The 81001-nt window shown below is 71.5% G+C and carries 75 protein-coding genes and 2 pseudogenes (1 of these 77 cut by a window edge); 44 read left to right on the forward strand and 33 right to left on the reverse strand.

Features of this window, described 5'->3' with window-relative positions:
* The 5 genes in view from ACFY10_RS49620 to ACFY10_RS49640 are tightly spaced (at most 26 nt apart) and all read right to left on the reverse strand, a layout consistent with a single transcriptional unit that may run on beyond the window.
* Positions 1 to 892, reverse strand: the 5' portion of a protein-coding gene (locus ACFY10_RS49620) for an FAD-binding oxidoreductase (RefSeq protein WP_390672009.1). Its footprint begins 626 nt before the window's first position; the window shows 892 of its 1518 coding nt (coding positions 1-892); it begins with the start codon at positions 890 to 892; its stop codon lies beyond the left edge, outside the window.
* Positions 889 to 2091, reverse strand: coding sequence for an FAD-dependent monooxygenase (locus tag ACFY10_RS49625; protein WP_390672010.1), 1203 nt, complete (start codon positions 2089 to 2091; stop codon positions 889 to 891). The genes ACFY10_RS49620 and ACFY10_RS49625 overlap by 4 nt, the downstream gene beginning before the upstream one ends.
* A gap of 1 nt (position 2092) precedes the next feature.
* Complete coding sequence (locus ACFY10_RS49630) at positions 2093 to 2311, reverse strand: hypothetical protein (protein WP_390672011.1); 219 nt, start codon at positions 2309 to 2311, stop codon at positions 2093 to 2095.
* Positions 2312 to 2325: 14 nt separating this feature from the next.
* Positions 2326 to 2652: a TcmI family type II polyketide cyclase gene (locus ACFY10_RS49635; RefSeq protein ID WP_390672012.1), complete on the reverse strand. Its 327-nt coding sequence runs from the start codon at positions 2650 to 2652 to the stop codon at positions 2326 to 2328.
* Positions 2653 to 2678: 26 nt separating this feature from the next.
* Positions 2679 to 4163, reverse strand: coding sequence for an FAD-dependent monooxygenase (locus ACFY10_RS49640; RefSeq protein WP_390672013.1), 1485 nt, complete (start codon positions 4161 to 4163; stop codon positions 2679 to 2681).
* 348 nt (positions 4164 to 4511) lie between these two features.
* On the opposite strand from ACFY10_RS49640, the gene ACFY10_RS49645 reads away from it, so the two are divergent.
* Positions 4512 to 5612: an acyl-CoA dehydrogenase family protein gene (locus tag ACFY10_RS49645; protein WP_390672014.1), complete on the forward strand. Its 1101-nt coding sequence runs from the start codon at positions 4512 to 4514 to the stop codon at positions 5610 to 5612.
* Between the two features lie 253 nt (positions 5613 to 5865).
* On the opposite strand, the gene ACFY10_RS49650 is transcribed toward ACFY10_RS49645, so the two are convergent.
* Genes ACFY10_RS49650 through ACFY10_RS49660 form a run of 3 tightly spaced genes read right to left on the reverse strand, consistent with a single transcriptional unit; the run spans position 5866 to position 9461 of the window.
* A complete protein-coding gene (locus tag ACFY10_RS49650; RefSeq protein WP_390672015.1) occupies positions 5866 to 7497 on the reverse strand; it encodes an NAD(P)/FAD-dependent oxidoreductase in 1632 nt (543 codons plus the stop codon).
* 15 nt (positions 7498 to 7512) lie between these two features.
* Positions 7513 to 8907 carry a cation:proton antiporter gene (locus ACFY10_RS49655; protein WP_390672016.1) on the reverse strand — a complete coding sequence of 465 codons (1395 nt, stop codon included), beginning with the start codon at positions 8905 to 8907 and terminating at the stop codon, positions 7513 to 7515.
* Positions 8904 to 9461: a flavin reductase family protein gene (locus ACFY10_RS49660; protein ID WP_390672017.1), complete on the reverse strand. Its 558-nt coding sequence runs from the start codon at positions 9459 to 9461 to the stop codon at positions 8904 to 8906. Before ACFY10_RS49660 ends, ACFY10_RS49655 begins: the two co-directional genes overlap by 4 nt.
* 493 nt (positions 9462 to 9954) lie before the next feature.
* Here ACFY10_RS49660 and ACFY10_RS49665 point away from each other — a divergent pair, with 493 nt between their 5' ends.
* From ACFY10_RS49665 to ACFY10_RS49740, 16 genes are all read left to right on the forward strand, one after another.
* Complete coding sequence (locus ACFY10_RS49665; RefSeq protein ID WP_390672018.1) at positions 9955 to 11166, forward strand: cytochrome P450; 1212 nt, start codon at positions 9955 to 9957, stop codon at positions 11164 to 11166.
* Positions 11167 to 11186: 20 nt separating this feature from the next.
* A complete protein-coding gene (locus ACFY10_RS49670; protein WP_390672019.1) occupies positions 11187 to 11393 on the forward strand; it encodes a ferredoxin in 207 nt (68 codons plus the stop codon).
* 207 nt (positions 11394 to 11600) lie between these two features.
* A complete protein-coding gene (locus tag ACFY10_RS49675) occupies positions 11601 to 13463 on the forward strand; it encodes a BTAD domain-containing putative transcriptional regulator (RefSeq protein ID WP_390672020.1) in 1863 nt (620 codons plus the stop codon).
* Positions 13464 to 13733: 270 nt separating this feature from the next.
* Positions 13734 to 15278 carry an acyl-CoA carboxylase subunit beta gene (locus tag ACFY10_RS49680; protein ID WP_390672079.1) on the forward strand — a complete coding sequence of 515 codons (1545 nt, stop codon included), beginning with the start codon at positions 13734 to 13736 and terminating at the stop codon, positions 15276 to 15278.
* Entirely contained in the window at positions 15275 to 15520 is a 246-nt protein-coding gene (locus ACFY10_RS49685; RefSeq protein ID WP_390672021.1) for an acyl-CoA carboxylase subunit epsilon, read from the forward strand. Before ACFY10_RS49680 ends, ACFY10_RS49685 begins: the two co-directional genes overlap by 4 nt.
* Positions 15517 to 16515, forward strand: coding sequence for an ACP S-malonyltransferase (gene fabD, locus ACFY10_RS49690; protein ID WP_390672022.1), 999 nt, complete (start codon positions 15517 to 15519; stop codon positions 16513 to 16515). The genes ACFY10_RS49685 and fabD overlap by 4 nt, the downstream gene beginning before the upstream one ends.
* A gap of 72 nt (positions 16516 to 16587) precedes the next feature.
* Positions 16588 to 17001: an acyl carrier protein gene (locus tag ACFY10_RS49695; RefSeq protein WP_390672023.1), complete on the forward strand. Its 414-nt coding sequence runs from the start codon at positions 16588 to 16590 to the stop codon at positions 16999 to 17001.
* Entirely contained in the window at positions 16998 to 17486 is a 489-nt protein-coding gene (gene acpS / locus ACFY10_RS49700; RefSeq protein WP_390672024.1) for a holo-ACP synthase, read from the forward strand. The genes ACFY10_RS49695 and acpS overlap by 4 nt, the downstream gene beginning before the upstream one ends.
* An 18-nt stretch (positions 17487 to 17504) precedes the next feature.
* Positions 17505 to 18785: a beta-ketoacyl-[acyl-carrier-protein] synthase family protein gene (locus ACFY10_RS49705; protein ID WP_390672025.1), complete on the forward strand. Its 1281-nt coding sequence runs from the start codon at positions 17505 to 17507 to the stop codon at positions 18783 to 18785.
* 28 nt (positions 18786 to 18813) lie between these two features.
* Positions 18814 to 20115, forward strand: coding sequence for a beta-ketoacyl-[acyl-carrier-protein] synthase family protein (locus ACFY10_RS49710; protein WP_390672026.1), 1302 nt, complete (start codon positions 18814 to 18816; stop codon positions 20113 to 20115).
* 38 nt (positions 20116 to 20153) lie between these two features.
* On the forward strand, positions 20154 to 22526 hold the full coding sequence (locus tag ACFY10_RS49715; protein ID WP_390672027.1) for a beta-ketoacyl synthase N-terminal-like domain-containing protein: 2373 nt from the start codon (positions 20154 to 20156) through the stop codon (positions 22524 to 22526).
* Positions 22523 to 23623 (forward strand): 3-oxoacyl-ACP synthase III family protein, encoded by a 1101-nt coding sequence (locus tag ACFY10_RS49720; protein WP_390672028.1) that lies wholly within the window; start codon positions 22523 to 22525, stop codon positions 23621 to 23623. The genes ACFY10_RS49715 and ACFY10_RS49720 overlap by 4 nt, the downstream gene beginning before the upstream one ends.
* Before the next feature lie 88 nt (positions 23624 to 23711).
* Complete coding sequence (locus ACFY10_RS49725; protein ID WP_390672080.1) at positions 23712 to 24707, forward strand: aldo/keto reductase; 996 nt, start codon at positions 23712 to 23714, stop codon at positions 24705 to 24707.
* Positions 24708 to 24760: 53 nt separating this feature from the next.
* A complete protein-coding gene (locus ACFY10_RS49730) occupies positions 24761 to 25972 on the forward strand; it encodes an FAD-dependent monooxygenase (protein ID WP_390672029.1) in 1212 nt (403 codons plus the stop codon).
* Between the two features lie 37 nt (positions 25973 to 26009).
* The gene (locus ACFY10_RS49735; RefSeq protein WP_390672030.1) at positions 26010 to 26891 is read left to right on the forward strand and encodes an ester cyclase; all 882 of its coding nucleotides are present in this window, start codon (positions 26010 to 26012) and stop codon (positions 26889 to 26891) included.
* Positions 26892 to 27101: 210 nt separating this feature from the next.
* Complete coding sequence (locus tag ACFY10_RS49740) at positions 27102 to 28730, forward strand: IS200/IS605 family accessory protein TnpB-related protein (RefSeq protein WP_390672031.1); 1629 nt, start codon at positions 27102 to 27104, stop codon at positions 28728 to 28730.
* A gap of 95 nt (positions 28731 to 28825) precedes the next feature.
* Here the strand turns inward: ACFY10_RS49740 and ACFY10_RS49745 are convergent, their stop codons facing one another.
* The 3 genes from ACFY10_RS49745 to ACFY10_RS49755 form a co-directional block, all read right to left on the reverse strand.
* On the reverse strand, positions 28826 to 29746 hold the full coding sequence (locus ACFY10_RS49745) for a glycosyltransferase (RefSeq protein WP_390672032.1): 921 nt from the start codon (positions 29744 to 29746) through the stop codon (positions 28826 to 28828).
* An 18-nt stretch (positions 29747 to 29764) separates the two neighbouring features.
* On the reverse strand, positions 29765 to 30577 hold the full coding sequence (locus ACFY10_RS49750) for a BTAD domain-containing putative transcriptional regulator (protein WP_390672033.1): 813 nt from the start codon (positions 30575 to 30577) through the stop codon (positions 29765 to 29767).
* A 219-nt stretch (positions 30578 to 30796) separates the two neighbouring features.
* A complete protein-coding gene (locus ACFY10_RS49755; RefSeq protein WP_390672034.1) occupies positions 30797 to 31396 on the reverse strand; it encodes a dTDP-4-dehydrorhamnose 3,5-epimerase family protein in 600 nt (199 codons plus the stop codon).
* A 154-nt stretch (positions 31397 to 31550) separates the two neighbouring features.
* On the opposite strand from ACFY10_RS49755, the gene ACFY10_RS49760 reads away from it, so the two are divergent.
* On the forward strand, positions 31551 to 32957 hold the full coding sequence (locus ACFY10_RS49760) for an NDP-hexose 2,3-dehydratase family protein (protein WP_390672035.1): 1407 nt from the start codon (positions 31551 to 31553) through the stop codon (positions 32955 to 32957).
* Positions 32958 to 33018: 61 nt separating this feature from the next.
* Here ACFY10_RS49760 and ACFY10_RS49765 read toward each other — a convergent pair whose 3' ends face one another.
* The 3 genes from ACFY10_RS49765 to ACFY10_RS49775 all read right to left on the reverse strand — a co-directional run bounded on the left by ACFY10_RS49765 (position 33019) and on the right by ACFY10_RS49775 (position 36409).
* Complete coding sequence (locus tag ACFY10_RS49765) at positions 33019 to 33438, reverse strand: ester cyclase (protein ID WP_390672036.1); 420 nt, start codon at positions 33436 to 33438, stop codon at positions 33019 to 33021.
* Positions 33439 to 33608: 170 nt separating this feature from the next.
* Positions 33609 to 34799 (reverse strand): glycosyltransferase, encoded by a 1191-nt coding sequence (locus tag ACFY10_RS49770; protein WP_390672037.1) that lies wholly within the window; start codon positions 34797 to 34799, stop codon positions 33609 to 33611.
* A gap of 122 nt (positions 34800 to 34921) precedes the next feature.
* A complete protein-coding gene (locus ACFY10_RS49775) occupies positions 34922 to 36409 on the reverse strand; it encodes a DHA2 family efflux MFS transporter permease subunit (RefSeq protein WP_390672038.1) in 1488 nt (495 codons plus the stop codon).
* A 261-nt stretch (positions 36410 to 36670) separates the two neighbouring features.
* On the opposite strand from ACFY10_RS49775, the gene ACFY10_RS49780 reads away from it, so the two are divergent.
* The 9 genes from ACFY10_RS49780 to ACFY10_RS49820 all read left to right on the forward strand — a co-directional run bounded on the left by ACFY10_RS49780 (position 36671) and on the right by ACFY10_RS49820 (position 46279).
* Positions 36671 to 37657 carry an NAD-dependent epimerase/dehydratase family protein gene (locus ACFY10_RS49780; RefSeq protein ID WP_390672039.1) on the forward strand — a complete coding sequence of 329 codons (987 nt, stop codon included), beginning with the start codon at positions 36671 to 36673 and terminating at the stop codon, positions 37655 to 37657.
* Positions 37658 to 37710: 53 nt separating this feature from the next.
* Positions 37711 to 38811: a DegT/DnrJ/EryC1/StrS family aminotransferase gene (locus ACFY10_RS49785; protein ID WP_390672040.1), complete on the forward strand. Its 1101-nt coding sequence runs from the start codon at positions 37711 to 37713 to the stop codon at positions 38809 to 38811.
* On the forward strand, positions 38811 to 39410 hold the full coding sequence (locus tag ACFY10_RS49790) for a dTDP-4-dehydrorhamnose 3,5-epimerase family protein (protein ID WP_390672041.1): 600 nt from the start codon (positions 38811 to 38813) through the stop codon (positions 39408 to 39410). Before ACFY10_RS49785 ends, ACFY10_RS49790 begins: the two co-directional genes overlap by 1 nt.
* A gap of 6 nt (positions 39411 to 39416) precedes the next feature.
* Positions 39417 to 40313, forward strand: coding sequence for a glucose-1-phosphate thymidylyltransferase RfbA (gene rfbA, locus ACFY10_RS49795; RefSeq protein WP_390672042.1), 897 nt, complete (start codon positions 39417 to 39419; stop codon positions 40311 to 40313).
* A gap of 33 nt (positions 40314 to 40346) precedes the next feature.
* Positions 40347 to 41375, forward strand: a complete 1029-nt coding sequence (gene rfbB, locus ACFY10_RS49800; RefSeq protein WP_390672043.1) for a dTDP-glucose 4,6-dehydratase — start codon at positions 40347 to 40349, stop codon at positions 41373 to 41375.
* A gap of 110 nt (positions 41376 to 41485) precedes the next feature.
* Positions 41486 to 41743, forward strand: coding sequence for a hypothetical protein (locus ACFY10_RS49805; RefSeq protein ID WP_390672044.1), 258 nt, complete (start codon positions 41486 to 41488; stop codon positions 41741 to 41743).
* Entirely contained in the window at positions 41740 to 44025 is a 2286-nt protein-coding gene (locus ACFY10_RS49810) for a TOMM precursor leader peptide-binding protein (protein ID WP_390672045.1), read from the forward strand. Before ACFY10_RS49805 ends, ACFY10_RS49810 begins: the two co-directional genes overlap by 4 nt.
* 359 nt (positions 44026 to 44384) lie before the next feature.
* Entirely contained in the window at positions 44385 to 45578 is a 1194-nt protein-coding gene (locus tag ACFY10_RS49815; RefSeq protein ID WP_390672046.1) for a sensor histidine kinase, read from the forward strand.
* A 92-nt stretch (positions 45579 to 45670) separates the two neighbouring features.
* A complete protein-coding gene (locus tag ACFY10_RS49820; protein ID WP_390672047.1) occupies positions 45671 to 46279 on the forward strand; it encodes a DNA-binding response regulator in 609 nt (202 codons plus the stop codon).
* 4 nt (positions 46280 to 46283) lie between these two features.
* Here ACFY10_RS49820 and ACFY10_RS49825 read toward each other — a convergent pair whose 3' ends face one another.
* The 3 genes from ACFY10_RS49825 to ACFY10_RS49835 form a co-directional block, all read right to left on the reverse strand.
* Positions 46284 to 46913 (reverse strand): NADH oxidase, encoded by a 630-nt coding sequence (locus tag ACFY10_RS49825; RefSeq protein WP_390672048.1) that lies wholly within the window; start codon positions 46911 to 46913, stop codon positions 46284 to 46286.
* A gap of 176 nt (positions 46914 to 47089) precedes the next feature.
* Positions 47090 to 48028, reverse strand: coding sequence for an alpha/beta hydrolase (locus ACFY10_RS49830; protein ID WP_390672049.1), 939 nt, complete (start codon positions 48026 to 48028; stop codon positions 47090 to 47092).
* 56 nt (positions 48029 to 48084) lie between these two features.
* The gene (locus tag ACFY10_RS49835; RefSeq protein ID WP_390672050.1) at positions 48085 to 48555 is read right to left on the reverse strand and encodes an ester cyclase; all 471 of its coding nucleotides are present in this window, start codon (positions 48553 to 48555) and stop codon (positions 48085 to 48087) included.
* Between the two features lie 272 nt (positions 48556 to 48827).
* Here ACFY10_RS49835 and ACFY10_RS49840 point away from each other — a divergent pair, with 272 nt between their 5' ends.
* The 10 genes from ACFY10_RS49840 (at position 48828) to ACFY10_RS49885 (ending at position 57961) form a co-directional block, all read left to right on the forward strand.
* Positions 48828 to 50429, forward strand: coding sequence for an AMP-binding protein (locus ACFY10_RS49840; RefSeq protein ID WP_390672051.1), 1602 nt, complete (start codon positions 48828 to 48830; stop codon positions 50427 to 50429).
* A gap of 10 nt (positions 50430 to 50439) precedes the next feature.
* The gene (locus ACFY10_RS49845) at positions 50440 to 51993 is read left to right on the forward strand and encodes a phenylalanine aminomutase (D-beta-phenylalanine forming) (RefSeq protein ID WP_390672052.1); all 1554 of its coding nucleotides are present in this window, start codon (positions 50440 to 50442) and stop codon (positions 51991 to 51993) included.
* Between the two features lie 8 nt (positions 51994 to 52001).
* Positions 52002 to 52418, forward strand: coding sequence for a 3-hydroxyacyl-ACP dehydratase FabZ family protein (locus ACFY10_RS49850; RefSeq protein WP_390672053.1), 417 nt, complete (start codon positions 52002 to 52004; stop codon positions 52416 to 52418).
* Entirely contained in the window at positions 52411 to 52911 is a 501-nt protein-coding gene (locus tag ACFY10_RS49855; protein WP_390672054.1) for a 3-hydroxyacyl-ACP dehydratase FabZ family protein, read from the forward strand. Before ACFY10_RS49850 ends, ACFY10_RS49855 begins: the two co-directional genes overlap by 8 nt.
* Complete coding sequence (locus ACFY10_RS49860; protein WP_390672055.1) at positions 52908 to 53180, forward strand: acyl carrier protein; 273 nt, start codon at positions 52908 to 52910, stop codon at positions 53178 to 53180. Before ACFY10_RS49855 ends, ACFY10_RS49860 begins: the two co-directional genes overlap by 4 nt.
* 64 nt (positions 53181 to 53244) lie before the next feature.
* Positions 53245 to 53658 (forward strand): chorismate mutase, encoded by a 414-nt coding sequence (gene aroH, locus ACFY10_RS49865; RefSeq protein WP_390672056.1) that lies wholly within the window; start codon positions 53245 to 53247, stop codon positions 53656 to 53658.
* 38 nt (positions 53659 to 53696) lie between these two features.
* Entirely contained in the window at positions 53697 to 54935 is a 1239-nt protein-coding gene (locus ACFY10_RS49870; RefSeq protein WP_390672081.1) for a 3-deoxy-7-phosphoheptulonate synthase, read from the forward strand.
* A gap of 26 nt (positions 54936 to 54961) precedes the next feature.
* Positions 54962 to 55810 carry a prephenate dehydratase gene (gene pheA, locus ACFY10_RS49875; protein ID WP_390672057.1) on the forward strand — a complete coding sequence of 283 codons (849 nt, stop codon included), beginning with the start codon at positions 54962 to 54964 and terminating at the stop codon, positions 55808 to 55810.
* 130 nt (positions 55811 to 55940) lie between these two features.
* Positions 55941 to 56372, forward strand: a complete 432-nt coding sequence (locus tag ACFY10_RS49880) for a hypothetical protein (protein WP_390672058.1) — start codon at positions 55941 to 55943, stop codon at positions 56370 to 56372.
* On the forward strand, positions 56369 to 57961 hold the full coding sequence (locus ACFY10_RS49885) for a multicopper oxidase family protein (protein WP_390672059.1): 1593 nt from the start codon (positions 56369 to 56371) through the stop codon (positions 57959 to 57961). Before ACFY10_RS49880 ends, ACFY10_RS49885 begins: the two co-directional genes overlap by 4 nt.
* A 35-nt stretch (positions 57962 to 57996) precedes the next feature.
* Here ACFY10_RS49885 and ACFY10_RS49890 read toward each other — a convergent pair whose 3' ends face one another.
* The 7 genes from ACFY10_RS49890 to ACFY10_RS49920 form a co-directional block, all read right to left on the reverse strand.
* On the reverse strand, positions 57997 to 59235 hold the full coding sequence (locus tag ACFY10_RS49890; protein ID WP_390672060.1) for an IS110 family transposase: 1239 nt from the start codon (positions 59233 to 59235) through the stop codon (positions 57997 to 57999).
* Positions 59236 to 59625: 390 nt separating this feature from the next.
* On the reverse strand, positions 59626 to 60699 hold the full coding sequence (locus ACFY10_RS49895) for an LLM class F420-dependent oxidoreductase (RefSeq protein WP_390672061.1): 1074 nt from the start codon (positions 60697 to 60699) through the stop codon (positions 59626 to 59628).
* Between the two features lie 147 nt (positions 60700 to 60846).
* Positions 60847 to 61296, reverse strand: coding sequence for a nuclear transport factor 2 family protein (locus tag ACFY10_RS49900; protein WP_390672062.1), 450 nt, complete (start codon positions 61294 to 61296; stop codon positions 60847 to 60849).
* A 908-nt stretch (positions 61297 to 62204) separates the two neighbouring features.
* The gene (locus ACFY10_RS49905) at positions 62205 to 62663 is read right to left on the reverse strand and encodes a DUF6228 family protein (protein WP_390672063.1); all 459 of its coding nucleotides are present in this window, start codon (positions 62661 to 62663) and stop codon (positions 62205 to 62207) included.
* 217 nt (positions 62664 to 62880) lie between these two features.
* A complete protein-coding gene (locus ACFY10_RS49910) occupies positions 62881 to 63504 on the reverse strand; it encodes a GNAT family N-acetyltransferase (RefSeq protein ID WP_390672064.1) in 624 nt (207 codons plus the stop codon).
* Between the two features lie 253 nt (positions 63505 to 63757).
* Positions 63758 to 64408 (reverse strand): response regulator transcription factor, encoded by a 651-nt coding sequence (locus tag ACFY10_RS49915; protein ID WP_143600460.1) that lies wholly within the window; start codon positions 64406 to 64408, stop codon positions 63758 to 63760.
* A complete protein-coding gene (locus tag ACFY10_RS49920) occupies positions 64396 to 65643 on the reverse strand; it encodes a sensor histidine kinase (protein ID WP_390672065.1) in 1248 nt (415 codons plus the stop codon). The genes ACFY10_RS49915 and ACFY10_RS49920 overlap by 13 nt, the downstream gene beginning before the upstream one ends.
* Positions 65644 to 65828: 185 nt before the next feature.
* Here ACFY10_RS49920 and ACFY10_RS49925 point away from each other — a divergent pair, with 185 nt between their 5' ends.
* The 3 genes and pseudogenes from ACFY10_RS49925 (at position 65829) to ACFY10_RS49935 (ending at position 68536) form a co-directional block, all read left to right on the forward strand.
* Positions 65829 to 66266, forward strand: a complete 438-nt coding sequence (locus tag ACFY10_RS49925) for a hypothetical protein (protein ID WP_390672066.1) — start codon at positions 65829 to 65831, stop codon at positions 66264 to 66266.
* Between the two features lie 114 nt (positions 66267 to 66380).
* A pseudogene (locus ACFY10_RS49930) lies at positions 66381 to 67607 on the forward strand (IS701 family transposase).
* Positions 67608 to 67882: 275 nt separating this feature from the next.
* Positions 67883 to 68536: a class I SAM-dependent methyltransferase gene (locus ACFY10_RS49935; protein WP_390672067.1), complete on the forward strand. Its 654-nt coding sequence runs from the start codon at positions 67883 to 67885 to the stop codon at positions 68534 to 68536.
* Between the two features lie 61 nt (positions 68537 to 68597).
* Here the strand turns inward: ACFY10_RS49935 and ACFY10_RS49940 are convergent.
* From ACFY10_RS49940 to ACFY10_RS49965, 6 genes and pseudogenes are all read right to left on the reverse strand, one after another.
* Positions 68598 to 69131, reverse strand: a pseudogene (locus ACFY10_RS49940) (alpha/beta fold hydrolase).
* A gap of 69 nt (positions 69132 to 69200) precedes the next feature.
* A complete protein-coding gene (locus tag ACFY10_RS49945) occupies positions 69201 to 70433 on the reverse strand; it encodes an AI-2E family transporter (RefSeq protein WP_390672068.1) in 1233 nt (410 codons plus the stop codon).
* Between the two features lie 672 nt (positions 70434 to 71105).
* Entirely contained in the window at positions 71106 to 72350 is a 1245-nt protein-coding gene (locus tag ACFY10_RS49950; protein WP_390672069.1) for a cytochrome P450, read from the reverse strand.
* A 300-nt stretch (positions 72351 to 72650) separates the two neighbouring features.
* Positions 72651 to 73112 (reverse strand): hypothetical protein, encoded by a 462-nt coding sequence (locus ACFY10_RS49955; RefSeq protein ID WP_390672070.1) that lies wholly within the window; start codon positions 73110 to 73112, stop codon positions 72651 to 72653.
* On the reverse strand, positions 73109 to 74119 hold the full coding sequence (locus tag ACFY10_RS49960) for a metallophosphoesterase family protein (RefSeq protein ID WP_390672071.1): 1011 nt from the start codon (positions 74117 to 74119) through the stop codon (positions 73109 to 73111). The genes ACFY10_RS49955 and ACFY10_RS49960 overlap by 4 nt, the downstream gene beginning before the upstream one ends.
* A complete protein-coding gene (locus ACFY10_RS49965; RefSeq protein WP_390672072.1) occupies positions 74116 to 74637 on the reverse strand; it encodes a cupredoxin family copper-binding protein in 522 nt (173 codons plus the stop codon). Before ACFY10_RS49965 ends, ACFY10_RS49960 begins: the two co-directional genes overlap by 4 nt.
* 325 nt (positions 74638 to 74962) lie before the next feature.
* On the opposite strand from ACFY10_RS49965, the gene ACFY10_RS49970 reads away from it, so the two are divergent.
* The 4 genes from ACFY10_RS49970 (at position 74963) to infA (ending at position 77636) form a co-directional block, all read left to right on the forward strand.
* On the forward strand, positions 74963 to 75490 hold the full coding sequence (locus ACFY10_RS49970) for an RNA polymerase sigma factor (RefSeq protein ID WP_390672073.1): 528 nt from the start codon (positions 74963 to 74965) through the stop codon (positions 75488 to 75490).
* Positions 75490 to 76197, forward strand: a complete 708-nt coding sequence (locus ACFY10_RS49975; RefSeq protein WP_390672074.1) for a Rieske (2Fe-2S) protein — start codon at positions 75490 to 75492, stop codon at positions 76195 to 76197. Before ACFY10_RS49970 ends, ACFY10_RS49975 begins: the two co-directional genes overlap by 1 nt.
* Before the next feature lie 426 nt (positions 76198 to 76623).
* Positions 76624 to 77415: a GNAT family N-acetyltransferase gene (locus ACFY10_RS49980; RefSeq protein WP_390672075.1), complete on the forward strand. Its 792-nt coding sequence runs from the start codon at positions 76624 to 76626 to the stop codon at positions 77413 to 77415.
* Positions 77412 to 77636, forward strand: a complete 225-nt coding sequence (gene infA / locus ACFY10_RS49985; protein ID WP_010981942.1) for a translation initiation factor IF-1 — start codon at positions 77412 to 77414, stop codon at positions 77634 to 77636. The genes ACFY10_RS49980 and infA overlap by 4 nt, the downstream gene beginning before the upstream one ends.
* Positions 77637 to 77772: 136 nt before the next feature.
* Here infA and ACFY10_RS49990 read toward each other — a convergent pair whose 3' ends face one another.
* From ACFY10_RS49990 to ACFY10_RS50000, 3 genes are read right to left on the reverse strand one after another with little or no spacing between them, the layout of a single operon-like run.
* On the reverse strand, positions 77773 to 78690 hold the full coding sequence (locus ACFY10_RS49990) for a hypothetical protein (protein WP_390672076.1): 918 nt from the start codon (positions 78688 to 78690) through the stop codon (positions 77773 to 77775).
* The gene (locus ACFY10_RS49995; RefSeq protein ID WP_390672077.1) at positions 78687 to 79325 is read right to left on the reverse strand and encodes a hypothetical protein; all 639 of its coding nucleotides are present in this window, start codon (positions 79323 to 79325) and stop codon (positions 78687 to 78689) included. Before ACFY10_RS49995 ends, ACFY10_RS49990 begins: the two co-directional genes overlap by 4 nt.
* Entirely contained in the window at positions 79322 to 80377 is a 1056-nt protein-coding gene (locus ACFY10_RS50000; protein ID WP_390672078.1) for a tryptophan dimethylallyltransferase family protein, read from the reverse strand. Before ACFY10_RS50000 ends, ACFY10_RS49995 begins: the two co-directional genes overlap by 4 nt.
* Positions 80378 to 81001 lie beyond the last annotated feature (624 nt).

Consider the following 81001-nt stretch of genomic DNA (forward strand, 5'->3'; position numbering starts at 1 on the left):
GTTCGGCCGGGGTTCCGGTGGAGACCACGATGATCGCCGGGGTCGGGACCTTGCCCGCAGCCGCGTCGGCGAGGGTGACCACCGCCGCCGAGCCGATCGTGCGGGGGCACTCGGGCAGCCACCGGGCGTAGCCGTCGAGCATGTCGAGCGCCTGGTCGTAGGTGTAGGCGAGGGTCGCCGTGGCCACTTGCGACAGGGCGGTCGGGGTCAGCGTGTACGAGGTGACGATGCCGAAGTTGCCGCCTCCGCCGCCGCGCAGCGCCCAGAACAGGTCCGGGTGCTCTTGTGCGCAGGCCGTGACGGTCTGTCCGCTCGCCAGCACCACCGTCGCGGAGGTCAGCGCGTCACAGGCCATGCCGAGCGTGCGGGTGAGGAACCCGAGCCCGCCGCCCTGGATGAACCCGCCGGCGGCGACGGTCGGGCACGCGCCGCCGGTGACGGCCAGGCCCGATGCGGCCAGTGTGTTCAGCACGTCGACGTTCTGTGCGCCGGGCCCCAGCGTCACCGAACCGGCGCCGGCCCGGACCGAGTTGAGCCGCGACACGTCCACCACCAGGCCGGTGCCGGTGGAGTACCCGCCGGCGCTGTGGCCGCCGCTGCGCACCGCCGGGGCCAGTCCGTTGTGCTGGGCGAAGGCGAGGCACAGCGCCGCGTCCCGCGCGTCTGCGCAGTAGGCGACGGCCTGCGGGGCGATGGTGTCGAACTGCGACAGGGCCAGCTGTCTGGCGGTCGCGTACCGGGGATCGGAGGGCAGGACCAGGTCGCCGCTCAGGTGCCCGCCCAGCTGGCTCCAGGCAACGGCGGTGACCTGGCGCGGGGCGCGGGGGGCGGGAGCTGCCGCGGCGACGGCCCCGGCGGCCGAGGCCCCCAGCAGTGCCCGACGGGTGATCATGAGAGCACCTCCGTGGTGCGGTTCGGTGTCCCGGCCCCTGCGGCCCCTCCGGCCGTTTTGGGGGGTGCTTCGATGCCGGCGTCCAGACCGCCGAGCCGGGTGGCGAGCAGCTCGCGCACCGCCCGGTGGCCGAGGAGTTCGCCGAACAAGGAGCGCACGGGCTCGATCTCCGGGCCGCCGAGCATGACGAGGGTCTGGGCCTCGATGATCGCCATGGCGCGGCGGCCGGCCCGGTGCCGCTCCTGGTGGTAGGAGTCGAGGAGCCCGGCCGGTGCGGTGCCCGCGACCTCGGCGGCGAGCTTGTGGCCCAGGTCGAAGGCGTCCTGCAGGCCGAGGTTGATGGCCTGTCCGCCGACCGGCAGATGGCGGTGGGCGGCGTCCCCGGCCAGCAGCACCCGTCCTTTGCGGTACTGCGCGGCCTGCCGGCTGACGTCACCGAAGGCGTTCACCCACACCGGGGTGCCGGAACTGATGTCCTCCCCGGTCACCCGCGACCACGCCCGTACGACCTCGTCGAAGGCGGGCGCGGCACTGCGGACCACGGGTGCCCGCCCGTACTCGTGCACCATGACCCGGGTCAGTCCGTTCCGGGTCGCGGCGACCGCGAAGCCGCCGGGCAGCCGCTCAAAGCGGCGGTCGGGGATGTCCACCCCCCTCACGTCGCAGCGCAGCAGCTCGCGGCGGGCGTCCCGGCCGGGGAAGGCGAAGCCGGCCAGGGCGCCGACCGTGCTGTGTTCGCCGTCGCAGCCCACCACGTACTCGGCGGTCAGCCGCACCCGCCGCCCGTCCGGCACGAACGCCTCGACGGTGACGCCGTCCTCGCTCTGCCGCAGGGCGCAGACCTCGTGCTCGCGGCGGATGTCGGCGCCGAGCTCGCGCGCCCGCTCGCCCAGCAGGGCCTCGATGCGCGCCTGCGGCACCTTCCACTGGCCCGCGAACGACGAGGGCTGGCTGTCCAGGTCGAGGGGCAGGCCGCCGAAGTGCCCCCGGGGTTCGCGGGGCACGGTGCCCAGCGTCGCCAGCAGGCCGCGCTCGTCCAGCAGCTCCATGGTGCGGGCGTCCAGGGTGGTGGCCCTGGATTCCGTCGTCGGTGCCTCGAGGCGCTCGAGCACCGTCACCTCGGCCCCGCCGGCGCGCAGTTCACCGGCGAGCGCGAGCCCGACGGGCCCGGCACCGACGACGATGACCCCACTGCTCATGTCAGCCCCGGCCTTCGGCGTGGTCCTTGGCGTACCCCGGCGTGGCGCGGCCGTTGCCGCTCAGGGCGTGCTTGACGCACACCCGGGCCCCGGGCAGGCCCGCGCCCGCCTTGAGGACCTCCTCGATGGTGGCGGGGTTGTGGGTGGCGCCGTCCTTTGCACGGGTGTCCCTCCGCAGCACCCGGAGGCCGGGCGCGATGACCCCGGTGCCGCTGCTCACGGCCCCTCGCTCGTTCACTTGGCGTTCCAGTGGTAGAAGCGCTGCGCCATCGCGTCGGCGGGCGAGCGCCAGGTGGCCGGGTCGTAGGCGTCGATGAACGGCTTCAGATCAGCGCTGACGTTCGTGAACAGCGGGTGGCTCTTGGCCTCCTCGATGGCCGCGCCGCCATCGTCGGAGTCGAAGTCCTGGAGGTGGAAGTACAGGCCGCGATAGCTGAACAGCTGACGGCGGCGGGTGCCCATGAGCCCCGGCATCTCAGTGGTGTCGAACTCCCCGAAGATGCGGGCGACGTCGCCCTGCGACGACGGGTCCATACGGGCAACGATCAAGGTGCTGTGCATCAGTCCTTCTCCTCATTCGACAGCGGTTACTGACGGACCGTCGCGAGACGCTTCGTCCCGAACCAGCGGGCCAGCGCGTCGGGCAGCGGCCCGCATCCGGGGGCCGCCCAGGCGACATGGCCGTCCGGGCGGATCAGCACGGCGGACGTCTGGGCGAGCGGGCACCCGTCGGGGAGGCGGTGCGGGGCCGCCGTCACGAGGTCGACCCGGTCGGCCCACGGCTCCGCGCTGCGGCGCAGTTCCGGATCGTCGGCCAGGTCGAGGAGCACCCCGCGGCCGGTCCGCAGCCCGGCGACGGTGGTCGTCGGGCCGTCCGGTCCCAGCAGCTCCCGCTTGGGGATGCGGGCGCCGAGCAGCGGGTGCGTGCCGGGGCCGACGTCGTAGCGGACGTCGAGACCGCTGACCATGCCGGCCAGATGCCGGCGGACCTCGGGAAGTTCCATCAGGTCCGCGAGCACCTCGCGCAGCGGTTCGCCCTCCGCTCCGCTCAGGTAGAGCACGCCCTGGGCGAGCGTGTTGAGCAGGAGCCGGGCGCCGACGGGGTGGCGTTCGGTGTGGTAGGAGTCGAGCAGGTCGGGACCGGCCGTGCCGGACACCACGGCGGCGAGCTTCCAGCCGAGGTTCATGGCGTCCTGCACACCGACGCTCAGTCCCTGCCCGCCCACCGGGAGATGGGTGTGGGCGGCGTCACCGGCCAGCAGCACGCGGCCCCGGCGGTACTCGGTGGCCTGGCGCGTCGCGTCGCCGAAGGAGCTGATCCATTTCGCGGTGCCGCCACGGAGGTCCTCGCCCGTCAGACGCTCCCAGGCGTCCGCCAGTTCGGCGAACTCCGGGGGGCGGGTGCGCCGGCGGGGCGGGACGCCGTGCTCGCACACCACGATGCGGTCGACGCCGCCGCCGATCGGGACGGACATCACCATCCCGGCCGGCACCCGCTCGCCGATCGGGCGCGGCCGCAGGGCGCATCCGGCCACATCGGCGATGTGCATCTCGCGGGTCGAGGGGGTGCCGGGGAACTCGAATCCGGCGGCGCCGCGCACAAAGCTGTGCCCGCCGTCGCAGCCGACCAGGTAGCGGCAGCGCAGCAGGCGCGGCCCGTCGGCAGTGGCGGCCTCGACCCGCACGCTGTCCCCGTCGTCGTGCAGGCCGACCACCCTCCAGCCGCGCCGGACGTCGGCGCCCAGCTCCGCCGCCCATCCCCCGACCACCTGCTCGGTGCGGGCCTGCGGGACACTGCGCGCCCCGAAGTGGGCGTCCGCCAACACGCTGTAGTCGAGCGGGATTCCACCGAAGTGCCCCGACGCGCTGATGCCCAGCTCGCCGAAGCGCGGCAGCAGCCCGCGCTGGTCGAACAGCTCCACCGCGCGGGCGGTGAAGCCCAGGCTCCGGGACTCCCCCGAGGGCTGCTCCAGCCGGTCAAGGACGAGCACCTCGACTCCGCCGAGGCGCAGTTCCGCGGCCAGCACGAGCCCCACGGGGCCCGCGCCGACGATGATCACCGGAGCGTCCATGGCGCCTCCTCGGCAGGCGGGAATCGCGGCAGGCAGCCGCGCACAGGAAAGTCGGTGGTACGGGCAGCGACGATGCTGCGGGTCATTACCGCCAGGACAGCGCCATCAATTCAACGAATTCGGATACGTCGGGCACACGTCCTGCCGCGAATGAGAGTGGCATCGCGCCTGTCCGAATGTCAACGGCCAATTTCCGTCCGGCAATTCTCGACCGCGCCTCCGTTTCGCCTCGATTTCGCCTCCAGCGGGCCGCTACCGCCCTCAGGCATCCTGAAGTGCCGAATTATGGAACGAGCACACCTCAATTCCTCGCCCGCCGCTGTCCGAAGAAACGAAGAGGGATACCGCGTGACCGTGTTATTCGAAACGCCCCGAGCAGATACAAAACCGGAGCTCGACTCCGCTCTGCTCGACGTCCTGCGGGCGGCTTCCGTCCGCACCGCGCGGACCGGGCGCGCCGACGAGACGGCGCTGCGGGCGGTACGCGGCTTCGGGCTGCTGGGGCTCGCGGTGCCGGCCGGCTACGGCGGCGCGGGCGGGGACGCCGCGGCCGTCAACGCCGTGCTCGAGGAGATCGCTCGGGTCGATCCGTCGATGGCGGCCATCCTCTTCCAGCACTTCGCCGTGAGCGCCTTCATCGGCGCATGGGGCACGCCCGCGCAACGGGAGCGGCTGCTGCCGCGGATGGCCGCCGGCTGGGTACTGGCCGCCTCGGCCTGGGGCGAGACCGGCACCGGGGCGGCGCGCGAGCGGGTCGGCGCGGACGGGTCCTGGACGCTGGACGGGGCGGGGTACTGCACCGCCGGGGCCGGCGTCTGCGACGTCTATCTGGTGCTCGGCCGGACCTCCGCGGCCGCGGACGGCGACGCCCGCCACGGTCTTCGGGGGCAGACCTTCTTCCTGGTCCCCGCGGACCGTCCCGGACTGCTGCTCGAGCCGAGCCCGGACCCGGCCGCGATGCGCGGCTCGGCGGCCGGATGCGTCCGGCTGAGCGGCTGCCGGGTGACGGACGGGGACCGGCTGGGCCCGCTCGGCGGGGCCGGCGAGATCGTCGCGGGGGTCCGGGAGAGCGGCGCGACCCTCGGGGCCGTCTCCGCCGGGATCGCCCGCGCGGTGCTGGACCTCGCCCTCGCCCGCCTCGGACACGCCGGGCTGCCCGCCGAATCCCCGCGGGCGGCCCGCCTGGTGGAACTGGCCGTCTCGGTGGAGGCCGTCCGGGCCATGGTGGCCGGCGCCGGCCGCCAGGGGCCCACCGCCGTGCACAGCAAGCTGTACGCCTCCCAGGCCACCGAACGAATCGCCCTCGAGGTCTCCCGACTGCTGGAGCCGGCCGGCCAGGTGACCGACCGTCAACTCACCACACTGCTCGCCGACGCCCGCGCGGTCACCGAGATGGGCCCCACCAACCAGCTGTGCCGCGAGCTGATCGCGGCGTCGCTGCAACGCTGACGCCCGCACCACCGCCCGGATCACGGCCCCACCACGCCGGTGACGCCCGCACCACCGACCCGCTCACCACCTCACCCCGCCGCCGGCGCCCGCACCACCGACCAGATCACGGCCGCCTCACTGCGCCAGTGACACCCGCACCCGACCCGACAGATGGTGCCCGCCTGCCCTGTCGTGCCCCTGGCCGGTGGCGGAGTGCCACCGGCCAGGGGCTTCGCTCAAAGACTTCGGCCCGCTCGGCCGGCTCGGCGTATCAGCCGCCGAACAGCGGCTTGATGTGCTCGGGGGCCTCGGTCTTCGCCCACACCGCTGTCTTCTGCATCACCTCGGTGGTCGCGTCGAAGCACCGGTTGTCCGGGTCGCCGAGCGCGAACGGCGCGGGCAGCGACTCGGTGTCGCGGATCCGGGCCAGGATCTGCTGCGCCGCCTGTGCCGGCGGGACGTCGCCGGCCTCCACCGCCTGGCAGGTCTGCCTGGTGAAGGTCAGCAGGGCGCTGATGTCCTGCCCGACAGGGGCCGGAAGACCAGGTGTGTCGGTCTTCTCCAGGTCGCGCAGGACCTGCTCGTCACGCGTGTCCAGATACGTGCGGTAGGCCCGCTCCAGCGTCATGGTGGGCATGATGCTCGTCGCCTTCCACACACGGGACACGGCGTTCCAGAGGTCGTAGTCGCGAAAGCCCACGAAGGAGCTGTAGACCACGTCGTCGTGCACGCTGAACAGCCCCTGCTGGAGGCTGTCGATGTAGGCGAACCGTTCGGTGGACCAGTCCCCGTCGCGCGATGCCTCGATGAGCCGCCACGCCAGGGAGTTGACGACCTCGAAGGTGTTGGTGAGGCCGCGTGAGTACAGCGCGTCGATGAACCCGGCCGCGTGCGCGGTCAGGCAGTACCGCTCGCCGACCGTGTCCGTCGCCGAGTACTGGAGCCGGCCGGTGCCGACCCACGGCCGGACGGCCCTGGCGTTGGTGAACTGCTCGGCGATCTGCGGGTAGCGGCGCAGGAAATCCTCGAACTCCTCCTGCGGGGAGACGCCGTCGGGCTTGGGGAAGACCCGCTCGTCCAGGGTGAGTCCCACGCTGCACAGCGGGCTGATGGCGCCCTCGTGGTTGTCGAAGGGGATGACCCACAGCCAGCCGCCGTCGAAGACGTGGTGCAGCGTGCCGTGATGCCAGGGGCTGGGATTCTTGTGCGCTGCGGCCGCCTCGGCGTCGTCGAACGGCGTCACACCCACCATGTGCGTGAACAGGGTGCGGGAATGGTGGCGCGCCCGGGTCGGCTGGTCGCGCAGGCCGAACTTGTCGGCGACCGGGGAGCGGAAACCGCTGCCGTCGACCAGGTACTCGGCGTAGAACTCCTCGCCGCGCTCGGAGCGCAGCACCACACCGTCGGGGCCGGTCTCGATGTCCTGGATCCGGGTGTTCAGACGCGGCTCGGTGCCGTGGCCGACAGCGAGATGGAAGAGGTAGGCGTCGATGTCCTGGCGGAACAGGTGGCTCTCGGTGCGCTGCCACTCGGGGATCACCAGCTGGTTGATCTCCTCGGGGTTCTGCGGCTGCCCCTCGCGGTGGTAGACGAAGCCGAAGTTCTGCTTGCGGCCGCTCATCGGGGAGATCTTGTCCTGGATGCCGCGGAAGGTCGCCAGCGCGGCGATCTCCGGTACGTCGTAGCGCTCGGCTATGAGCTTGGTCATCGTCGAGGTGTACGGGATCGTGGACTCGCCCACCGCGAAGCGGGGGTGCACACCCGCGTCGATGAGCAGGACCTTCACACCGTTGCGGGCCAGCACGGCCGCGAGCGCACCGCCGGCCATGCCCGCGCCGAGTATGGCCACGTCGTAGCGGTCCGCGCGCTTGTCCTCGCGCGGCACTTCGTCGGTCTTGGTCACGATGGTGATCACCTTTCAGGAGTGCAGGATCGGGCCGCTGGGCTCGGGGAGATCGGCGGGAGCGCCGCCGTCGGCTGCGTCTCGTACGCCGTCCGCGGTGTCGTGGGCCGCGAACACGCGTGTCTTTCGCATCGCCTCCTCGGCCGTCAGTTCGACGCGGTTCATGGCCAGACGCAGCAGGGGCGGGGCCATCAGCGAGGTGAGGACGGCGACCAGCACGACGATGGAGTACATCTCCACCCTCAGCAGGCCGATCCTGACTCCGACCATCGCGATGATCACTTCGATCACCCCGCGGGCGTTCATGCCGGCGCCCAGCGCGAGCGACTCCCAGCGCGTCATCCGGCTGGTGAGCCCTCCGACGAAGGCGCCGAGGAATTTCCCGAAGACCGCGAGGGCGAAGACCGCCAGGCCCCACAGGGCGATCTTCGGGTCGAACAGCGCGGTGAGGTCCATCCGCAGGCCGGCGGTGGCGAAGAACAGCGGCGCCAGGACCGTCATCACCGTCGTGTTGAGCGGTGCCAGTGCCCGGGTGTCGACGTCCTTCGCGGTCTTGATGACGATGCCGCACAGGAAGGCGCCGAAGACGGGCTCGAACTCGAGCGCGCCGGCGCCGGCCGCGGACAGGATGATCAGGAGCACCGCGGTCACCGTCGCAAGTCCCGGGGCCGAGGCGCGGGCGGCCCTGCGCATCGCCATGCCCACCACGGCGCGGCCGATGGTCGCCGTGAAGAGCAGGAGAAGCGCCATCCGGGCCAGCGCGAGAACGACGTCACCGGTGTGCAGCCCGGTGGTCCCCATGGCGGCGATGAGCGAGACCAGGAGCCAGCCCACGGCGTCGTCGACGGTGCCCGCGATCACGATCATCTGGCCGACGTCACGGTGGATGAGCTGCATGTCGAGGAGCGTCCTGGCGATCACCGGTACGGCGCTGACACACATCGCGACGCCGACGAAGAGCGCGAAGACGGTGCCGTCGGCCCCCGGGGCGCGCAGCTTCGCGGGCAGCAGGAAGCCGAGCCAGATGCCGAGGGCCAGCGGCAGGACCAGGCCCGCCGCGCTGATCCGCGCCGCGCGTGCTCCCTTGCGGCGCAGCAGCTTCAGGTCCAGGTGCATGCCGGTGAACCCGAGCATCAGGATGATCCCGAACTGGCCGATGGAGTCGAGCAGATGCATCTGCTCGGGCTCCTGCGGGAACAGCCAGTGGCCCGCACCGGGAGCGACATGGGCCAGCAGTGAAGGACCCAGGATCACCCCCGCGGTCAGCTCGCCCGCGACCGGCGGCATGCCGCAGCGCACCGCGAGCCGGCCGAGCACCATCGCCAGCAGGAGCAACACGCCCACCTGCAGGAACAGGATCATCAGGGGGTGGGAGGGAATCGACGCCACCACACCCGACGCCCGGATCATGACGCCGTCCCGGCGGTGTCCCGTACCCGTGTGTGCATGTGGAGCGACCCCATCTTCCCGCGGAAGAAGACCAGCGCATCCGGTCTCGAGGGGGACTGGTCGAGCTCGACCACCTCACCGACGAACACCGTGTGGTCACCGCTCTCGAAGGAGTTGACGACCCGGCAGGACAGCGAGGCCAGGGTGGCGTCGAGCACCGGCACGCCCGTCACCGAGGGCCGGTGCGCCACACCGCCGAGTCCGGCGGTCTCTTTGCAGGAAAAGGTCAGGGCCAGCATCTCCTGCTGCGAGGAGAGGATGTTGACCGCAAAAGCCCGGTATTTCTGCACCACGGGGCGCAGTCGTGATTTGACGTGCAAACAGAACAGCACAAGCGGTGGCTCGAGCGACACCGACGCAAAAGAATTGACTGTGGTGCCGACCGCCTCCTCCCCACTTCCACTGGTGATGACGGAAACGCCGGTCGCGAAGTTTCCGCAGACCGATCGCAGTGTGTCCGGTGCGACCGGTCCGGCCGCATTCAGACCTTGCGTGCCTGAAGGCATCGGAGCCATATACACCCCCTGGTCGGAGTCGTGAATCGGACCTCACTGATCTCGGCGCCGCAAGGGCAGCGTCGGGTCCGGTCTGCCATCAAAGAGTCGGCCGTGCCCGGCCGTCGCAGCACTCGGCCGGCCCAGAACACCGCACACGGTGCCCGGCCGCCGGTGGACGGGAGCGGCGCCCGCTCTTCCTGCGAACAGGACTATCCGCGCGGCCGCTCGATTCGGCCTCGATCCAACGTCGGATGTGCGCGACGCCGGCCCGGGTCCATCGAGAATCCGGCCCCTCTCCATCGGCGCGCGGTTGCCTGGCCCGCACGGCGCACCGTCGATCCCCCGCCGAACCGGTGCGCCGTACCCCTGTCGTGCGCATCGACTCGTGCGCATCGACTCGTGCGCATCGGCTCGTGCGCATCGCCCCGGTCGGGCCCGGCCCGGGTACTGCGGCCGCCGTCTGGTCGGCCGGCTCACGACGACGCAGCCCCACCCCACCCGAGGAGGCCCGGTGACCCGTCCGACCACGTTCCCTCAGGACCGCACGTGTCCCTATGAACCGCCCGCCGGCTACCGGTCCTTGCAGCGGGAGGGCCCGCTGGCCCGCGTCACGCTCTACGACGGCAGCACCGCGTGGGCGGTGACCGGCCACACCGAGGCGCGCAGGCTGCTCGGCGACCCGCGGTTGTCGGCCGACCGGCGCAAGCCCGGCTTCCCCATGACGAGCCATGTGCTGACGGCGCTGCGCCACCTGCCGCCGCTGCTGTTCAACGCGGACGAGCCGGAGCACGGCCGGCAGCGCCGGATGCTGATCCCCGGATTCGGCGTGCCCCGCATCAAGGCGCTGCGGCCCCTGATCCAGCGGAACGTCGACCAGTTGCTGGACGCGATGATCGAGCAGGGCCCGCCCGCCGAACTGGTCTCGGCGTTCGCGCTGCCCGTGCCGTCGATGGCGATCAGCCTGCTGCTCGGTGTGCCCTACGAGGACCACACGACCTTCGAGGAGCTGTCGCGGCTGGTCATGCGCGGCTCCGGGCCCCAGGAGTCCGCGGCCGCGCGGGCCAAGATGGTGGGATACCTGCAGGGGCTGCTCGCCGACAAGGAGCGGCAACAGCGCCAGGGGTCCGAACCCGGCCCGCATTTCGGGCTGTTGGACGAACTCGTGCGCGACCGGCTGCTCACCGGCCAGACGGACCGCGAGGAGATCACCAGGCTCGCGCTCAACCTGCTGGTGGCCGGGCACGAGACCACCACCAACATGATCTCGCTCGGGACGCTGTTGCTCCTGAAGCGTCCGGACCGGCTGGCCGCACTGCGCGCCGATCCGGGCCTGCTGCCGCAGACGGTCGACGAGCTGCTGCGCCATCTGTCGGTCGTGGACGAGCTGTTGCGGGTGGCCACCGAGGACATCCCCTGCGGCCCGCAGGTGATCCGGGCGGGCGAGGGCGTGGTCTTCAACACCTCGATGATCAACCGGGACGAGAGCCACTTCCCGCAGCCGGACGCGCTGCGCCCGGACCGCAGCGGGCAGCACCATGTGGCGTTCGGATTCGGGGTGCACCAGTGCCTGGGGCAGAACCTGGCGCGGCTGGAGCTCGAGGTGGCGCTCGGCACCCTGCTGCGGCGGCTGCCCGGCCTGCGGCCGGCCGTCGACGAGGACGAGTTGCCGATCAAGCCGGGAGACGCCATCCAGGGCCTGGTCGAGTTCCCGGTCACCTGGTGAGGGATCCGGTAGGAGGAGGGATGAGCACCATGGCGAGGATCGAGGTCGATCGCGAGGCGTGCATCGGTTCGGGGCTGTGCGCCTGGAACGCCCCCGAGGTGTTCGAACAGGACGAGGACGGGCTGAGCCGGGTCCGGTCCGGCGCCGCGGGGGAAGGGGACGAGACGGCCGTCGATGAGGCCCTGGCGGCCTGCCCGGCCCAGGCCATCCGCCGCGCACAGACCTGAGGGCCGCCTGCCCGGCCGCTGCCGTGCGCCCCAAGCGCGCCGCGCGGCAACCGTCACCCGCCCTTTGCGGATCCGTCCGCGGGGCGGGTGACGCGCGTTGCCGGCCGGCCGGTGCGGCAGAGCGGAAATCAAGGGGCGCTGCACCGGCCGGAGTTAGCTTTTCGGCCACTGAAGGGATACGGGTGATCTTCGATGGAGCTCCGGATATTGGGATCGATAGAACTCTGGACGGGCAGCGCCCTGGCCGACCTCGGCCCCGCACGCCAACGCAGCATCCTCGGTGTCCTGCTGGTCGATCCGGAGCGGCCGGTGCCGCTGGAGTCCCTCGTCGACCGCGTATGGGGAGAGCGGCCGCCCGCGGGCGTCCGCAATGTCGTGCACACCTACATCACCCGGCTGCGCCGGGCGCTGGCCCGCGCCTCGGCCGGGCTGCCCGAGCCGATCGGCCTGATCCGCACTCCGGCCGGCTACCAGGTCTCGGCCGATCCCGCCACCGTGGACCTGGTGCGGTTCCGCCGGCTGCTCAAGAGCGCCCAGCAGCGGGGTCTTGGCGACCGGGAACGCAGCATGCTGCTCCAGCAGGCGCTGCACATGTGGCGCGGCGACGCGCTCAGCGGCATGCACAGCGACTGGGCGGCCCGGCTGCGCGAGACGCTGCGCCAGCTCCACCACGAGGCGCTCAGCCAGTGGGCGGACGCCGAGATCCGCCTCGAGCGCCCCGGCACCGTCCTGGCGGAGCTGCGTGCGGCGCTGCTGAGCGACCCGCTCTCCGAGCAGCTGTGCGAGCGTCTGATGCTCGCGCTCTACCTGGAGGGGCGCAGCGTCGACGCCCTGGAGCACTACCAGTCGATACGCCGGCTGATCGCCAAGGACCTCGGCACGGACCCGTCGCGGCGGCTGCAGCGCCTGCACGAGACGATCCTGCGCGGCGAGGCGGCCGACCCGGCGCCGTCGCCCGGGCGCGGCGACGGCGACCCGCACACCGCCGGCCCGTTCCCGGCCCCCGACGCGGCCCGGCCCGCCCGGTACGTCCCGCAGATGCTCCCGCTCGACCTGCCCGACTTCACGGGGCGCGAGCGTGAACTCGACGTGCTCCAGCGGACCTTGACCCGGCCCACCGACGCGCAGCCGCCCGCGGTCGTGCTGGTCGGCGGCGGCGGTGTCGGCAAGACGGCGCTGGCCGGGCGCCTCGGGCACCGGCTGCGGTCCGCCTTCCCCGACGGACAGCTGTACGCGGCGCTGCGCGGCAGCAGCAGCCGGCCGGCGGACCCGCACGCGGTGCTCGGGCGGCTGCTGCGGGCGCTGGGCACGGACCCCGACCGGCTGCCGGCCGATCCCGACGAGCGTGCCGAGGTGTACCGGCTGACGCTGGCCGGGCGCCATCTGCTGCTCATCCTCGACGACGCGGCCGACGACGAGCAGGTGCAGCCGCTGCTGCCGGGCAGCGCGGACGCCGCGGTGCTGATCACCAGCAGAGGCCGGCTCAGCACGCCGCCCGGCGCCCGCGTCATGCATCTGCCGGTGCTGCCGCACGGCCACGGTGTGCGGCTGCTGGCCCGGATGCTGGGCTCGGAACGGGTCGCCCGGGAACCGGCCGCGGCGGCCGCGATCGCCCGGTACTGCGGCGGGCTGCCGCTGGCCCTGCGCGCCGCGGCGGTACGGCTCAACACCCGCCCGCACTGGTCGCTGAGCCGCTACGCGGAGCGGCTCAGCGACGAGGGCCGGCGGCTGGACGAGCTGGCGCACAGCTCGCTGAGCGTGCGGGCCAGCTTCAAGGCGTCGTACAACGCGCTGCCCGAGGACGCCCGCGAGGCGCTGCGCTGCCTGGGCCATCTGCCGGTGGCCGAGTTCGACGCCCATCTGGCCTGCCCGGTGCTCGGCAAGGACTTCGCCACCGTCGAGGACGCCTGCGAGCAGTTGGTGGAGGCGCACTTCCTGAGCGTGGCCGAACCCGCGCGGGAGGACCTGCCCACCCGCTACCGCCTCGACGGCCTGCAGCGCAGCTTCGCCCAGGAGCTCAGCTCCGGTGGGACCAGTGCGCTGGACGAGGCCGTCCCGCTGTCCCTGTAGGGCGGTCCCGGGGTGACTGCGACCGGCCCCGGGACTGCGGCACGAAGCCGGGGTCCCGGCAGCTCACCTGGGAATACACCCGTGGTCAAGAACCACTCCAGTCCAGCGCCCATCCCGGTGGCGCACAGTCGTGTGCGAAGCCACTCACGCGACAGGGCAGGAAGGAGTGGGACCGCAATGACACCCCCGGACACTCCCCAGGCCGTGCTGCCGGACCTCGACAGGACCGGCACGCACCCCCGGACCCCGACACCGGCGCACGCCCCCACGATGGCCGAACTGGCCGACGAGCTCACCACCCGCAGGGCCCAGGCCCACTTCGGGCACGACCCGGACGCCGACGCCCGTCACCTCTCCAAGGGCAAGCTGCTGGCCCGCCAGCGCATCGAGGAGCTGCTCGACCCGGGCACCTTCACCGAGCTGGGGCTGTTCGCCGAGCACCGGGCGGTCGGCTTCGGCATGGAGAACTCGCATCCCGAGGGCGACGGGGTGATCACGGGCTGGGGCGAGGTCGACGGCCGTACGGTCTTCGTCTTCGCCCACGACGCCCGGGTGCGCGGCGGCGCCCTCGGCGCGACGTTCGCCGCGAAGATCCACCAGCTGCTCGACTTCGCCGACTCGGTCGGCGCCCCGGTCATCGGCCTCAACGACGGCGGCGGCGCACGCATCCAGGAGGGCATCGACGCGCTGGCCGGCTTCGGCAAGCTCTTCGCCCGCAACGTCCGCGCCTCGGGCGTGGTGCCGCAGATCAGCGTCGTGCTCGGCTCCTGCGCGGGCGGCGCGGTCTACTCGCCGGCGCTGACCGACTTCACGTTCATGGTCGAGGGCATGGCCAACATGTTCATCACCGGGCCCGACGTGGTGCAGGCGGTGACCGGCGAGAAGGTCACGCAGGAGGAGCTCGGCGGCGCCTACACCCACGGCACCCGCACGGGTGTGGCGAGCTTCGTCGCCGCGGACGAGGAGTCCGTCTTCGAGGGCGTGAGGGAACTGCTCTCCTACCTGCCGTCGAACAATGCCGAGACGGCGCCGCACACCAGGCCCCTGGACGATCCGGACCGGCGGTGCGAGGACCTGCTGCGCCTGGTGCCGGTCGACGACCGGACGCCGTACGACATCAGGACGGTCATCGGCCACATCGTCGACGACGGCGACTACCTGGAGATCCAGGAGGGCTGGGCGCCGAACATCGTGTGCGCCCTGGCCCGTCTGGACGGCCACACCGTCGGCATCGTGGGCAACCAGCCCGCCGTCATGGCGGGGGTGCTGGACATCGACTCCTCGGAGAAGGCCGCCCGGTTCGTGCGCACCTGCGACGCGTTCAACATCCCGATCGTGACGCTGGTCGACGTGCCCGGGTTCATGCCCGGCACCGACCAGGAGCACAACGCGATCATCCGGCGCGGCGCGAAGCTGCTGTACGCGTACTGCGAGGCGACCGTGCCACGGGTGCAGGTCATCCTGCGCAAGGCGTTCGGCGGCGCGTACATCGTCATGGACTCCAAGTCGATCGGCTCCGACCTGTCGTTCGCCTGGCCGTCCAACCAGACGGCCGTGATGGGCGCCGACGGCGCGGCCAACATCATCTTCCGCCGGCAGCTGCGCGCGGCGGCGGAGCCGGACAAGCTCCGCAAGGAGCTGGTCGCCGAGTACACCGAGCAGCTGATGAACCCCTTCGTCGCCGCGCGGCGCGGACACGTCGACGACGTCATCGACCCGGCCGACACCCGGCGTGTGCTGATCAAGTCCCTGGACATGCTGCGCACCAAGCGGGCCCGGCAGCCCGTCCGCAAGCACGGGAACGAGCCGCTGTGAGCACACCGGACAACGCCCCGCCGGTGGTGGTGCTGCGCGGCAACCCCACCCCGGAGGAACTGGCCGGGCTGCTGGTCGTGTTCGCCGCCCTGCGCGGCACTTGCGCCGAGCCGGATCCGCCGGCCGCCCGGCGCCGCTGGGGCGGGCCGCCCGGCTGGCACCATCTGCCGCCCGCCGCGGCGCCGGACGCGGCCGGCTGGCGGCGCACCCTTGCACCGATCCAGGAAAGGACTACCCGATGACCGGTTGGACCGGCCCCGGCAGCGACGGTACGCCGGCCGGCTGCCTGGCCATGTTCCCCGGACAGGGATCGCAGCGGCCGGGCATGGCCAGGCACCTGCTCGACTCCTATCCCCCGGCCCGGGAGCTGTTCGCCCGCGCCGACGAGATCCTGGGCCTGCCGCTGTCGCAGATCTGTGTGAGCGGCAGTGCCGCGGAGCTCGCCCGCACCGAGATCACCCAGCCCGCGATCGCCGCCACCGGCCTGGCCGTGTACGAACTGCTGCGCCGCGCCGGCTACCGGCCGGCGGCGATGGCGGGCCACAGCCTGGGCGAGTACCCGGCGCTGGTGGCCGCCGGGGTGCTGTCCCTGGAGTCGGCCCTGGAGCTGGTGCGGCTGCGCGGCCGGCTGATGGGCGAGGTGGCCCGTGAGGTGCCGGGCGCGATGGCGGCCGTCCTGGGCCTGCCCGCGGACAAGGTCATGGCCGCCTGCGCCGACGCCGAGGGCCACGGCCTGGTCCAGGTCGCGAACTACAACGAGCCGTTGCAGACGGTCATCTCGGGGCACGCGCACGCCGTCGAGGCGGCCGGCCGGTCGGCGCTGGACGCCGGCGCCGACCGGGTCGTACGGCTGGACGTGGGGGCGCCCTTCCACTGCTCGCTGATGTCGGCGGTGCAGGAGGAGTTCACCCAGGCGCTCGCCGCCCACCCGTTCGCCGATCCCGAGGTGCCCGTGATCAGTTCGGTCACCGGCACGTACGTCGGCTCGGGCGAGGAGGCCAGGCAACTGCTGCGGCGTCAGCTCACCGGCCCCGTCCGCTGGGTCGAGGTGCTGCGCACGGCCGCCCGGCACCCGGTGGATGCCTACACCGAGATCGGGCCCGGCCGGGTGCTCAGCGGGCTCGCCCGCCGCACCCTGGGCGATGCCCGCACCCGCTCCACCGGAGACCCGCGCCGGCTCACGGCGCTGTACGGCGAACTGGCGCAGCACAACTGGCCGGAGCCGGTGGCGTCCTGACGCCCGGGCGCCGCCTGCCGCACCACCCCGGTTCGTCCCTCTCCAGGCACATTCCACGAAAGGTAAAGACACATGTCGTACAACAGCAAGGACTTCGGCGCCCTCGTCCAGGAGGCGGTGGCCGACGCGCTCGGCATCGACATCGAGGAGGCCGTGCCCGAGGCCACGCTGCTGGGCGATCTGGACGCCGAGTCGATCGACCTGCTCGACGTCCTGTTCCGCATCGAGAAGGCGGCCGAGGTGAAGATCAAGGTCTCGGACATCGCCGAGCTGCTCCAGGGCGGCATACCCGACGAGGAGTTCGCCGACGAGAACGACGTCATCAACGAGGTCGGTCTTGCCCAGCTGAAGAAGTCGCTGCCGCAGATCGACGTGGCGGAGCTGGCCGGAAAGCTCACGGCCGATGAGGTGCTGTCCCTGTTCACCGTGCAGAACCTGACGGATCTGGTGGCCGAGCGGGCCGCCCTGGCCGCGGCCGCCGCGTGAGCACGGGGCGGTCACCGGACGGCGCCGCCCCGCCGCCGCTGCGGGTGCGCACCGGCACGGACCTGACGGAGGTCTCCCGGATCGAGGAGCTGATGACCTCTCAACCAGAGCTCAGAAAGCGGGTGTTCACCGCTCGCGAGCTGGCCTACTGCGACCGGCGCAAGCGCACCGGTGAGCATCTCGCCGGCCGCTGGGCCGCCAAGGAGGCCGTGCTCAAGAGCCTGGGGACCGGGCTGGGGCCGCGCATGCAGTGGACGGACATCGAGGTCGTCAACGACCGCGCGGGACGTCCCGGGGTGCGGCTGTACGGCGAGGCCGAGGCGGTCGCCCGGTCCCTCGGCATGTACTCCCTCGACCTCAGCCTGAGCCACAGCGGGGGTCTCGCCGTCGCACACGCCGTCATGGTGTGCCGGCCCACGGCGGCGCACGACGCACCGGCCCACACCACGCACACGGCAGAAGGGGACCAACGGCATGAGGCCTGACGAGACTGAGGCGCCGCGATGAGCCGCAGGGTGGTCATCACCGGCATGGGCGCCGTCACGCCGCTGGGCAACGACGCGCCGAGCACCTGGCAGGCACTGGTCGAAGGGCGCAGCGGAGTGGGCCGGTTGACCACGATCGACACCACCGGCTTCGACGTGACGATCGCCGGTGAGGTCAAGGACTACCGGCTTTCCGAGGCGGTGCCCGGCTCGGTCGGCCTGCGCCATCTGCTGCGGCCCGGCACCTTCGGCGTGGGCGCGGCCTGGGAGGCACTGCGCGACGCCGGGGTGGACAAGGACACCTACGACGGCGCGGACATGGGTGTGGCCATGGGCGCGTGTGTGGACCGGCCCGACCTGCAGTGGCTGGTGGACGTCGGGGCGCTGCGCGACCAAACCGGCCGCAGCGACGCGTTCACCCCCTACGCACCCTCCGACGCGCTGGCCTACAGCCAGAACATCGCCTGCGCGGCGATGGCCAGGATGCTGGACGCGAGCGGCCCGATGATGGGCGTGTCCACCGCCTGCTCGGCCTCCGGGCACGCGGTCGGCGAGGCGTTTCGCACCCTCCAGGAGGGCGACGCGACGCTCATGCTCGCGGGCGGCTACGACTCCCTGACGACCTGGCTCGACGTGCTGTGCTTCGGCCTGCTGGGCGCGCTGACCAAGGAGTACAACGACGATCCGCAGCGGGCCAGCCGCCCCTTCGACGACCAGCGCTCCGGGTTCGTCCTCGGGGAGGGCGGCGTCGTCCTGGTCATGGAGGAGCTGGAGGCGGCCCAGGCCCGCGGGGCCCGCATCCTCGCCGAGGTCCTGGGCTACGGCACCAGCCTGAACGCGTGGCGGATGACCGACTCGCCGCCAAACGGCAGCGGCGCCATCGAGTCCATCGAGGCGTCGATCGCCGATGCCGGCCTTCAGCCGGGCGACATCGACTACGTGGTGGCGCACGGCACCAGCACCCCGGGCAACGACCTGTCGGAGACCACGGCGATCAAGAAGGTGTTCGGCGACGCCGCCGAGCACCTGGTGATCAGCTCGCCGAAGTCGATGACCGGTCATCTCACCGCGGCCTCCGCCGCGTTGAGCCTGCTCACCGCGGTCGGGGCGATCAATGACGGGGTGGTGCCGCCGACCATCAACCAGGAGACACCCGACCGCAGGCTCGGCCTCGACTTCGTCCCGAACACGGCGCGCACCCGGGACGTACGGCACGCCCTCGTCAACGCGTTCGCCTTCGGCGGCACCAACGTCGGACTGGTCGTGGGGCGCTACGAGCAGGACGGGGCGAAGCGATGACCATCCGACAGGGACACGGAGGAGCGCGATGAGCGGCAGCGGACGCCAGGTCGTCATCAGCGGCATCGGTGTGCTGACCGCGCTGGGCGAGGGCCCCGAGGCCACCTGGAAGGCGCTGGTGGCCGGCGAGAGCGGGATCGGCCCGATCCGGGCGTACGACCCGCAGCCGCTGCAGACCCGGCTCGGCGGCGAGATCGCCGCCTTCGACGCCACCCGGTACGCCACCCGGCGCCAGCTGCGCACCGTCAACCGCGGCGACAGCCTCGCGCTGGCCGCCGCCCGGATCGCCCTCGACGACGCCGGCCTGCCCCACAAGATGGCCGGCGGCGACGAACTCGGCCACCGGGCGGGCCTGTACCTCGGCGGCAACAAGTCGCTGGGCCGCATGGAGCAGCTGATCGAGGAACTGAAGGTGATCCGCCGCCCGGACGGCACGGCGGACCTCGCGCACCTCGCCCGGCACGGCGACGCCATCATGCCGCCGCTGTTCTTCGTCGAGGGGCTGCCCTCGGGCGCGGTGTTCAACATCTCGCAGACGTACGGCATCCGGGGCTCCAGCACCTTCTTCGCGGGGTACGCGGACGCCGGCGCGAACGCGATCGGCCGGGCCATGCGCGCGGTGCGCCGCGGCGACGCGGACGTGGCGATCGCCGGCGGCTACGACGACGCCACCAGCTGGTGGTCGATGACGCTGCTGGACTCGCTGTCCATCCTGACCACCCGCAACGACCTCGGGCAGGGGGCGTACCGGCCCTACGACCAGGACCGCAGCGGCGGGCTGCCCGGCGAGGGCGCGGCCCTGCTGGTCCTTGAGGAGAAGCAGGCGGCGCTGCGCCGCGGCGCCCGCATCTACGCCGAGTTGACCGGCTACGGCGCGGGCCACGACGCCCGTACGCCCCCGGCGGCGGACCCCGCAGGCCGCGGTCTGGCCCGTGCGGTGCGGCGCTGCCTCGAGGACGCCCGCCTGGCCGGCGACGACCTCGGCTACATCGCCTCGGACGGCTCCGGGACCCGGCAGGGCGACGCGAGCGAGGCCGTCGCCCTGCGCACCGCGCTGGGCCCGGCCGCCTTGTCGGTGCCGGTCAGCACGCCCAAGCCGCAGACCGGCCACCTCGTCGGCGGCGGCGGTGCGCTGAACGCCGCGGTGGCCGCGCTTGCGCTGCACCACGGGGCCGTGCCCGCCACCCTCAACCTGGAGCGCCCCGACCCGGTGTGCGCCCTGGACCACGTCCGCGGCGACGCCCGGGAGAGCGCGCCGTTGCATGCGATGGCGCTGGCCCGGGGCATCGAGGGACAGGCCGTGGCCCTGACCCTGTCCAAGCCGGTGTGAGCGGCCGAGCAGCCCCGTCCGCAGAAGGAAGCAGAGGCATGACTGACGTTCCCGACCAGTTGGTCGGCGTGGTGATCGCCGCAGTGGGTGCGATCACCCCGCTCGGCGGTTCGGCCGAGGCCCTGTGGGAGGGGGTGCGCGCCGGGCGGGTGGCGATCTCGCCCGTGCGCCGCCTGCCCATGGACCAGTACCAGACCGCTCTGGGCGGCGAGATCACCGAACCCTGCACGCCCGGCTACGACTACGCTCCGGGCTGCGAGGTCCGTGACCGGTCGATCGACTTCGCGCTGGCCGCCGCCGAGGAGGCCATGGCCGCCTCGGGCCTGACGGTCGCAGCGGACATCCCGGCCGAGCGCTGGGGGGTCGCCTACGGCACCTGCCACGCCGGCTGGCGCAGCGCCGAACTCGCCCTGCGCGAGGTGCAGGAGGGCGGCGCACCGGACTGGCGCCGCTACACGTTCGTGCCGCCGCAGGCCGGCGCGGAGGCGCTGTCGGCGGCCTTCGGTCTCAAGGGCCCGGTGCTCAGCGCCAACACGGCCTGCGCCGCCAGCGCCCATGCGCTGGCGCACGCGCTGGAGGTGATCCGGGCGGGTGCGGCCGACGCGATGCTCGTCGGCGGCAGTGACGCCTTCACCGAGTCGGCGTTCGCCGGGTTCAGCAGTCTGTGGTCGCTGTCCGCCCAGCCCGCGGCCCCCTACTCCAAGGACCGCTCGGGTCTGACGCTGGGCGAGGGCGGCGGGATGCTCCTGCTGCTGTCCCGTCAGGCGGCCGAGCGCACCGGCGCCCCCATCGTCGCCGAGGTGCTCGGTTACGGCCTGTCGGCGGACGGCTATCACCCGACGGCGCCGCATCCCCAGGGCGAGGGCGCGGCCCGGGCGATCCGCGCGGCGCTGACCTCCTCGGGCCTGACCGGCGACGACATCCGCTACGTCAACGGACACGGCACGGGTACGCAGAAGAACGACTCGGCGGAGAGCAACGCCGTGCGGGCCGCGCTGGGCGGGGCCGCGCAGAAGGTCGCGCTGTCCAGCACCAAGTCGATGACCGGCCATCTGCTCGGCGCGGCCGGGGCGGTGGAGGGCATCGTCACGGTGCTGGCCCTGCGCGACCAGGTGGCGCCGCCCACCGCGTCCTTCACCGGGGCGGACCCGCAGTGCGGGCTCGACCCGGTGGCGGGAGCGGGCCGGGCGATGGTGCTCGACACCGCGCTGTCCAACAACTTCGGCTTCGCCGGCGCCAATGCCTGCGTCGCCTTCGCCCGCCCCGGCGGGCCCGGCGCGCCGGCTCGGGCCGCGGGCCCGGACGACGTCGTGGTGACCGGGTTCGGAGTGATCACCTCGGCCGGTGAGGGCGCCGAGGCGCTGTGGGACGCGTACGCGGCAGGGCTGCGCCAGGGTGCGCCGCAGGACGGACTGCGGGTGGCGCGGGCCGAGTTCGACCGCTCGGTCGCCGGCACGCCCCGGGAGCGCCGGCGCATGGACAAGGTCTCCCAGCTCGCCATCGCCTCGTGCCGGGCCGCGCTGGGCGCCGCGGGCCTGAGCCCGGACGGCGACGCGGACGCCGTCGCCGCGACCGGCGTGGTGCTCGGCACCGCGATCGGGCCGATGGAGAGCGGCGAACGCTTCACCGTTCCGGTGCTGTCCCAGGGCGCGCAGGAAGCCAACCCGGCCGTGTTCACGAACACCGTGTACAACGGCGCGGCCGGTCATGTCGCGATGGCGCTGGGCACCAGGGGGCCGACGTCGACGCTGACTTCGGGGCACGCGGCCGGCGCCGCCGCCCTGGCGGTCGCCCACGACCTGCTGCGGGCCGGGCGCGCCGAGCGCCTGCTGGTGCCGGCGGTGGAGGCACTCTCGCCGGCCACGCTGGCCGCGTACCGCAGCATCCCGCTGTTCGGTTCGGCGGCCGGGCGCCGGTACACGCTCGCCGAGGCCGGCATCGCGCTGGTCCTGGAGACCCGGGCGAGTGCCGAGCGGCGCGGCGCGCCGATCCACGCCGTGGTCCTGGGGCACGCGACCGCGTCGGACGCCCGCGGCATCGGCCGCTGGGACCCGTGCGGTGACGGCGTGGAGCGGGCGATGCGCCAGGCCCTGGGCAGCGCCGGGCTCACGCCCGGCCAGGTGGCGGCCGTCTGGACGAACGCGGCGGGTCTCGCCGCCGCCGACCGCCCCGAACAGGCCGCTGTAAAGCGGGTGTTCGGCACCGGCCGGGTGCGCGTCGAAGCCCCGAAGCGGCTGCTCGGCGAGCCGGCCGGCGCGGGCGCCCACCTGTCGGCGGTGCTGGCCTTCGGCGGCTGGCGGGTGGGGGCGGACCGCCGCCCGGTCCTGGTCAACAGCTCCTCCCTCGGCGGCACCCACACCTCGCTCGTCCTGTCCCCCCTCCCCCTTCTTGCAACGGAGTCCGTCCGATGACCACCGCGTACGACGTGAAGATCCTCTCCACCGGCGCCTATCTGCCGGGCGAGCCGCTGGACAACGCCACCCTGGAGAAGTACGTCGGGCCGCTGCCCGACGACGTCCTGGACGGCATCCAGGTCAAGGCCCGCCACTGGATGATCGACCCGGTCACCGGCGAGCACGTGATCAACAACAGCCGGATGGCCGAACGTGCCTCCCGGCAGGCGCTGGAGCGGGCCGGTGTTCAGCCCGGGGAACTCGACCTGATCGTGGTGTGCACGGCGACGCCGGAGTACACGCTGCCGGGCGTGGCCACCACCCTGCAGGGCTACCTGGGTCTGGAGAGCGTCGCCGCGATCGAGATCCGCGGGGCGTGCGCGGGCTGGGTGCAGGCCCTCGACCTGGCCCGGCGGCAGCTGGCCGACGGCACGGCGCGCACCGCGCTGGTGGTGGGCAGCGAGGCCGGATCGCCGGTCCTTGCCCCGCACTTCCTCGGCAAGGACCCCGAGCGCGTGCGGATGCGGGACCGGCTGACGCTGTACACGTTCGGCGACGGCGCCGGCGCCGTGGTGCTGCGCGCCGAGGAAGTTCTTGAGGGCGGGTCGGCAGGCGAGTTCGCCTTCGTCAACGCGTGCGTGGGCGGGCTGCGCAGGCCCGGCATGGAGATCATCGGAGGCGGTACGGACGTGCCGCAGGCGGAGCAGCTGCGTCGGCGCCAGCTGATCCAGATGAAGGTCGACGTGGCCGGCACCACCACGTTCAGTCCGCAGGTGTTCGTCCGTGCGATCCAGGAGATGGCGCGCAAGGACGGCCGCTGCCTGGACGAGTTCGACGCGATCGTGCTGCCGGAGGGCAACGCCGACTACTTCGCCGACGAGTTCGCCTCCGCCGGCCTGTCCGAGAAGGACATCCGGGCGCTCAAGGGGCGGGTCGTGGAGAACCTGGCCGAGGTGGGGGCCACCGGTTCGGCCGCGGTGCCGCTGTCGCTGGACGCGGGCTGGATTTCGGGGCGCATCAAGCCGGGCGACCGGATCGTGCTGCTCGGCATCGAGGCCAGCCGGTACGTCTACACCGGCCTGTCGCTGACCTGGCAGGCCCCGCTTCCGGCCTGATGGGCCGTCATCGCCCACCTCGGGTCATCGCTGTTCATTTCACGCCGCCTCCGTCGTGGGGCGCAGTCGCAGGAGGCATCACGTGGCAATCAAGCACCGCACTTTGGGGTCGACGCCCGCACTGGACGTCCCGGCCCAGGGCCTGGGCTGCATGGGCATGACGTTCGGCTACGGCGACGCGGACGAGACCGAGGCCCGCGCCACCATCGACCGGGCCCTTGAGCTCGGCGTCACGCTGCTGGACACCGCCGACATGTACGGCCCGTACACCAACGAGGAGTTGATCGGCCGTGCCGTCGCCGGGCGCCGCGATGAGGTGGTGCTCGCGTCCAAGGTGGGCAACGAGGTCGTCGACGGACAGCTGACGTGGCGGATCAACGGCCGCCCCGACTACATCCGCCGCTCCGTCCAGGGCACGCTGCGCCGCCTGGGCACCGACCACCTCGATCTGTACTACCTGCACCGGGTCGACCCCGACGTCCCCGTGGAGGAGAGCTTCGGCGCCCTCGCCGAACTCGTGCAGGCCGGGCTCGTGCGGCACCTCGGCATCTCCGAGGCGAGCGGTGCGACCATCCGGCGCGCTCACGCGGTGCATCCGCTGACCGCCGTACAGACCGAGTACTCGCTGTTCACGCGGGACGTCGAGGTCAACGGCGTACTGGAGACCGTGCGCGAGCTCGGCATCGGGTTCGTGGCCTACAGCCCGCTCGGCCGCGGCTTTTTGACCGGCACCATCCGCGCCACCTCCGACATCCCCGAGGGCCTGGACTTTCGGCGCATCGCCCCGCGCTTCAAGGACGAGAACATCCGCCGGAACCTGCCCATCGTCGACCAGCTCAGCGATCTCGCCGCCGCGGCCGACACCACCGTCACCCGGCTCGCGCTCGCCTGGGTGCTCTCCCGCGGCGAGGACGTCGTCGCCATCCCCGGCACCAAGCGGCGCACCTACCTCGAGGAGAACGTCTCCGCGGCCGGCCTCGAACTGTCCGCCGACGTCCTGGCGGCGATCGACGCCATCGCCCCGTACGGCATCACCGCCGGAAACCGTTACCCGGACGCCGAGATGCCCGCGCTGAGCCGCTGAGTCCCCTCCTGCAGACCTTTGTTGCCGTCCCCGCTACCCCCTTGGGAGAAAGAATGTCCGCGCAGACGCCTCGCCCCCTACGCCGCGTGCTCATCGCCGGCGGTGGGATCGGCGGCATCGCCACCGCCCTGGCCCTGCAGCAGCAGGGCATCGACTCCGTCGTCTTCGAGCGCGCGCCCCAGCTGCGCGACGGCGGCGCCGGACTGCACATCTGGACCAACGGCATGCTCGCCCTGGCCCGCCTCGGGGTCGCCGACCAGGTCGCCGCGATCGCCCCCGCCCAGTCCGAGTGCCACTTCGCGACCTCGGCCGGCCGGCCCATCGGGGTGTGGCCGGTGGGCGAGTTCGTCGAGCGCTACGGTCAGCCCACCGTCGCCATCGGCCGCTCGGACCTGCACGGCATCCTGCAAGGCGCCGTGACCGCGCCCGTCGTCACCGGCGCCGAGGTCACCGGGTACACCGAGCACGCCGACGGGGTGCGCCTGCACTTCGCCGACGGCACCTTCGAGGAGGGCGACCTGCTGATCGGCGCCGACGGCGTCCGCAGCGCCGTGCGCGCCCAGCTGCTGGGCCCCCAGCCCCCGCACTACACCGGCTACATCGCCTGGCGCGGCCACGCCGAGCTGGGTCCCGACCGGTTCCCGCCCGGCACCTTCAGGGCCCTGTTCGGTCCGGGGACCCGCTTCACGTACTACGACATCGCCCCCGGCGTCGTGCACTGGATGAGCGTCGCCGACGGTCCCGAGGGCGGCCGCGACGAGGGCACGCCCGAGCAGACCCTGGACATGCTGCGCGCCCGGCACGCCGGCTGGGCCGACCCGGCGGTGCGGCAGATCCTCGACGCCACCGTGCCCTCCAGCATCCTGCGCGGCGACGTCCTGGACCGCAGGCCCGACTCCGTGTGGGGACAGGGCCGGGTCACCCTGCTCGGCGACGCCGCGCACGCCATGAGCTTCAACATCGGGCAGGGCGCCTGCCAGGCCATCGAGGACGGTCTCGTCCTGGCCGGACACCTCACCGCGCCCGGTGTCACCGTCCCCGACGCCCTGCGCGCCTACGAGGCCGAGCGGCAAAAGCGCACCCGGCCCATGCAGCTGCTTGCCCACCGCATCGGCGTGCTCGGCTCGCTGCACCACCCGGCCGCCGTCTGGCTGCGCGACCGGGTGATGAGCCTGACCTGGAACAAGACCTTTAAGTCCACGGAACGCGAGCACGTCGCCTACGGCACGCGGTGGATCACCGACGCCGCCGCCACCGCGGCCTGAGCACGCCCGTACCCGCCCTGACGAGAGGACTGCTGTCGTGACCACTGCGGCCACCACCAAAGCGGCGCACCCCCGGTGGGAGAGCGCCGAGGAACGGAACAAGGCGACCATCCGGCGCGTCTTCGCCGAGTTCATCAACCGGGGCGACACCTCGGTCGCGGACGCGCACTACCGGCCGGACATCGTCGACCACGCGGGCCTGCCGGGCGCGCCCGAGGGCCTGGAGGGCGTGAAGTACACCATCGCCTCCCTGCGTGCGGCGGTCCCCGACTTCCACGTCACCATCGAGGACATCAGCGCGCACCAGGACATGGTCGTCATCCACAACACCTGGCGCGGCACCCACCTGGGCGAACTGCTCGGCATGGCGCCCACCGGCCGTTCGTTCCTCTCCGTCGGCATCGTCATCTGGCGGTTCGACGATCAGGGCCGGATCGCCGAGCGCTGGGAGCACGGTGTGTCGTCCAACATGTTCGCCGCGCTCGGCATGCGGCTGCTGGCGCCCCGCAGGGGCCGCCGGCGTCCCGAGGGGGGCACCCGGTCCGTGACCCGGACCGTGCCGCTCAAGGCGGGCAAGCCGCTGGCCTGGCAACGGCTCACCGCCGAACTTCAGGGGCCGCGCCGGCGCGAGTACGAGGCCTCCCGGCGCCGGCTCGGCATCACCGGCGAAGTGCTGCGCATCGACCCGCGGCCCGACCAGGACCATGTGATCGTGCACTTCGAGACCGCGGACCCGCAGCGCACCAGGAAGCGCTGGACGGAGTCGAACAACCCCTTCGACCAGTGGCTGCGCGCGCAGCTCCTCGACATCCACGGCGAGGACCCCTGGGCGGGCCCCGCCACGTCCTGCGAGTCGGCCGGTCTCGACTGGACGGCGCCGCCGCAGCTCGTCAGAGACCGACCCGAGGAGCCCCGCTGACCTGCGCAGGCGGCGTCGACCAGGGTTGTGAACAGGTGGTGATCGACGGCGCTTGAGCGTGTTCTGGCGCGCATGAGTGAGCCTCCGGGCAGCGGCAGACGCGCTCCCTGGCGGGGAACGAAAGTTCTTGCATCGAATGCGTGACCTTCACCGATGGCGGTCGCTGGGTGTGGTGACGGAATTCTTCGACACCGGGCCGGGGGTGAAGGGGTGGGTGGGCTGCGGGAGGTGGCGGCGCCGTTCGTGGTGCCCGGCCCGTCGGGTGTTGCGATCCGTACCCGGCTCAAGGGCCTGAGCGCCGGGGACGAGAAGGTGCTGCGGCCGGTCGGCGATCATCTCGGCTCGCTCGCCTCGCGTGATCTGAAGGCGCGGTGCGCGGCCGGGCCGGAGCACGACACCGAGCAGTGGGCGCAGCGCAAGCGCGCCCTGACCGGGGAGTCCTCCTCGCGCTGGGCAGGCAGCATCACGAAGGCCACCCACGATCAGTGGGCGCTCGCCCGGCGCGGCCGGCTCGCGCACATCCAGAGCCTGGAAGCGGGTGTGCGGACAATCACGCACCGGCTGTCCCTGCCCGTGGGGGAGAAGGGCAGCAAGCACGCTCCGGGCGGCTACCGCAGCAAGCAGGAGTGGTTCGCCAAGACCCGCCGCCTGCACCTGCTCGACAACCGGCTGGACGCGGCGCGGTCCGACCGCGAGGCCGGGATCGTGCGCGTGGTGCGCGGCGGGAAGCGGCTGCTGAACACCCGCCACCACCTGGATGCCGCCCGGCTCACCGAGCCGGAATGGCGGCAGCGTTGGCAGGCCGGGCGCCGGTTCCTGCAGGCCGACGGCGAGTCCGGCAAGCGGTTCGGCAACGAGACCCTCCGCGTCACCGACGACGGCGAGGTCTCCCTCAAACTCCCCGCGCCGCTGGTGCATCTGGCGAACGCACCGCACGACCGGTACGTCCTCACCGCCCGCGTGAGCTTTGCGCACCGGGGCGAGCAGTGGTGCGACCGGATCACCGGCAACCGGGCGGTCGCCCACCGCATTCACGAAGATGTACAGCGCGGACGCTGGTATCTGACCGCGTCGTGGACCGTCCCGCCGGTCAAGACCGTGCCGCTGGCCACGGCCCGCGCGAACGGCCTGGTCGGCGTCGACACCAACGCCGATCACCTCGCCGCCTGGCGCCTCGACACCCACGGCAACCCCGTCGGCGAACCACTCCGGTTCGACCACGACCTCACCGGCACCGCCGACCACCGCGACGCGCAGGTCCGCCACGCCCTGATCCGCCTGCTGCACTGGGCCGCACGCCACAGCCTCGCGATCGCGATCGAAGACCTCGACTTCACCGCCGAGAAGACCCGCGAGAAACACGGCCGCAAGAAGCGGTTCCGCAAGCTCATCTCCGGCATGCCCGTCAGCAGACTGCGGGCCCGGCTGGTCAGCATGGCAGCCGAACTCGGCATCCCCCCCATCGCCGTCGACCCGGCCCACACCTCCAAGTGGGGCGCCCAGCACTGGCAAAAACCCCTCACTGCCAAGACCAGGAAAACCTCCCGCCACGACGCTGCCGCCGTGGCCATCGCAAGGCGCGCCCTGGGGCACCCGATCCGGCGACGGACGAAACCGCCCCCGCACGACCGGAGCGATCGTGTGGGGCATCGGACCGTCCAGGCCCGACCAGGTACCCCGGGGCGTGAGGGAAACCGCCCCCGCATCCCGGGACCACGGACACGATCCGTGCGCGCCAGACGCGGCGAGAACGCGGTGGACCAGAACGCCCAACACCGTTCGGGGCGTTCGGCTGAGCATGAGTTCTGGCAACAGGACTCACTCCCGCTCAGTCTTTAGGAACGGTTCCAGCCGCCCTCCAGATCGGGTCGGCACACTGGGATCTCCCCCTCATGGCGGGCCCACGCCGCACATCCCCCGACGGCGTGGGCCCGTCAATCCCTCTGCCGCCGCGGCAACTCCTCGATGCGGCGCACGAGCTGGGCGGGCGGTGGCATACCGGCGACGCTGTGGCCCAGTTCCGCGGCCGCGGGCAGCAGCTGGCCGCCGTTGACCAGCTCGGCGATGTGGAAGCGCAGCCGCAGCATGCTGGAGGCGCCCGCCAGGTCGTCGTCGCTCAGGCACCGGCCGATGCCCGCCCGCTCCAGGTGCTTGCCCGCCCGTCGTTCCTCCTCCCCGGCCGGCAGCACCAGTTGGGAGACCCCGTACCGGGCGGCCGCGTACACGCTGCCCTCGTCCCCGCCGTGCACCAGGACGACGCTGCCGCGCAGCACCACGCTCCAGGGGTGGAGGTCCCCCCTGAGCACGACGACCTGCAGGCCGAGGCTCTCGACGCCCTCGGCGATGCGGCGAAAGAGCCGTGCGCGGCGCCGGTCCTGGGGCCGGGTGCCGGTCGGCACCCCGGTGATGCAGACGCGCGGACGCAGCGAGAGAGCGGTGAGCCAAGGCAGCGGCTGCGGGGGCAGCTCATAGGCGTCGCAGCGCACCTGCCAGGCACCGGGCTCCGGCAACTCCCGCAGCGGCGGGGGGCAGGGGTCGATCCAGACGGTCGGCCGCGGCGAGAGCGGTGCGTGGGCGTAGGGCAGATAGCCGACGGTGGGCACCCCCGACTCGGCCGCCATGGCCGTCGAGTCGGGACACAGCGGATCGTGGACCACCACATCGGGCCGCCAGGCCCGGCTGAAGCGTCGCGGAGCGGCCAGCACCGGGACGAGCCCGGCCCGCACCACACGGTGGCGGGACCGGGCCGGGCCGGCGAAACGGACCTCGTGCCCGGCCGCCTGCAGTTCCCTGGCGAGCAGCACCAGGCGCAGCACCGCCGGCATGCCGAGACCGGCCGAGAAGAGCACCCGCACTTTTTCCTCCCTGAGCCGTCACCTGGCGAAGCGGTCGAGCACCCGCCCGGTCTCGGCATCGACGTCCAGGGCCGGATCGCTGCCGAGCACGGCGCGCTGCAGATTCTGCAGCCGCTGTGAGGGCTCGATGCCCAGCTCCTGCACGAGATGGGTGCGCAGGTTCTGGAAGACATCGAGCGCCGCGGAGGGCCGCCCGGCCCGGTAGAAGGCCACCATGGACTGGGCGTGCAGGCCCTCGTGCAGCGGGTGGCGGGCGGCGAGCGCGGTGAGCTCGGTGAGCAGTTCGCCGTGCCGGCCCAGCCGCAGCTCGACGTCGATGCGCCGCTCCAGCACCCCAAGACGGCTCTCCTCCAGCCGCATCGCCTCGATCTCGAGCAGCGGACCGGTGCGCACGTCGACCAGGGCCGGGCCGCGCCACAGGGCCAGAGCCTGCCGGAAGAGGTCCGCGGCCTGCTGGTGCTCACCGCGCTCGAAGGCGCGCTGGCCGAGCAAGGACAGCCGGTCGTGCTCGTGCGCGTCGATGCTGCCCGGCTCGGTGTGCAGGAGATATCCGCCGTGCCGGGTCAGCAGCACTGCCTTGGAGCCGCCGGGCTCTCCGTCCAGCGCCTTCTCCATGCAGCGCCGCAGCTGCAGGATGTAGGTCTGCAGCGTGGTGAGCGCGCTGCGCGGCGGGGCGTCGCCCCAGATCTCCTCCATCAGTGTGGAAACGGGCAGCACCTGGTTGGCGTAAATGGCGAGCAGGGCCAGGATCTGGCGCGGCTTCGCCGCCGTGGGCAGGATCGCAACGCCGTTCAGTTCGGCATCCAAAGACCCTAGAACAGAGATTCGCATGCTTCCCCCTTATGTCTCTGTCATCGAATCTTGAACTTCCCACGAGTGCGCCTGGTGCTGACAGTGCGTCGTTACCGCTCGTCCGGGTGTGTTTCTCCTGCTCGGGACATGACCGATTCATGGGCCGCGGGTCGTTCCCGGACACGGAAGAGGCCCCGTCGGCCAAAACGGCACGCGGGGTGCGCGGTGAACCTGCCTGCTGCGCAGCAAAGTTGTGGATCAACGGTCGTAGAGTGCGAGGCAGTCCTCGTACGCCGGCAGGAGCCCTTTCGCCCGCGCTTCCGCCGCGGTGGGCGCGGCCAGGTCCGCGTCGGACATCACCGGCCCTTCGGTCAGCCCCCACGGCAGGGCCAGGGCGGGGTCGAGCGCGCTGACCGTGTAGCCGGGCCCGCTGGGCCGGGAGCTGTGACAGGCGACCACCGTGTCGTCGTCGAGGGCGAGCCAGGCGTGGCCCAGGCCCTCGGAGACGAACACCCCGGCCGCGTCGCGGTGGTCCAGCCAGAGCATCGCGTGGCGGCCGTACTCCGGGGAGCCGACCCGCAGGTCCACCACGACGTGGACGGCGGCGCCCCGCACACAGCCGAACAGCCTGGCGGGGCCCTCGGGTCCGGTGGTGCCGTGGATGCCGCGCAGCACCCGGCGCCGCGCGACCGTCAGGTCGCTGTAGCGGATCACGAAGGGGCGCCCGACCGCTTCCTCGACGTCGTTTTGGCAAAACGTCTCGTAGCGGACCACGACGTCGTCTGCGACGGCCCGTGGCGAGACCAGGAACGCGCCCGGGAGGGCGAGTTCGCTGACCTCCAGGCTGCGCGAGTCCATGCGGGCGACGGTAGACCTCGCCGCTCAAGACCGGCTGGAGCGCGGCGGCGCCGCCCCGGCGGGTCTCCAGGCGCTCTCCAGCCGGAGGCGATCGGGGTGCAGGAGTGTCGTGATCCCGACCCCCGCGCACGAGCCCCCGCGAAGGAGCCTGTCCATGCCGATCTCCGCGCCCTCAGCGGCGCCCTCCCCGACGACCGCGTACCTCGCCCAGCGCTTCGCCCTGTCCGCGCGCACGCACGACAGCGCCGTCACACCCAACGCCGAGTTCCGCCGCTGGTTCACCGCCCAGCGCCGCGCCAAGCGCTACGACGTGCGGCGCGTGCCCTTCTCCGAGCTCGCCGGATGGCACTTCCAGAGCGACACCGGCAACCTCGTGCACCGCAGCGGACGGTTCTTCTCGATCGAGGGACTGCACGTGCGCACCTCCTGGGAGGGGCGGGAGAGCAGCTGGACGCAGCCGATCATCAACCAGCCCGAGATCGGCGTCCTGGGCATCGTGGTCAAGGAGTTCGACGGCGTCCTGCACTGCCTGATGCAGGCCAAGATGGAGCCGGGCAACATCGACACGGTGCAGCTGTCACCGACCGTCCAGGCCACGCGCAGCAACTACACGGGGGTGCACGGAGGTTCGGCGGTCCGCTACCTCGAGTACTTCGTGACGCCGCGCCCGGGCAGCCGGGTGCTGTTCGACTCGCTGCAGTCGGAACAGGGGTCCTGGTTCTTGCGCAAGCGCAACCGGAACGTGGTCGTGGAGGCGGTCGGCGAGGTTCCCGGGCACGAGGACTTCGTGTGGCTGACCCTCGGGCAGCTGTACGGGCTGCTGCACGAGGACAACGTGCTGAACATGGACGCCCGTACCGTGCTGTCGCAGATTCCCTCGCACGTCGGCGCCGGGATGCCGCTGCACCCGCTGCGGGAGGTGCTCACCCGGCTCACCGAGGTGCGCTCGCGACGCGAACTGGTGCAGCGGTCGATCCCGTTGGCGGACGTCGCCCACTGGCGGCGGACCGGCGACGAGATCGCGCACGAGAACGGACATCACTTCACGCTGATCGCAGCGGACATACGGGCCACCAACCGTGAGGTGACCCACTGGTCGCAGCCGCTGCTCGCGCCCGCCGAGCAGGGCCTTGCCGCGTTCCTGGTGCGCCGCATCGAGGGCGTGCCCCATCTGCTGGCGTGCGCCAGGTCGGAGGCCGGGGTGCTGAACGTGGCGGAGCTCGCGCCGACGGTGCAGTGCCAGCCGCAGCACGCCCGGTCGCTGCCGGCCGGGATGCGGCCGCGCTATCTGGATGTGGTCCTCGACGCGCCGTGGGAACGGATCCTGTTCGACTCGGTGCAGTCCGAGGAGGGCGGCCGTTTCCACCGGGCCGACACCCGCTACCTACTGGTGGAGGCCGGCGAGGAGTTCCCGCTGGAGGTGCCGGAGGACTTCGTCTGGGTGACCGAGCAGCAGCTCGGCGACCTGCTGCTGCACGGCAACTACGTGAACATCGAGGCGCGCACCCTGATCGCCGCGCTGCGCGCGAGCGAGGCGGTAGGGGCCGTGCCCGCCCTGTAGCGCCGCACGGGCGGGCGGGCCGGGTCGTGTGCCCGGCCCGCCCTGCCACGTCGTCGCGCGCCTAGGCGTGCGCGGCGGCCTGCGGGGCGGCCCCCAGCTGGCGGAAGATGTCGCCCATGTCGAGCTGGTCCCAGTGCTCGGCGAGCAGCCCGTCCTGCACCCGCCAGATGTCGATGGACTGGAAGTTCACGGTGCGTCCACTCGCCGGTATGCCCAGGAACGGGCCCTGGTGGGTCGCGGTGTACTCGAAGCGGCCGGCCACCTTGTCCCCCTCCACGACGAGGTCGTGCATCACGACCTTCACGTCGGGGAAGGCGGTGAACACCCCCGCCCAGAAGGCCTGGTTGGCCTCGATGCCGTCGGCCACCACCGGGTTGTGGTCGATGTGGCCGGGCGCCGTGTGCTGCGGCATGGTGCTGACGTCATGGTTGTTGATCATGTCCACGAAGTGCTGGATCAGGGCGTGGTGGTGGTGCGCCATGGTGGCCTCTCTGGGCTGGTGGGAAGGGAGTTGACGGGTCAGAGCATCGCCACAGGCGGTCGAGCCGCCCTGGAGGCGGGCTCCTCGCCGGCGCGCACGGCCCGGCGTCCGCTGCGCACCGCGCCCCGCGCTCGAAGCCGAGTGCGGGGCGCGGTGCGTGCCGGGGCCGGTCAGCGGACGAACTCGGAAAACCGGGCGACCGTCTCGGCCGGGTGGGGCATGGCCGCTATCTCACGGGCGATGGCGCGGCCGGCCTCGCGGTGCGGGCCGTCGCCCAGCAGGACGCGCATCTCGGCCTCGACCGCCGCGGCGGTCACCTCACCGAAGACCAGCGAGCGGCCCACCCCGGCGGCACTCACCCCGACCGCGTTGCCGGCGCCGTCCGGGCCGTCCGTGGGCTGCGGCAGGATCAGCTGGGGCAGTCCCGCGGCCAGCGCGGCCAGCGTGGTGCCCTGGCCACCGTGGTGCACGACGGCGGTGGCGTGCCGCAGCGCCTCGGTCTGCGGCAGCCAGGGCAGCACCACGACCCGGTCGGGCAGCTCGCCCAGCGCGGCCGGGTCCACGACCGGGCCGGTGGCGACGAGGACGCGTACGTTCAGCGGCAGCAGACCCTCGATGACGGTGCGCAGCAGCTGCGCGGAGCCGAGCACGGTGCCGAGGCTGAGATAGACCAGCGGGCCCTCGCCCCGGGTGACGCTCGCGGGCAGTTCGCCCGGATCGGTGAAGGCGACGGGCCGCTGCGGGATGTGCTCAAGACCCTCGGCCGCGAAGTGCTCGTTCTGCAGGGAGGTCGGGCAGATGTCGATGTAGGGGTTGCCGAAGGTACGGCTGTGACCGAGCTTGTCGGCCACCTGCAGGTCGATCGCCGTGGCGATCAGCGCCTGCTGGAACTGCGGGTCCATGGCCTCGTCGTAGGAGATCCGGCCGATGCCGTGGCACACGGCGGGCACCCCCGCCTGCGCGGCCGCGAACGCCGCGCCCGGGTTGTAGACGTCGTGGACGACCAGGTCGGGGTGCACGGTGTCGAAGGCGTGGGTGAGGTCCGCGAACACCTGGCGCGGCAGCACCGAGCAGAACGCCGTCACCGACAGGCCCGCCAGCACCTGTGGCGGAATGTCACTGGCCTGGGCGGAGCCGCCGTGGGAGTCCAGGAAGGCCTGGCCGCCGGCCGCCTCGATGAACGCCTCGGGGACGGTGCACCCGCCGGAAAGCGGCCGCAGGCCCGCCTTCTCCAGGATCGGGTGGAAGTGCTCGCTGGTGGCGAACCAGACCTCGTGCCCGGCCTCCTGGGCCGCCCGGGCGAGCGGCACCAGGGGGAAGACGTATCCGTAGTTTCCGATGCTTGCGAAGACAACCCTCATGTGTGGCACGGCCTTTCTGCCGGTGTCGCGATAACGGACGCGGATGACGGGATGGGATGCGCTGCGTGATGGCCGCGGCCCGCGCGACGGTGCCGGGCGGGGCCGCGGGGGCCGGCGAGGTGTCAGAGCGTGGCCGACTGGGGGTGGTTGTCCGGGTCGCGGCCGGGTTCGGCGCCGTCCGGCCCGTCCGCGTGCGGCTTGGCGGCGCCGTCGGTGCGGCGGGCGAAGAGCATCACGACGGCGGCGAGCGCCACGGCCGCGGAGCCGGCCCACAGGGCGGGCACCAGGCCGTCGACGAAGTCCTGGCGCGAGGCGTAGCCGCCGTTGTGCGCGAAGACGCTGCCCAGCGCGGCCACACCGAGCGCCGCGCCCAGTTCCTGGGTGGCCGTCGTCGCGCCGGAGGCGATGCCCTGCTCGGAGACGTCGACCGAGCTCATCGTCAGGTTCAGGAGCGGGGCGTAGAAGCAGGCGATGCCCACGCCGCCCAGGAGATAGCCGGGCAGCTGCTCGGCGTAGGACGTGTCCGGGGTCATCACGAGCGCCCAGTAGGCGAACGCGGCGGCCATCAGCGCGAGTCCGAAGGTGACCACGGGCCGGCCGCCGATCCGGTCCGACATGATGCCCGCGACGGGCGCCACCAACAGCGGCATCGCCGTCCACGCCAGCATCCGCACGCCGGCCTCGGTCGGCGACATGTGCTGGATGGTCTGCATGAACTGCGTGATGAGGAAGACCACGCCGTACATGCCGACGCCCATCAGCAGACCGCCGGCGTTGACGGCGCTGAAGGCACGGTTGCCGAACATGCCCATGGGCAGCATCGGCGCGCTGCTGCGCCGCTCCCACCGGACGAACAGGACGGCCGCCCCCACACCGGCCACCAGCGAGCCCACGACCTGCGTGGAGCCCCAGCCGCCGGGGCCGTCGGCACGGATCAGGCCGAAGACGAGGCCGAGCATGCCGAGGCTGATCAGGAGGGTGCCCGGCAGGTCGAGGCGGGCGCTGGGGCCACGGCTCTCGGCCAGACCGCGCCACGCGGCCGGGGCGAGCAGCAGGCCCACCGGCACGTTGATCCAGAAGATCCACTGCCAGGACATGTGCTGCACCACCAGGCCGCCGAGAAGCGGGCCGCCCGCGATGGCCAGTCCGTTGAGCGCACCGTAGACGCCGAGGGCGGCGCCCCGCTTCTCGGCGGGCACGGCGTGGGTGAGCAGCGTGAGGGACAGCGGCATGATGATCGCGGCACCGGCGCCCTGGACCGCGCGGGCGGCGATCAGCTCACCGATGCCCGGTGCCAGTGCGGCCGCGGCCGACGCCGCCGTGAACAGCAGGATGCCGGCGACGAACACCCGGCGGCGCCCGAACCGGTCACCGAGGGCCGCGCCGGACATCATCAGCACGGCGAACGTCAGCGTGTAGGCGTTCACCGTCCATTCCAGCTGCTCCAGGCTGCCGCCGAGCTTCTGCCTGAGGGTGGGCAGTGCCGTGATGACCACCAGGTTGTCGAGCCCCGCCATGAAGGCGATCAGGCCCGTGATCACGATGGCCGCGCCCGGGGACTTGCCCGCCGCGGCCGCACCGCCGCCGACGGCCAGTTTGTCTGTACTCATTCAGGGGTTTCCTTCCGACTTCACCGGTGGGGCGACGGACTTCCGTCGCGGGGCGGTGACGGAGCACCGGTCCGGTGCCCACCCGCGCACGGCATCGCGCCGAGGCTAGGCAGCCGGGCTCAAACACCGGTCGAGCCGTGTGATCCGGCCCTCTGGTCGCGGCGCTCCGGTTCGCCTCCAGCGCTGCTCCGCCCGCACCCGATCGCAGCGCAGCACGATCCGGAGCACCGCAGACATCCGCCCGTCCTGGGAGGCACCCGCATGACAACGGAACCGACCGACCGGCCGCTGGTGGCCGTGCTCGGCGCCACCGGCTTCGTGGGCTCGGCCGTGCTCGCCGCGCTGGCCGGCCGCGAGCTGCGGCTGCGCGCCGTGGCCCGGCGGCCCGCGGCCGTGTCGGACGGCGCCCGCGCACAGGTCGAGGTGGTCACCGCCGACCTCACCGACCGCGCCGCCCTGGCCGCCGCGGTCAAGGACGCGGATGTCGTGATCCACACGCTTTTGTGCGAGGGCGGCTGGCGGGCCGCGGCCGAACCGGGCGGTGAGCAGGTCAACGTAGGAGTGATGCGCGACCTGCTCAAGACGGCCGCCGGCGGTGGCCGGCGGCCGCTGGTGATCTACGCGGGAGCCGCCTCACAGGTCGGCGCCCCGCCGCGGGAACCGCTCGACGGCAGCGAGGAGGACCGCCCCGGCACGGTGTACGACGCGCAGAAGCTGGCCGCGGAACGGCTGCTGCTTAAGGCGAGCGAGGCCGGCCTGGTCCGCGGGGTCGGCCTCAGGCTGCCCACGGTGTACGGCGAGGGCACCGTGGCGGGCACCGCCGACCGCGGGGTCGTCGCCGCGATGGCCCGCCGGGCGCTGGCGGGCCAGGAGATCACCCTGTGGCACGACGGCACCGTCCGCCGCGACCTGGTCCACATCGCCGACATCGCCGCCGCGTTCGTCGCCGTCCTGGACCACGCGGACGAACTGGCGGGCCGCGCCTGGCTGTTGGGCGCCGGCCGCGGCGACGCGCTCGGCGACGTCTTTCGCACGGTGGCCCGGCACGCGGCGGCGCGCACCGACGCCGCCGCCGTCCCGGTCGTCTCGGTGCAGCCGCCCGCGCACGCGCCGACGACCGACTTTTTGAGCGTGACCATCGACTCCGCCCCGTTCCGCTCGGTGACCGGCTGGCGTCCGCGGGTCGCTCTCGAGGAGGGCCTGCAGCGCACGGTGGCCGCCCTGAGCCACGCACCGCACGACCGCTGACCCCCCGTACCTGCGCCCACCGGACCAGGGCGACGACACCCGAAGGAACGTGCATGACCACCTACGTCTGGGACTACCTGCCCGAATACCACAGCGAGCGCGAGGACATCCTCGACGCCGTCCAGAAGGTCTTCGCCTCCGGCACGCTGGTGCTCGGCGACAGCGTCAAGGGCTTCGAGAACGAGTTCGCCGCCTACCACGGCGCCGGCCACTGCGTCGGTGTCGACAACGGCACCAACGCGATCAAACTCGCCCTCCAGGCCCTTAGGATCGGCCCGGGCGACGAAGTGATCACGGTGTCCAACACCGCGGCGCCCACGGTCGTCGCGATCGACGGCACCGGCGCCACGCCCGTCTTCGTCGACGTCAACGAGGACGACTTCCTGATGGACGTCGACCAGGTCGAGGCGGCGATCACCCAGCGCACCAAGGCCCTGCTGCCGGTGCACCTGTACGGCCAGTGCGTGGACCTTCAGCCGCTGAAGGCCCTGGCCGACCGGCACGGCCTGGCGCTCATCGAGGACTGCGCGCAGGCGCACGGCGCCACCCGGCACGGCAGGCTCGCGGGCACCACCGGCGACGCCGCCGCCTTCTCCTTCTACCCGACGAAGGTGCTCGGCGCGTACGGCGACGGCGGAGCCGTGCTCACCTCGCGCGACGACGTCGAGGCCGAGCTGCGCAAGCTGCGCTACTACGGCATGGAGAAGGTCTACTACACGGTCCAGACCCCGGCCCACAACAGCCGCCTGGACGAGGTGCAGGCCGAGATCCTGCGCCGCAAGCTGACCCGGCTCGACGCCTACGTGGCCGGCCGCCAGGAGGTCGCCCGCCGCTACCAGGAGGCCCTGGGCGACACCGAACTGGTCCTGCCGAAGGTCAACGAGGGCAACAGCCACGTCTACTACGTGTATGTGGTCCGCCACCGAGAGCGCGACAGGATCATCGAGGCGCTCAAGGCCCACGACATCCACCTCAACATCAGCTACCCGTGGCCGGTGCACACCATGACCGGCTTCGCCCACCTCGGCTACGCCAAGGGCTCGCTGCCGGTGACGGAGAAGCTGGCGGGCGAGATCTTCTCGCTGCCGATGTACCCGTCGCTGCCGTCCGGTCTGCAGGACAAGGTCATCGCCGCCCTGAAGGAGGTGCTGTGATGAAGGTGCGTGAACTGGCCGTCGCCGGAGCGCTGGAGTTCACCCCGGACGTCTTTCCCGACGAGCGCGGCTACTTCCTCTCCCCCTTCCAGCAACCGGCCTTCAGCGAGGCCACCGGGAATGCGCGCTTCCCGGTCACCCAGACCAACCACAGCCGCTCCAGGCGCGGTGTGGTGCGCGGCGTGCACTACACGCTGACCCCGCCCGGCTGCGCCAAGTACGTCTACTGCCCCAAGGGTTCGGCCCTGGACATCGTGGTGGACATCAGGGTCGGCTCGCCCACCTTCGGCAGGTGGGACGCGGTGCTGATGGACCAGAACGACTTCCGGGCCATGTACTTCCCGGTCGGTCTGGGCCACGCGTTCATCGCGCTGGAGGACGACACCGTGATGTCGTACATGGTCACCGCCAGCTATGTGCCCGCGCACGAGCTGGCGATCTCGGTCACCGACCCGGCGCTCGACCTGCCCGTCCCCCAGGACATCACGCCCCTCTACTCCGAGCGGGACACCGTGGCGCCCACGCTGGCCGAGGCCGCCGAGCAGGGACTGCTGCCCGTGTACGAGGAGAGCCTCCGGCTCGAACGGCAGTGGAGGTGAGCTGAGGTGAAGGGCATCATCCTCGCGGGCGGCAGCGGCACCCGGCTGCGCCCGCTCACCGGAGCCTTGTCCAAACAGATCCTGCCGGTCTACGACAAGCCGATGATCTACTACCCGCTCTCCGTGCTGATGCTGGCGGGCATCCGGGACATCCTGCTGATCTCGTCCAAGGACCACTCGGACAGCTTCCGCACCCTGCTGGGCGACGGCTCCCGGCTCGGTGTGAACATCGCCTACGCCGAGCAGGACCAGCCGCGCGGCATCGCCGAAGCCCTCATCATCGGCGCCGACTTCATCGACGGCGACCAGGTCGCGCTGGTTTTGGGCGACAACATCTTCCACGGGCCGCGGTTCTCGCTGCTCCTGGAGGACGCGGTGCGCCATCTCGACGGCGCGGCGCTGTTCGGCTACCGGGTGCGCGATCCGCACCGCTACGGGATCGGGGAGATCGACGAGGAGGGCCGGCTGCTGTCGCTGGAGGAGAAGCCGCGCCACCCGCGCTCCAACCTCGCGGTGACCGGGCTGTACCTCTACGACAGCGACGTGGTCGAGATCGCCCGGAACCTCACGCCCTCGGCGCGCGGCGAACTGGAGATCACCGACGTCAACCTGGCCTATCTGGCGCAGGGCCGGGCCCAGCTCACCCCGCTCGGCCGCGGCTTCGCCTGGCTGGACATGGGCACCCACGACTCGCTGCTGCAGGCGGCCCAGTACGTCCAGCTGGTCCAGCAGCGGCAGGGCGAGTTCATCGCCTGCCTCGAGGAACTGGCCCTCAACTGCGGCTTCATCACCCCCCAGCAGTGCCTGCACCTGGGCGAGGAGATGCGGGGCACGGACTACGGCGCCTACGTCTGCGAGGTGGCCTTGCGCCGTATCCCGCGCCCGGCCGTCCGCGCCGCCTGACCAGATCCTGCTGCCGACCGAGGAGTTCGCCCCATGCACCCGACCCGTCCGGCCGCACCGGGCACCACCCGCATCCTGGTGACCGGCGGCGCCGGCTTCATCGGCTCCCACTACGTCCGCACGCTGCTGGGCCCGGCCGGCCCCGGCGACGTCTGGGTCACCGTCCTGGACAAGCTGACCTACGCGGGCAACCTGGCCAACCTCGACGCGGTACGGGCCCACCCGCACTTCTCCTTCGTGGCGGGCGACATCTGCGACCCCGCACTGGTCGGCAGGCTGATGGCCGGGCACGACCAGGTGGTGCACTTCGCCGCCGAGTCGCACGTGGACCGCTCCATCGACGGCGGCGCCGAGTTCGTGCGCACGAACGTGGCCGGCACGCACACCCTCGTCGACGCGGCGCACCGGGCCGGCATCGAGGTCTTCGTGCACATCTCCACCGACGAGGTGTACGGCTCGATCGAGGCGGGCTCCTGGCCCGAGAGCCATCCGCTGCGGCCCAACTCGCCGTACTCGTCCACGAAGGCCGCCGGCGACCTGATCGCGCTGTCCTACCACCGCACCCACCATCTCGACGTCCGGGTGACCCGCTGTTCCAACAACTACGGCCACCACCAGTTCCCCGAGAAGGTCATCCCGCTGTTCGTGACCCACCTCCTCGACGGCAGGAAGGTCCCGCTGTACGGCGACGGCGGCAACGTCCGCGACTGGCTGCACATCGACGACCACATCCAGGGCATCGAACTGGTCCGCACCCGGGGCCGCGCGGGCGAGATCTACAACATCGGGGGCGGCACCGAACTCTCCAACCGGGAGCTGACCGACGCCCTGCTCACGGCATGCGGCGCCACCTGGCAGGACAGCGTCGAATACGTCGCCGACCGCAAGGGACACGACCGCCGCTACTCCGTCGACTGCACGAAGATCCGCGAGGAACTGGGCTACGCACCCCGCAGGAGCTTCGCGGAGGCACTGGCCGACACCGTCCGGTGGTACCGCGAGCACCGCGGCTGGTGGGAGCCGCTCACCCCGGCGGCCGCCGGAGGTGGGGCCTCCAGTTGAGTGAGATCTTCACTCGGCACCGGTGACGGTGACACTGTCCGTGCCGTCCCCGCTCGCGAAGAATCCTCGGCGTCGGAGCACCAGCCCCCGCACCAGTGAGGATCTTCCCGATGAGCCACGCCAGTGCCACCGCCACCGCCTCGACGCGCATCGCCGAGGCGGCTCCCGCCCGTCCGCTGCTCGTGGTCGGACGCCTCGGACACACCTCCCACTCCGCCGCGCTGTTCACCCTGTGCGCGGCCCAGGCCCCCGCGGCGCCGGCCGTCGCCGCGTTCACCTTCTGCGCGGGCCCGACCCCCGCGCTCTTCGCCTCCGCCACGGCCGGCGAGTCCGTCGAGGCCGACGCGGCCGCGGAGGCCTGGATATGACCGTTGAGTCGGTCCTGCCCGAGGGCCCCGCAGCGGCCGCCCTCAAGGACGGTTCGGCCCTCGTCGGCTTCCGCCACCACCTGCGCCCGGCGACCGTCCCCGGCGAGGGCACCTATCTGCTCTCCCGCCAGGGCGTGACGACCCTGCACGGCCCGCTCGCCGATGTGCTGGTCCCGCTGCTCGACGGGACCCGGTCCCTGACCGAGATCGTGCGGGCCGCGTCGTCCGTCCTGACCTGCGCGGAGGTCGAGGACGGGCTGCGCCGGCTCAGCGAGGCCGGGCTGCTGCGCTTCAACGATCCCGCCCGCTCGGCCACCACCGACCCGGTCGCCGAGGCGTACTGGGACCTGGCCGGCCTGGACGGCGCCCGGGCCGCGGCGGGCCTGACCGGCTCCCGGCTGCGGGTGCTGCCGCTCGCCGGCGTCGACGCCGCACCGGTGCTCGCGGCGGGCCGGGAGTCCGGCCTCGCGCTCACCGACGCGGACGCGGACCTCACCCTGGTCCTGTGCGACGACTACCTCTCCCCCGGCCTTGCGCGCATCGACGCCGAGCACCGGGCGGCGGGCAGACCGTGGCTGCTGGCCCGGCTGTGCGGCTACGAACCCTGGATCGGCCCGGTCTTCCGGCCGAACGAGGGGCCCTGCTGGTCCTGTCTGGCCCACCGCCTCGAACAGCACCGCGGGTACGAGGAGTCGCTCCAGCGGGCCCTGGGTCTGGACGGCCCGCTCGTGCGGCCCCTCGCCTCGCTGTCGGCCGGGCGCGTCATGGCCGCACACAGCGCGGTCCTGGAGGCCGCCAAGTGGCTGGCCGGACTGCGCTACGCCGACCAGGGCGCCGTCCGCACGGTCGACACCCTCACCCTGCGCACCCGCGCCCACCCGGTGTCCCGGATCCTGCAGTGCCCCTCCTGCGGCGAGGCGGGCCTGATGCGCCGGCGCGTGCTCGCCCCGTTCGTCCCCATGTCCCGGGCCAAGGCCGGCAACGGCGACCACCGGGCGCTCAGCTGCGACCAGCTGCTCAAGCGGCACGCGCACCTGGTGAGCCCGATCACCGGAATCGTGCCGGTGCTCGAACCCTCCCCCGGAGCACCGGAGTTCGCCACCACCTACGTGTCGGGACACAACCTGGCGCTGCGCGAGCGCGGCCCGGCCGGACTGCGCGCGCAGAGCGGCGGCAAGGGCCTGACCGACGCGGAGGCCCGCACCAGCGCCCTGTGCGAGGCGGTGGAGCGCTACTGCGGCACCCGGCACGGCGACGAACCGGTCGTGGTGGACAGCCTGCGCGGCCTCGGCGAGCAGGCCCTGCACCCCAACGCCTGCCAGCTGTACGCGGATCAGCAGTTCCGCGACCGGGACCGCTGGAACCGCTCCGGCTCGCCCTTCCACCACGTGCCCGAGCCCTTCGACGAGAACCGTCCGGTGGAGTGGACCCCCGTGTGGTCCCTGACCGGAGCGCGCCAGCGGCTGCTGCCCACGTCGATGCTCTACTTCGCCGCCACCCCCGGTGCGCCGGGGCCCCACGCCGACTCCAACGGCAACGCGGCCGGCAGCAGCCCGGAGGACGCCCTGCTGCAGGGCTTCCTGGAGCTGGTGGAACGCGACGCCGTCGCCCTGTGGTGGTACAACCGCACCCGCCGGCCCGCGATCGACCTGGACTCCTTCCACGCGCCCTACATCGGGCGGCTGCGCGAGGGACACCACCAGCTGGGCCGTGACCTGTGGGCCCTCGACCTCACCTCGGACCTCGGCATCCCCGCGATCGTGGCGGTCTCCCGGCGCACCGAGGGACCCACCGAGGACATCGTCTTCGGCTTCGGCGCGCACTTCGACCCGGCCATCGCGCTGCGCCGCGCGCTCACCGAGACGGGACAGCTGCTGCCGGCCGTGAGCACCGACCGCCCGGGCGGCGGCTACGGCATCACGGATCCGCTCCCGGTGCGCTGGTGGCGGCAGGCGACGGTGGCCAACCAGCCCTATCTGGCGCCGGATCCGGCCGCCCGGCCGCGGACCTGCGGCGACTGGAACCACGTCATGCGCGACGACCTGCTCGACGATGTCGAGGCCGTCGTCGACCTCACAGCCGCCCAGGGCATGGAGCTGCTCGTCCTGGACCAGACCCGGCCGGACGTCGGCATGCCGGTGGTCAAGGTGATCGTGCCGGGGCTGCGGCACTTCTGGGCCCGGTACGCGCCGGGCCGGCTGTTCGACGTGCCCGTCGCGCTCGGGCAGCTGCCCCAGCCCACCCCCTACGAGGAGCTCAACCCGATCCCGCTGTTCGTCTGACCCGGCGGCTTTTTGACACAGTGCCCGCCTTCCGCGGCGCACCGTGACACCCGCGCGGGAGCCGGCCGGCCGGCTCCCGGCGCGCCGTCCCGGCTCCCCTCGCCGGCCGTGCGGGGACCAGCTTCGCAGCTCACCTCGTCGACGGGCGCCCGGGCCGGGCCGGCCCCGCCCGCCGCCGGGCCGGCGCACCGCCGCACCGGCCCGGTGACACCCACCGCACATCAGCCAACCCGCCTAGGATGAGGCCCAGTTGTTCGAATCGGCATCGACACACGAGGGGAGCGGGGAGAGAAGAGATGGACCGCACCCGGCCGAAGCGACCTCCCTCTCGTGCCGGCCGACCGCAGGACAGCGAACACGTGGTCACCAGAACAGCCCAGGGCATTTTGCTGGCCGCGCTGATCTGCTATCTGGGCATCACCCTTCTCAACCTCCTTTCCCTGTCGCTGGGCGCCTACGACCTGACCCGCGCCGTGGTCTGCCTGGCGTCGGTGTTCCTGCTGCAGCTCGCGCACTCGGCACCCGGCTTCGCCGCGGCACGCACCCGCACCAAGGTGGTGACCCTGACCGCCCAAGGGGTCCTGTCCTACCTGCCGTTCATCTGGTTCGGCGCGTACTGGGGCGCCATGGACGGCTTCTTCGCCGGCTCCCTCCTGCTGGTCCTGCCGGCCGCGGCCGGCTGGACCCTGTACGCGACGACGTCACTCAGCATGATCATCCCCGGTGTCCTGGCCCACCGGGGGGCCGTCGACACGGTCTACCTGGTCCAGACGACCGCTCTGACGGGTCTGGTCGTGTACGGCCTGAGCCGACTGACCAATCTGGTCGACCAGCTGACCAGGGCCCGGGCCGACCTGGCCCGGCTGGCCGTCAGCCACGAGCAGTTACGATTCGCCCGGGATCTGCACGACCTTCTCGGGTACAGCCTCTCCGCCATTTCCCTGAAGAACGAACTGGTTCGCCGTCTCATCCCGACCAATCCCTACCGGGCCTGTGAAGAGGTCGACGAGGTACTGGTCATCTCCCGCCAGGCACTGGCCGATGTGCGCCGGGTGGCCAGCGGCTACCGGCAGATGTCCCTGGCGTCCGAACTCTCCTGCGCCGAATCCGTGTTGGCAGCCGCCGACGTCTCGGTCACCGTCGAGGCCGAGGACGCCATCGACGGCCTGGGGCTTGTGACCTCCACCGTGCTGGCCACGGTGGTGCGCGAGGGCGTCACCAATCTGCTGCGGCACTCCAAGGCCTCGCACTGCTGGATCTCCGCCCGCATCGAGGGCGATGCCGTCCGTCTCACGATCGCCAACGACGGTCTGGTGGTCAGCTCTCATCCCCGGTCCCCGCACAGCGGCAGTGGCCTGGGCAGTCTCGAACGACGGCTTAAGGACATCGGCGGCCGGCTGCTCGTGCAGCGCCTGCCCGACGGTGCAGAGCGCACCCTCTTCCGGCTGACGGCCCGGGCACCGGTCCAGGAGCACGATGCGACAGCCCTGACCACACACATGATCACGGACGGCGAGACGCCCCGGCCCGGCCGGGCGGACACCGTTGTGTAGGCAATCCCGGCCCCGCATCGGCCCGTTGACGATGCGGCGACGGGCAGGAGCGGGCAGAGTTTTCGTATGTGGGAGAACGGTGGACGGCGACGATGATTCGGATCCTGCTGGCCGAAGACATGCACATGGTCCGCGGCGCGCTGGTGGCACTGCTCGATCTGGAGGACGACCTGGACGTGGTCTGCGAGGTCGAGCGCGGCGACCAGATTCTCAGCGGGGCACGCGAACACCGGCCGGACGTGGCCGTCATCGACATCGACCTGCCCGGTCTGGACGGACTCAGCGCGGCCGAACTCCTGCATGAGCGCCTGCCCGAGTGCCGGACGCTGATCCTCACCAGCCTCGGCCGCCCCGGCACGCTGCGCCGGGCGATGGCCGCGCACGTATCGGGCTTTCTGCTCAAGGACGCACCGCCCGGCGATCTCGCCCGGGCCGTCCGCAAGGTCGTCGCCGGCCAGCGGGTGATCGACCCGCAACTGGCCCTGGCCGCCTGGGGCGGCAGCGAGAGCCCGCTGACCATCCGGGAGACCGAGGTGCTGCGCATGGCCTCGCAGGGCTCGCAGCCGCAGGAGGTGGCGGCCCAACTCCACCTGTCCGTGGGCACGGTGCGCAATTACCTCACCACGGCGGTGACCAAACTGAACGCACGCAACCGGGTCGACGCCATCCGCATCGCCCGCGAGTCGGGCTGGCTGCTGTGACCCCTCAGCCCGCGGCCACGGTCATCCCTGCCCCCGCCAGGTGACCGAGGACCGCCAGGGTCAGCTCGGCGGGCAGCGGGACCACGTCGACCAGCGCGTCCGGTGTCACCGGCCAGGCCAGCAACGACACCACCCACATCGCCTCGGGCCGGTGGATCTGCACCCGGTGCTCCAGGTCGCGGCACTCCAGCCAGAACGCGCTGTCCTGCACGGTGATCGTCACGTCGGTCCGCAGCCGCACCCGGCGCTGCGGCGGCACCCCGGCCGGGGCGAAGCGGGCGCGGCGGCCCACCGGCACCACCGACAGCACCGGCCCCCTGAGGTCCTCCACGGACAGCGTTCTGATCACCAGGTGGGAGATCGCGCGCAGCACGGACAGCACCACCGTGTAGCTGTCCTGGCCGACGGTCGCGTCCTCGGTGGCGGGCAGCATGTTCGCCAGGCGCACCGGGCCCAGTTCCATGCGGTGCAGCGCCTCGGCCACGACGGTCGTGGGGGCCTCGATCCGCTCGGTGCCCCGCGGACCGCTGAGCACCAGGGCCCGGCCCTCCTCGTCCCACCCGACCGCCGTGTCCTCGTGCAGGGACCACAGGTGGTGCAGGCGCAGGGGAGAGTCTTTCGCCGGCGGAATCATGACAACAGACCTCCTCGGGCCACTGAAGCGCCCGACCGGCCGCCCCACCCCCGTGGACACGCGCGCGTTCCAGTATGAACGCCCCTGCGACGTTCGGCGCAGCGAAGGAATCACACGGAAACCATGAAGAAGTCATAGCTTTCCGCGGCTGCCGCGGCACGGCGGCCGAGCAGGCCCTAGGCGGCGAACGTGCCTGGCGCGCTGGGCGGGCGCACGGCGGCCGAGTCGTCCTCGGCCCACTGCAGGCACTCCTCGAAGAAGGCGAGTGCGCGCAGGTGGTAGGAGCGGGCGGCCCGGCCCAGGCTGATGTTGTGGCCGGCGCCGGGCTGGCGCTCGATGCGCAGGACGGGTGCCCCGGTCAGCTGGGAGGTCATCTCGGCGATGTCGCAGTCCTGGGTGCGCCACCAGGTCTCGTGCTCGGCGAAGGTCAGCCGCAGCGGGATGCCGATCCGCGGCGCCAGTTCCCCGAACGTCCGCGGCCAGTGGGGCACTTCGGCGGCCTCCCGGACCGGGACGGGAGCGACCAGGGCCTCGGCCGCGCGGAACGTGCCCGGCGGATAGAGCCCCAGCGGGCCCCAGTTGTGCTCCCACTCCAGATGACGGCGCAGGCGCCGGTGTCCGGCCGGGTCGATCCCGTAGCGGTGGCCGACGCCGGAGGCGTCCAGCGCGAGCACGCCCGGCGTCCGTGCGACGCTGGTCAGGGCGAGCTTGCCGCCGTAGGAGTGCGCCAGCAGGAACAGGCCCCGGCCGACGGCGTACCGGCCGGCGAACGCCTCGAGTGCAGCCGCCAGCACGTCGGCCTGTTCCTCAAGGGTCAGGCCGTCGGGCACCTGTGCCGCGGAGTGGCCGTAGCCGGGCCGGTCCAGGGCCAGCACCGTGAAGCCGAGCCGGGCGCCGAGCGTGAGCAGCGACAGATCGGCGTCGGCCTGCCCGTCGAAGTACCCCGCCCGCATGCCGCCGCCGTGCACGGCGACGACGGTCGCCCGCGGCGGCCCGTCGGCCGGCTCGGCCAGCAGGCCCGACAGGGTCAGGCCCGCGCAGGCGAGCAGGAGCGGGCGCACCCCGGCCGAGTGGGAGGGCGAGGGTGTGGTGCGGTCCGTCCTGGACACGCTCATGAGTGCTGGTCCTTGTCGGTCCGTCGGTCGGCGAGGAACGAAAGCCCGGGCCCCTCTCAGGCGAGCTGACGGGCGAAGGTGGCCATGTCGAAGTAGAGCGTCTCGTCGATCAGGACGTCGCCGTCGAAGTGGAAGAAGACGGCGACGGGGGCGTCGACGGTCTTGCCGCGGTTGGGTATGCCGCGGAAGTCCGCCTGCTGGGTGGCGCGGAACTGCGCCTCCAGGATCACCGCGGTCGGCGAGTGGTGGACGTGGATCAGCTCGTGGTCGGCCTGCGGGAAGGCCGCCTGCAGATCGGCGAAGTAGCCCTCCTTGATGGCCTTCTCGCCGATGAACGGGCCCTCCTCATACGGCAGGGGCCGGTAGACGCCACCGCGCGGGAACGTGGCGAGCACCCCGTCGATGTCCCAGACGTGCTCGGCGATGGTGTGCTCGGCGACGACCGCCTCGCGCCGCTTGCGCAGCTCGGCGTCGGGCTGCGGAAGATCCGCGCCGGGCAGCGTGAACTCGTGCTCCTGGGAGGACATGCGGGCTCCTTGTGGCATCGGCTGGTTCGGTTCGAAAAGCGAAGCTAGGCCGCCGTCCTCGGCTGTTGCTCGGCTGCTCCTCGCACCCCGCTGGAGCGCGCGGCGCACCCCGCCGCGGCCGGGGGGTGGCCGCCTGCCGGGCGGCGGCCCGCGCCAGGGCGCCGACCTGCCCGTACACCGCTGCTCAAGTCGGGCTTAAGTCCTACGCCCACCGCGGTGCCGCACGGTGGGTCCCCAAGGCCCCCAGGCCCCCAACTGACCAGGGAGACGTTATGGAACGCCCGCGTCCTTCGGTGGACAACCTCTACGGGTTGCTCATGGGGCCCGCCTCCGTCACCCCGGACAAACCCGCGGTGGTGGAGGCGGACGAGAAGGGAGTGCTGCACGAGATCTCCTACGGCCGTCTCGATCTTCTGACCCACCAGTACGCGGCCGTGCTGGACGGCCTGCATCTCGAGGTCGGCGACCGTGTGATCGTCGAGGCGGACACCTGCGCGGCGTCGGTGGCGATGCTGCTCGCCTGCTCCCTGCTGGGCCTGCCGTTCGTGACGGTGAGCCCGCAGACCCCGGACAGCCGGCTGTCGTCGATCGTGGACGCGGTCGAACCGGCGCTGCACGCGCGGGCCGACCACCTCGCGCGCAGGCAGTCGGTGCAGGCGCAGGGCAGCGCCCGCTTCGGCGCGGGCGGCCTGGTGGTGGAGCGGGCGCCGGATCGGCGGGTGCGCCGCCGGCGTAGCGTGCTGGCCGCCGACACCGCGTACATCGTCTTCACCTCCGGCTCGACCGGCCGCCCCAAGGGCGTGGTGATGAGCCACCGGTCGATCGTGACGTTCCTGCGCGCGATGCTCAACGACCAGCTGGCCGGGCCCGAGGACCGGGTGGCCAGCACCTCGCCCCTCCAGTTCGACTTCGCGCTGTTCGGGATCGGTGTGGCACTCGCCAGCGGCGCCACCCTCGTCCCGGTCCGGCGGGAGAACCTCTCCTCGCCCCGGCGCATGATCGGCTTTTTGCGCGATGCCGGGGTCACCCAGGTGCACGGCGTTCCCTCGCTGTGGCGTCCCGTCCTGCGTCACGACCCCGACCTGCTCAAGGAGCTGGAGCGGCTGCGCTCGGTGGTCTTCGCGGGAGAGGAGTTCCCCCTCCCGGAGCTGCGCCGGCTGCAGGAGATGCTGCCCGGCGCCCGCCTCGTCAACGGCTACGGGGCGACGGAGTCGATGGCCGCCTCGTTCACCGAGGTCCCCCGCCCGCTGCCGCAGGGGGTGCAGAGGCTGTCCATCGGGCAGGCCCACACCGGCGCCGAGATGACCCTCGTGGACGACCGGGGCGAGGTGGTGACCGAGCCGGGCCGGACGGGGGAGATCTACCTGCGCAGCCCGTCGCTGTTTTCCGGCTACTGGAACGATGCCGAGGCCACGGCCGCGGTGCTGGTGCCCGACCCCCTCGAGCCGCGGCACGGGCACAAGGTGCTGCGCACCGGCGACCTGGCCCGCCTGGGCGAGGACGGCGGCCTGTGCTTCGTGGGCCGGTGCGACTTCCAGGTGCAGATCCATGGCAACCGGGTGGAACTGGGCGAGATCGAGGGCACCTTGATGCGCCTTCCCGGCGTGCGGGCGGCCTCGGTCGCCCTCGTCGAGCGCGCCGGGGACCACGTGCTGATGGCGGCCGTCGTCCTGGACGGCCCGGGAGAGATCGACACCGGCGCGGCCCTCGCGTTCTGCGCGCGGCAGCTGCCCGCCTACATGGTGCCGCGCTCGATCCACACCCTGGCGGAGCTTCCCCTCACCGAGAACGGCAAGGTCGACCGTCCTTTGCTCACGCAGAAACTGGCCTCCGCCCGGGGGGCCTCGCCGCTACGACACGCCACGAACGCTTAAGGAGCCAGACGTGACTTTCACCCTGTCCATCGGTCAGCGGGTGCGGCTTTGCGACGTCGAGTCGACCGCGGTCGCGGCCGAGTCGGTGGCCATCGACGACACGGTCCGCCAACGCGTGCAGGCCTCGCGCCAGATGCTGGAGAAGTTCGTCGCGGAGGAGCGGGTCATCTACGGCGTCAACACCAGCATGGGCGGGTTCGTCAACTATCTGGTGCCGGTCACGATGGCCCGCCAGCTCCAGGAGAATCTGCTCAACGCCGTGGCGACCAACGTGGGCGACCATCTCGACGACACCACGGTCCGCGCGATCATGACGTCCCGCATCGTGTCGCTGTCCCGCGGCAACTCGGCCATCTCCCTGGCGAACCTGGACAAGCTGATCGCACTCCGCAACTCGGCTGTCGTGCCGTGTGTGCCCGAGAAGGGGTCGCTGGGCACCAGCGGCGACCTCGGGCCGCTCGCCGCGATCGCCCTGGTCTGCATAGGCCAGTGGAAGGCGCGGCTGAACGGTGAGGTCCTGCCGGGCGCCGAGGCGCTGGCCCGGGCCGGCATCGAGCCGATGGAGCTCAGCTTCAAGGAGGGCCTGGCGCTGATCAACGGCACGTCCGGGATGGTGGGTCTGGGCAGCCTCAACATCGCCCGGGCCCGCCGGCTGCTGCAGAGGTATCTGCTGGTGTCGGCGCTGTCGGTGGAGGGCCTGGCCGGCAAGACCAAGCCGTTCGACCCGCGGGTGCACGCGCTCAAGCCGCACAAGGGACAGCAGGAGGTCGCCGGGTTCTTGTGGCAGACGCTGGCCGGCTCCACGCTGGCCGTCGACGAGCTGGACACCGAGCACCTGCTGTCGGGCGAGATGGGCGACACCGCGAAGGCGGGTTCGCAGTCCATCGAGGACGCCTACTCGGTGCGCTGCACCCCGCAGATCCTCGGGCCGGTCCTCGACAGCCTCAACTCGATCGAGCACGTCGTCGAGGACGAACTCAACTCCTCCAACGACAACCCGCTGATCGACCCCGACGAGGCCGAGGTGTTCCACAACGGGCACTTCCACGGGCAGTACGTGGCCATGGCGATGGACCACCTGGCGATCGCCATGACCACGCTGATGAACCTCTCCAACCGCCGCATCGACCGGTTCCTCGACAAGAGCAACAGCGAGGGGCTTCCGGCGTTCTTGTGCCGGGAGAACCCGGGCCTGCGCCTGGGGCTGATGGGCGGTCAGTTCATGACCGCCTCGCTGACCGCGGAGACCAGGGCGAAGTCCATGCCCATCTCCATCCAGTCGCTGACGTCGACCGGCGACTTCCAGGACATCGTCTCCTTCGGCTTCGTCGCCGCCCGGCGCGCCGCCGAGGTCCTGGACAACGTCGCCCACGTGGTCGCCTTCGAGCTGCTGTGCGCCGCCCAGGCCGTCGACATCCGCGGCACGCAGGGCCTGTCGCCGGCGACCCGGCGGCTGTACGAGCAGGTGCGGGAGGTGGTCCCCTACCTCGACCACGACGAGACGATCACCGAGTACGTGCAGGAGCTCGCGGCCCGCCTCCTGTCCGAGCCGGGCCTGGGCTGAGGAGCGCCGTGCCTGCCCCGTCCAAAACAGCGAAGGTGTTCGACGCACTGCACAGCCCGCCGCTGACCGAGCAGAGCCTTGAGGGCACCCGGGTCACGGTGCGGGTGCCCGTAAAGCGGGCCGGCGCCCAGATGGCCGGCCACTACCCGGGCTTCCCGATCATGCCGGGGGTCCTCCTGATCGACTGTGTGCGCCAGGCGGCCTCATCCGCCCTGGGCAGAGAGCTTCGGCTGTGCCGCATCGACCGCGCCCGCTTCACCCGCCCGCTGCTTGCGGGCGACGAACTGGAGCTGTCGTTGCTGGTGATGCCGCAGACGCCGCAGACGGGCACCCGCATCGCCGTGCGGGCCCGCGCCGCGCGCGGCGACGGCCTGACGGCGGCGGACCTGTCCGTCGTCTGCGAACCGGTGGTGAGCGATGCTTGACCACGCCCAGGTGCGCGAGCGGCTGCGCCAGCGCCCTCCCATGCTGCTGCTCGACACGGTGCGCCGGTTCACGCCGCCCGACTCGCTGATCGCCACCAAGGCGATCACCGGCGGGGAGGACTGCTACCGGGACATGGCGGAGGGAGCCGGCATCGACGCCTTCGGCTATCCGTCGGTGCTCCTGCTCGAATCGTTCGGCCAGGCCGTCTCGCTCTTGTGGTCGCTCGCCGAGCTCGGCCCGAGAGACGAGATCCCGCTGATGGTCGGCATCCGCGACCTGGTCCACACCGCCCGGGCCGTGCCCGGCGACGTCCTGGAACACCACGTACGCCTGAGCCATCGCTCCGGCCAGGCCGGTGAGTTCACCGGTCACACGCGCACCGCCGACGGCCGCACGGTCTTGTCCGTGGGCTCGCTCCTCGTCGTCTCGCGCCCCACCGCGAGCCTCCTTTCGACCGCACCCACACCGCATCAAGACAAGGACGGCAGATGAACGACACCGGCCACCCGATCAACCCGATCAACCCGATCAACTCGATCTCCGAGGTCCGCTCGATCGTGGCGGAGATCCTGGCGCTGAGCCCGGACGAGATCGACGACAGCGCGGACCTCTTCGACCACTACCAGGCCGACTCGCTCAACCTCATCGAGATCGTCGCCCGGGTGGAGAAGCAGTACCGCACGGTGCTGCCCGTGGCCGAACTGCCGCAGGCGCGCAGCATCGCCGCCCTGGACGACCTGCTGACCCGGCAGACCGCCTGAGCACCCGGCCGGGCCCAACCGGCCCTAGGCCCCCCTCTTTTTCCGCAGACACAGGAGCCAGCCAGTGACGACCCCGACCAGCCGGCTGACCGCACCCGGCCCGCTCGCCGTGCGTGCCGTGCGCGGTGCCACCCAGGTCGCCGCGGACGAGCCCGCACTCATCGAGGAGGCCACCGGCCACCTCCTCGGCGAGATCCTGCGGCGCAACGAGCTCAGCGACCCGGACCTGATCAGCATCGTCTTCACCACCACCCACGACCTGCGCTCCGCCTTCCCGGCGGCCGCGGCCAGGAAGCTGGGCCTGACGGAGGTACCGCTGCTGTGCACCGCCGAGATCGCGGTTGCGGGCTCCCTGCCGCGCGTCATCCGGATCCTGGCGCACGCCCACAGCCCCCGCTCCCGCTCCGCCATGCACCACGTCTATCTCGGTGCCACGGCGGCGCTGCGCCCCGATCTGAGCGCCGCCACCGGGACCTGACTCCCCCTTCTGAGACAAGGAGCACGACCATGTCCGCGATGCCTGTCGCATCACCCGTTCGTGACAGCGATCTTCGGCCATCGGCGGCCACCGGCGTCGCCCCGGACCCACCCGTCGCCCCGGACCCGCCCGTCGCCGCCAAGCAGCAGCCCGTGTGGGCCGACCCGGCGCGCGCGGCCGCCGTACGCGCCGAACTCGCCGCCCGGCCCGGCCTGGTGGGCTGGGAAGAGGTGCAGATGCTGCGGATGCTGATGGCCGAGGCGGCCGCCGGCACCTACCAGATCATCCAGGCCGGGGACTGCGCGGAGGACCCCGCCGAGTGCGAGCCACAGGCGGTCAACCGCAAGATCGGCCTGATCGACGCGCTGGCAGGCGTCATGAAGATCAACACCGGTCGGCCGGTCATCCGGATCGGCCGCATCGCCGGACAGTTCGCCAAGCCGCGCAGCTCCCCCACCGAGGTCGTCGACGGGCGTGAACTGCCGGTCTACCGCGGCCACCTGGTCAACCGGCCCGCCGCCACCCCCCAGGCGCGCCGCGCCGACTGCGCGCACCTGCTCACCTGCTACGCGGCCGCGGACCGGGCCACCACCCTGCTGCGCCAGCGCACCGGTGCCTGGATGCCGCCGACCGGAGCACCGGTGTGGACCAGCCACGAGGCGCTGGTCCTGGACTACGAGCGGCCGCTGCTGCGCCGCACGGCGGGCGACCAGCGCTACCTGTCCTCCACCCATCTGCCCTGGATCGGCGAGCGCACCCGCGATCCGGCGGGCTCCCACGTCCAGCTCCTGACGCAGGTCGCCAACCCCGTCGCCTGCAAGGTCGGTCCCACCCTGGCCGCCGCGCAGCTGGTGGACCTGTGCGCCAGGCTCGATCCGGGCCGCGAGCCCGGCCGGCTCACCCTGATCGCACGCATGGGCGCCGGCCAGGTCGCCGCACGGCTGCCGGCCCTGGTCACCGCGGTGCGCCAGGCCGGCCATCCGGTGTCCTGGCTGTGCGACCCGATGCACGGCAACACCATCAAGGCGCCCGGCGGGCTCAAGACCCGGTCGGTCGAGACCGTCATCGAGGAGGTGGTCGCCTTCCAGCAGGCGGTCACCGGCGCCGGCGGGACGGCGGCCGGCCTCCACCTGGAGACGACGCCGGACGACGTGAGCGAATGCGTCTGGAGCCAGGCCCGCCCGTCCGACGTCGCCAGGCGCTACACCACCCTGTGCGACCCGCGGCTCAACCCCCGCCAGGCGGTCGCCGTCGCCGGGGCGTGGAGTGCCGCCTGACCGGCCCGCGCCCGGAGGAAACCCTGATGTCCACCGCCTATCTGGGCCCGCCCGGCTCCTTCACCCACGCAGCCCTCGGCGGCCTCGACGTACCCAACGAAACGGCTGTCCCCTATCCGACGGTCCGCCAGGCGCTCGACGCCGTGCGCCGCGGCGCGGCGACGGCCTGCGTCATCCCGTGGGAGAACTCGGTGGAAGGGTCCGTCACCGAGTCCGTCGACACCCTCACCGCCCAACGGGACCTGCGCATCGTCGGCGAGACACTGCTGCGCGTGGAGTTCGCGCTCGCCGTCCCGCCCTCCGGCAGCCTCGCCCGCATACGGCAGGTGCTCACCCATCCCGTCGCCCACGCCCAGTGCCGCAGCTGGCTCACCGACCATCTGCCGCAGGCCGACATCGTCACCGCGACCTCCACCGCACAGGCCGCCCGGGAGGTCGCCACCACACACCTGCCCGGCCGCGCCGCCATCGCCGCACCGGCCACGCTGCGGCGCTACGGCCTCGACATCGTCGCCTGCGGCATCGGGGACAGACCAGACGCGGTGACCCGCTTCGTGAAGGTCGCCCGGTGTGTGACGGGCTCAACCCCCACCGGCGCCGACCGCACCAGCCTGGTCGTGCCGCTGGCCGGCCAGATGCAGCAACTGCACACCGTGCTCGGGGAGTTCGCCCGCTTGCGCGTCCCCCTGACGGCCGTGCTACCGCGGCCCGGCGGCGTCGGCCTCGGCAGCTACTCCTTCCTTGTGGAATGCGAAGGACACACGGACGACCCCCGGCTCGGCGCGGTCGTCGACACCCTCGCCCGGCGCCACTGCGCATTCGTTCTCGGCAGTTATCCCCGCGCCGAACCGGGCCGGCCCGCCCTGTCCCCATGACCAGCCGATCCGGCCACTGACTCAATTCCGTCCTTACCATTCTGGAGAATGACTTGAGCAAGCCCAAACGCCTTTCAAAACAGCCGAGTTCGAGTTGCAGGCCGCCTACCGAACGGGTTGGATTATCCGCATGACTCTGCGTCTGTCTCTGCTTTCCTTGCGCATCACCGTCGTTTTGCAGGCGATATTGATGCTGGTCCAGGTCGCCTTGGCCGGGGGATTTCTCGGCGGCCATTACGACATGCTCGCCCTCCACGGACTGGTCGGCCGTGTCCTCACCGTGGCCACCCTCCTGACGGCCGTCGCCGCCTTCTTCGTGCGCCGCCTGAAAGGACCAGCAGCGTTCCTTCCGCTGGCAATCGTCCTGGTCGTTGCGCTGGTGGGCCAGATCGCCCTGGGCGAGCTGCACAGCGTCGCCGCCCACGTCCTGCTCGGCGTGATCCTCGCCTGCGCCACCGCGGTGCTGACCCAGCGGGTGATGACCACCCCGCTGCCCGCCAGGGCCACGGCACCCCACGCGCCCGCCGCCGGGCCCCTCACGCAGCCGGAGCCGGTCAAGTGAGGCGGCGCGCGCTCCTGGGCGCCGGCGCAGCGGCGCTCGGCGCGGGCGCCCTGACCGCGGCCGGCTGGCCGGCCCTGAGCAGCTATGTGCGCGAGGGCCTGCCCGGCAAGGTGCTGACCAGCACGGCCGAACTGCCGGCCGCCTTCCGCACCCCGCTGCCCATCCCCCCCGTCCTCAAGCCGACGTCGACCAGCGGCACCACGGACAGCTACGACATCACCCAGCAGCACGCCGAACTGGAGATCCTGCCCGGACTGCGCACCCCGGCGTGGACATACGGCGGCACCTTCCCGGGCCCCACCATCGTCTCGCGCTCGGGGCGGCGCACCGTGGTGCGCCACCGCAACGAACTCGACCGCCCCACCGTGGTCCACCTCCACGGCGGCCACACCCCGGCAGCCAGCGACGGCTACCCCACCTCCCTGATCCTGCCCGCCGACGGCTCCTACGACATGCACCGCGTGGAGCAGGACATCAGCGGCCCAGCGCACGGCATGAGCATGGACCACACCGCCATGGCCGCGATGGACCTCGCCGCAGGCACCCGCACCTACACCTACCCCCTCGACCAGCGCGCCGCCACGCTCTGGTACCACGACCACCGCATGGGCTACACCGGCGCCTCCGTCTGGAGGGGGCTGGCCGGGTTCCACCTCGTGCACGACGACGAGGAGGAACAGCTGCCGCTGCCCCGCGGCGACCGGGACATCCCCCTCATGATCACGGACCGTTCGTTCGCCGCGGACGGATCATTCCAATACCCCCTGCTGGACGGCCAGATGCACACCCCGGGCGTCACCGACGCCTACATGAACGGCGTCCTCGGCGACGTCATCCTGGTCAACGGCGCCCCCTGGCCGGTGCACCGGGTCGACCGGCTGCGCTACCGGCTGCGCCTGCTCAACGCCTCCAACGCCCGCCTGTACAAACTGCAGCTGGACCCACAGCCCGACGGCGGCGGCGGCCTCGTCCAGATCGGCAGCGACGGCGGACTGCTGCACGCGCCCCGCCGCCACGACGCACTCGAGATCGCCCCGGCCGAACGCTTCGACGTCATCGTCGACTTCTCCCGCTACCAGCCCGGCACCCGGGTGCGGCTGCTCAACCGCTTCGGAGACGGCTCGACGGCCCAGGTCATGCGCTTCGACATCAACTCCGGCTCCCCGCACGACGACACGAAGGTGCCGCAGCAGCTGAGCCAGGTACGCCCCCTCGATGCGCACCGGGCCGCGGTCACCCGCGACTTCCACTTCCGCGGCTCCAGCGCCGGCTGGACCATCAACGGCACGCAGTACCAGCCCGGACGCCCGCTGGCCCGCCCCCAGCTCGGGCAGGTGGAGGTATGGCGCTTCACCACCAACTTCCACCACCCCGTCCACCTCCACCTGAACCCCTTCCAGGTCCTCTCCCGCAACGGCCACGGCATCGGCGCATTCGACCACGGCTGGAAGGACACCGTCGACCTGCACCCCGCCGAAGCCGTCGAGGTCGTCACCCGCTTCACCGACTACCCCGGCACCTTCATGATCCACTGCCACAACCTCGAACACGAAGACATGGCCATGATGGCCGACTTCACCACCCACTAATACGAAAATCCCCGCTGCCTATCCGTTCCCGCAGTTCATGCGGCCTCAGCTGTCTGGAGGGTGACTTGGTAACCGAGTTGGTTGAGCTGGCTCACCAGGCGCCGGGTCTGCCTGGCACGGCCGGTGCGTTCGAGGAAGTACTGGCCGCCGAGATCGGCGTACTCGACGTCGTGGATCAGCATGTGCCACATGGCGATCAGCACCGAGTGCTCGACGGCGACCAGGGCGCGCTTCTTGCCGCGGCGGGCGGCGATCCGTCGGTAGCGGGCGGCAAGGTAGGTGTTCTTGGAGCGGGCGGCGGAGACCGCGGTCTGGCCGAGCACCGCCTTGAGCCACGGGTTGCCGTGCCGGGTCTTCCCGGTGGGCTGCTTGCCGGCCGATTCGTGGTTGCCGGGGCAGACACCCGCCCAGGAGGCAAGGTGGGCGGCGCCGGCGAAGCGGGCCATGTCGGCGCCGGTCTCGGCGAAGATCACCGGTGCGGTGCGTGTGCTCACGCCGGGAATGGTCACCAGCAGGGCGAGCTGGCGGCGAAAGGGTTCGACCTGGGCCTCGATGCGCTCGGTCAGCCGGTTCTCGGTGGCGGTGCAGGCGTCGACGCGGTCCAGCATGGTCCGGGCGAGAAAAGCGTGGTGATCGCCGAACCGTCCGGTCAGCGCCTCGACCAGGGCGGCGCGTTTGCCGCGCATGCTGCCCCGGGCCATCTCCGCCAGGGTCTGCGGGTCGCGCTGCCCAGCAATCAGCGCCTCCAGCATCGCCCGGCCGGACACGCCGAGGATGTCGGAGACCACGGACGACAGCTTGATGCCCGCATCTTCCAGGAGCTTCTCCAGCCGCTGGGCCTCGCGGGTGCGTTCGCGGATCACCTCGGTGCGATACCGCGTCAGGTCGCGCAACTGCCGGATCGGCTCCGGCGGCACGAACGACGGCCGGACCAGCCCGTGTTCGACCAGCTCGGCGATCCACTCAGCGTCCTTGACATCGGTCTTGCGGCCCGGGACCGCCTTCATGTGACGGGCGTTGAGCAGCCAGCACTCGATGTCGTGTTCCAGCAGGTAGAACACCGGCTTCCAATAGATGCCGGTGGCCTCCATCCCGGCCAGGGTGACGCCCTCGGCCAGCAGCCAGTCCCGCATCGCCAGCAGGTCACAAGTCATGGTGGAGAAGGTCCGGGTCTCCTTGCGGCGCCGTTTGCCGGGACCGGGAACACGGATCGTGACCTTCACGTCCGCCTTGCTGATGTCGATCCCCGCACAGCGTTCGTGCAGCACTTCCATTGCCCCGGCACCCCCTCCCGACGACGGCCGCAAGCACGCGACCGCCCGGCAGGGGTCCGGCAGGCGGAAGACTCTAATACGCGTGCTCGGAGCAACACTTCCGGGTGCCTGTCGAAGGACCCCCAGCGTCCTACTAACCCTCGGGTTCGATCACGCCATTGCGGCTCGACGTCCGCCAGACGGCCACGCACCCGATTTTCACCCGCTCAGGGTGGCCCCGTCAGGGGCTCGGATTACTAACCCCGCCACCACCACACAACTGCCCCCCAGCCGCCCGCGCGGCCCGGGGGGCAGCCGCCTGCCGCATCCGCGTGCCGCATCCGTGTACCGCATCCGTGTACCGCATCCGTGTACCGCATCCGTGTGCCGCATCCGTGTGCCGCGCCTGAGTCACTCCCCCACACCGGCCCGGTCCATGGCCCCGGCCAGGGTGCGCAGGGTGGCGATGCCCTCGTCCGGATGGTCGGGGAAGATCATCGCCGAGAGGGTGGTGACCCCGGCGTCGGCATAGGCGCGCAGCCGCTCCGCGATGCGGCCGGCGGGGCCGAGCAGGGCGGTGCGGTCCAGGAACTTGTGCGGCACGGCCTCGGCGGCCGCCCGCAGGTGTCCGGCCAGATAGAGCTTTTGCACCTGCTCCGCCTCGCCCGGAAAGCCGGTGCGGGCCATGAGCTGGTTGTAGAAGTTCTGGCGCCGCGACCCCATGCCGCCCACGTAGTGCGTGGTGTGGGTGCGGATCCGGTCCGCGCAGTCGGCGAGGTCGGCGCCGACGGCGACCGGCACCGCCGCGACGACGTCGAAGTCCTGCAGTTCACCGCCCCTGCGGGCGGCTCCGGCGCGCAGGTGCGCCCCCCACTCGGGCCCGAACTCGGGCTGGAAGAAGACCGAGAGCCAGCCGTCCGCGATCTCGCCGGCCAGGCGGGTGCCGGCCGGGCCGACGGCCGCGAGGTAGAGGGGCAGGTGCCCGCGCCGCGGCCGCATGCCCAGCTGAAGGGCCTTGCCCGGCCCGCCGGGCAGCGGCAGGGGGTAGTGCTCGCCGTCGTGGGCGACCACCTTGCGCTCAAGCGCCGCCCGGACGATGCCGACGTAGGCGCGGGTGCGGGCCAACGGCCTGTCGAACCGGGCCCCGTGCCACCCCTCGGCGACCTGCGGGCCCGACACCCCCAGACCGAGGCGGAAGCGGCCCTGCGAGAGGACGTCGAGGGTGGCCGCGGTCATCGCGGTCATCGCGGGTGAACGGGCCGGGATCTGCATCACCGCGGTGCCCAGCTCGATGCGCGAGGTCTGCGCGGCCAGCCAGCCCAGCAGCGAGACGGCGTCCGAGCTGAACGCCTCGGCGGTCCAGGCCACCGAGAAGCCCAGCCGCTCGGCCTCGCGCACACAGCGGACGGAGAACCGGGGCGCAGCCCCGGGACCCAGCCGGCCGAGGCAGCACAGGTCGAGGCCGAGCCTCACGGGGCCAGGCATCCTATCGAACAGACAGGAAAACGGCGGCCGGCCCCGGCCCGGCCCGCCTCAGAACACCAGGCCGCCCACCAGGCCACCCTGAATTTTTCCCGCCCCCGCCCCCGGCACGCGGGCCCAGACAGCGGTGCCATGCGGCATCCAGCACCGTCACACCAGGCCGTCGCGGCTGACCTCACGCCTGAGCACGGCCAATCCATCCGGGCCCAGCTCCAGGACGTCCTCGCAGGTGGCGCTGCACAGGACCGCCGCCCGACCGCCCCGCGCAGTCTCGACGAGCAGGACGTAGGAGCGGACGCTCACCCTCGCCCCCTCCCGCCCGGTCACCGACACCGTGCCCAGCATGTGGCGGCGCTGGATGCCCTGCGCGGTCAAGTACTCCACCGCCTCGCGGGCACCCGCCGCCAAAGCCCGGCGGCCCACCGTCGGCCCGGGCTGCGCATTCGTCACAAAGACACCGTCCTCGGCGAAGGTGTCCGCCCACGCATCCACCTCACCACCGTCCAGCAGCTGCATCTGCCGCGCATAGAACTGCTGCACCTGCTCGTACAGCCCCACAAAGGACTGCCCTCCCCGCGCGGGGGCCTCCTGCACACTCATCAACACTCCTCACCTCACCGGCCCGGGCCCAAAACCCGCATCCGCCCCCCACCCTCCACGCCACCCCTCGCGCACCCCTCAACAACCAATCGACCCACGAACGACCCCCGATCGACCCCCGGCGCACACCCGCCCCCGCCCCCGGGCCCGCACCGCCACCACCCCCGCCCCCCGGACCCCTCGGGCCCCTCCCCGACCGCGGCACCGGCGACACAGCCGACCCTGACCCTGACCTCGACCCCGGCGACGGGCGCGGCCCCCGGCGAAGACACGACACCCGCCGCCCACCCCACACACGCCACTGCCCACCACCACCAGACCTCCCCCGCGCGCCGAGAGCACCCCCACCCACACGCCGGCCAAACCCCGCGCACGGATCACGCGCACCCAGCCCGGCTGGCACCACCCCGGCCGCCCTCCACTCCCCCGCCCGCAGACGAACACGGCCTACACGGCCCTCACACACCCGAACACCCCCACGGCCTCCCCGACCGCCCCGTCCCAGACGTCCCCGAGTGCCGCCCGGAACCCCTCCAACAGGCTCCCGGCCACACTCGCGGCGCACGACACACGGATCCCGGGCGGGCCGCACCATCCATGCGCCGGCCCGACAGACCAAGAAACACACCCACCGCGGGTTCGCTGCCCCACAGCCACCCCGCCTCCACCCGCCCGCCCAGCCAGTCCGGCAGGACATCCCCGTGGAACCCGCGCCGCCAGGCGAACACACGCACCCCGACCCGGCACCGGCCACGCTCGAACTCGACCGCCGCGACGCCGAGACGCTCTTCCAGGTTCTGACCGAGCGTAAGGAGAAGAACAGCATCGCAATCGCCTCCAATGAGGCTTTCACGAAAGCGCACATGTTCCGGCGAACCTGTGCCAGGTGCCGCCGAGATTCAACAGGCTCAGCCCGGATGCTCGGGGCGGAGAAGCTGGTGAACCTCCGAGGCGAGAGCCGCCATCTGCTCACCGGCCTCCAGCCACGTGGTGATCGAGGCTTCCCAGCTGTTCGTCGGGCCCCGCCAAGGACGCAGCGTCCAGGTCAACGCGACATGGCCGCCCGACCTGAAGGCTGCCGTGACCGTGAGGTCGCGGTCGTTGGTCTGCCAGACGCGCTCGCCGTCCCAGCCGCGGAAGTCCGCGGCCAGTTGAGCTAGGAACGGCGCAAGGTCGGCATCCCAGATCCATGCGGTCACCCCGTCGACGCGGGCCTTCAGCCCCGGTGCGTCGGCCTCGACCGTGTAGTGCAAGCAGTCGGGGTCATCGCGCACGGGGTCGGACAGTCGCACGCACACAGCCCGGTTGATGCTGCAGCGGATACTCACCGTCTGTGGCTCGTCGGGGGCGGCACCTTGGGAGTTCACGCGCCGAAGGGTAGCTGTCCTCCCTGTTCGCCGTCACCGCGATTCCTGCGGTGGCAGCCGGCCCGGGTCCACGCGGTCGGCGAGATAGATCAGGGTGGACCTTCAACGCCGCCCTCATCGAGACCGGCACCGAGTCTTACCGCCTGGCCCGCGCCAAGGCGAACAAGACCAACGGAGCGAAGTAACCAGCCCCAGCCGGTCGTTGAACGATCGGCAGTCACTGATCAGCAGGAGCGTTCTCTGTCCCATTTGGACGCGTCATGCTGGGAAGACCATACGGCGCGGGGTGGTAAGGAAGCGCAAACGGCAATCCGAGGTCCCCGGGCAGCAGAGCACCGACCCAGGTATCTCGCAGGCTGTTGTTGCTGGTCTGCGCCGCACGCAAGACACCCTCCATGACGAAGCCGGCCTTCTGCGCCACGGCCCACGAGCCGCGGTTGCCGACCTCCGCCCGCCACTCCAGGCGCTGCACACCACCGTCAGCAAAGGACCACTTCGCCAGGGCAAGTACGGCCTCGGTGGCATAGCCTCGGCCTCGGTGCTGAGCCACCGTCCAGTACCCGATTCCCCACGTCTCGGCGTGCCGATGGATGTTGACGGACGCCACCAGGCTCCCACTGTCCCGTTCCTCGACCGCGAAGTGATACATCGTGTCGTCGCGCCAGCCACGCGGCACCAGCTCCCCCAGATAGAAGGCGGCGTGCTTGCGCTCGTAGGGAGCGGGAAAGTCCGTCCACCGCTGAATTTCCGGATCTTGACATGCGGCAAAGACCGCGTCTTCGTCGCTGAGATCATGGGGGCGCAACAGCAGACGCCGTGTCGTCAGTGATACGGGTTCCATGCGCGGTGATTCTGCTGGCTGGTCACCCGCGAGGCCATTGATTTGTGGCCGCCATGTTCGCGACACCGACACTCATGCACAGCTGCCCCTCCGCGACCATGATGGTCCCAGATCAGGCCGCCATCCGGGACCATCTCAAGAGGCCCGAGCTTCAACAATCACCCACAAAATGGGTCCAGTTGGAGTCGCCTGGGTGGAGCCGCAGAGCGCCCCCTGGTACTCCAGCCGTAGATCGTGATCACGGATGGGAAGGTCAGGCCCGGGACGCTCCGAGGAACCGCAGCACGGCCAGGACGCGGCGGTGGTCCGCGTCGACCACGGGCAGGTCGAGCTTGGCGAAGATGTTGTTGATGTGCTTCGCCACGGCGCTCTCGCTGACCACCAGCGCCTGCGCGATGCCGGCATTGGAGCGCCCCTCGGCCATCAGGCCGAGCACCTCCCGTTCGCGGGGGGTCAGCCGCGCGAGCGGGTCGCTGTCGCGCCGCAGCAGCAACTGGGCGACGACCTGCGGGTCCAGGGCCGTGCCCCCGTCCGCCACTCGCCGGACCGCCGCCACGAAGTCGGCGACATCGGCAACCCGTTGCTTGAGCAGGTAGCCCACACCGCTGGTGTTCGCAGACAGCAGGTCAGCCGCGTACCGCTCCTCCACGTACTGCGAAAGCAGCACCACCGGCGTCCCCGGCCAGCGCCGACGGATCTCCATCGCCGCCCGCACCCCCTCGTCGGTGAAGCCGGGCGGCATCCGGACGTCGATCAAGGCGAGTTCGGGCCGGTGCTCCGCCACTGCCGCCAACAGCCCTTCCGCGTCGCCGGCTTCCGCGGCGACCTGGAACCCGCCCATCTCCAGCACCTTGATCAGGCCGACGCGCAACAACACCGAATCCTCGGCGATCACCGCGCGCACGGCAGCTCCGCCGTGATGGTGGTGGGCCCGCCAACGGGGCTGCTGACGTGGAAGGCCCCGTCGAGGGAGCCGACCCGCTTGGCCAGCCCGGTCAGCCCCGTGCCGGCGGCGGCGTCGGCACCGCCCAGCCCGTCGTCGGTAACGCGCACTCGCAGCACCTCGCCGACCTGACGTACTATCACCTCTGCACGCGTCGCGTTGGCGTGCTTCGTTGCATTGGTCAGCGCCTCAGAGATCACGAAGTACGCGACTGACTCCACGTTGGGCGCCACCCGCTCCTCCAGATTGACCCGCAGCCGCACCGGCAGGGGCGTGCGGGCAGCCAGCCCGGACAACGCCGCGTCCAGACCTCGGTCTTCGAGCACGGCCGGGTGCAGCCCCCGCACCAGGTCATTGAGTTCGGCGATCGCCTCCTTCGCCTCCAGGTGCGCTCTCGCGATCACCTCGCGGGCATCACTCGGCAGGTCCGGGCGGGTGGCAATGGCCAGACCCAGGTTGACCGCGAGAGACACCAACCGCTGCTGGGTGCCGTCGTGCAGGTCGCGCTCGATCCGGCGGCGCTCCGCGTCGACGACCTCGATCAAGTCGGTCCGGCTCACGGCCAGCTGATCGACCCGCTCCTGGAGCCGCTGCGCCCGGCTGGGCCCGAGCAGGCCCAACGCCAGCCGCGCCTCGGCCCGGGCTACTGCCCGCGCGGTCCAGGGCAGGGCGCACAGGAGGAGGAGTCCAGCCGCTGTGTAAGCCGGCAGCTGGGTCAGGTAGCCGAACCAGTCCTGGCGGATTCCGGTTGGCAGCGGCCATGACCAGGCGTAGGCGGTGACGCCCGCCAGGCACGTCGCTGCCACCGCGAGCACCAGCAGCTCCAGCAGCGCGAGCAGCGGGCCCAGCAGGAGGTGGTAGCCGATCTTGCGCCAAGGCCGCGTCGCCGCGAGCCACCGGGCGGTCGAGGCCCACGTCCATTGTTCCGGCGCGGTGGGGGTGAGCCGGGGGACGTCCACACCGATGAGCACCCGGTAGCGAGCCCGCTGAACGGCCGTCAGCACCGGGGTGCCGAGCAGGACCAGGGCGGCCGACATGGAAACCGTAAGGAGCCAGTTCCCCGTCCTGGCGGTAGTCGTCGCCGCCCAGGCCCACACGGGCACCAGCGCCAGGTGCGGCAGCACACCAGCGGCAAGAAAGCCGGTGTCCCGCTGCGCCCGGAGGACCGTGCGTCGCAGTCCAGCTGGAGTCGTCATGGCACGACGCTAGGGCACCGCAGGAGGACGGTGCCATGAAGCCTGTACCCGATCTCATGGTGAACCTAGTACCAGCTGTAGTTCTTGATCCTGGCCCGTGGGCGGACAGCATCTCGGGTCGGTAGGTCGGCTTCTGCTGGCCGCTGGCAGGTCGACCGGCCCGGTGGAACAGGCACTATGCCCCGGTGAGCATCGTCATCAAGTTCTTCGTGGCACCGGACGCCGAAGCTGCCGCTGCTGTCGCGGAGGGTGGTCCCGACGGGGTCTTCGAGTCCCTGACCTTCGGCAACTTCGATGTCGAGGAGGCTCTGATCGAGTGGGAGGGCATCTTCACCGGTCGGAGCTTTGAGGAAGTCCTTGACGACGATGTTCCCGAGACTGTTGTCGACCCGGACGACGGCGAGGGTCCGCTCGTCCTCGCCGTCTCCGGCACCCTTCGAGATGCCCTGTGCACTGCCGTCGAGCACCGGCTCGCTGAAGTCACCGGGCTGTGGGTGGCCGAGCGGGCGGCAGACGGCGAGGTCTTCGACCCCGAGATCGCCGTGTGGATCCTGAGCGGCTTGGCCGACCTGGCCCGTGCCGTCCGCGAGGGAGACGAGAACCTGTACTGCTGGGTGGCGTAGAAAGGGCACGGCCACCGTTGATCATCGTCGGTTGTGTGGACAGACGAAGATCAGCCGATGCCCGTGGGCCACAGCGTAGACCCCGCCGGGTGGCAGCCGGTGTTCGACGACCTGATGGCGAGGGTGGCGAGCCGCGTCGCAGGGCACGGGCCTTCGTGCTGGGCCTGCTGGCAGAGTTGCCACGGAAGAACTGCTGGACGATCGCGGAGCATGCCGGTGACAGCAGCCCGGCCGGTATGCAGCACCTGCTCAGCCGCGCGTCCTGGGACGCCGACGGAGTCCGCGACGACATACGGGACTTCGCGCTCGAGCACCTCGGCAACCAGGACGCCGTCCTGGTGGTGGACGAGACCGGTGACCTGAAGAAGGGCACCGCGAGCGTCGGGGTGCAACGCCAGTACACCGGGACCGCGGGGCGAATCGAAACCGCCCAGGTCGCCGTCTACCTCGTCTACTCCACCCCGGTCGGGCACGCTGCCATCGACCGGCGCCTCTACATCCCACGCTCCTGGACTCAGGACCCCGACCGGTGCCGGGCCGCAGGCATCCCGGACCACACGGGGTTCGCCACCAAGCCCGCCCTGGCCACCGAGATGATCACCCGGGCCCTGGACGCCGGCTTCACGGCCTCATGGGTCACCGGCGACGAGGTCTACGGCGGCGACCCCCACCTGAGCGCCGAACTGGAGCGCCGTCAGGTCGGCTACGTCCTCGCCGTCTCACGCAAGCGACCGATCCCGACCCGCGCGGGCGTCTTCACGGCCGGCATGCTGGCCCACTGCCTCCCGAAGACTGCATGGCAGCGACTCTCAGCCGGAGACGGCGCCAAAGGTCACCGCTTCTACGACTGGGCCCAAGTAGAGATCGACAGCCCGGCGAGCAGCACGGGTCACCGGTCGTTGCTCATTCGACGCGACCGGCGCACCGGCGAACTCGCCTTCTACCGTTGCTACTCGGCTGGACCCCGTTCCTTTGAGCGCCCTGGTCAGGGTGGCCGGGCGCCGCTGGACGGTGGAGGAGACCTTCCAGTCCGCGAAGGGCCTGACCGGCCTGGACGAGCACCAGGTCCGCCGCTGGACCTCCTGGCATCGCTGGACCACGCCGGCCATGCTCGCGCACGCATTCCTCGTGGTCACGGCCGCCATCGAACGGACCACCGTGACCACGCCGCCAGGGCTCGCCCCGCTGACATGCGGCGAGATCCAACGTCTCTTCACCGCCTTCGCCGCACCGCAACCACACGGCCTGGCGCACTGGCTCAGTTGGTCATGCTGGCGCCGACGACACCAGGCCCGTGCACGGAGCAGCCATTACCAACGTCAGGCCCTCCAACAGTCGTGATCAAGATCTACAGCTGGAGTACTAGCCACCCGGACGAATTCACCGCCCTGGTCGCCGACTTCATCGGCTGAGCCCTCCGGCAGATGTGCCCAGCTCACCACCGCAGTGGCGACGGGCCGGGAACGCCCCAGGGCGGTTGGCTGTTCACCTGGTGCCGTGACCGCAAACGATCACCGGTGGGGTGCGACGGCTGGGTGTCGGCAGCGGTGGATGTCGCGCAGGTCAGCTGAAGGTCGTGCCATGGTCTGTCAGTTGCCTGCTCTAGGGTCGCCCGCATGGCTGAGCCCTCCTTTCTGACCGCCGTCCGCGAGTCGTACGACACGGTCGCCGCCGATTACGTCGAACGCGTCCCGCCTCCGGCCGAGATGGACCCGCTGTCACGCGCGATGCTGGCGGGCTTTGCCGAACTGGTGCGGACGGCCGGTCTGGGGCCGGTCGCGGACCTGGGGTGCGGCCCCGGACGCGTGACGGCGCACCTGGCCGGGCTGGGGGTGTCCGCCTTCGGCGTCGATCTGTCGCCGAAGATGGTCGGGCTGGCCCGGCACGCCTATCCGCACCTGCGGTTCGCTGAGGGCTCGATGACCGCGCTGGAGATGCGGGACGACGAGCTCGGCGGCATCCTGGCCTGGTACTCCACCCATCACACGCCCCCGCAGTGGCTGCCGGACGTGTTCGCCGAGTTCCACCGCACCCTCGCGCCCGGCGGCTACCTGCTCTGGGGAGACTATGTCGGCAACGAGCGGCTGCAGCCGACCCACGGCTATGGCCGTCCGGTGTCCTACGAGTCGTATCTCCTGCCCCTGGACCGCATGGTCGACCTGCTGGACCAGGCCGGACTCGTCGTCACCGCGAGACTGGAACAGGAGCCCGGCGGACGCGCGAACAGGCCACACGCCTGCCTCCTGGCCCGCAAGCCCGAAACGCCCTGACAGGGCTCGTTCCCGGGGTGAGGGCGCTCGGCTGGACCGCCGACAATCACGGGGCGGGTGGTCAGACCGCTGGGTTGAGAGGGCGGCCGGCCCAGCGGATGCCTTTCTCGCTGCGGACACGGACGCGTTCTTGGCGCTGCGCGGCCAGGACGCCCTGGATGGCGTGCGTTCTGGTTGTGCCAGTGCAATTAGTGATGCAGCGCGCGGATCTGGACGGTGTGGTTCCAGCCTCGATGAGCACGAGCGCACGGACCAGTCCGGGATGTGCAGCAGCGGTGAGCATGGCCGTGCGCCCGCCCAGCCACTGGCCGAGCAGGACAGACCGCCGCAGCGCCGGCTGATCGACAACGGCGACGACGTCCGCGACGCAGGCAGCACGCGAGACGTCCTGCGGGCGGCGCTCGCTGGCGCCGTGCCCGCGCGGGTCGACCGCGACAACCCGCTACCGGGAGCTCAAGCTCCGCGCCAGCACGTCCCATTCACCTGCGTGACCGGCCAGACCGTGGAGCCAGACAATGGGCTGTCCCGGCCCGCCCCAGTCCGGGCAGGCAAGCCGGGCGCCGTCTCGCACCACCACGTGTTCAGACCATGCCACGTCGGACCTCCGGAGGGATTGCCCTCCACCGTTGATGCCGCCGCTGATGCGTCGGCGCCGGTAGCTCAGTCAGGCATCCACCCGTCTCTGCCCGGGCGAGGGGGCGCGTAGTGCGCTGTGCACCGCCCAGGCCACCGACACCATCGGCACTGCCACGACCGCGCCGATCACCCCGGCCAGGATGCCGCCGGCGATGACGGAGACGGCCACGACGACTGGGTGCAGCCGGACCGCCCAGCTCATCACCAGCGGATGCAGTACGTGGCCTTCGATCTGGCCGACGATGACGATCAGCGCGAGGACCACGATGGCGATGGCCGGCCCGCGCGAAGCCAGGGCAACCACCGTGGCCACGCCCAACGCAATGGGTGATCCGATCAGCGGAATGAATGCGGCGAAGAACTCCAGCAACGTCAGCGGCAGGGCCAGCGGCACCCGCAGCAAGAACAGGGCGATGCCGACCAGCACCGCGTTGGTGGCCGCCACAATGACGATGCCCCGCGTGTAACCGGCGAAGGTCCGCCACGCCGCCCGACCTGCGCGGCTCCATGGGTCCCGTGCTCGCTGCGGTAGCCCTTCTTGGAACCAGTGCCAGAACCGGTCGCCGGAATGGATGAAGAATACGGAGCAGAACAGCGCGAGCACCGCCGCGGTCAGCACCTCCACGAGCCGTCCGGCACCGCTCACGGCGCTGCTGATCAGTGCGGAGCGGTGCTCGGACACGAAGGAGTTCACCTTGCCCTGAAGGTCCGACATCACCGTGGGACTCACATGGAAAGGAGGCCTCTGCAGCCACCGTTCGATGCGCCCGATTCCGCCGCTGAATTCCCGCCCCAGCCGGTCCCACTCTCTCGCGACCAGTTCACCGACCAGCGCCAGCAGCCCAAGGACCGCCATGAGGCTTCCTACGACACTCACCACCACTGCCAGGGCCCTCGGCAGCCATCGCGCCAGCAGATCGGCGAGTGGACGCAGTACGGAGGTCACGACAAGGGCGAGGAACAACGCCACAGCGACCAGCTGCAAACGTCCCAGAATCACGAAACCCGCGTACGCGGCAGCCCCGAGCACCAGCAGCCGCCACGCATACGCGGCACCCACCTTCAGCCCATGATGCACGGCAACGCCGTCCTCGGCCCGCCGCACTACTGTCGCCGCCCTGCGCGCACGGGCCACCGTCCCGGCTCTGCGGACCGGCCGACTGCCCAGCACGACGTACCGCATCCGCCGCGGGCCACGACTGTCACCGGGCCCCGCACCCGGATGTCGGCGCGACCGACGCGAGGCATCGCTCACCTGCACGTCACCGCCTTCACGTCATCGAACCACGCAGCTACGTGTCCCCCGAGGAGACGCCTTCTAAATCGTCGGTGGACTCAACGGACCAGCCCGGACAGAAATCGAACCCACCAGAGGTGCGAGCGACAGAGCAGCAACCACAGATCGATCCGCCGCGTGCTGCCATGACCGGCCCCTCCAAGATCCACTCGCCGGCGGCGAGAGAGGCAGAACGTCCGGCACCGTCGAACGGAGAGCTTCAGGGAATCCACCGCGGGCCCTGCTGCGGACGTGGCAGGGACCGCCACATGGCCGGCCACCGCCCGTGCCGCGGCACCCAGCCCTCCCCGGGCTCGAGACCAGGCATCGACGAGGTACGCCTTCTCCCCCATCATCAGCGGCGCGCCGGTAGACGCCTTGGTGTAGGGGCCGCGCCAGGTCACCCGGTCCTCCAGCCGGATCACCCGCACCTTCGGGTCGTACGGCACCGAGCCGTCAGCGCGGCCCGCCGACGTGCGCGATTCGGACGCGTCCCGGGACGGGCCGCCGGCCGTGACACCCTGGGCGATCAGCCGCCAGTGGCCGCCCTGCCCGTCGCGTTCCCGCCGGCCACCTTTGCCGAACGCGCCCCGGTCGCCGTGGAGACGCGGTCGCGGCTGGAGGGACCCGCTGCGGGCGTGGTGGCGTACGGAGTGATCAGCGAAGGCGCACCGGGAGGGAGCGGTGACCGTTGGAGATGAAGGAATCCACCGGCTCCAACTCGTCCTGGGACACCGCGAGTTGCAGATCCGGGAAACGCTCGAAGAGCGCCGGCAGCGCGATCCGCGCCTCCAGCCGCCCCAGCGGAGCGCCCAGGCAGAAGTGCACGCCGTAGCCGAAAGCCAGGTGCTCCTTGTCGACGCGGGTGACATCGAAGCGGTCCGCGTCGTCGCCGTACTTGCCGGGGTGGCGTCCGGCGGCGGCGTACGCGGCCAGGATGGCCTCACCCTTGCCGATCACGACTCCTTCCGGACCGCCGAACTCGCCCATCGCCAGGTCCTCCACGGCGTATCGCAGCGGCAGGCTGGCGACCGGCGCCTCGACGCGCAGCGTCTCCTCGACCACGTCGTCCCAGGAGGCGTGGCCGCTGCGGACGAGCGCGAGTTGGTCAGGGTGGGTGAGCAGTGCGTGGATGGCGTTGTCGATGAGGTTGACCGTGGTCTCGTGGCCCGCGCTGACCATGAGCACCAGGGTGTCGAGGAGTTCCTGCTCGCTGAGGCCGGTGCCGCCCTCGTCGTTTCGCGATGCGATGAGGGCGGACGTCAGGTCGTCGCCGGGTGACTCCCTTTTGAAAGCGACGAGTTTGGCGAGCGCGGCGTAGAACCGTGTGTAGATGTCGGTGACCTCCTCCGGTGTGGCGGAGGTGTGGAAGATGCCGTCCACAACGGCCCGTAGCTCTGCGCCCTGGTCCTCGGGCAGGCCGAACAGCTCGCTGATGACCTGGATTGGCAACGGGTAGCAGAAGCCCTCGCGCAGATCGACGACCTGCCCGTCCTTTCCGGCCTGCTCGACCCGGTCCAGCAGGTTCTTGGTGATCTCCTCGACACGAGGCTGGAGCGCGGCTGTGCGGCGTGCGGTGAACGCCTTGGACACCAGGGCGCGCAGGCGTTTGTGCTCGCCTCCGTACGCGGTGAACATGTTCTGCACCGCGACCCAGGTGAACAGCGGCCATTCCGGGGCGATTTCGCCGTTGATCCAGCGGGTCCAGTGGCGGCGCGGGTCCTTGGAGACGCGCGGGTCCGTCAGCAGGCGCTTGAGCAGATCGGGAGAGCTGACGGCCCATGCCGCAACCCCGTCGGGAAGTTCGACCAAGGTTACGGGTCCGTGCTCGCGGATCCGGGTGGCCTCGCCGTGGATGTCGCGACCGGTCGGGTCGATCACTAAGGGGTCGGGGTGTCCCATCGCAGCCTCACAGGATCTCGAACGTCAATACGAAGCGTTACGCTACTTCGTCGTAGCGTCGCCGGGCGAGACCGCGCCCCGCCCCCGCGCGCAGCAACGTGGAGTCAAGCAGGCTGCGCAGGCGTCGCGGTTGCAGCCAGCCGTGATTGACCGCGTCGTACATTGCTCCGTGCCCACGCCGCTGCTCGGCCGTGAACGTCGACTCGACCAGCGGCCGTTCCTTCACGCGACGTTGCTCGACGCCTCGAAGCGTGAATAACGGCCGCCCTGCTTCTTTGAAGTGAAGCGGCTGGAGGAGCATCACCTCTCGGTGCCGGAGCGTGCGGCGGCTTTCCGTGCCCGCGCGCTCCACCCGGCGGTCAATGTCCGCAGCAGCGGGGGTGCCAGGAGAGCCAGGACGGTGAGCTCGGCCAGGACGCTGAGCAGTGCCTGGGGCGAGGGCTGCAACCCGCGTTCGGTGAAGCCGAACACGCCAGTCGTCCGGGACGCACCGAAGCCGATGAGGGCTCCGAGCGCGACTCCGGCGGCCGGCACCCGGAGGGTCACCGGCATCCCGGCCGGTGGGCTGACCAGCAGCAGAGCAGCGAGAGCCAAGGAGGCAGCGGCCTGGATCAGGAACATGACGCCGATGGCGTGGATGTAGCGGTAGCCGTCGATGTACAGCTGGGCGTGAACGGTGCCGCCGGCCGCCAGGGCGGCGACGACGGCCAGCCGGACGCCGATGCGGGTGGCCGTGCCGGTGGTCGTACGAGCGATGGTCACGCGAGCCTCCGGTCGGTGATGGCGAGTGCCTCAGCGCCGCGTTTGTAGGTGACGGTGCGGATGCCGAGGGCGGCTTTCAGCTGCCGGGCGGGCAGGACCCGGGGCGTGGGCGCGGGGCCGTGGCCAGGGGCGGGCAGGGGGTAGGCGGTGGTCGTCGCGGAGTGGAAGGTGACGTTGCCCTCGGTGCGGCTGAACAGCTGATGGACGTGACCGTTGAGGCAGGTCACCGAGGCGAAGCGTTTGAGGAGGGCCAGCACCTGGAGTGCGTCGTCGGTGCTCCAGCCCCATGCGGGGTACATGGCGAACAGCGGGATGTGGCTGAACACCACGATCGGGGTGTCGGAACGGAGGCCCGCGAGGTCCTTGCGCACGAAGTCGATCTGCTGGGTGCCGAGGTGTCCGAGTTTTTCCAGTGCCAGCGTGTTGACCAGCGCGAGGAAGTGCACGCCATGGGTGTCGAAACTGAACCACCCGTCACCCGTGGTGTTCCGGCCGAAGGCCCGTCGGTAGGCCCGCCCGCCGTCCCCGACCGAGTCGTGCTCGCCGGGCACGGTGAACACCCGGTCGGTGGCGAGCCCGGTCATCATCTGTTTGACCTGGTCGAACTGAGCAGGGGTGGAAAAATGGGTCAGGTCGCCGGTGTGCATGACGAAGTCCGGGCGGAATCCAAGGGTGTTGATCTGGTCGATCGCCCGGGTGAAAGATCCGGTGACATCGGTGTTGGCGGGGCCCTGGAAGCCGATGTGGCTGTCGGAGACCTGGACGAAGCGCAGTCCGGCCCTGCCTGCGACCGTTGCCGGGGTGGTGCTGTCGTGGTCGTGGGCGATGTGGCTGATCACCTCGCCACCGACGACGGTGAGGACCACGGCGGAGCCGAACCAGCCGGCGTGCCACATGAGTTGACGGCGTGTCATACCCGTCTCGGGGGCCGTGGGTTCGGGCAGTGGCGCGGGCTGTCGGCGGCCGAAGGGGTTCTCGTGCGTGCCGAAGGAGTTCTGGTCCGTCATTGTGTCACCGTCACCGTGGCGGTCATGAACGGGTGGATGGTGCACAGATAGGCGTAGCTGCCGGCTTTGGTGAAGGTGTACGAGTAGCTCTTCCCGGTGCCCAGTGCCGGGGACCGAAGCGGGCCGCCGGCATTGTGACTGGTGACCGTGTGGGCGTCGGTGTCCTGATTGGTCCAGGTCACTGTCGTGCCTGCCTTCACCGTCAGGGTGGCAGGGGCGAAGGCGAAGTTCTTGACGGCCACCGTGGTACCGGCGACTGGCGCCACCGACGCGCCGCCCGGCGCAGAGCTCATGGTCATGCCCGGCATCGCCGTCGCACCGGAAGCCGCCGCATCGGGGCCGGTCGCGCCGGGAGTTCCGGCGAGGGACTGGCCCGCGCCCGGGGAGATCGCGGCGTCGGGAGGCGCAGCCACCGAGTGGCCGGGGCCGGCACACGAGGCCAGCAGCAGGATGGGGGCGAACAGCAGCACGGTGAGTGCCTGGGCTGTCAGCCGATGAGAAGCAAGATCCGAAAACATGGTCTCCCGTTCCTGGGTGTCCTGAACTTCCTGGGTTCCTGGACTCGCTGAACCGCCGTGAACGGCTCTGTTCAGGGGATACGGGAGCGGGTTACACCCGTCCGGCCGCTGCATGGCGCGGGCGTGTAACCCGGGGCCGTATCTGTTGGTGAGGGATTCGCCAACAGGGCGACGCCAAGGGCGGGTTGGGCAGGGTGGGGGCGCACTATGATGCGATGTGACCGCTCTTCGGCTGGGCTGGGCGTGGAGGTCGGCCGTGCGCGCGGCTCGGCGGGATGACTCCGAGCCGAGGCCGGCGCGTCCAAGGGCCCGGGGGCGTCCGACGATGCTGGGCAGCGCGAAGTACCCCAGCTGGGAGGCGATCTACGCCGACAACGTGCCGCGCCTGTACCGGCTGATGTTCGCCCGGGTCGGCAACCGACCGGACGCCGAGGACCTGACCTCCCAGGTGTTCCTGACCGTCTACGGGCGGCTGCACACCGGCGCGACGGTCGGTGAGGTACGCGCCTATCTGTTGGCCACCGCCCGCACGGTACTGGTCGAGCACTGGCGGCGTACTCTGGGCCACCAGGTCACCGAGATCGACCCGAGCGAGGTCGACCTGGACAACTTCGCTGCACCCTGCCGGTCCGACGACGCCGGTGACGCGCCGGAGCGCATCACCCGGATTCTCGACGCGCTGCCCGAACGGTCGCGCGCGATCCTCGAACTGCGGTTCCTGCGGGGCTACACGATCCGCCAGGCGGCCGCCGAACTCGGGGTATCCGTGGCGAACGCGAAGGTCCTGCAGCATCGCGCCCTGCGCCGTGCCGCGGGCCTGGGCAAGGAGAACGACCTGGAAGGGGACGCGTGATGAAGTCCGCGGTGGACCGCTACGTCGAGCGCCTGTTGGGCCGGCGTCGGCCCAAGCCGTTCGCCCCGTCCCAGGAAGATCTGGCGATCACCCGCACGGCGATCGAGCTGCTTGCCGCGAGCCCGGACGCCGCCGGCCCCCGGGAGGAGTTCGTACAGGATCTGCAGCGTCGTATCGCCACCCTCGACGCCACTGCCGAGTCGGCTCCCCCGCGCCCGGTGACCTGGCGTGCCCCGGGACGCCGGCGGTTCCTGGCGGCCACCGCGCTGGCGGCCACCGGCGCCGTCGCCGGAGCGGCCGTCGATCATGCGGTCACGGGGCAGAGCCCCGACGATTCCAGCGCCGGGGCCAGTGAGATCACCCCGACGCACGGAACCTGGCAGAACGTCGCGGCCTCCACCGACGTGTCCGAAGGCGCGGTGCTCTCCTTCGATCTGGGTACCGTCACAGGGTTTCTGCGCCGGGTCTCCGGCCGTGTCCAGGCCGTCTCCGGGATCTGCACCCACCAGGCCTGCCGCCTGGCCCTGTCGCCGGCCCGCGACACCTTTGCCTGCCCCTGCCACGGTGCCACCTTCGCCCTGACCGGCGAGTCGCTCACCCATCCCAAGTCGGTACGTCCGCTGCCCCGGCTGCCCCGGATGGCAGTGCGCGAGACCGGGGGCCACATCCAGGTCTACGCCCCGGCGCCCACCGACGCGGCGGTCTGACGCATCCGTCTGTCAGGCCCCGTACGCGCGCTAAAGGCAGAACAACAGCAGGCGCGACGACCGCGCACCCCACGACTTGGCCAACGTGCACCGGCATGGCTGCCGCTTCGGTGGGGCGTGCACGTGGAGTCGGTCGAGGTGGCCAACAGCGCTGACCTCGGTCGGCTTGCCCGCACCGGGGGTCCGGGTCAGCGATCCCCCGACGGAGCACCCTGACACGCCCGTCCAGCCCATCCGCAGAAAAGGAATTGAGCGAGGCGGCGTCCCGCTGCTACGGTCCTGACGGATCGTGAAGTCGTCGTATGGAGGTGAGACCCGTGAACACAGTTACCCATGGGTGCTCCCTCAACCCGTCACGGTCCGGCGGCTGACATTCGGTGTCGCCAGGAGCGCCTGAGATCGAGGCACTCCTGGAAGGAGACTCCGATGAACACAAAGCCTTTGACATCTGGCCTGAGCGAGAACGCGGTGATGATCACGCGCGTCGCGGACAGGCAATGGCATGCACTGGATGACGACCTGGTGGTCGGCCGCGGGTATGCGCAGCACCGGCCCGACGGACGCTTGTTCGTCAGCATCGACGCCTGGCACGACGCGGTCTTCGACCGGCTCGCCGAGGCGATGCTGGCGCAACTGCCGGCGCCGCTGTACACGGTGGTCGACGAAGCCGACGTCGAGCTGACGGCCGGCTGGCGGCGGGCCGGTTTCACGATCCGGCGCCGCGAGTGGGAGTACGTCGTGCCGACCGATCCGCGGGTCACAGAGCTCGAAGCAGTCCTGCCGCCTTCGGGTGTGACGATCGTGCCCGCCGGCCAGGCGGACGAGAGTCTGCTGCGGGCGGTGGACCGCGCGATCCGTGACGAAGTCGAGGCGACCGTCGGGTGGCAGTCGATGCCCGCGGAGGTAATTCCCCGCCCCGAAGGCGACACCATCGTCGACCCGTCGAAGTACGCGGTGGCCGCGGCGCCGGAGGGCTATCTGGGTCTGATCCGGGTGGTGACGGTGAAGCGGCCGCGCATCGGGCTGGTCGCGGTCCGGGCCGGCGAGCAGCGCCGCGGCATCGCGCGAGCGCTGCTGGCCCACGCGCTGGGGACGCTCCACCGCTCCGGGTTCGCCGCGGCCTGGACCGAAGTTCACGAGTCCAACGAAGCGGCCTCGGCGCTGTTCGAGGGCATCGGGGCCCGGCCGATGAGCAGCAACCTGGAGCTGGTGCGATGACGAAGAACAAGAACGTCATCGAAGTCGAGGGCAAGGTCGTCGAGTGTCTGCGCAGCGCCATGTTCACCGTGGAGCTCGAGAACGGCCACCAGGTGCTCGCCCACATCAGCGGGAAGATCCGCAAGAACTACATCAAGATCATGCTGGAGGACCGGGTGCTGGTGGAGCTCCCGCCGTACGACCTGACGCGCGGCCGGATCGTGTTCCGGTACCGGAACTAGCGGCGGCCGGCACCTTCCGCGGCAGCTGAACCCGGGCCCCGGTCACGGCGTTTCCGTGACCGGGGCTCCCCATGATGACTCGCAAGGCCGCGGCGGCCACCGCTCCAGCCGCAGCCATCAGGTCTGGATTCCGGGGTCACGGTGGAGCCGGTCCGGTGCCTGCTGTGTGTCCGAGGCCCTGATCTGGCAGGTCGGCCCGTGGAGGTCGGTGTGCGGGGTGTGGGTTGTGCCGGTCCAGGAGTCGTGTCCGCCAGTGGGTGAGGCCTTGTGACAGGTCGCTGTCTGCGGGAGTCAGTCTGCGGAGGCAGCTGTCGATGTAGTGGAGGTAGAGCGGAACGAGGTCGGCGTGGAGGAGTTCGGTGAGGTGCTCTGCCGAGGCCGGCTGTCCGTGGCGTGCGCGCGTCGCGGCACGGACGAGTTCCGCGGCCACCGGTGAGGGGTGTGCGAGGTGGTGGCGGATGGCGTCGTCGGTGGATCCGGGATCCGCGTTGGCGGCGGTGTAGAGGAACCTGAGCGGGAGCAGGACCGCCTTGGTGAACCGTCTGTTGTCGCTCGCCAGGTGTTCGGGGTTGTGGAACTCGGCCAGGACGGGGCCCGTGGCGAGTATCTCCAGCGCGAAGCGGATGCTGTCGGTGAGCAGCGTATCGGCGCCCGGTTGTGCCACGTCGTGGCGTACGTCCTCGCCCAGGAGCAGTATGCCGCTGTTCTTGAGGTCGAGCCGGTCGACGGCTGGGAATCTGCCGTCGTCCCGGTCCGTGCGCAGGGCCGGCAAGGAGCTCCAGAACACCGACAGGCGTTGGTGGGAGCCGTCCTTGTCCTGGAGGTCGCGGGTGACACGGTGGATGGTCCGTTCGTCGTCCTGACGGCGGTCCGCCAGGACCAGGCCGAGGTCGATGTCGCTGACGGCGGGTGCGAACCCTCCGTGCGCGAGACTTCCCAGGGCGTAGGCCGCGATGAGGCGGTCGGCGAGGGTCTGCTGGAACAGCCTCGCGCAGCGCTCGGCGATCCTTGTGGCGGAGCCGGGGTCGAGGATCTCCCGGGAGAGCGTGCTCATGCCGGGGCGGCGGTGTCGCGGCGCGCCAGCTCGGCGATCCGGTCGGAGACCATGGTGATGATCTGCCAGGCGCGGTCGAGGAGTTCGATGACATCGCCGAGCTGCCACTCCTGGCGCTCGGTGAGCAGGCGGTAGCCCATTTCGATGTGCTCCTCGTCCGCTTCGTCGTGCAGGGCGAAGTAGGCGTTGCCGGGGAACGCCAGGGAGCCGGCGTTACTGAAGGTGAGGCTGCCGGCCTCCAGCACGAGGTGGGCCAGGACCACGCGGTGCAGTCCGGGGAGGGTGCGGAACTGGTCGACGAACCAGGCGGCTCCGGCTTCGACGACGGGGTCCCAATCGGCGGTCCGGCCGGTGCGGTGGCTGTCCGCCAGGATCTCGTTGTGGCCGATCTCCTCCTGCTGGTGCTGGAGAGCGAGTTCCTTGAGCTGGGGGTCGGTCTCGAACGCGACCCGGACACTGATCATCCGTTGGAACGCGTCCGACCACGGTGCCAGGTGTGCCAGTACGGCGTCCTTGGTGGCTGCCGGTGTCGTGGGGTCCTCCAGCAGGACGATCAGGCCGCTGGCGCGGTATTCGCGGACGTGCTGTTCGTTCCTGTCAGCGACTTCCCCTAGGGGCGCGGGCATGGTGGTCATAGGGATCCGTCCTCCTGGAGGGTGCTTCGGGATGGCTGTGGCGGCGGGCCGGGCTGGGCGGCCTGCGGAGGGTAGAGCGGAAACCTGAAGTAGACGGACACGTCACCCTCGAGGCCGAGCGAGCGGTAGCTGACGAGCTCCTGAAGGCCCCGGCTCTGGTTCAGGGGCCGTGGCGCCACGGCGTGCAGGAGGGCGTGGTGACGTTGGGGGTCAAGGCCCTCGTGGGCCATCAGTGCGCCGATCCTGGCCGCGGCTTCCTCATCGGACGCGGTGAAACTCGACACCCGGAAGTAGGTGGTCGACTCATCGGCGCAGGTGGCGTCCGGCCGGAAGGCCAAGCAGGTCAGCGGTGCTTTCCCGGCGGCTTCGGGGGCCGTGCCCAGCAGAGTCCGGAAAGCCGAGCGGGCCCTGTCCGGCTCATGGGCCCGGGCGAGCGAGGCCATCTGTTCCAGGACCGCGACGCTGCTGGTGTGGTTGCGGTAGTAGACCTTGGCCCGGGCCCGCGCGCCGGCGTCCAGGTCAAGGGCGAAGAACTCCAGTTCGCGCTCGGCTCCGTCGGTCTGTGTCGCTCGGGCCACCCGTGCGGAGGTGTCAGCCCATGCGGTGCCCATCGCGAGGCGTTCCATTGCCTCGCTCACCAGGGCGTAACGTTCCTGCACGGCGACGGTGTACAGCCCGAAATAGATCTTGAAGGCCGGAGGGTGCCCTGGCCGCCAGGCCAGCGAGTGCCACACGGGCACGGGCACTGTCCCCTGGCCGGCGCCCGGCTCGAACACACCGGCCACCTTCCCGTAGCGGTCCAGGCCGACCAGTGGCTCCCCGGCCAACCGGTCCGTCAGCGCCGCCGCGGCGGTCCGATTGGAAGCCGCGGTGATGGGCCTGGAGGCGCCCAGCGCCTCGAACAGGATGCGCAGTTCCGGTCTCCCCCGGGACCACTTCACCGACATTTCGGCGGGGAAGCCGTCGCCGGCGACGTACGAGGGGAACGGGCACGCCTGCCCGACGGGCATGTCGGCCCATGGCCGGAGAAGATCCCGGACCTGGTCCGTCACAGGCCCGCTCATGGACTGCGGCAGACCGAGCCCGTCGCACATTTCGGTCCAGCGTTCGCGAAGGAACCCGCCGATGGATTGCCCTTCACCCGAGAAGATGCTGTCCACTCACCTATCCGTTCTCCAAGCGTGCCGTCCCGTCCCCTACCGGCGATTGACCGCCCATCGCACGCGGGACGAAACCATCGGCCCTGAGGGGGATATGCAGGAATTTCACGGGAGGCCTGCGCGATCACCATCACGAACCCCGCAGATATCCCCACGGGAAAGAGCGCACAAGAACCGTGCACCGCCGGTGTCGACAGACCTCGCGACGAGCATCGAAATGATTGCCTTGGACGCGGAGCGACAACGTGGCGCAGTCCTCCGCCGCAGCTCCCGATGGGAGGTCAAGGAAGCAGCTCTGAGTAGAAAGTCAGGCCGCCCCACGCGGAAGTCCGGCAACGTGCCGGTCCTCCTCGGCTCGACGCTCAGCGTCGTCGATGCCGTCTGCAGTGGCGGCCAGGAAGGCACCCATGTTCTTGGTCGCCTCAGAAGCCGTTGTCTTTCCGGATGTGATCGTTGAGTTTCCGCTGCTCAGACATGGTTCGGGCGTCGTTGCGGGAGAGTTCGGGCGATCAGATC

Origin of the sequence: Streptomyces sp. NPDC001401 (assembly GCF_042895385.1) — a bacterium.
Classification (GTDB): domain Bacteria; phylum Actinomycetota; class Actinomycetes; order Streptomycetales; family Streptomycetaceae; genus Streptomyces.

What these genes read in the sequence shown, in the direction of transcription:
- ACFY10_RS49870 (WP_390672081.1), top strand. Translation starts at nt 53,697, where the DNA reads ATGCCTGTCGCATCACCCGTTCGTGACAGCGATCTTCGGCCATCGGCG.
- ACFY10_RS49770 (WP_390672037.1), bottom strand. Translation starts at nt 34,799, where the DNA reads ATGAGGGTTGTCTTCGCAAGCATCGGAAACTACGGATACGTCTTCCCC.
- ACFY10_RS49980 (WP_390672075.1), top strand. Translation starts at nt 76,624, where the DNA reads ATGAACACAAAGCCTTTGACATCTGGCCTGAGCGAGAACGCGGTGATG.
- ACFY10_RS49935 (WP_390672067.1), top strand. Translation starts at nt 67,883, where the DNA reads ATGGCTGAGCCCTCCTTTCTGACCGCCGTCCGCGAGTCGTACGACACG.
- ACFY10_RS49835 (WP_390672050.1), bottom strand. Translation starts at nt 48,555, where the DNA reads ATGTCCTCCCAGGAGCACGAGTTCACGCTGCCCGGCGCGGATCTTCCG.
- ACFY10_RS49960 (WP_390672071.1), bottom strand. Translation starts at nt 74,119, where the DNA reads ATGACGGACCAGAACTCCTTCGGCACGCACGAGAACCCCTTCGGCCGC.
- ACFY10_RS49910 (WP_390672064.1), bottom strand. Translation starts at nt 63,504, where the DNA reads ATGGAACCCGTATCACTGACGACACGGCGTCTGCTGTTGCGCCCCCAT.
- ACFY10_RS49855 (WP_390672054.1), top strand. Translation starts at nt 52,411, where the DNA reads ATGCTTGACCACGCCCAGGTGCGCGAGCGGCTGCGCCAGCGCCCTCCC.
- ACFY10_RS49625 (WP_390672010.1), bottom strand. Translation starts at nt 2,091, where the DNA reads ATGAGCAGTGGGGTCATCGTCGTCGGTGCCGGGCCCGTCGGGCTCGCG.
- ACFY10_RS49890 (WP_390672060.1), bottom strand. Translation starts at nt 59,235, where the DNA reads ATGGAAGTGCTGCACGAACGCTGTGCGGGGATCGACATCAGCAAGGCG.
- rfbB (WP_390672043.1), top strand. Translation starts at nt 40,347, where the DNA reads ATGCACCCGACCCGTCCGGCCGCACCGGGCACCACCCGCATCCTGGTG.
- ACFY10_RS49860 (WP_390672055.1), top strand. Translation starts at nt 52,908, where the DNA reads ATGAACGACACCGGCCACCCGATCAACCCGATCAACCCGATCAACTCG.
- ACFY10_RS49975 (WP_390672074.1), top strand. Translation starts at nt 75,490, where the DNA reads ATGAAGTCCGCGGTGGACCGCTACGTCGAGCGCCTGTTGGGCCGGCGT.
- ACFY10_RS49710 (WP_390672026.1), top strand. Translation starts at nt 18,814, where the DNA reads ATGAGCGGCAGCGGACGCCAGGTCGTCATCAGCGGCATCGGTGTGCTG.
- ACFY10_RS49670 (WP_390672019.1), top strand. Translation starts at nt 11,187, where the DNA reads ATGAGCACCATGGCGAGGATCGAGGTCGATCGCGAGGCGTGCATCGGT.
- ACFY10_RS49705 (WP_390672025.1), top strand. Translation starts at nt 17,505, where the DNA reads ATGAGCCGCAGGGTGGTCATCACCGGCATGGGCGCCGTCACGCCGCTG.
- ACFY10_RS49635 (WP_390672012.1), bottom strand. Translation starts at nt 2,652, where the DNA reads ATGCACAGCACCTTGATCGTTGCCCGTATGGACCCGTCGTCGCAGGGC.
- ACFY10_RS49880 (WP_390672058.1), top strand. Translation starts at nt 55,941, where the DNA reads ATGACTCTGCGTCTGTCTCTGCTTTCCTTGCGCATCACCGTCGTTTTG.
- ACFY10_RS49765 (WP_390672036.1), bottom strand. Translation starts at nt 33,438, where the DNA reads ATGGCGCACCACCACCACGCCCTGATCCAGCACTTCGTGGACATGATC.
- ACFY10_RS49825 (WP_390672048.1), bottom strand. Translation starts at nt 46,913, where the DNA reads ATGATTCCGCCGGCGAAAGACTCTCCCCTGCGCCTGCACCACCTGTGG.
- ACFY10_RS49920 (WP_390672065.1), bottom strand. Translation starts at nt 65,643, where the DNA reads ATGACGACTCCAGCTGGACTGCGACGCACGGTCCTCCGGGCGCAGCGG.
- ACFY10_RS49715 (WP_390672027.1), top strand. Translation starts at nt 20,154, where the DNA reads ATGACTGACGTTCCCGACCAGTTGGTCGGCGTGGTGATCGCCGCAGTG.
- ACFY10_RS49780 (WP_390672039.1), top strand. Translation starts at nt 36,671, where the DNA reads ATGACAACGGAACCGACCGACCGGCCGCTGGTGGCCGTGCTCGGCGCC.
- ACFY10_RS49680 (WP_390672079.1), top strand. Translation starts at nt 13,734, where the DNA reads ATGGCCGAACTGGCCGACGAGCTCACCACCCGCAGGGCCCAGGCCCAC.
- ACFY10_RS49785 (WP_390672040.1), top strand. Translation starts at nt 37,711, where the DNA reads ATGACCACCTACGTCTGGGACTACCTGCCCGAATACCACAGCGAGCGC.
- infA (WP_010981942.1), top strand. Translation starts at nt 77,412, where the DNA reads ATGACGAAGAACAAGAACGTCATCGAAGTCGAGGGCAAGGTCGTCGAG.
- ACFY10_RS49655 (WP_390672016.1), bottom strand. Translation starts at nt 8,907, where the DNA reads ATGATCCGGGCGTCGGGTGTGGTGGCGTCGATTCCCTCCCACCCCCTG.
- ACFY10_RS49640 (WP_390672013.1), bottom strand. Translation starts at nt 4,163, where the DNA reads ATGGACGCTCCGGTGATCATCGTCGGCGCGGGCCCCGTGGGGCTCGTG.
- ACFY10_RS49820 (WP_390672047.1), top strand. Translation starts at nt 45,671, where the DNA reads ATGATTCGGATCCTGCTGGCCGAAGACATGCACATGGTCCGCGGCGCG.
- ACFY10_RS49720 (WP_390672028.1), top strand. Translation starts at nt 22,523, where the DNA reads ATGACCACCGCGTACGACGTGAAGATCCTCTCCACCGGCGCCTATCTG.
- ACFY10_RS49830 (WP_390672049.1), bottom strand. Translation starts at nt 48,028, where the DNA reads ATGAGCGTGTCCAGGACGGACCGCACCACACCCTCGCCCTCCCACTCG.
- ACFY10_RS49755 (WP_390672034.1), bottom strand. Translation starts at nt 31,396, where the DNA reads ATGGACTCGCGCAGCCTGGAGGTCAGCGAACTCGCCCTCCCGGGCGCG.
- ACFY10_RS49950 (WP_390672069.1), bottom strand. Translation starts at nt 72,350, where the DNA reads ATGGGACACCCCGACCCCTTAGTGATCGACCCGACCGGTCGCGACATC.
- pheA (WP_390672057.1), top strand. Translation starts at nt 54,962, where the DNA reads ATGTCCACCGCCTATCTGGGCCCGCCCGGCTCCTTCACCCACGCAGCC.
- ACFY10_RS49900 (WP_390672062.1), bottom strand. Translation starts at nt 61,296, where the DNA reads ATGAGTGTGCAGGAGGCCCCCGCGCGGGGAGGGCAGTCCTTTGTGGGG.
- ACFY10_RS49805 (WP_390672044.1), top strand. Translation starts at nt 41,486, where the DNA reads ATGAGCCACGCCAGTGCCACCGCCACCGCCTCGACGCGCATCGCCGAG.
- ACFY10_RS49990 (WP_390672076.1), bottom strand. Translation starts at nt 78,690, where the DNA reads ATGAGCACGCTCTCCCGGGAGATCCTCGACCCCGGCTCCGCCACAAGG.
- ACFY10_RS49790 (WP_390672041.1), top strand. Translation starts at nt 38,811, where the DNA reads ATGAAGGTGCGTGAACTGGCCGTCGCCGGAGCGCTGGAGTTCACCCCG.
- ACFY10_RS49895 (WP_390672061.1), bottom strand. Translation starts at nt 60,699, where the DNA reads ATGCCTGGCCCCGTGAGGCTCGGCCTCGACCTGTGCTGCCTCGGCCGG.
- ACFY10_RS49965 (WP_390672072.1), bottom strand. Translation starts at nt 74,637, where the DNA reads ATGTTTTCGGATCTTGCTTCTCATCGGCTGACAGCCCAGGCACTCACC.
- ACFY10_RS49660 (WP_390672017.1), bottom strand. Translation starts at nt 9,461, where the DNA reads ATGGCTCCGATGCCTTCAGGCACGCAAGGTCTGAATGCGGCCGGACCG.
- ACFY10_RS49760 (WP_390672035.1), top strand. Translation starts at nt 31,551, where the DNA reads ATGCCGATCTCCGCGCCCTCAGCGGCGCCCTCCCCGACGACCGCGTAC.
- ACFY10_RS49810 (WP_390672045.1), top strand. Translation starts at nt 41,740, where the DNA reads ATGACCGTTGAGTCGGTCCTGCCCGAGGGCCCCGCAGCGGCCGCCCTC.
- ACFY10_RS49995 (WP_390672077.1), bottom strand. Translation starts at nt 79,325, where the DNA reads ATGACCACCATGCCCGCGCCCCTAGGGGAAGTCGCTGACAGGAACGAA.
- ACFY10_RS49970 (WP_390672073.1), top strand. Translation starts at nt 74,963, where the DNA reads ATGCTGGGCAGCGCGAAGTACCCCAGCTGGGAGGCGATCTACGCCGAC.
- ACFY10_RS49730 (WP_390672029.1), top strand. Translation starts at nt 24,761, where the DNA reads ATGTCCGCGCAGACGCCTCGCCCCCTACGCCGCGTGCTCATCGCCGGC.
- ACFY10_RS49750 (WP_390672033.1), bottom strand. Translation starts at nt 30,577, where the DNA reads ATGCGAATCTCTGTTCTAGGGTCTTTGGATGCCGAACTGAACGGCGTT.
- ACFY10_RS49775 (WP_390672038.1), bottom strand. Translation starts at nt 36,409, where the DNA reads ATGAGTACAGACAAACTGGCCGTCGGCGGCGGTGCGGCCGCGGCGGGC.
- ACFY10_RS49840 (WP_390672051.1), top strand. Translation starts at nt 48,828, where the DNA reads ATGGAACGCCCGCGTCCTTCGGTGGACAACCTCTACGGGTTGCTCATG.
- fabD (WP_390672022.1), top strand. Translation starts at nt 15,517, where the DNA reads ATGACCGGTTGGACCGGCCCCGGCAGCGACGGTACGCCGGCCGGCTGC.
- ACFY10_RS49695 (WP_390672023.1), top strand. Translation starts at nt 16,588, where the DNA reads ATGTCGTACAACAGCAAGGACTTCGGCGCCCTCGTCCAGGAGGCGGTG.